Origin of the sequence: Pararobbsia silviterrae, assembly GCF_003628125.1 — a bacterium.
GTDB classification, from domain to species: domain Bacteria; phylum Pseudomonadota; class Gammaproteobacteria; order Burkholderiales; family Burkholderiaceae; genus Pararobbsia; species Pararobbsia silviterrae.
Genome location: NZ_RBZU01000002.1, coordinates 287,818 through 403,160, shown reverse-complemented (window position 1 = coordinate 403,160; position 115,343 = coordinate 287,818). Strand labels below are relative to the sequence as shown.

General features: G+C 64.8%; 100 protein-coding genes (2 of these 100 only partly in view). 48 read left to right on the top strand and 52 right to left on the bottom strand.

The features are described from left to right. Positions 1-5: the 3' end of an NUDIX hydrolase gene (locus D7S86_RS07145; RefSeq protein ID WP_121084945.1), read on the top strand. 460 nt of this gene lie to the left of the window's left edge; 5 of the gene's 465 nt are visible here — the last part of the coding sequence; its start codon lies beyond the left edge, outside the window; it ends in the stop codon at positions 3-5. A gap of 27 nt (positions 6-32) precedes the next feature. On the opposite strand, the gene D7S86_RS07140 is transcribed toward D7S86_RS07145, so the two are convergent. Further along, the gene (locus tag D7S86_RS07140; protein ID WP_121084943.1) at positions 33-914 is read right to left on the bottom strand and encodes a LysR family transcriptional regulator; all 882 of its coding nucleotides are present in this window, start codon (positions 912-914) and stop codon (positions 33-35) included. A gap of 158 nt (positions 915-1,072) precedes the next feature. On the opposite strand from D7S86_RS07140, the gene D7S86_RS07135 reads away from it, so the two are divergent. The 4 genes from D7S86_RS07135 to D7S86_RS07120 all read left to right on the top strand — a co-directional run bounded on the left by D7S86_RS07135 (position 1,073) and on the right by D7S86_RS07120 (position 6,349). After that, positions 1,073-2,302, top strand: a complete 1,230-nt coding sequence (locus D7S86_RS07135) for a YbfB/YjiJ family MFS transporter (protein WP_420813210.1) — start codon at positions 1,073-1,075, stop codon at positions 2,300-2,302. Between the two features lie 159 nt (positions 2,303-2,461). Next, positions 2,462-3,130, top strand: coding sequence for an O-methyltransferase (locus tag D7S86_RS07130; protein ID WP_121084941.1), 669 nt, complete (start codon positions 2,462-2,464; stop codon positions 3,128-3,130). Between the two features lie 314 nt (positions 3,131-3,444). Beyond that, positions 3,445-4,686 (top strand): MFS transporter, encoded by a 1,242-nt coding sequence (locus D7S86_RS07125; protein ID WP_121084939.1) that lies wholly within the window; start codon positions 3,445-3,447, stop codon positions 4,684-4,686. Continuing rightward, positions 4,679-6,349, top strand: coding sequence for a thiamine pyrophosphate-binding protein (locus D7S86_RS07120; RefSeq protein ID WP_121084936.1), 1,671 nt, complete (start codon positions 4,679-4,681; stop codon positions 6,347-6,349). The genes D7S86_RS07125 and D7S86_RS07120 overlap by 8 nt, the downstream gene beginning before the upstream one ends. A gap of 177 nt (positions 6,350-6,526) precedes the next feature. Here the strand turns inward: D7S86_RS07120 and D7S86_RS07115 are convergent, their stop codons facing one another. The 8 genes from D7S86_RS07115 to aspT all read right to left on the bottom strand — a co-directional run bounded on the left by D7S86_RS07115 (position 6,527) and on the right by aspT (position 16,795). After that, entirely contained in the window at positions 6,527-7,480 is a 954-nt protein-coding gene (locus D7S86_RS07115) for a LysR family transcriptional regulator (protein ID WP_121084934.1), read from the bottom strand. A 137-nt stretch (positions 7,481-7,617) separates the two neighbouring features. Continuing rightward, a complete protein-coding gene (locus tag D7S86_RS07110; RefSeq protein ID WP_158601886.1) occupies positions 7,618-8,007 on the bottom strand; it encodes a putative quinol monooxygenase in 390 nt (129 codons plus the stop codon). A 76-nt stretch (positions 8,008-8,083) separates the two neighbouring features. Next, positions 8,084-9,241: a YncE family protein gene (locus tag D7S86_RS07105; RefSeq protein ID WP_121084930.1), complete on the bottom strand. Its 1,158-nt coding sequence runs from the start codon at positions 9,239-9,241 to the stop codon at positions 8,084-8,086. Between the two features lie 3 nt (positions 9,242-9,244). Continuing rightward, the gene (locus D7S86_RS07100; protein WP_158601885.1) at positions 9,245-9,544 is read right to left on the bottom strand and encodes a putative quinol monooxygenase; all 300 of its coding nucleotides are present in this window, start codon (positions 9,542-9,544) and stop codon (positions 9,245-9,247) included. A 566-nt stretch (positions 9,545-10,110) separates the two neighbouring features. Further along, positions 10,111-11,178 carry an alpha/beta fold hydrolase gene (locus D7S86_RS07095; RefSeq protein WP_121084926.1) on the bottom strand — a complete coding sequence of 356 codons (1,068 nt, stop codon included), beginning with the start codon at positions 11,176-11,178 and terminating at the stop codon, positions 10,111-10,113. Between the two features lie 104 nt (positions 11,179-11,282). Further along, positions 11,283-13,082: a tannase/feruloyl esterase family alpha/beta hydrolase gene (locus D7S86_RS07090; protein WP_121084924.1), complete on the bottom strand. Its 1,800-nt coding sequence runs from the start codon at positions 13,080-13,082 to the stop codon at positions 11,283-11,285. Positions 13,083-13,575: 493 nt separating this feature from the next. Continuing rightward, entirely contained in the window at positions 13,576-14,955 is a 1,380-nt protein-coding gene (gene gad, locus D7S86_RS07085) for a glutamate decarboxylase (protein WP_121084922.1), read from the bottom strand. Positions 14,956-15,103: 148 nt separating this feature from the next. Next, positions 15,104-16,795, bottom strand: a complete 1,692-nt coding sequence (aspT, locus tag D7S86_RS07080; RefSeq protein WP_121084920.1) for an aspartate-alanine antiporter — start codon at positions 16,793-16,795, stop codon at positions 15,104-15,106. Positions 16,796-17,227: 432 nt separating this feature from the next. Between aspT and D7S86_RS07075 the strand changes: the two genes are divergently transcribed. Further along, positions 17,228-17,791: a YSC84-related protein gene (locus D7S86_RS07075; RefSeq protein WP_121084918.1), complete on the top strand. Its 564-nt coding sequence runs from the start codon at positions 17,228-17,230 to the stop codon at positions 17,789-17,791. 30 nt (positions 17,792-17,821) lie between these two features. Here D7S86_RS07075 and D7S86_RS07070 read toward each other — a convergent pair whose 3' ends face one another. After that, positions 17,822-18,511 carry a GntR family transcriptional regulator gene (locus D7S86_RS07070; RefSeq protein WP_121084915.1) on the bottom strand — a complete coding sequence of 230 codons (690 nt, stop codon included), beginning with the start codon at positions 18,509-18,511 and terminating at the stop codon, positions 17,822-17,824. Between the two features lie 213 nt (positions 18,512-18,724). Between D7S86_RS07070 and D7S86_RS07065 the strand changes: the two genes are divergently transcribed. The 6 genes from D7S86_RS07065 (at position 18,725) to hydA (ending at position 27,095) form a co-directional block, all read left to right on the top strand. Then, positions 18,725-20,149, top strand: a complete 1,425-nt coding sequence (locus D7S86_RS07065) for an MFS transporter (RefSeq protein ID WP_121084913.1) — start codon at positions 18,725-18,727, stop codon at positions 20,147-20,149. Further along, entirely contained in the window at positions 20,146-21,501 is a 1,356-nt protein-coding gene (locus D7S86_RS07060) for an MmgE/PrpD family protein (RefSeq protein WP_121084911.1), read from the top strand. Before D7S86_RS07065 ends, D7S86_RS07060 begins: the two co-directional genes overlap by 4 nt. After that, positions 21,494-22,252: an MmgE/PrpD family protein gene (locus D7S86_RS07055; protein ID WP_121084909.1), complete on the top strand. Its 759-nt coding sequence runs from the start codon at positions 21,494-21,496 to the stop codon at positions 22,250-22,252. Before D7S86_RS07060 ends, D7S86_RS07055 begins: the two co-directional genes overlap by 8 nt. Continuing rightward, on the top strand, positions 22,249-23,799 hold the full coding sequence (locus tag D7S86_RS07050) for a carboxylesterase/lipase family protein (protein ID WP_121084907.1): 1,551 nt from the start codon (positions 22,249-22,251) through the stop codon (positions 23,797-23,799). Before D7S86_RS07055 ends, D7S86_RS07050 begins: the two co-directional genes overlap by 4 nt. Positions 23,800-23,818: 19 nt before the next feature. Further along, entirely contained in the window at positions 23,819-25,438 is a 1,620-nt protein-coding gene (locus tag D7S86_RS07045) for a carboxylesterase/lipase family protein (protein ID WP_158601884.1), read from the top strand. Between the two features lie 205 nt (positions 25,439-25,643). Continuing rightward, positions 25,644-27,095 (top strand): dihydropyrimidinase, encoded by a 1,452-nt coding sequence (hydA, locus tag D7S86_RS07040; protein WP_121084903.1) that lies wholly within the window; start codon positions 25,644-25,646, stop codon positions 27,093-27,095. A 33-nt stretch (positions 27,096-27,128) separates the two neighbouring features. On the opposite strand, the gene D7S86_RS07035 is transcribed toward hydA, so the two are convergent. From D7S86_RS07035 to D7S86_RS07015, 5 genes are all read right to left on the bottom strand, one after another. Beyond that, positions 27,129-27,782: a 2OG-Fe(II) oxygenase gene (locus tag D7S86_RS07035; protein ID WP_240648025.1), complete on the bottom strand. Its 654-nt coding sequence runs from the start codon at positions 27,780-27,782 to the stop codon at positions 27,129-27,131. Further along, positions 27,779-28,861 carry a bifunctional DNA-binding transcriptional regulator/O6-methylguanine-DNA methyltransferase Ada gene (gene ada, locus D7S86_RS07030; RefSeq protein ID WP_121084901.1) on the bottom strand — a complete coding sequence of 361 codons (1,083 nt, stop codon included), beginning with the start codon at positions 28,859-28,861 and terminating at the stop codon, positions 27,779-27,781. The genes D7S86_RS07035 and ada overlap by 4 nt, the downstream gene beginning before the upstream one ends. Positions 28,862-28,987: 126 nt before the next feature. After that, positions 28,988-29,704: a 2OG-Fe(II) oxygenase gene (locus D7S86_RS07025; RefSeq protein WP_121085265.1), complete on the bottom strand. Its 717-nt coding sequence runs from the start codon at positions 29,702-29,704 to the stop codon at positions 28,988-28,990. Positions 29,705-29,818: 114 nt separating this feature from the next. Beyond that, the gene (locus D7S86_RS07020) at positions 29,819-30,130 is read right to left on the bottom strand and encodes a hypothetical protein (protein ID WP_121084899.1); all 312 of its coding nucleotides are present in this window, start codon (positions 30,128-30,130) and stop codon (positions 29,819-29,821) included. Between the two features lie 51 nt (positions 30,131-30,181). After that, positions 30,182-32,887, bottom strand: a complete 2,706-nt coding sequence (locus D7S86_RS07015) for an autotransporter family protein (RefSeq protein WP_121084897.1) — start codon at positions 32,885-32,887, stop codon at positions 30,182-30,184. Between the two features lie 171 nt (positions 32,888-33,058). Between D7S86_RS07015 and D7S86_RS29015 the strand changes: the two genes are divergently transcribed. Together D7S86_RS29015 and D7S86_RS06995 are read left to right on the top strand one after the other, a co-directional pair. Beyond that, the gene (locus D7S86_RS29015) at positions 33,059-34,957 is read left to right on the top strand and encodes a sensor histidine kinase (RefSeq protein ID WP_158601883.1); all 1,899 of its coding nucleotides are present in this window, start codon (positions 33,059-33,061) and stop codon (positions 34,955-34,957) included. Then, positions 34,942-35,640, top strand: a complete 699-nt coding sequence (locus tag D7S86_RS06995) for a response regulator transcription factor (protein ID WP_121084893.1) — start codon at positions 34,942-34,944, stop codon at positions 35,638-35,640. The genes D7S86_RS29015 and D7S86_RS06995 overlap by 16 nt, the downstream gene beginning before the upstream one ends. Before the next feature lie 103 nt (positions 35,641-35,743). Here the strand turns inward: D7S86_RS06995 and pobA are convergent, their stop codons facing one another. Next, entirely contained in the window at positions 35,744-36,928 is a 1,185-nt protein-coding gene (gene pobA, locus D7S86_RS06990) for a 4-hydroxybenzoate 3-monooxygenase (RefSeq protein ID WP_121084891.1), read from the bottom strand. 195 nt (positions 36,929-37,123) lie between these two features. Here pobA and D7S86_RS06985 point away from each other — a divergent pair, with 195 nt between their 5' ends. Continuing rightward, a complete protein-coding gene (locus tag D7S86_RS06985) occupies positions 37,124-37,996 on the top strand; it encodes a helix-turn-helix domain-containing protein (RefSeq protein ID WP_121084889.1) in 873 nt (290 codons plus the stop codon). A 43-nt stretch (positions 37,997-38,039) separates the two neighbouring features. Here D7S86_RS06985 and D7S86_RS06980 read toward each other — a convergent pair whose 3' ends face one another. From D7S86_RS06980 to hpaR, 8 genes are all read right to left on the bottom strand, one after another. Further along, a complete protein-coding gene (locus D7S86_RS06980; protein WP_121084887.1) occupies positions 38,040-38,846 on the bottom strand; it encodes an aldolase/citrate lyase family protein in 807 nt (268 codons plus the stop codon). Positions 38,847-38,858: 12 nt separating this feature from the next. Further along, the gene (hpaH, locus tag D7S86_RS06975) at positions 38,859-39,707 is read right to left on the bottom strand and encodes a 2-oxo-hept-4-ene-1,7-dioate hydratase (protein WP_121084885.1); all 849 of its coding nucleotides are present in this window, start codon (positions 39,705-39,707) and stop codon (positions 38,859-38,861) included. Continuing rightward, complete coding sequence (locus D7S86_RS06970; protein WP_121084883.1) at positions 39,704-40,105, bottom strand: 5-carboxymethyl-2-hydroxymuconate Delta-isomerase; 402 nt, start codon at positions 40,103-40,105, stop codon at positions 39,704-39,706. The genes hpaH and D7S86_RS06970 overlap by 4 nt, the downstream gene beginning before the upstream one ends. 10 nt (positions 40,106-40,115) lie before the next feature. Next, positions 40,116-40,934, bottom strand: a complete 819-nt coding sequence (locus D7S86_RS06965) for a DODA-type extradiol aromatic ring-opening family dioxygenase (protein WP_121084881.1) — start codon at positions 40,932-40,934, stop codon at positions 40,116-40,118. Continuing rightward, positions 40,931-41,257 carry an aromatic ring-opening dioxygenase subunit LigA gene (locus D7S86_RS06960; protein WP_121084879.1) on the bottom strand — a complete coding sequence of 109 codons (327 nt, stop codon included), beginning with the start codon at positions 41,255-41,257 and terminating at the stop codon, positions 40,931-40,933. The genes D7S86_RS06965 and D7S86_RS06960 overlap by 4 nt, the downstream gene beginning before the upstream one ends. Then, positions 41,223-42,062: a fumarylacetoacetate hydrolase family protein gene (locus D7S86_RS06955; RefSeq protein WP_121084877.1), complete on the bottom strand. Its 840-nt coding sequence runs from the start codon at positions 42,060-42,062 to the stop codon at positions 41,223-41,225. The genes D7S86_RS06960 and D7S86_RS06955 overlap by 35 nt, the downstream gene beginning before the upstream one ends. Next, entirely contained in the window at positions 42,059-42,736 is a 678-nt protein-coding gene (locus D7S86_RS06950) for a fumarylacetoacetate hydrolase family protein (protein ID WP_121084876.1), read from the bottom strand. The genes D7S86_RS06955 and D7S86_RS06950 overlap by 4 nt, the downstream gene beginning before the upstream one ends. 83 nt (positions 42,737-42,819) lie before the next feature. Continuing rightward, positions 42,820-43,344 (bottom strand): homoprotocatechuate degradation operon regulator HpaR, encoded by a 525-nt coding sequence (gene hpaR, locus D7S86_RS06945; RefSeq protein ID WP_121084874.1) that lies wholly within the window; start codon positions 43,342-43,344, stop codon positions 42,820-42,822. Between the two features lie 289 nt (positions 43,345-43,633). Between hpaR and D7S86_RS06940 the strand changes: the two genes are divergently transcribed. The 5 genes from D7S86_RS06940 to D7S86_RS06915 all read left to right on the top strand — a co-directional run bounded on the left by D7S86_RS06940 (position 43,634) and on the right by D7S86_RS06915 (position 49,838). Next, positions 43,634-44,254: a nuclear transport factor 2 family protein gene (locus tag D7S86_RS06940; RefSeq protein WP_121084872.1), complete on the top strand. Its 621-nt coding sequence runs from the start codon at positions 43,634-43,636 to the stop codon at positions 44,252-44,254. A 162-nt stretch (positions 44,255-44,416) separates the two neighbouring features. Beyond that, positions 44,417-45,760 (top strand): MFS transporter, encoded by a 1,344-nt coding sequence (locus D7S86_RS06935; protein WP_121084870.1) that lies wholly within the window; start codon positions 44,417-44,419, stop codon positions 45,758-45,760. A gap of 494 nt (positions 45,761-46,254) precedes the next feature. Next, the gene (locus D7S86_RS06925; protein WP_121085263.1) at positions 46,255-47,247 is read left to right on the top strand and encodes an ABC transporter permease; all 993 of its coding nucleotides are present in this window, start codon (positions 46,255-46,257) and stop codon (positions 47,245-47,247) included. A 19-nt stretch (positions 47,248-47,266) separates the two neighbouring features. Continuing rightward, positions 47,267-48,301: a sugar ABC transporter substrate-binding protein gene (locus tag D7S86_RS06920; RefSeq protein ID WP_158601882.1), complete on the top strand. Its 1,035-nt coding sequence runs from the start codon at positions 47,267-47,269 to the stop codon at positions 48,299-48,301. Next, positions 48,288-49,838: a sugar ABC transporter ATP-binding protein gene (locus tag D7S86_RS06915; RefSeq protein ID WP_158601881.1), complete on the top strand. Its 1,551-nt coding sequence runs from the start codon at positions 48,288-48,290 to the stop codon at positions 49,836-49,838. Before D7S86_RS06920 ends, D7S86_RS06915 begins: the two co-directional genes overlap by 14 nt. 6 nt (positions 49,839-49,844) lie before the next feature. Here D7S86_RS06915 and D7S86_RS06910 read toward each other — a convergent pair whose 3' ends face one another. From D7S86_RS06910 to D7S86_RS06890, 5 genes are read right to left on the bottom strand one after another with little or no spacing between them, the layout of a single operon-like run. Continuing rightward, positions 49,845-51,185 carry an LLM class flavin-dependent oxidoreductase gene (locus D7S86_RS06910; protein ID WP_121084862.1) on the bottom strand — a complete coding sequence of 447 codons (1,341 nt, stop codon included), beginning with the start codon at positions 51,183-51,185 and terminating at the stop codon, positions 49,845-49,847. Between the two features lie 23 nt (positions 51,186-51,208). Next, on the bottom strand, positions 51,209-53,023 hold the full coding sequence (locus D7S86_RS06905) for a dipeptide ABC transporter ATP-binding protein (protein ID WP_121084860.1): 1,815 nt from the start codon (positions 53,021-53,023) through the stop codon (positions 51,209-51,211). Next, positions 53,023-53,892, bottom strand: a complete 870-nt coding sequence (locus D7S86_RS06900) for an ABC transporter permease (protein ID WP_121084858.1) — start codon at positions 53,890-53,892, stop codon at positions 53,023-53,025. Before D7S86_RS06900 ends, D7S86_RS06905 begins: the two co-directional genes overlap by 1 nt. Positions 53,893-53,905: 13 nt before the next feature. Continuing rightward, the gene (locus D7S86_RS06895; protein ID WP_121084856.1) at positions 53,906-54,904 is read right to left on the bottom strand and encodes an ABC transporter permease; all 999 of its coding nucleotides are present in this window, start codon (positions 54,902-54,904) and stop codon (positions 53,906-53,908) included. After that, complete coding sequence (locus D7S86_RS06890) at positions 54,901-56,547, bottom strand: ABC transporter substrate-binding protein (protein ID WP_121085262.1); 1,647 nt, start codon at positions 56,545-56,547, stop codon at positions 54,901-54,903. The genes D7S86_RS06895 and D7S86_RS06890 overlap by 4 nt, the downstream gene beginning before the upstream one ends. A gap of 13 nt (positions 56,548-56,560) precedes the next feature. Between D7S86_RS06890 and D7S86_RS29010 the strand changes: the two genes are divergently transcribed. After that, positions 56,561-56,773 carry a hypothetical protein gene (locus D7S86_RS29010; RefSeq protein ID WP_147432247.1) on the top strand — a complete coding sequence of 71 codons (213 nt, stop codon included), beginning with the start codon at positions 56,561-56,563 and terminating at the stop codon, positions 56,771-56,773. Positions 56,774-56,861: 88 nt separating this feature from the next. On the opposite strand, the gene D7S86_RS06885 is transcribed toward D7S86_RS29010, so the two are convergent. Both D7S86_RS06885 and D7S86_RS06880 read right to left on the bottom strand, forming a co-directional pair. Beyond that, a complete protein-coding gene (locus D7S86_RS06885) occupies positions 56,862-58,058 on the bottom strand; it encodes a DUF2252 family protein (RefSeq protein ID WP_121084854.1) in 1,197 nt (398 codons plus the stop codon). Positions 58,059-58,276: 218 nt separating this feature from the next. Further along, on the bottom strand, positions 58,277-59,830 hold the full coding sequence (locus D7S86_RS06880; RefSeq protein ID WP_121084852.1) for a SulP family inorganic anion transporter: 1,554 nt from the start codon (positions 59,828-59,830) through the stop codon (positions 58,277-58,279). Between the two features lie 386 nt (positions 59,831-60,216). On the opposite strand from D7S86_RS06880, the gene D7S86_RS06875 reads away from it, so the two are divergent. From D7S86_RS06875 to D7S86_RS06865, 3 genes are all read left to right on the top strand, one after another. After that, complete coding sequence (locus D7S86_RS06875) at positions 60,217-60,927, top strand: hypothetical protein (protein WP_121084850.1); 711 nt, start codon at positions 60,217-60,219, stop codon at positions 60,925-60,927. Between the two features lie 10 nt (positions 60,928-60,937). Continuing rightward, the gene (locus D7S86_RS06870) at positions 60,938-61,804 is read left to right on the top strand and encodes an alpha/beta hydrolase (RefSeq protein WP_121084848.1); all 867 of its coding nucleotides are present in this window, start codon (positions 60,938-60,940) and stop codon (positions 61,802-61,804) included. A gap of 87 nt (positions 61,805-61,891) precedes the next feature. Continuing rightward, positions 61,892-63,586, top strand: coding sequence for a hypothetical protein (locus D7S86_RS06865; RefSeq protein WP_121084846.1), 1,695 nt, complete (start codon positions 61,892-61,894; stop codon positions 63,584-63,586). Positions 63,587-63,645: 59 nt separating this feature from the next. Here the strand turns inward: D7S86_RS06865 and D7S86_RS06860 are convergent, their stop codons facing one another. Beyond that, on the bottom strand, positions 63,646-64,527 hold the full coding sequence (locus tag D7S86_RS06860) for a LysR family transcriptional regulator (protein WP_121085261.1): 882 nt from the start codon (positions 64,525-64,527) through the stop codon (positions 63,646-63,648). Positions 64,528-64,644: 117 nt separating this feature from the next. Here D7S86_RS06860 and D7S86_RS06855 point away from each other — a divergent pair, with 117 nt between their 5' ends. Beyond that, positions 64,645-65,637, top strand: coding sequence for a zinc-dependent alcohol dehydrogenase family protein (locus tag D7S86_RS06855; RefSeq protein ID WP_240648024.1), 993 nt, complete (start codon positions 64,645-64,647; stop codon positions 65,635-65,637). Positions 65,638-65,810: 173 nt separating this feature from the next. Here D7S86_RS06855 and D7S86_RS06850 read toward each other — a convergent pair whose 3' ends face one another. Next, positions 65,811-66,725 carry an amidohydrolase family protein gene (locus D7S86_RS06850; RefSeq protein WP_240648023.1) on the bottom strand — a complete coding sequence of 305 codons (915 nt, stop codon included), beginning with the start codon at positions 66,723-66,725 and terminating at the stop codon, positions 65,811-65,813. Between the two features lie 405 nt (positions 66,726-67,130). Here D7S86_RS06850 and D7S86_RS06845 point away from each other — a divergent pair, with 405 nt between their 5' ends. Beyond that, positions 67,131-67,385: a type II toxin-antitoxin system RelE family toxin gene (locus tag D7S86_RS06845; protein ID WP_121084844.1), complete on the top strand. Its 255-nt coding sequence runs from the start codon at positions 67,131-67,133 to the stop codon at positions 67,383-67,385. Further along, on the top strand, positions 67,382-67,753 hold the full coding sequence (locus D7S86_RS06840; RefSeq protein WP_121084842.1) for a helix-turn-helix domain-containing protein: 372 nt from the start codon (positions 67,382-67,384) through the stop codon (positions 67,751-67,753). The genes D7S86_RS06845 and D7S86_RS06840 overlap by 4 nt, the downstream gene beginning before the upstream one ends. 43 nt (positions 67,754-67,796) lie before the next feature. On the opposite strand, the gene D7S86_RS06835 is transcribed toward D7S86_RS06840, so the two are convergent. Beyond that, positions 67,797-68,567 (bottom strand): AraC family transcriptional regulator, encoded by a 771-nt coding sequence (locus tag D7S86_RS06835; protein WP_121084840.1) that lies wholly within the window; start codon positions 68,565-68,567, stop codon positions 67,797-67,799. Positions 68,568-68,664: 97 nt separating this feature from the next. Between D7S86_RS06835 and D7S86_RS06830 the strand changes: the two genes are divergently transcribed. The 3 genes from D7S86_RS06830 (at position 68,665) to D7S86_RS06820 (ending at position 72,377) form a co-directional block, all read left to right on the top strand. Further along, a complete protein-coding gene (locus D7S86_RS06830; RefSeq protein WP_147432246.1) occupies positions 68,665-69,054 on the top strand; it encodes a hypothetical protein in 390 nt (129 codons plus the stop codon). Between the two features lie 548 nt (positions 69,055-69,602). Next, positions 69,603-70,919: an MFS transporter gene (locus D7S86_RS06825; protein ID WP_121084836.1), complete on the top strand. Its 1,317-nt coding sequence runs from the start codon at positions 69,603-69,605 to the stop codon at positions 70,917-70,919. A 36-nt stretch (positions 70,920-70,955) separates the two neighbouring features. Beyond that, positions 70,956-72,377, top strand: a complete 1,422-nt coding sequence (locus D7S86_RS06820; protein ID WP_121084834.1) for an MFS transporter — start codon at positions 70,956-70,958, stop codon at positions 72,375-72,377. A gap of 68 nt (positions 72,378-72,445) precedes the next feature. Here the strand turns inward: D7S86_RS06820 and D7S86_RS06815 are convergent, their stop codons facing one another. From D7S86_RS06815 to D7S86_RS06795, 5 genes are all read right to left on the bottom strand, one after another. Then, on the bottom strand, positions 72,446-73,378 hold the full coding sequence (locus tag D7S86_RS06815; RefSeq protein WP_121084832.1) for a LysR family transcriptional regulator: 933 nt from the start codon (positions 73,376-73,378) through the stop codon (positions 72,446-72,448). Positions 73,379-73,577: 199 nt separating this feature from the next. Then, on the bottom strand, positions 73,578-74,084 hold the full coding sequence (locus tag D7S86_RS06810; RefSeq protein WP_121084830.1) for a flavin reductase family protein: 507 nt from the start codon (positions 74,082-74,084) through the stop codon (positions 73,578-73,580). 93 nt (positions 74,085-74,177) lie between these two features. Next, a complete protein-coding gene (locus D7S86_RS06805; protein ID WP_121084828.1) occupies positions 74,178-74,549 on the bottom strand; it encodes a DUF4387 domain-containing protein in 372 nt (123 codons plus the stop codon). Between the two features lie 2 nt (positions 74,550-74,551). Continuing rightward, entirely contained in the window at positions 74,552-75,916 is a 1,365-nt protein-coding gene (locus D7S86_RS06800; protein ID WP_240648022.1) for an acyclic terpene utilization AtuA family protein, read from the bottom strand. After that, the gene (locus D7S86_RS06795; RefSeq protein WP_121084826.1) at positions 75,913-77,298 is read right to left on the bottom strand and encodes an LLM class flavin-dependent oxidoreductase; all 1,386 of its coding nucleotides are present in this window, start codon (positions 77,296-77,298) and stop codon (positions 75,913-75,915) included. Before D7S86_RS06795 ends, D7S86_RS06800 begins: the two co-directional genes overlap by 4 nt. A 192-nt stretch (positions 77,299-77,490) precedes the next feature. Between D7S86_RS06795 and D7S86_RS06790 the strand changes: the two genes are divergently transcribed. From D7S86_RS06790 to D7S86_RS06780, 3 genes are all read left to right on the top strand, one after another. After that, on the top strand, positions 77,491-78,531 hold the full coding sequence (locus tag D7S86_RS06790) for an amidohydrolase family protein (protein ID WP_121084824.1): 1,041 nt from the start codon (positions 77,491-77,493) through the stop codon (positions 78,529-78,531). A gap of 18 nt (positions 78,532-78,549) precedes the next feature. After that, complete coding sequence (locus tag D7S86_RS06785; RefSeq protein ID WP_121084822.1) at positions 78,550-79,962, top strand: MmgE/PrpD family protein; 1,413 nt, start codon at positions 78,550-78,552, stop codon at positions 79,960-79,962. A gap of 104 nt (positions 79,963-80,066) precedes the next feature. Beyond that, positions 80,067-80,984, top strand: a complete 918-nt coding sequence (locus tag D7S86_RS06780) for a LysR family transcriptional regulator (protein ID WP_121084820.1) — start codon at positions 80,067-80,069, stop codon at positions 80,982-80,984. 201 nt (positions 80,985-81,185) lie between these two features. Here D7S86_RS06780 and D7S86_RS06775 read toward each other — a convergent pair whose 3' ends face one another. Together D7S86_RS06775 and D7S86_RS06770 are read right to left on the bottom strand one after the other, a co-directional pair. After that, positions 81,186-82,127 (bottom strand): NAD(P)-dependent oxidoreductase, encoded by a 942-nt coding sequence (locus tag D7S86_RS06775; RefSeq protein ID WP_121084818.1) that lies wholly within the window; start codon positions 82,125-82,127, stop codon positions 81,186-81,188. A gap of 83 nt (positions 82,128-82,210) precedes the next feature. Then, positions 82,211-83,686 (bottom strand): aldehyde dehydrogenase, encoded by a 1,476-nt coding sequence (locus D7S86_RS06770; RefSeq protein WP_240648021.1) that lies wholly within the window; start codon positions 83,684-83,686, stop codon positions 82,211-82,213. 550 nt (positions 83,687-84,236) lie between these two features. Between D7S86_RS06770 and D7S86_RS06765 the strand changes: the two genes are divergently transcribed. The 3 genes from D7S86_RS06765 to D7S86_RS06755 all read left to right on the top strand — a co-directional run bounded on the left by D7S86_RS06765 (position 84,237) and on the right by D7S86_RS06755 (position 87,694). Continuing rightward, positions 84,237-85,685 (top strand): MFS transporter, encoded by a 1,449-nt coding sequence (locus tag D7S86_RS06765; protein WP_158601880.1) that lies wholly within the window; start codon positions 84,237-84,239, stop codon positions 85,683-85,685. A 32-nt stretch (positions 85,686-85,717) separates the two neighbouring features. Beyond that, on the top strand, positions 85,718-86,449 hold the full coding sequence (locus tag D7S86_RS06760) for a class I SAM-dependent methyltransferase (protein ID WP_121084814.1): 732 nt from the start codon (positions 85,718-85,720) through the stop codon (positions 86,447-86,449). A gap of 312 nt (positions 86,450-86,761) precedes the next feature. Next, on the top strand, positions 86,762-87,694 hold the full coding sequence (locus D7S86_RS06755; protein WP_121084812.1) for a hypothetical protein: 933 nt from the start codon (positions 86,762-86,764) through the stop codon (positions 87,692-87,694). A gap of 52 nt (positions 87,695-87,746) precedes the next feature. Here D7S86_RS06755 and D7S86_RS06750 read toward each other — a convergent pair whose 3' ends face one another. Both D7S86_RS06750 and D7S86_RS06745 read right to left on the bottom strand, forming a co-directional pair. Then, positions 87,747-88,568 (bottom strand): alpha/beta fold hydrolase, encoded by an 822-nt coding sequence (locus D7S86_RS06750; RefSeq protein ID WP_121084810.1) that lies wholly within the window; start codon positions 88,566-88,568, stop codon positions 87,747-87,749. A gap of 233 nt (positions 88,569-88,801) precedes the next feature. After that, a complete protein-coding gene (locus D7S86_RS06745) occupies positions 88,802-89,677 on the bottom strand; it encodes a VOC family protein (protein ID WP_240648046.1) in 876 nt (291 codons plus the stop codon). A gap of 852 nt (positions 89,678-90,529) precedes the next feature. Here D7S86_RS06745 and D7S86_RS06740 point away from each other — a divergent pair. The 3 genes from D7S86_RS06740 to D7S86_RS06730 all read left to right on the top strand — a co-directional run bounded on the left by D7S86_RS06740 (position 90,530) and on the right by D7S86_RS06730 (position 95,311). Beyond that, positions 90,530-91,768: a hypothetical protein gene (locus D7S86_RS06740; protein ID WP_147432245.1), complete on the top strand. Its 1,239-nt coding sequence runs from the start codon at positions 90,530-90,532 to the stop codon at positions 91,766-91,768. Positions 91,769-92,194: 426 nt separating this feature from the next. Then, the gene (locus D7S86_RS06735; protein ID WP_147432244.1) at positions 92,195-93,427 is read left to right on the top strand and encodes a hypothetical protein; all 1,233 of its coding nucleotides are present in this window, start codon (positions 92,195-92,197) and stop codon (positions 93,425-93,427) included. 654 nt (positions 93,428-94,081) lie between these two features. Beyond that, the gene (locus tag D7S86_RS06730) at positions 94,082-95,311 is read left to right on the top strand and encodes a hypothetical protein (RefSeq protein ID WP_121084802.1); all 1,230 of its coding nucleotides are present in this window, start codon (positions 94,082-94,084) and stop codon (positions 95,309-95,311) included. A gap of 208 nt (positions 95,312-95,519) precedes the next feature. Here the strand turns inward: D7S86_RS06730 and D7S86_RS06725 are convergent, their stop codons facing one another. The 4 genes from D7S86_RS06725 to D7S86_RS06710 all read right to left on the bottom strand — a co-directional run bounded on the left by D7S86_RS06725 (position 95,520) and on the right by D7S86_RS06710 (position 100,541). After that, complete coding sequence (locus D7S86_RS06725; protein ID WP_158601879.1) at positions 95,520-96,578, bottom strand: phytanoyl-CoA dioxygenase family protein; 1,059 nt, start codon at positions 96,576-96,578, stop codon at positions 95,520-95,522. Between the two features lie 262 nt (positions 96,579-96,840). After that, on the bottom strand, positions 96,841-97,455 hold the full coding sequence (locus tag D7S86_RS06720; protein ID WP_121084798.1) for a hypothetical protein: 615 nt from the start codon (positions 97,453-97,455) through the stop codon (positions 96,841-96,843). 112 nt (positions 97,456-97,567) lie between these two features. Continuing rightward, on the bottom strand, positions 97,568-99,268 hold the full coding sequence (locus D7S86_RS06715) for a flagellin N-terminal helical domain-containing protein (protein WP_158601878.1): 1,701 nt from the start codon (positions 99,266-99,268) through the stop codon (positions 97,568-97,570). Positions 99,269-99,629: 361 nt separating this feature from the next. Beyond that, positions 99,630-100,541 (bottom strand): LysR family transcriptional regulator, encoded by a 912-nt coding sequence (locus D7S86_RS06710; RefSeq protein WP_338069162.1) that lies wholly within the window; start codon positions 100,539-100,541, stop codon positions 99,630-99,632. A gap of 194 nt (positions 100,542-100,735) precedes the next feature. Here D7S86_RS06710 and D7S86_RS06705 point away from each other — a divergent pair, with 194 nt between their 5' ends. The 9 genes from D7S86_RS06705 (at position 100,736) to D7S86_RS06665 (ending at position 110,617) form a co-directional block, all read left to right on the top strand. Beyond that, positions 100,736-101,431: a TetR family transcriptional regulator C-terminal domain-containing protein gene (locus tag D7S86_RS06705; RefSeq protein ID WP_121084792.1), complete on the top strand. Its 696-nt coding sequence runs from the start codon at positions 100,736-100,738 to the stop codon at positions 101,429-101,431. A 654-nt stretch (positions 101,432-102,085) separates the two neighbouring features. After that, on the top strand, positions 102,086-103,354 hold the full coding sequence (locus D7S86_RS06700; RefSeq protein ID WP_121085256.1) for an amidohydrolase family protein: 1,269 nt from the start codon (positions 102,086-102,088) through the stop codon (positions 103,352-103,354). A 26-nt stretch (positions 103,355-103,380) separates the two neighbouring features. Beyond that, positions 103,381-103,839, top strand: a complete 459-nt coding sequence (locus D7S86_RS06695; RefSeq protein ID WP_121084790.1) for a RidA family protein — start codon at positions 103,381-103,383, stop codon at positions 103,837-103,839. An 81-nt stretch (positions 103,840-103,920) separates the two neighbouring features. Beyond that, positions 103,921-104,769 (top strand): creatininase family protein, encoded by an 849-nt coding sequence (locus D7S86_RS06690; protein ID WP_121084788.1) that lies wholly within the window; start codon positions 103,921-103,923, stop codon positions 104,767-104,769. 120 nt (positions 104,770-104,889) lie between these two features. Beyond that, positions 104,890-105,900, top strand: a complete 1,011-nt coding sequence (locus tag D7S86_RS06685; protein WP_121085255.1) for an ABC transporter substrate-binding protein — start codon at positions 104,890-104,892, stop codon at positions 105,898-105,900. Further along, positions 105,897-106,820 carry an ABC transporter ATP-binding protein gene (locus tag D7S86_RS06680; RefSeq protein ID WP_121084786.1) on the top strand — a complete coding sequence of 308 codons (924 nt, stop codon included), beginning with the start codon at positions 105,897-105,899 and terminating at the stop codon, positions 106,818-106,820. The genes D7S86_RS06685 and D7S86_RS06680 overlap by 4 nt, the downstream gene beginning before the upstream one ends. Next, positions 106,817-107,683, top strand: coding sequence for an ABC transporter permease (locus D7S86_RS06675; RefSeq protein ID WP_121084784.1), 867 nt, complete (start codon positions 106,817-106,819; stop codon positions 107,681-107,683). The genes D7S86_RS06680 and D7S86_RS06675 overlap by 4 nt, the downstream gene beginning before the upstream one ends. Before the next feature lie 24 nt (positions 107,684-107,707). Next, positions 107,708-109,060, top strand: coding sequence for an FAD-binding oxidoreductase (locus tag D7S86_RS06670; protein ID WP_121084782.1), 1,353 nt, complete (start codon positions 107,708-107,710; stop codon positions 109,058-109,060). Between the two features lie 90 nt (positions 109,061-109,150). After that, positions 109,151-110,617: an OprD family outer membrane porin gene (locus D7S86_RS06665; RefSeq protein ID WP_240648020.1), complete on the top strand. Its 1,467-nt coding sequence runs from the start codon at positions 109,151-109,153 to the stop codon at positions 110,615-110,617. Between the two features lie 231 nt (positions 110,618-110,848). Here the strand turns inward: D7S86_RS06665 and maiA are convergent, their stop codons facing one another. The 5 genes from maiA to D7S86_RS06640 all read right to left on the bottom strand — a co-directional run. Further along, the gene (gene maiA, locus D7S86_RS06660; protein ID WP_121085253.1) at positions 110,849-111,529 is read right to left on the bottom strand and encodes a maleylacetoacetate isomerase; all 681 of its coding nucleotides are present in this window, start codon (positions 111,527-111,529) and stop codon (positions 110,849-110,851) included. 105 nt (positions 111,530-111,634) lie between these two features. Further along, positions 111,635-112,324 (bottom strand): EthD domain-containing protein, encoded by a 690-nt coding sequence (locus tag D7S86_RS06655; RefSeq protein ID WP_121084780.1) that lies wholly within the window; start codon positions 112,322-112,324, stop codon positions 111,635-111,637. Between the two features lie 30 nt (positions 112,325-112,354). After that, positions 112,355-113,065, bottom strand: a complete 711-nt coding sequence (locus tag D7S86_RS06650; protein ID WP_121085252.1) for an ABC transporter ATP-binding protein — start codon at positions 113,063-113,065, stop codon at positions 112,355-112,357. A gap of 20 nt (positions 113,066-113,085) precedes the next feature. After that, on the bottom strand, positions 113,086-114,888 hold the full coding sequence (locus tag D7S86_RS06645; protein WP_121084778.1) for a branched-chain amino acid ABC transporter ATP-binding protein/permease: 1,803 nt from the start codon (positions 114,886-114,888) through the stop codon (positions 113,086-113,088). After that, positions 114,885-115,343, bottom strand: partial view of a branched-chain amino acid ABC transporter permease gene (locus D7S86_RS06640; RefSeq protein WP_121084776.1) — the 3' end only. Its footprint extends 465 nt past the window's final position; the window shows 459 of its 924 coding nt (coding positions 466-924); its start codon lies beyond the right edge, outside the window; the stop codon is at positions 114,885-114,887. Before D7S86_RS06640 ends, D7S86_RS06645 begins: the two co-directional genes overlap by 4 nt.

The window sequence follows — 115,343 nt, the reverse complement described above, 5'->3', positions numbered from 1 at the left end:
GCTAAGCGCTCCGTCGCGTCCGCCCACATCGCTCACCGATCCGTTCTCGACATATCGGCGCGCGCCGTCTCGACGAACGCGCGCATCGCGCTCGACACATAAGCGTCGTTGCGACGAATAAAGAGCGTATCGACCCATGCGCGATCGCTCGGCAGCGCGTGGATCGCGACGCGGCCTTCGCGCTCCGCGACAGCGACCACGCCACGCGGCAACAACGTCACGCCGATGCCTGCCGACACGCAACTCAGGATCGCATCGAGCGAACCGAATTCGAGCGGTTTGGCCGTCACGATGCCCGCGTCGGCCAACACGGATTCGAGCCGCTGCCGATAGGAACACCCCATCTGGAACACGACGGTTCTCAGATCGGGAATGCCCTTCAATTCATGGACCGCGCGAATCGCCGGGGTCGTGACCAACACGAGTTCCTCGCGGAACACGACCTCCTGGTGCACGTCCGGATGATCGACGGGCCCCGCGACGAACGCCCCTTCGACACGCCGGTCGAGCACATCGTCAAGCAGCCTGCGGGACGTGCCGGTCGTCACGACGAGGCGCACAGCGGGATACGTCCGCGCGAAATCGCCGAGGACCGGCGCGAGCCTGAGCGCCGTCGTCGTTTCAAGACTGCCGAGATGGAGCGTGCCCTTCGGCACGCCGTCCTCGACGACAGCCGTTCGCGCGTCCGCGAGCAATTGCGTCATGCGCCCGACGAACGGCAGCAGGCGCTCGCCCGCCGGCGTCATCGTCACGCCGCGCGCATGCCGTTGAAACAGCGTGACACCCAGACTCCCTTCAAGCGCGCGGACCCGTGCCGTGACGTTCGATTGCACGGTATGCAGCGCCTGCGCCGCGCGGTTCATGCTGCCCAGCCGCGCCACGGCCTCGAACACTTTGAGATCGGATACGTCCATCGAAGCACTCCCTGTCTGGCCACTCGGCCTATCCGTCGATGACGCTCGGCCTGCCACTCAGCTATCGCACAAAACGATAACGCCTATCTAGATAATTCGCTTTTCAGCTTACTCAGCGGAATCATAATCACAAACAATGATAGCCAGGAGGATCCGCGATGTCGACCACCATGCCCCATGAACCCCGCCGCCCGGCCGCGATGCCCGAGGTTCCCGCTTGGCGAGCGGTGCTTTCGGCGTTCTGCGCGAGCCTGATCGGCATCGGACTGGCCCGCTTTGCCTATACGCCGCTGTTGCCCGCCCTCGTGGCGCAGCACTGGTTCGCGGCGTCGTCCGCAGCCTATCTCGGCGCGGCGAACCTCGCGGGCTATCTCGCGGGGGCGCTTTCGGGGCGACCGCTGTCGAGACGTGTGTCGGTGGTCGTCGTGCTCAGGACCATGATGCTGATCGCCGCCGTCTCGTTCTTCGCGTGCGCGTTCCCGCTCGACTTCGCCTGGTTCTTCGTCTGGCGCTTCGCGTCGGGTCTCGCGGGCGGCGCGTTGATGGTCCTGGCCGCGCCCGCCGTGCTCGCCCACGTGAGCGCCGCGCGACGCGGCGTGGCCGGCGGCGTGATCTTCATGGGCATCGGCGCGGGTGTGGCCGCGTCGGGGACGCTCGTTCCGCTCCTGCTTGCACACGGTCTTCGCGAGACGTGGTTCGGTCTGGGGGCGGTGTCGTGCGTGCTGGTCGTCGTCGCGTGGCATGGCTGGCCGCGTGAAGCGGCATCGAACGCCGAGCCCGTTCATCATCGGGCCGCGCCGAAGGTCGGCACGCTGCGCGCGCTCTATGTCGAATACGGTTTGAACGCGGCCGGCTGGGTGCCGCACATGATCTTCCTCGTCGATTACATCGCGCGCGGCCGGGGCGAAGGCGTGCAAGTCGCCGCGGCGTATTGGGTGCTGTTCGGGCTCGGCGCGACGTTCGGGCCGCTTCTGGCCGGCCATCTGGCCGATCGGGCGGGCTTTCGCGCGGCGCTTCGGTTCGCGTTCGTGCTCGAAGCCGTGGCGGTCGCGTTCGCCGCCGCGGGGCTCGGTTCGATCTGGCTCATGGTGTCGAGCGTCGTCGTCGGCGCATTCGTGACCGGGACCGTCCCGCTGATGCTCGGCCGCATCGGCGAATTGCTTCCGCATCATCCGGCGCAGCAGAAGTCGGCATGGGGCACCGCGACGGTGGCGTTCGCGCTGTGCCAGGCGGCCGCGGCGTATGCGCTGTCGTTCGTCTTTCAGCACAGCGGCGGCAATTACCGGCTGCTCTTTGCGATCGGCGTGATCGCGATGGTGGTGGCGCTGGTGATCGATCTGCTCGCGGCTTTATCGACATTGCGGCATTCGATCCCTGAAGCGAACTGACCGTTCGGTGAGGGTCGTCCGCACGCCGCTTCCTCACGCCGTTGCCGAATCACACTCGGCCATATCACCCAGGCCGATATCGTTTCGACAAGTCGAGCTTTGTCGCATAGCGCCCAACCTTGAAAATCGTCAACTCCCCAACCCAAGCAAGGCACCCACGTGAGTCAAGATCAATGGACCGCCATCGACGACTACTTTTCGCGAACCCTGGTGCGTTCCGACGCCGCACTTGATTCGACCCTGCGGTCGAGCGCCGAAGCAGGCTTGCCACCGATCAACGTCGCGCCGAATCAGGGTAAGTTGCTCCATCTGCTAGCCCGACTGAAAAACGCGAAACGCATTCTCGAGATCGGTACCCTCGGCGGTTACAGCACGATCTGGCTTGCCCGCGCCCTGCCCTCCGACGGTCATCTGATCTCGCTGGAGGCCAACGCCGACTACGCCGATCTCGCGAGAAAAAACATCGCGGCGGCAGGTCTGGCGCATCAGGTCACGGTGATCGTCGGTGCAGCGGTGTCGAGCCTTCAGCGACTCGTCGACGAAAAAATCGAACCGTTCGACTTCGTCTTTATCGATGCCGATAAAGAAAACAATCCCGAATACCTGCGGCTGTCCTTGTTGCTCTCGCGCGCCGGCACCGTGATCATCGGCGACAACGTCGTTCGCCAAGGCCGCGTCGGCGATGCACACAACACCGATCCCGACGTCATCGGCGTGAGACGATATTTCGAACTGGCGAACGCCGATCCGCGCCTCGATACCACCGCCGTCCAGACAGTCGGCGCAAAAGGTTGGGACGGTTTTTCGATCAGCGTCGTGTCCGCTTAACCGTGTCAGATTAGCCGTGTCCGCTTAGCCCGTTCGATCGCCCCATGCTCGCCCGCCGGCCGTGTCCGATCACGTCCGGCCGCATCCTTTGCGCATCGCCGCCAGCCAGCCGTGCATAGCTGATATGCACGCCGCGCACCCGTGCAATCGGCACCGCCCCGCATAATCTGTCGCTGCCGTGATCGCTCGCGCCGAGCGGGTTCGCCCCGCACGGACCGTGACGATGCCGAACCCGCACAGCGGATCGGCGCGCGGACGACAACAAAAGCAAACAGGTCGCGTTCCACCTGACCGAGATGACGGAGATAGACGTGATGCAACCGTGGTACAGCACGATGACGCGCCCTCAGAAGCGCACGTTTTGGGCGTGTTTTCTCGGCTGGGTACTCGATGCGATGGACGTGCAGTTCTTCGCATTCGCGATTCCGACGCTTCTGACGGCCTGGGGCATGACCAAGGGACAAGCCGGCATCATCGGCACGTCCGCGCTCGTGTCATCGGCGATCGGCGGCGTCATCGCGGGCGTGCTCGCCGATCGCATCGGCCGCGTGCGCGTGCTCAAGCTCGCGATCCTCTGGTTCTCGGCGTTCACGGGCCTGTCCGCCTTCACGAACTCCTTCCACGAACTCCTCTTCACACGCAGTTTTCAAGGCCTGGGCTTCGGCGGCGAATGGGCGGCGGGCGCGATCCTGATCGGCGAGGTCGTCGACAAGCGCATTCGCGGACGCGCTGTCGGATCGGTCCAAAGCGGCTGGCCCGTCGGCTATGCGCTCGCCGCACTGGCGTACTGGATTCTGTTCGGCCTGCTTCCCGAACACCTGGCCTGGCGCGTGATGTTCCTGATCGGCTTGCTGCCCGGTCTGCTCGTGCTCTGGATGCGCCGCAATATCGACGAGTCCCACGCCTTCGAAGCCGCCTCGCAATTCCGCGAAAAAAACAGCACGCTCGCCACGTTCGCGCTGATCTTCGGACGCGGCACGCTATCGCGCACGATCCTCGCGTCGCTGATGGCGGCCGGCGCGCTCGGCGGCAACTATACGATCCTGACCTGGCTCGTCACCTATCTGCGCCAGACGCAAAGCCTGACCGTCAACCTGACCACGAGCTATCTGGCCGTCAACATCTTCGGCTCGTTCTGCGGCTATATCGGCATGGCCTATCTGAGCGACGGCATCGGACGACGCGCGACGTTCGCCCTGTCCGCCGCCGGCGCCACGCTGACCGTGCTCGCCTACACCCTGCTGCATCTGCCGCTGTCGACGCTGCTCGTGCTCGGCTTTCCGCTCGGACTCTTCCAGTCGGGCATCGTGTCGGGCATGGGCGCGTGTTTCACCGAACTGTTTCCCGCGCAGATCCGCGCGTCGGCGGGCGGCTTCTCATACAACTTCGGTCGAGGGATCGGCTCGCTCGTGCCCGCGGCCGTCGGCCTGTCGAGCGCGTCGTTCGGCCTCGCCGAATCGATCGGCGTCTGGGCCGCGGCCTCCTACGTGGTGGTCTTCGCCGTCGCGATCTTTCTGCCTGAAACCCGCAACAAGGAGCTTGAAATCCATGTCTGACAACGCAGCGCTGCGCAACGGCGGCCGCATCCTCGTCGATGCCCTGGCCCGCAACGGCGCCGACACGGTCTACTGCGTGCCCGGCGAAAGCTATCTCGCGGTGCTCGACGCGCTGCACGACACGCCCGCCATCCGAACGATCACGACACGCCACGAAGGCGCGGCCTCGAACATGGCCGATGCGTACGGCAAGCTCACGGGCCGGCCAGGCATCTGCTTCGTCACGCGCGGCCCCGGCGCCACGCATGCCAGCAACGGCGTGCACACGGCCAGCGAGGATTCGACACCGATGCTGCTGTTCATCGGACAGGTCGAACGCGCTTTCATCGGACGCGGCGCCTTCCAGGAAGTCGACTATCGCCAGATGTTCGGCGGCATCGCCAAATGGGTCACCGAGATCGACAGCATCGAACGGATTCCCGAAGTGATCGCGAAGGCCTACGCGATCGCGCTGTCGGGACGTCCGGGCCCGGTCGTCATCGCCTTGCCCGAAGACGTGCTGTTCCATTCGGCATCGGCGGTCGACGCCCCGCCGACCCGCATCGCGCATGCGGCCCCCGAACCCGCGGCGCTCGATGAACTGCGCGCCTTGCTCGCGCAGGCCGAACGGCCCCTCGTCGTGGTCGGCGGGACCGGCTGGCACGCCGACGCGCACGCCGCGCTCAAGCGATTCGTCCACGCCCATCGCTTGCCGGTCGCCGCATCGTTCCGGCGCCAGGATCTGTTCGACAACCGCGACCCGCACTACGTCGGCCAATTGGGCCTCGGCGTATCGCCCAAACTCGCGCAACGCGCGCGCGACGCCGATCTGCTGATCGTCGTCGGCTCGCGGCTCGCCGAAACGACGTCGTCGGGCTATACGGTGTTCGAAAGCCCCGTGACACGGCAGACGCTGATCCACGTCCATCCCGATGCCGAAGAACTGGGCCGCGTCTATCAGGCGCGTCTGCCGATCTGTGCGTCGCTCTCGGCGTTCGCCAAGGCGCTCGACGGCGTCACGCCGATCGAGGCCGACATCCAGCAACGCTGGCATGCATGGACCGACGCCGCGCGCGACGACTATCTCGCGCATTCGACACCGCCCGCGAGCCCGCCCGATCTGAACGGCGTCGATCTCGCTCAGGTCGTCGCGCATCTCAGCGAGGTCCTGCCCGACGATGCCGTGATCTCGAACGGCGCGGGCAACTACACGGTCTGGGTCCACCGCTTCTATCGCTATAAAAGCCCGGGCACGGAACTCGCGCCGACCAACGGCGCGATGGGGTACGGCTTCCCCGCGGCGATCGCCGCCAAGCTGCAAAGTCCCGAGCGCGACGTCGTGTGTTTTGCCGGCGACGGCTGCTTCATGATGTACCCGCAGGAACTCGCGACGGCCGTGCAATTCGGCGCGCCCCTGATCACGATCGTCGTCAACAACGGCATGCTCGGCACGATCCGCATGCATCAGGAACGCGAATATCCGGGACGCGTATCGGCGACGCGCCTCGCGAATCCGGATTTCATCTCGCTCGCACGCGCATTCGGCGCGCATGCCGAACGCGTCGAACGGACCGAGGATTTCCCCGCCGCGTTCGAACGGGCCCGACGCGCAGGCGTGCCCGCCGTCATCGAATTGCGCACGGATCCGTTACAGATCACGCCCACGAATCGGCTAAGCAGCTAAGTGGCTAAGCGGCTTAAGGGTTTAGCGGTTTAGCGGTTTAGCGGTTTAGCGGCTTGCGGCTAGGCAGTTAAGTGGTTAGCGGGCGAGTAGCCAGGTGTTGAGCATCCGAACGGTGAAGCTGCACGGGGTCGGCGGGCGGCGAGACAACCGCACGTACCTGCCCCGCGCGTTCGACGCTCACACGGCCCACGCAGGCATGACGGGTTGCTCGCGCAGCAGCGTGCCGGGCCACGCGCCTTGATTCACGAGTTCCGCCGCGAGATCGCGGATCATCCGGACCACCGAACCCACCCCTTCGGACATCGCGCGCTTCTGCGGCCACGCGATCGCGACATCGCGCCGCACGACGGGATTCGACAACGGCACGCATTGAAGCCGGCCCGCCGCGCACTCCTCGATCACCGAAGCCGCGGGCAATACCGTGCAGCCGCACCGCTCCATGACGAGGCGCTTGGTCAACGAGATCGACCCGTCGCACTCGAACGCGATATGCGGCGTGAAGTGATGCTGGGCCGCCAGCGTCTCGACGAGCAAGCGCAGACCGTGATGCGTGCTCGGCAGGATCAAGGGGACATCGCCGAGCGCGCTCACGTCGAACGATCCCGTGGGCAGCGCAAAATCAGGCGGCGCGACGACGCACACTTCTTCGGACAGCAACGCGTCGTATTGCATCGCACCCGGATGCTCGGGCACGTACATGACGGCGAGATCGATTTCCCCGTCGCTCAGACGGCTCAGAAGCTGGCTTGCGAGCCCTTCGACGTAACAGATCCGCGTGTCCGGATAACGCGCGGTCAGGCGATGTCCGAGGCGGCCGAACATGATTCTCGCGATCGTCGGCTGCGCCGCGATCGTCAGGCTTGCCGGCCCGCGCTCGCCGCCGCGCATCGCGGCCGCGGCATCCGTCAGCGTGCGTTCGAGCGAGACGGCGTAACCGAGCAACTGCTCGCCGCGTTCGGTCAAGCCGACGCCATGGCCGCCGCGTCGAAACAGCCGCACGCCGAGTTCGGCTTCGAGCATGCCGATGCGTCGGCTGATCGTGGATTGATTCGCGCCGAGCTCCATCGCCGTGCGCGAAAAACTACCTGTCCGCGCCACGTGGGCGAAGACTTCGAGGTCATCCGAATTCATGGCCGACGACGCCGGCCGCGGGTGTCGTCGCAGCGACGACGCGACCGCGGCGGATTCCGAAAGTGAAGGTCGCCGTATTATGACATCGCCGATGCATGCGACCGGCCGGCCCGATCAGTCGGACCCATCGACGCATATCATTCGAACGCCTTGAACACGCGCCGATAGACGGGGCCGCTGAGCAAAGGCTTCAGCCTATCGTCGAGCGCGTGCGCTTGCGCGCTGCCATTCGACGCATCGAGCGACGCCTGATCCTTCCAGTGCTCGATCAGCGTGAAGTTATACGGCGCCCCGACTTGCTGATTGACCTGCACGTCGACGATGCCCGGTTCCTTTTCGAGCGTCGCCTTGACGTCCTTGAACAAGGTGTCGACCCCATTGCCGTGACGAACCGCGTCGGGCAGCACGTTAATCAACGTGACCTGATAAATGCCCGCATGGTCGACATCGGCCTGAGCGGATGCGTTCACACCCAGCATGGCGATGCATGCGGCAAGCGCGAGAACGGACGACGATACGATTTTCATGATGTCTCCTGGCGAAGGGTTCATGGACACGCCCGCGGATGCCGCATCGCGCGGCATCGCATCGGCGCGCCTCGATTTACTGCGAATCCAAAACCGTCAGCGCGCTCGGCGCGCCCGGCATGGCGACTTGATATTTGAGCGGCGACAAACCCGCTTCGCTTGCGCCGAATACGAGCAGGCTATTGCTCGCGAAATCCTGGACGATCAGCGATGCGCCGTCGGGTGCGAACGCGACGCCTTGCGCATTGGCGCCGACCTCCGTCGCACCGAGCTGCCGGACCGGCCGCGCCGACACGTCGAAGAGCTGAATCAGGCTATGCGCCGAACTCGACGGATCGTCGTGCTTCATATTGCTGCCGTTGATCGAATCCACGGCGAGCCGCTTCGAATCCGGCGAAAACGCAATGGCTTCCGGCGTCGACGCGACCGAGAACACATCGACGGCACGGAACGGCACCGAACGCAGATCGATCAGCGTGACGCTATTGCGATCGCCCGTCACATGACCGATATCCGACACGGCCGCATAGCGTCCGTCCGGACTCACGATGACCATGTACGGATTCGAGCCCACCGTGATATCGCGCACGGGTTCGATCTTGTCGCCGTCGATCCGCAATGCCGTCACGCCCGCATCGCCGCGACGCGTGACCAAGGCCCATCGACCGTCCTTCGTAAAGGCCGTGGCCATCGTTTTCAGGCTCGGCGGACCCAGCGAGACGACCTCGGCCACGCGGACCTGCGTCCCCTGTATCGTCAGCCACGTGACCGTGCCGTCGCCGTCGGCCGCGAGCGCATGACGCCCCGACGGATCGATGGCGATGCCCCATGGCCGACGTTCGAGCGGCAGTGTCTCGATTAGCTTCGGAACCGCTTGCGACAGGTCGTAGACGAGCAGCGCCTTTTCGTCGAGACGCCGCGTCGGCGCGGCCGGATCGCGGATCGCCGCGTTCGAGACGAGCGCGAGCTTTCCGTCGGGCGTGACCGCGACGGCCGAGGGCGGCCCCGCGGCCGTCTGCTCGGACGGCACCGTCCAGAGCAGACGCGGCGGCATCGTCGAGATATCGAGCGCGCTCAACGAGCCTTCGGACGCGCCCGGCAGCACGTGATACGCGCCGTCGCTGAAGGTCTCGATACCGTCATTGGCGGACAGCATCGTCGTGCCGGCCACCGCCATCATCGACACCGGAAACGCGAGCAGCGCGACGGCGGATTTCCACGAGCGGACACCCATGACTCAGTGCGCCGGCGTCGTGACGATCGTCTCGTAGGGGCTGCCGATCAGCGGCTGCAAATCGCTTCTGAACTCGCGCGTATGCGCCGCCTGCGTATGCGCATCGAATGCGCGCTCGTCCTTCCAAACTTCGTACAACGTGAAGTGATTGCCGTGCAACGTCTCCTGCAGAATCGCGAACGACACGAGCCCCGGATCGCGCTGCGTATCGGCGTTCATTTGCTTGAGCAGCACCTGCGCCTTGTCTTCGTTACCCGGGACGAACTGGTTCGGAATCACGTCGATGAACGTCACGGCCGTCACGGCCTCGGAGGCGCGGGCCGACGCGATTCCCGGAACACACGCGGCACACAAGGCGGACGTCAGTGCCAATGCGGCGATCACTGCACGCTCACGTCGCTGCGAGGGATGGCTCAATTCAGGTCTCCAGAGTGAAATGCCCGGCATGTCCGATATCGTGCCGGGCCGCACGAACGATAGGTCGCATCGGGCGCGCTCGACGCCCGGCGGCGGTCTTTCACGCCGCGCGGCGCGCGACGCGAATTCGAACAAAAGCCGTCATGCCCCTGGCCGAACGTCGCCATGACGGCCCAGGCCGTCATGAAGGTCTCCGATCTTTTGTTTGAATGGCGTCGGGGCTTCAGGCACCCCGCCGCGTCTGTCTAGAGTATGAGGGGGGCCTATGCAACGCAATGCGCGTGCGACGCATATCAGCTTTGCGCGGCTTGCATGACCAAGGCGTCGATAAAGCCATGCGCTGCGGCGTCGACGGGTCGACGGGTCGACGGGTCGACGGGTCGATGGGTCGATGAGTCAAGGCGTCGACGCGCGGCAGCTTCGACACCTCGCCGCGTCGCTACGTCAACCCCTCATCGCGCGACCGCCGGGTCGGACAGGCCTTGCAGCAACGCCGCATGGAACGCGGCCGGGTCCTGCATCTGCGGCGCATGTCCGGCGTCGGGGAATTCGACGAGGCGCACATGCGGAATGACCGACGCCGCGTGATGCGCGAGCGCGGGATAGTTGCCGAGCGTCGGACGCACATCGGCGGGCGCGTATTCCTTGCCGATCGCGGTCGTATCCTTGTCGCCGACGATCAGCAAGGTCGGCGTGCGGATCTGTGACAGCTCGTAATACACAGGCTGCGTAAGGATCATGTCGTAGAGCAGCGCCGAATTCCATGCGACACGCGCACGTTGCGGTCCTCGATACATGCCCGCGAGCATCTGGACCGCGGGCTCATAGTCGTCGCGCCATTGACCCGCGAAATAGGTGTTCTTCTCGTAGGTCCGAATCCGGTCGGCGCTCGTATTCAGCTCGCGCGCATACCATTGATCGACGGAGATCGGGGGCACGCCCTTCGCACGCCAGTCTTCGAGACCGATCGGATCGACGAGGACCAGTTGCCGCGTTTGATCGGTAAACGTCAACGCATAGCGAATCGCAAGCATGCCGCCGGTCGAATGTCCGATCATCGTGACGGGACCGATGCCGAGCGATTCGAGCAGCGCGTGCGTATTGAGCGCGAGTTGCTGAAAGCTGAATTGATAGTGCTCGGGCTTGCTCGACTTGCAAAAGCCGATCTGGTCGATCGCGATCACGCGATAGCCCGCATCGCTGAGCACGTGTATCGTGGGCGCCCATGTCGCGGCGCAGTAATTCTTCCCATGGAGCAGCACGGCCGTGCGGCCGTTCGCCTTGCCCGCGGCAGGCGCGACGTCCATATAGGCCATGCGCAGATCCTGCTGCTGCGAATGGAAGCTGAAATAGGCAACGGGGTACGGGTACGCAAACCCTTCAAGTTCCGCGCCATAGACCGGCGCGGCGGGATCGCCGCCCGACGGCGTCGCATTGGACGACACGACAGGCGCGCTTTGACACGCGCCCAACAGCAACGACGCCACGAGGGTCCAGACCAATCGGCTTGAGATTTTCATTCGATGCAAACGTGGCGCACGCATGCGGCTCGCGAAATGGACAGGCCCTCATCATAGTGGGAAGCCGCGCCAAGCACTCGCTCAGCCCCCCACCCAGGATTCGATTACGGCGCGGCGACCCCTTCCATGATCGGCGCATAGGGTTGATAGAACGACGCGCCCGCCCATTGCTGCGTCGGTTCGGTATAGAGCGCCGCGCCCTGCTTCCAGTTCGCACCGTCGTGCCAGTCGCCCGTGCCCGTGTATTGCGGAACGGCCGGATACGGATAGACCGGGCGCGACGCCTTGAGCGCGCTATTCGTCGGATCCGTATAGGTCATGACCGCATTCGGCGCCGTACCTTGTTCGACCCAAGCCGTGATCTGCGAAATCAGGTCGATCTGATTGAACCCTTCGCTCGCGGGCGTGCCGCAGTGATCGACACCCGGCACGAGGTACAGACGCGCGAAGTCATTCACGGCCGACGCGCCCATCGTGCTTTGCAGCGCCTCGTAGTACTGGATCGTGAACTTCGGGGAAATATGCTGATCGGCCCAACCATGCCAGAGGATCAGCTTGCCGCCGGCCTTGTTGAACGCCGACAGATCCGGACTCGTCGCATCGAACAGCGGATGCGTCGCCGACAGCGACTTCGCATAGAAGCTCGCGTCCGTATAACCGAAACGTCCGAGATCGCGCACCGCCGCTTCGCTGTCCGGGAAAATCAGCTTGTAGGCGCCCGATACGATCAGGAAGCTGAACACGCCGGGGCTCGCGACGGGTACCGGCGCGGCCGTCGAATTCGAATTCGGCACTTCGACGCCGATCCAGTTGATCTCCGAACCGTATTGCGGCGAACCCGCAAGCATGGCTTCACCCGTGGCCGCATCCTTCGGGCCGCCATAGAGCTTGCGCGCGGTCGCGACTTCCGCGGGCGTCAAACACTGGCTCGTGTTCGCCGCACCCTTCGGGCATGCGATCGAAGCGGGATCGAAATGACAGGTACGCGGATCGACGACGAGCCCGTCGGCGACGCCCGATTGGCCGCCGCACGCGGCCACGACGGCCTTGTGCAGCACCTTGACCTTGTCCGCATAGAGCGTCGCCACACCGGACAGATCGCCGGTGGAGCTCTGCGACATCACGCTCCAGCCATGAAACAGCGAGTTCTGGATATTGAAGTGCGCGGCCGGCGCACCGACGACGATGCCGTTATAGTCGGTCGGATAGCGCTGGGCCGCCATGAGCCCTTCGCGTCCCCCGTCGGAACACCCGACGAAATACGCATACTTTTGCGCTTGTCCGTAATAGGCCTTGATCAGCTTCTTGGCCGCCAACGTCGTCACGTGCTGGCCGCGATACGCGAAATCGGCGCGGCGTTGCGCATCGGTGGTCCAGTCGCCGCCGTCTTTCGCGCGGTCGCCCGTATGACCCATATCGGTCGCGGCCGTCACGAAGCCGCCTTCCTGCACCAGCGGGCAGGTATAGCTGAAAGAGAACGAGTCCTGCGAGGTCGGGTCGTTGATGTTTCCGCAAAGGCCGCCGCAACCGAGTTCGGCGAACCGTTGCGTCCATGAGCTGACCGGCAGCGCGATCTCGAAGCGATTACCCGGCGCGAGCGTGCCCTTCACGACGCAATAGTTGACCGTCGCGCCGTTGTGCATCTTCGACGCGACGACATTCGCCGACGCAATCGAACTGCCTGCCCCGCCGATGTCCGTGAGGTCGACCGCGGCCAGCTTCGAACAATCGACGACCGGCGGCACGACGGCCAACGGCGTCTTGGCGGCATGGCTGGCGTTGTCGGTCGTGGCGCACGCCGCGATCAACGCGGTTGCCGCGCACGCCGACACGACAGCGAGCCACGAGGCCGCGCCGCGCGTACGCACGCGCGCGAACCATTGCTTGACATCTGAACGTCCCATTTCGTCATCCTGAGTTTTGATTTTTATCCGCGCGCGAGACCGACACCCGTCCCACCTTTTAGGCAGATTCTTGCAGGACGCAATATACGAATGGAAAGCCGACGTATCCAGGCCGGGTTAGTCCCTAGATTTTCGCTAAGCGCACACATTCGCGAAACGGATGGGCGCGCGTATTACGCGAACGCACCCGCATATCGTTATGGACTCAAGGACTTGCCGGCGCACGGACCGCTTTTGTTACGGCCGCCCGGCCGGCGATGAAGCGCTTTCGATATAACAAAACCAGATGGCGCGATAAGCATTTGGCAAGCGGACATCGCAGGCGCGAACATCGGTCCGCGACGCAACGACACGCGGCGCGCATGCGCGCGCCGGCGTCCCGCCTAAAGCCTTCGCGCACGCGCCAGCGTCGACACGCATGCCGCTTCGCTCCGACGCTAAGCGACATGCGCGATGGCGATCCGCGACACGCGATATCCGACCGGTCGCGCGCTCAGCACTTCGCCGGCGACGATTTTTCCGTCGCATGCGCGTGAAGCTTGGGCGGCGTCGCATTGCCGCCATGCGTTTCGAGGAATCGACACGCGCCGATGATGTCGTTGCCGAGGATCTGCGCGACATTGCGATTGATATGCGGCCGCACGACGACGCGCAGACTCTTGACGGCTTCGGCGTTGGGCGGCATCGAATACGCCGATAGCACCCAGCCTTTTTCGCGGACCTTGTTCGACACGTCGAATTCATTGAATTTCGTGATCTTGCTGTCGAGCGTCACGGCGACGACCGGGATCCGCTGGGTCTCGTTCATGATCGTGAAGTAGCCGCTGTCGACGAGGATCTTGCGCAGCGCGATCGCATTGTCGAGCGTGTGCTGCATGACACGCTTATAGCCGTCGAAGCCCAGACGCAGAAACTGGTAATACTGGACGGCGATCTGAAATCCGTTGCGGCTGAAGTTGAGCGTCGCGGTCGGCATCTCGCCGCCCAGATAATTGACGTAGAAAACGAGTTCCTCGTTAAAGACCTTGCGCTCGCGGAAAATCACCCATCCGAGTCCGGGCGGCGTCAACCCGTACTTGTGGCCCGACGCATTGATCGACTGCACGCGCGGCAAACGAAAATCCCATTTGTAGTCCGGATACAGAAAGGGGTTGACGAAACCGCCCGATGCCCCGTCGATATGCATGGGGATCGAGTGGCCCGTCTTTTTCTCGTAGGCGTCGAGCCAGTCGTGAATCCCCTGGATATCGTCGTCTTCGCCCGTGAAGGTCTGGCCGGCGATCGCGACGACCGCGATCGTATTCTCGTCGACGTACTGATCGAGATCTTCGGCCGTGAGACGGTAATTACCGGGTTTGAGCGGCACGATGCGCGGCTCGACGTCGAAATAGCGAAGGAATTTCTTCCACACGATCTGCACATTGCCGCCCGTCACCATATTGGGCCGTGTCGCATCCTTGCCCTCGCTCTGCCGGCGCGTGCGCCAGTTCCACTTGTGCGCGAGCCCGGCGAGCATGCAAGCCTCCGACGAGCCGACCGTCGCCGTGCCATACGGTTCGACGTCTTTCGGGCCGTTCCATAGCTGATGCAGCCACTTGACCATGCGCGTTTCCATGGCGAACAAGTGCGGATACATATCGTGATCGATATAGTTCTTGAAGATGTTCCGATGCGCGGTTTCCATCGCCTCCGGCTCGGCATACGTCGTCACGAACGACGACATATTGAGCATCGGATTCGTATCGGTCCATTCCTCGCTGATCACGAGCGCCGCGGCCGCGCGCGCGGACATGCCCTGCTCGGGGAAGTGATCCTCGGGGATCGGCAGATTGAATTGATCGTACGGCGTGACTTTCTCGACTGAAGCGTTCATCGGCAACTCCAAAGATACGAAAGGCTCCCTGAGGCGACTGCCCGCTCTTGTCGGCGTTCTTTAGCGGCGTTCTTTAGCGACGTTCTTTAGTGGCGTTCCTTAGTGCCGCTCTCATCGGCGCGCTCGTGTTGGCGCCGTCTCGCCGGCGCTATCCGAGCACCATCACGATGACCATGCCCCAGATCGTCAGCAGCGTATTGCCCACGGCGTAGGTCACGGTGTAGCCCAATCCGGGCACCTGACTTTTCGCGGCGTCGCAGATCATGCCAAGCGCCGCCGTCGTCGTTCGCGCGCCCGCGCAGACGCCAAGCAGAATGGCCGGATGAAAGCGAAACACGTACTTCGCGATATACATGCCGAGGATCAGCGGCACGGACGTGGCCACGATCCCCCATAGAAAGAGGCTCACGCCGAGTTGCTGAAGACCGGCCACGAAGCCCGGGCCGGCCGTGATGCCGACCACCGCGATAAAGACGTTGAGCCCGACCGAGTTCATGAACCAGACGGTCGGCCCCGGAATCCGTCCGAACGTCGGATGGATCGCGCGCAACCAGCCGAACAGGATGCCGGCGATCAAGGCGCCGCCCGCGGTCGACAGCGTGAGCGGCACGGTCCCGATCTTGAGCACGGCCGCGCCGATCAGCGCGCCGAGCGTGATGGCCAGGCTCATCGTTGCGACATCGGTGACGTCCGAAGCGCGATCGATCACGCCGAGCGCCTTGGCCGCGGCGTTCGTGTCCTGCGTGCGTCCGACGATCGTGATCGTGTCGCCGCGATGCAATTGCGTATTCGGCAACACGGGGATCAGCGTTTCCGTCGGACCGCGCTTGATCTTGCGGATATAGATCCCGCGCGCACCCGGCAGCTTCGCGAGCGCCTGCAGCGTTTGTCCGTCGACGTCCTTGCTCGACACGTAGACGTCCACGCCTTCGGTCGGAATCGCGATCAGTTCCTCGTCACCGACTTCCTCGGCCCGATGGCCGAGCACGCTGACCAGTTGATCCTCGCGCCCGACGACGGCCACGACATCATCGGCCTGCAGCACCGTTTCGAGCGTCGCGTCGATGATTTTTCCGGCGCGGCGAATCCGTTCGATAAACAAGCGCGATCCGTCGTGCTGGAGCGCTTCGGCCTGACTGACCGTGAGACCGACAAGCTGGCCGCCCGCGTGAACGCGATAGGCGCGCAAGCCGTACTGATGCCATGCGGCGCCGCCCGTGTCGGCGCTCGACGCGCCGCCCATCTTCGCTTCGTAGTCCTTGCACGCGGCGACGAGATCGATGCCGAGCAAACGAGGTCCGAGCGTCGCGAGCAGCAAGGCCGAGCCCACCGTGCCGAAGATATAGGTGACCGCATAGGCGGTCGGCATCGCATCGAGCATCGCCTTAGCCTGATCCGCCGGAAGCCCGAGCCGATTGATCGCATCCGTCGCGAGCCCCATCGAGGCGGAGATCGTCTGCGATCCCGCGAACAGACCCGCGGCGGAACCGATCGAATAACCGGCGATTTTCGCGGCCACGATCGGCGCGGCGAGGCTCAATACGCATTGCACGATCGAGAACAGCGCCTGCGGAATGCCGTCTTTCGCGATGCCGCGCACGAATTGCGGGCCCACGCCATAGCCGACCGCGAACAGAAACAGCAGGAAGAAGACCGACTTGACGTTCGAGGAGATCGTGATGCCCAACTGCCCGATCGCGATCGCGGCGAGCAAGGTCGCCGTCACCGCGCCGAGGCTGAAGCCTTTGAAGCTTTTTCCTCCGACCCAATATCCGATACCGAGTGAAAGAAAGACCGCGATTTCCGGGTAACTTCTGAGGGTTTGAACTAGCCAGGCCATGCTCGCTCCTTCGGTGCGTGACGTCCCGGAGAAACCGATGCGTGCGCGAACGACGCATCGATCTCCATGTAAAAGACCCAAGCTGCTAAAAGACCCACCTGCTTGAGCGCATGACGCCCGAGCGCCATGACCTCGCGACGCTCAACCGATCGATGGCGAATCAGAGTCTAGAAACACTGCGATCAATGACAAACCGGCATCGCATGCTTTTCGCGGCGATTCGCTAACGCGCTAGCGAATTGCGCGAGCAGCACGCGCGCAGCGTTCGATCGGTGTCGCACTAAGCGCTCGGCCGACGCGGACATTGCGTTTCGCAAGCGGCCCCGTCTAGTCTTGTAGCGATGCGCCCGCGCTTCATGGCACATGCCAGGACACGTGTCATGAAGCGCGGCTATCGCGTGCGGAATACGATCCATCCACGAGGAGCCCATCATGCTCAAACGCCTGTTATCGACGCTCGCCATCGTTCTGCTGTTGCCGGTTTCGTCTGCGTGGGCAGACAACTACGCGGACACGCTCACGGTGTTCAAAAACGCGGGGGAAAGCGGCAGCCTGCTGCAAAGCGCTTATGCCTATGCGCTGTTTCCCTCGATCGGCAAGGGCGGCGTGGGGATCGGCGGCGCCCATGGCAAAGGGCGCGTCTACGAAAAAGGGAAACACATCGGCGATACGTCGATGACGCAGATCACCGTCGGCTTGCAACTCGGCGGCCAGGTCTACAGCGAACTCATCCTGTTCGAGGATGAAGCGGCGCTCAAGAACTTCACGCAGGGCAATTTCGAATTCGGCGCCGACGCCAACGCGATCGCCATCACGGCGGCCGCGGGCGCGCAAGCCGGCACGACGGGCACGTCCACAAATGCGAGCGGCGGCAAGAACGACGCCAAGACGTCGGGCGGATTCCGCAAGGGCATGGCCGTCTTCACCGTGGCCAAGGGCGGCCTGATGTATGAAGCCAGCGTCGGCGGTCAAAAGTTCTCTTACACACCGCGTTGAACGACGCCGGGGCTGCGCGCCGCGACTGCGTCAAAGCCCCGTCGGCGACGCCTGCCATGCGCGCTCGATCGCGCGCAACGCGCCCATCACGATCGATCGGTTGAGCGCCGCCGCGAGCACGCCGTCGCGCTCCGCATAGGCTTCGCATAGCCGTTCGTGATCGGCGCACGATCGTTGCATACGGCCCGGCAACGACGTGCTCAGATGCCGGAGCCGGTTCGTGCGCATCCGCATCGAATCGAGCACGGCCTTGATCGTGTCGTTGCGGCCGATGCGAAGCTCTTCGTCGCGAAACGCGACATTCGCCCAGAAATAGCCGTCGACATCCCCTTTCGCCGCGACGTCGGCAAGCCGCCGGTACGCGTCCCAGAGCGCCGCGATATCGGCCTCGCTCGCCTGCTCGACGATCGCGAGCGACACCTGTCCATAGAGCAGCGCGCGCAGCTCGTAAATCTCGCGGACCTCCTTCAATTGCATGCCCGTGACACGCGGACGCCGGCGCGGCTGCCAGTCCACGAGCCCCTCGCGCACGAGCGCGAACAGCGCCTCGCGCACGGGCGTGCGGCTCACGCCGAAGCGCCGCGCGAGGTCGACGGAATTCAGATCGTCGCCGGCCCGCAGGCGGCCTTCGATAATGCCGCGCGCGACCCAGTCGACGATCTCGGCAACCGGAGTCTGTTCGGTGTCGTCGGGAAGCGGCAGGTCGTCGTCCAGGGTCATCGGGCAAGCCTCGTTACGCGTCAACGGAAGAACACAACACGCCTAGGCGATGGTCGCCAGTCTGCCATTACCCGCCGCGTAAGGCCAGTGCCTCTATCGCGTGAGTGTATACACTTACCCATATTTTTAGCCTGCAAACGATGATTACCCATATATACTGGCCAAAATGTCGACACTAAGAGCCGAGATGACAGGTCTGGGCCAGGAGACGCCATGTATATGGAACAGGAGATCGGCGATTCGCACGAGGTCGAGGCGAGCGTCTCGGCGCGCCTCGACCGATTGCCGCCCACGCGCTATTTCCGCGGGCTCGTCGTGCGCATCGCGATCGGCGGATGGTTCGAGTTCTATGACATGTTCATGGCGGCCTATATCTCGCTCGGGCTCATCGCGAGCGGCCTCTATCACGCGACGACGAAGGGCCTGTTCGACGTCGACGGCTTCGCGAGTTTCCTCGGCGCGTTCTTCGCCGGCATGTTCGTCGGCACGATCGCGTTGAGCGGCTTCTCGGACCGTCTCGGCCGGCGTTCGGTCTTCACCGTCGCGATGCTCGTCTATTCCACGGCGACGTTTGTCGCGGCGTTCCAGACCTCGCCGCTCGCGATGGACCTCTGGCGCTTCGTGGCGGGCGTCGGCATCGGCGTCCAGCTGATCACGGTCGACACCTACATCTCCGAACTCACGCCGCATCATGCGCGCGGCCGCTATGCGGCGTTCAGCATCCTCGTGATCCTGACCTCGGTGCCGACTGTCGCGATCGTATCGTGGGCGCTCGTGCCGCTGACGCTGTTCGGGCTCGAAGGCTGGCGCTGGGTGATGATCATCGGCTCGGTCGGCGCCGTGCTGATCTGGTTCGTGCGGCGCGGCCTGCCCGAGTCGCCGCGTTGGCTCGAAAGCCGCGGACGCGCCGACGAGGCGCGCCGGATCGTCGACGCGATCGAGGACCGCGTCGTGCGCGAGACCGGCCGCGCGCTCGCGTCGACGGCTCCCGACCTCGCGCCGGATCTCGCGCCCGACAACGCGCCGGGCCGGCGCACGTGGACGCAGATGTGGCGAGGCCCCTATCTGCGCCGCACGATCATGCTGTCGCTGTTCAACTTCTGCCAGACGTTCGGCGTCTACGGCTTCGGCGCCTGGGTGCCCGTGCTGCTCTATTCGAAAGGCATCACGATCACGCATTCGCTGTTCTACACGATGCTGATCGCCGTCACGACGCCGCTCGGCGCGATCGGCGCGATGGTCTGCGCCGAGCGCTTCCAGCGCAAATGGCAGCTCGTCGGCTGCGCGATCGTGGTCGCCTGCGCGGGCGTCGCGTTCGGTCTCGAACATAATCCGATCGCGATCCTCGTCTTCGGCAGCATGGTGACGATCGCCAACAACTGGATGATCGGCATCTTCCATACCTATCAAGCCGAGCTCTATCCGACGCGCATCCGCGCGCGGGCCGTCGGCTTCGTATTCAGCTGGAGCCGTTTTAGTTCGATCTTCGTCGGCTTCTGGGTGGCCGCCCTGCTCAAGGGCTACGGCGTGCCGGCCGTGTTCGTGCTGATTTCTTCCGCCATGTGGGTCATCGTCGTCGCGGTCGGGGTCTTCGGTCCCCGAACGAACGGCATCCGTCTCGAGGAGTTGTCTCAATGAGTTCCATTGCCGCCGCGTTCGCCCAGGGCATCGCCGCATCGGCGCGCCGGCCGTTGCCGGCCGCCGTCGCCGCCGAAGCCCGGCGTTCGTTCTTCAATGTCGTCGGCACGACGATCGGCGCTTCGCGCCATGCCGGCGTCGAAGCGATCCTCGCCGCCGCGCGCGAACTCGGGGCCGGCGCGACGGCGCCCGTGCTCGGACGCACCGAACGCGTCGACGTCCATTTCGCCGCGCTGGCCAACGGCTTCGCGGGTCACCTCGACGATTTCGACGACACGCATCTGGCCACCGTCATCCATCCCGCGGCGTCGGTACTCGCGGTCCTGACGGCGCTCGCGCCGCAGACCGCCCCGAGCGGCGCGCAGGCGATGACCGCGTTCGCGCTCGGCTGCGAGGCGCAATTGCGCGTGGGCGTGTCGATCTCGCCCGAGCATTACGATCGGGGCTGGCACATCACCGGCACGTGCGGCGTGATCGGCTGCGCCGTGACGGCCGCGCTGCTGCTCGGCCTCGGCGAAGACGCGCTCGCCCGCGCGGTCTCGATCGCGGCGTCGATGTTCGTCGGCCAGCGCGAAGCGTTCGGCTCGATGACCAAGCCCTATCACCCGGGCAAGGCCGCGGCCAACGGCATCGCCGCGGCGCGGCTCGCGCAGCGCGGGCAGCCCGCGGCCGCCGACATCTTCGAAGCGCCGGGCGGCTATGCGCACGCGCTCTCGACGCGCGTGGACTTCGGCGCGATGAACGACGGCTTCGGCGAGCGCTGGGAACTGCTGCTCAACACGTACAAGCCCTACCCGTGCGGCATCGTCGCGCACCCGGCGATCGACGCGGGACTCGTGCTCGCGCAGCAGATCGCCGACGTCGGCACGATCGAGTCGATCACGCTGCGCTGCCATCCGCTCGTGCCCGAACTCATGGGCAACCGCCAGCCGCGCGACGGTCTGCAGGCCCGCTTCAGCGCGATTCACGGCGTCGCGGCCGCCCTCTGCGACCGCGAGGTCGGCCTCGCCCAATACGACGACGCGCGCGTGATCCGCGACGACGTCAAGGCGCTGCGCGAACGCATCGCGCTCGCGCCGGATGCGAACGTCCAGCGCGATGAAGCGTTCATCGAGGCACGGCTACGCGACGGATCGACGCGCGCGCATCACGTCGAACACGCGCGCGGCAGTCTCGCGCGGCCGCTGACCGATGCCGAACTGCTCGACAAGGTGCGCCTGCTCGTCGACCCGATACTCGGCGCCGGCACCGCCGCGCGCATCGCCGCCGACGTCGGCGCGCTCGAACGCGCCGCCCGCCTCGACGCGTTCTTCGCGTTGTGCACGCCCAACAAGGACATGACCTATGCATAGCCCCGCCGCGCACTCCGAGGTATCGGACGCCCTGACGGCACTCGCGTCGTCGACGCCGGACGCCGCCGCACTCGATGCCGCGCGCGCGGCGATCGCACGCGCCCGGCGCGATCTGATCGCCGCGCCCGGCACCCGCGCCGACACGAACGTCATCGCCAACGCCGACGCGCCCCTGCGCGCGCTACGCGACAGCGATGCCGCCCCCGGCGACGCCGGCGACGCGCGCCTGAACGCGTGGGAACTCGGTACGACGCTCGCGCGGGCGGGCCAAGCGGGCGTCGAGACGGCCGTGATCGGCGCGGCGCTCGCGATCGGCGTGCGCCTCGCGGCATCGGACGATGCGATCGCCGCCGCGGTCGCGGTCGGCACGCTCGCCGCCACGCGCCTGCTGACCGCCGTCGACGACGCGGCGTTCCGCGCGCGCTGGAACGTGGCCGCGTCGCTGGGCATCGTCGGCGCGACGCTCGCGGTCTCGCGTCTGCTCGGGCTCGACGCGCCGCGCATGCGCCATGCGCTCGGCATCGCGGCGACCCAGGCCGCCGGGCTCGCACGCAACAACGACGAAGCGATGGGCGCACTCGAAACCGGCAAGGCGGCCGCCGACGCGATCGAAGCGAGCCTGCTCGCCAAGCACGGCTTCACGAGCGCCGTCGCGTCGATCGACGGCCGCCGCGGACTCGCGGCGCTCATGGCGTATCGCTTCGACGCGACCGCTATTACTGCACACCCGGACAAGGAGATCGCATCGTGATCAAACGGATGCCGATGATCGTTTTGACGTCGCTGCTCGCGGCGCTGTCGTTCAAAGCCGCGGCCGCGGCGCCCGAGGTCGAGCTCAGCGGCGGCTCGTTGCAAGGCAGTACGGTGGGCACGGTGCAAGTGTTCAAGGGCATTCCGTACGCGAAGCCGCCCGTCGGCGATCTGCGCTGGCGCGCGCCGCAACCCGCCGCACCGTGGGACGGCCTGCGCGACGCGACGCAGTTCGCCGCGAGCTGCGAGCAGCCGCGCCGCAAGTCGGGCGACGTGATTCCGTGGACCGCCGAGTATCTGCAAGATCCGCCGTTCAGCGAGGATTGCCTGTATCTGAACGTCTGGACGCCTTCGACGCGCAGCGCCGCGCACTTGCCCGTGGTGGTCTGGATTCACGGCGGCGGCTTCGTCGAGGGATCGGGCGCCGTGCCCGTCTACGACGGCGCGCATCTGGCCGGACGCGGCGTGGTCGTCGTCACGATCAACTATCGGCTCGGACTCTTCGGCTTCCTGGCCACGCCCGAACTCGACGCCGAGCACGACGGCTCGGGCGAGTTCGGCATGATGGATCAGGTCGCCGCGCTGCAGTGGGTCAAGGACAATATCGACCGCTTCGGCGGCGATCCGTCGAAGGTCACGATCGAAGGGCAATCGGCGGGGGCCATCTCCGTGCATCATCTGCTCGCCGCGCCGTCGGCCAAGGGCCTGTTCGCGCGCGCGATCGCCGAAAGCAACGCGTGGTCGCACACCGCGCTCGTGCCGCTCGCCGACGCCGATGCGGGCGGCAACGCGCTCGCGAATCTCGTCGGCGCATCGGATCTCGCGGCGTTGCGCGCCGTGCCGGCCGATCGCTTGATCGCCTTGCAGACGGATCCGCGCCTCGCGCAGACCGCGCACTTCTGGCCCGCCGACAACGGCAGCTTCATTCCGGCGGGCACGCCCGAACGCACCGATGTACCCGTGCTGCTGGGCTCGAACCACGATGAGGCGAGCGCCTTCAGTCCGGACTGGCAGATCCATACGAAGGCCGCCTTCGAGCAGATGCTCGAGCAGCGCTTTCATCCGTACGCGGACCGCTTCGCCGCGCTGTATCCGGCGTCGACGGACGCCGAGGTGTCCGCGGCCGTGCGGCATCTGCTCGCCGATTCGGCGAGCGCGGGCGTCATCGCCTGGTCGCAGGCGCGCGGCGCGCAGGCCGCGCCCGCATGGGGTTATCGCTTCACGCACCCCGAACCGGGCCCCCTCGCCACGCGCTTCGCGACGTTCCACAGCGCCGAGGTCCCGTACGTGTTCGGCACGCTGGACGTCGGCGACCGGCCCTTCACGGCGCGTGATCATGCGATCTCGCATGTCGTCCAGTCGTACTGGGTCAATTTCATTCGGACCGGCAATCCGAACGGCGCCGGTCTGATGAAGTGGCCGTCGCTCGACAGCCAGCATTTCATGCAGCTCGGCGATGGGCAGGCGGTCACGCCGCTGCTCACGGACGCACAACGCGAGGCCTTCCGTCAGTGGCTCGACGCGGGCGGCCAGATCAGTCTCTTTTAAAGGTGAAGCGATCCCGATCATGTCAAACCTGTTGAACGCGGCCGCGCGGCGCCGCTTGATGAACCGCTTCGTTCGCCCGCGCACGTCCTTCGTGGCGAGCCTTGCCGCGGGCTGCCTCGCGGCGGCGTGTGCCGCGGCGCCCCTGAGCGCCTCGGCGGTCGAGGTCACGATCGGCGACGGCGCGCTGAGCGGCGGCACCGACAACGGCATCGCGGTCTTCAAGGCCATTCCGTACGCGGCGCCGCCGGTCGGCGCGCTGCGCTTCGCGCCGCCCCGGCCGGTCGAGCCTTGGCAAGGCGTGCGCGACGCGACGCACGACGCGCCGGCCTGCGCGCAACCCGCGACGGGCGATCCCGCCGGCCGCGCGAGCGAGAACGAGGACTGCCTCTACCTGAACGTCTTCACGGCGGCGCTCCAGAAGCCGCCGCGCCCCGTGATGGTCTGGATTCACGGCGGCGGCTGGCAGGAAGGCTATGCGGGCGCGAGCCAGTACGATCCTTCGGCGCTGATCCATGAAGGCAATATCGTCGTGGTCAGCATCGATTACCGGCTCGGGCCGCTGGGACTCATGGCGCTGCCGTCGCTCGACAGCGCGGACGCCTTGTCCGGCAACCAGTTGATTCGCGATCAGGTCGCCGCGCTGCGATGGGTTCAGAAGAACATCGCGGCATTCGGCGGCGATCCGGCGCGCGTGACCGTGGCCGGCGAGTCCGCCGGCGCGAATTCGGTGCTCGCGCTGCTCGCCGTGCCGCAGGCGCAGGGCCTGTTCCAGCGCGCGATCGTGCAGAGCGGCGTCGACGACGCGCACGTCTATTCGCGCCCGACGGCGTACGCCGCCAGCGAAAAGCTCGCGCAGGATCTCGGCTGCCCCGCGGGCGATCAGCAAGCCGCGTGTCTGCGCGCGCTGCCGGTGGCCGCCATCATCAAGGGCTGGCGCAAGCTGCATCTCGTGCAGGATCCGCAGGTGCTGCCGATCGACCCGTACGCCGCCTTCGCGCAGGGCACGTTTATCCGCGTCCCGGTGCTGGCCGGCACCAATCTCCACGAGGACTATCTGTTCGCCTCGGGACAGGAAGCGCAGCTGAACCGCAAGCTCAACGCGAGCGACTACGTCGCGGGGCTCGACGCGCTTTACGATCCTGCGCTCTCCAAAGCCGCGCAGACGCTGTATCCGATCGACAAGCACGGGTCGCCGGCCGCCGCGCTCGGCGACGCCATCAGCGATATGCGCTTCTCGTGCTACGTGGACATGGCGCGCCGGGATCTGTCGCGCTTCACGCCCGTGTTCGGCTACGAACTCGACCAGCCCGATCCGCCGCAGCAGCAGCCGCGCAAGACGTGGTCGCTGCCGAACACGTCGTATCACACGAGCGATCTCGGCTATCTGTTCGACAACGCGAACGGCCCGCTGCAAGGCAAGGACGAGGCGCTCGCGCGGCAAATGCGCGCGTACTGGATTCATTTCGTCCTCGACGGGAATCCGAACGTGTCCGAGCTGCCGCATTGGCCCGCGTTCACGGACGCGCATCCACGCGTGTTGCGGCTCTCGACGCACGGCGGCATCTCGAACGATTTCGCCGAGCGCCACCAATGCGTCGCGGACATGGACGCCGGTCTGGTCACGCATAGCTGGCCTTGATCGAACGCGCGCGCCGCCTCGCGCGGCGCGCGATGCATCGATATGCGCGACGACGGCACGCGCCGGTTTGACGCACATGTCTGAGGCACGTGTCTGAGGCACTTATTTGACACGCTCATCGGACACGCTCATCGGACACAAATTATTGACGCGATTTATGGGTTGGTAAGGTAGGCGTCGTTGTGGACTCCACGCGTCAATCACGATGCCGACACCCCCGCCTTTCGATCTTGTCATTCGCCGCGCGCAGGTCGCGACGGCCAGCGATACCTTCCTCTCGGACATCGGCATCGTCGATGGCCGCATCACGCAGATGGGCCTCGCGCTCGGTCCGGGCGCGCGTGAAATCGACGCGCGGGGCCGCGTCACGACGCCCGGCGGCATCGACGCGCACTGCCATCTCGATCAGCCGATCGCGCCGCCCGCGCGCATGGCCGACGATTTCGAATCCGGCACGCGCTCGGCCGCGTGCGGCGGCACGACGACCGTCATTCCCTTCGCCGCCCAACTCAAGGGACAGTCGCTGCGCGCCGCCGTCGACGACTACCACCGGCGCGCGCACGGGCGCGCGAGCATCGACTACGGCTTCCATATCATCGTGACGGACCCGACGCCGGAGATCGTCGCGCGCGAACTCCCCGAGCTCATCGCGCAAGGCTACACGTCGTTCAAGATCTACATGACCTACGACGACATGAAGCTCGACGACGGCCAGATCCTGCGGCTGCTCGCCGTGGCGCGCGAACACGGCGCGATGGCGATGATTCATGCGGAAAACAGCGAGTGCATCGCGTGGCTCACCGAAAGCCTGCTCGATGCGGGGCTGACCGCGCCGCGCTACCATGCGACCTCGCGTCCGATGCTCGTCGAACGCGAAGCCACCCACCGCGCGATCAGTCTCGCCGAACTCGTCGACGTGCCCATGCTGCTCGTCCACGTATCGGCGCGCGAGGCCGTCGAGCAGATTCAATGGGCGCGCCAGCGCGGACTCAAGATCCTGTCCGAAACCTGCCCGCAGTATCTGTTTCTGACGGCCGACGATCTCGGCACGGACGACGCCTATGACGGCGCGCGTTGCGTGTGCAGCCCGCCGCCGCGCGACGCGGCGAGCCAGCAGGCGATCTGGACCGCGCTCGCCGACGGCACGTTCACGGTCTTCTCGTCCGACCACGCACCGTTCCTGTTCGACAGTCCCGAAGGCAAGAAGCCCAACGGCGAGGAAGCCGCGTTTCCGTACATCCCGAACGGCATCCCGGGCCTCGAAACGCGCCTGCCCTTGCTCTATTCGGAAGGCGTGATGACCGGGAGACTGTCGATTCATCGCTTTGTCGAGCTGACCTCGACGAATCCCGCGAAGACCTATGGCCTGCATCCGCGCAAAGGCACGATCGCGATCGGCTCCGACGCGGACCTCGTGATCTGGGACGAACATCCGGACGCGCCGATCCGCGTGACCAACGCGATGCTGCATCACGCGGTCGACTACACGCCATACGAGGGCCGCATGCTCGACTGCTGGCCCGCGTACACGATCGCGGGCGGCCGGGTCGTCTGGGACGGGCACGGCTTTCTCGGCACGCCCGGCCAGGGCCGCTTTCTCGCGCGCGGTCTGCCGACGCTGATTCCCCGCAAAGCCGGTCGCCGCGCCGCGCGCTGACGCGCATGACGCTCATGCATGGGCCCCGCAGCGCTAGGCGCGTGCGTACCCGTTGTGAAACGTCCATTCGATGCCGACACGCCGGCCCGCATGCACGCGGCTGATCGCGTGCTTGAGATTGACGCGGTAGTACCCGTTCGCGCCTTTGCACGGGCGCTGTGCGGTCGCGATGACAGCGGCGTCGCCGAGCCGCATCGGCACGACGATCGGACGCGACTGCATGCGCGGGCGCTGCTCCGTCATCACGAATTCGCCGCCCGTGAAATCGACACCCGGCTCGGACAACACGGCGACGATCTGCAAGGGGAACACGTGTTCGCCCTCGTTGCATTGATGAAGCGCCACATGTTCGCCGGCGCTCAGACGGTACGCGTGAGACAGCGGCCGCATCTGCCCCGCTCGTCTATTGCAGGCGAGAAAAGCGTCCCACTCCGGCGGATACCGGCCGTCGATCCCGAGCAGCGCCTGCCAGCGGTTCGCCACGGCAGCCAGATGCCGATAGAACGTCGTGCCCCAGTCATCGAGCGGCGCGGGACAAACAGCGTCGATCCGGCACGCAAGCTCGCGCGCGGCGATCGCATCGAGCAGACCGGGCAGCACGGCATAGCCTTCCGCGTCGAGTTGCGAAGCGATATCGGCCCAATCGAGACGGGCGATGCGTGCGATACGGGCATGCGATGCGCTCACGCCCCGTCTCCCGATGCGATCGCGGCTTCGCGACGCAGCAACGCACGCTTTCGATCGACGCCCCAACGGTAGCCGGACAGATCGCCGTCGCGCCGCACGACGCGATGACACGGTATCGCGACGGCGAGCAGGTTGGCGCCGCAGGCCTGGGCCACGGCGCGCACGGCTTTCGGCGCACCGATGCGCTCGGCGATGTCCGCATAGCTCACGGTCGCGCCCGGCGGAATCTCGCGCAGCGCGCGCCATACGCGCTCCTGAAAGGCCGTCCCGCGCACGTCCAGAGGCAGGTTCAGGCCGATCGACGGTGCTTCGACAAACCCGACGACCTGCGCAACGCGTTGCTCGAACGTGTCATCGCCGCCGATCAAATGGGCCTTCGGAAATTGATCCTGGAGATCGCGCACGAGCGCATCCGGATCGTCGCCGAGCAGAATCGCGCAGATGCCGCGCTGGCTTTCGGCCACGAGTATCGCGCCAAGCGCGCACTGCCCCACGGCAAAGCGGATGACCGCGCCCGCGCCGCCCGCCCGATAGTCGCGCGCACGCATGCCCAGCAAGTGCTCGGAGGCTTCGTAGAAGCGGCTGTTCGAGTTGAAGCCGGCCTCGTAGATCGCGTCGGTCACGGAGGCGTTCGGCACGCTCAATTCCTCGCGCAGCTTGCGCGCGCGCGAGGCCGAAGCGTAGGCCTTCGGCGTCAGCCCCGTTTCGGCCTTGAACAGGCGATGGAAATGAAACGGACTCATGCCGATGTCCGCGGCGAGATCGTCGAGCGGAGGCGGCGTCTGCGACGCCTCGATCAGACGACACGCGCGCGCGACGACGGCGGCGCGTTCCGCGGCCGCGTGCGTCCGATCGCCCTGCGTGCGGCGGCTCGGACGATAACCCGCGGCTTCGGCGGCTTGCGCCGTATCGAAGAACGCGACGTTCTCGCGCTTGGGCAGCCGCGCGGTCGAACTCGGCTGGCAATACACGCCCGTGGTGCGCACGGCGTAGACGAATCGGCCGTCGGCCGCGGCATCGCGCGCCCGCACCGCGTCCCAGCGCGCGTCGTCGGTTTCGTAGTCGGCAGTCGTATTCATGGCGAGCATCCTGAAAGCATTCATCACAGCGCCAGAATACGCAGGACTTCATCCGCAAGCACTCCGATTCTTGCGATCCAAATCGGCCGGCTCGGCGCCGGGATCAAACAGCGCTTCGCTCGCCGCTCACCGTGCATCGTGAAAAATCAGGCCGACCGTATGACGCCGGCCGCTATGCACGCGGCTGACGCCATGCCGCATCGCGGATCGCCGAATGCCGCGCTGGCCCATCGCGGGTCGCTGATCGACGGCGAAGACGACGGCATCGCCCTTGCGCAGCGCGATCACGTCGGCGCGTTGCGTCGTCGTCGAGCGGTCCGTCATGACGAACTCGCCGCCCGTGAAATCCTCGCCGGGCTCGGACAGCAGGATCGCGACCTGCAACGGAAACACGTGTTCGCCGTAGAGGTCCTGGTGCAGGCAGTTGTAATCGCCCGCGCCATATTCGAGGATCAGCGGCGTCGGCCGGTGCTGGCCGGCCGCATGGCATCGATCGAGAAACGCGTCGAGCGCTTCGGGGTACCGCACCGCCATGCCGAGTTGCGCGCACCAACGATTGGCGATCGGCACGAGCCGCGCATAGAGCGCATGCCGCAAGGCATCGAGCAGCGGCGGCAGCGGATACGCGAAGTACTGGTATTCGCCGCGCCCGAAGCCGTGACGCGCCATCACGACGCGTGAGCGAAAGCCTTCGCTTCGCGCATACAAGGCGGCAAGCGCCTCGCATTGCGCGGCGTTCAGCAGGCGGGCCAGCACGGCATGTCCGTCGGCGTCGAGCGCCAGCCCGATCCGTGTCCAGTCGTCATCTGCGGGCCCTATCAGGTCCTCGTGTGCCGCCTTCATATTCATTGCGTCCGCGCCTCGGTATTCGGACGATCGCATCAGGATGACGCGACGACCCGGTCTTCAGCATAGGCGGCGGCACGCTTGCCGACACTCCGATTCTTGCTGCGCGAATCAATCGGCTATCCGGACCGGGGTCGCGGCGCACGCGACGAGATAGTCGTGGACGATATGCGCCGCCGCGAAGGCCCGACGCGCTTCGAGCCGCGCCACGAGCATCTCGAGGAACACGCCGAGATCGTCGGCGCCATGCTTGCGCATGAAATCGGCGACGACTTCATGCATCGCCGCGACGCGGCTTTCGGGCTGGAGCGCCGACGCGATATACGCGCCGCCGCGCGCCAATTCGAGCGCGAACAGATCGAGATAGACGCCGTGCGACTTCGGCGCCGTTTTGCGGCGCGTCGTCCGCTTCGAGGGGTTCAAGGTTTCAGGGGCTTCAGATGCGTTGACGTCTTCCGATCGGGTTCGCGGAGATTAAAATTGCTCGCGCACGCGCACGCTCAAGGCCTGGGAAAAATAGGACGAAGCGGCTTGCACGTCATAACGCAGCGCAACGCTCAAGGTATCGCTGCGGAGCAGATCGGCGCCGAGATGGATGTCCGCGACATCGCGCGCCGGTGTCGCGCCCATCACCATGAAGCCCGTCTCCCCGCTCGTATCGGCCGCGTAGCTCGCGATCGTCGATGGGCGGCCGTTGTTGTATTGATGCGTCCACAGCAGCTCGGCGAACGGCACGAGATCGCCCGCGTGCGTGGCAATCTGCGTATCGAGCTTGGCGCCGAGACTGCTGCGCAGCGCATCCGCATGCGCGCCGTCGACCGCCAGGGCCGCGCCGTTGCCGCCGCTCTCCGTATAAGCGTCCTGGATCTGGGCGCTATAGCTCAATGCGGCGATCGGCGTCACCACATAGTCTTTCGGCAACGCGATCGGGTAGCCGTACTCGGCGCGCGCCACATATTGCGAGCCGTCGAACTGTCCTTCGGCATCGCCCGAGAACCCGGCGAACGACACCAGCCGCGACGTCCGATACTTCTGCAGCGTCGCGCTGGCCGACAGATTCACATACCAGGGGTCGCCGCTATAGCTCGCATAACCGATCCATCCGTACGAATCGACATGGGCGCTGTCGCCCGTCTCGTCGTCGGATCCGTACACGGCCGTGTTGCTGTACGCGAATGCGCCGCCGGCCCGCCACCGATCGCCGATGCGGCGGTCGGCCCCGAGCATCAAGCCGCCGTACGTCGACGTATAGCCGCTGACGGCATCGTACGTGCCGCCGTCCACCGTGCCTTGATCGGCATGACCGCCGTAGAACTGGCCCCACGCCGCCCAGTTCGCGGGACCGTCTCCCGTCGAAATGCCGCTACCTGACGACGCGTAGCGCAGCGCGTCGACATGCGTGTTCACGACGTTCAACGCATCGAGCGTGGCCATCGACGTCGCGTTGCCGGCGCTGAAGTTCTGCGTAGGCGCGAGTTCGGCGCCGACGTGGTTGGCCTGCGCGGTGCTCCCGATACCCAACGACGCATCGTAGAGTTCGAGCAGACCCGCCTGAATGCCGCTGTAACGCTGCAATCCGGTCAGCGTGGCTGTCGCGATCTGCGTGGTCGGCGCCGTCCCCGCCGGGCGACCCGACAGGCTCAGCACAAGTGCCTCGTTCGCGCCGTCCGCCTGCGGCGCGGCCGTCACGATGCCCGCGAAGCCCGACGCGGTGAACGTGCCGCCCGTCGTATCGAACGTCGAATTGCCGTTGCCTTCGATCACGACGAAGCGTTGGCCGGACGCGAACGCATACGCCGTGCTCGTCAATTTGACCGAGGCCCCGCTCTCGAACGTGACCTGGCCCGTCACGTCGATCCGGCCATATCCGGTATCGCTCTGGATATTGCCGTCGGCGGTGACGGTATGCGCGACGTTGCTCGTCAAGGTCCCCGACGACGTCTGCACATAATCGCCGTCGATCGTGATCAGATTGCTCACGGCAAGATTGCCCGAGTTCGTGACCGCGTAGCTGCCGACGTTGACGTTGTCGTTGAGCAGGATATTGCCGCTGCCGAAGTCGAGATTCGACATCGTGTTCGTGATCGTGCCGATCGCGCCCGTGCTCGTGTCGTAGCCGGTCAGCGTGCCGAAGACCCCGGCCGTCGTCGAGCCCGTGATGGTCAGCGGATTCGACGACACGTTGGCGATATTGCCCGCGATCAGACCGCTATTGGCGATCGCGCCGATCGTGCCGCCGTTGTTGTAGATCGCGTAGCCCGGGCCGCTGATCGTGCCCGCATGTGCGTTATCGATCAGCGTGATCGAGCCGTCGTTGTAGATGCCGTTCCCCGAACTCGACGTGATGAGCCCGCTGTTGGCGATCGTGCCGAATGTCGCCCCGTATATCCCGACCACGCTGTTGGCGATCCCATTCGCGCCGCCCGTGATCGTGCCCGTGTTCGTCAGCGTCCCGATCACGCCGCCCCAGTTGTAGACGCCGTTGCTGCCGCCCGAAATCGTGCCCTTGTTCGTCACGGTGGTGATCGTCCCGCCGTTGCGCAGCCCCGAGTCACCCTGCGTGGATTCGATCGTGCCGGTGTTGATCACCGTATCGATCGTGCTGCCGGGGTCGGAATTGATGATGCCGTAGATGCCGCCTGAAAGCGTTCCGCTGTTGGTCAGCGTGCCGATGTGACCGCTGAGCTCGTTCTGGATTCCGTATTCCGTCCCGGTGATGATGTTGCCGTTGGTCAGCGTCGTGATCGTGCCGTCGCTGTCGATCGCGTAGGACCCGCCGATCGTGCCGTTGTTGAGCAACGTGCCGACCGTGCCCCCGGAGACGCTGACGCCGATGTTGCTGCCGCCGGCCACCGAGCCGCCTTCATCGACTTCGATATTCGTCGTGGTCCCCGATTGCACGGAGAGGCTGCCGCTGACCGTGCCCGAACCGACCACCATGTCGGCGCGCGCCCACGGCGCGGCGAGCGAACCCAATACGACCATCGCGCTCTGGACCGCATAGACCAGCGGCTTGCGACTCGGTCGCCAGCGTGATCGCCGCGCCTCGCGCGCGGTCGTTCGCGTGATCGTTCGCGTGATCGTTATTTCATGCGCGCGCGCTGCCCCCGATATCGCCCCGTCACGGTCAAGGCCGCGCTCAAGACGACGCTTGCGCGCGGTGATGTCAAAGCGGTTCATGTGTACCCCGTTTGGCCTGTTTCGCACTTGTTTTTGGATTGCTCGCGGCAGGCTAGCAAACGGGTTGCGCCAATCCCTTCAGAACCCTTCAGAACGCGTCAGGCGCGCCGAAAATGCAACAATGACGCGCGCGCATGCCCGCCTGGAATCGGCCCTGACATACTTCCTCGGATGAAAAACACCGCTTTTTTCCGTGTCTTAGCGATCGTCGTGCTGATCGTCGGTATGCAGTGGGGCGGTCCGGCCCGCGCGCGGACCGGCGCATGCGCAGCTGTTTGCGATCTCGGCGTGCTCGCGGATCCGCGCGGCGTGCTGACCATCGACGACGTCAGCCGACCTGATCGCGCGCGTGAATTTATTCCGGCGCCGCATGGATTTTCGGCGGGTTATACGCGCACGGTCCATTGGCTGCGCTTCACGCTTGCCGCGCCCGCGGCGTCGCAGGACGGCAGCCGCCACCTGCTCGTCGAGTTCTATCCCCCCTATCTCGACGACTTGCAGGTCTTTATCCCGCGCGCGGACGGACGAGGCTTCGATCGCTTCGTACACGGCGATCGGCAACCGTTTACCTCGCGCGTCATCCCATACCGCTCGTTCGTGCAGCCCGTGGATTTCGCCGACGACACGCCGATCGAGGTCTATGTCCGGCTGCAAACCACGAGCAGCTCGATGATCGCGATCGACGCGCGCACGCCGGCCGAATTTCTCGCTAAATCCACCGCCGAATACGCGGGCCTCGGCTTGTTTTTCGGCGTGCTGGCCGTGGCGCTGCTGGTCAATCTCCGCTATGCGTTCAACGGGGATCCGCTGCAACGCGCGTTCGTGATCCACCTCGCCACAGCCCTCTACATGCTGCTAAGCATCCACGGGCTCTTTGCCGAATATGTGTTCCGGAACTCGGCGTTCTGGGCGGATCGTTCGCTCTCGGTCGGCGCGATGCTCGTCGTGAGTTCGAACACGTATTTCTACAGCAAAGCCCTGCAGATCGATCGCGCGGCGCGCTGGATGCGGATCCTCTATCGCGTCGTGTTCTGCTTAGGCATCGCGTCCGTGCCTTCGGTGTTTGTCGACCTGTTTCCCGAGATGCAGCGCATCCTGATCTGCGGCGCGACGCTCGTGCTGTTCGCAGGCATGTGGCGCAGCGTGCAGTTGTTCGAGCACAGGGCCTGGGGCAGCGCGCTGATCATGGTGGCGCTGCTGTGCAGTCTGCTCGGCGCGTCGGCCACGACCTTGACCTTGCTCGGTCTGCTTCCGGGTCAGTTCTGGCTCATCAACAGTTATACGATCAGCACGCTGGGCACGCTCTTCGCGCTGCAAGCGTACTTCATGCTGCAGACGCGGCTGAACAAGGCCCGTCTGATCGAAGCCCAGATGGAAGCGGTGCGCGCGAGCTCGGTACTCGAAGCCGAACGCGCGTCGAAGGACGCGCAAAGCCGTTTTCTCGCGATGCTCACACACGAACTCCGCGCGCCGTTGTCGGCGCTTCGGCTCTGTCTCGCGGGACTGCCCAAGGCAGGCAATTTACGGCGCTATGCGGAAGCCGCCGTCGTGCAGATCGATACGGTGATCGAGCGATGCGATCTCGCGTCGCGTTTCGACGACGGCAAGCTCGCCGTCGCGAAGACCTGGTGCGCGCTTCACGAACTCGTCAGCGATGTGCTCGTTCAGCGTCCGCATGGCGAGCGAATCGCGTTCGATCACGACTACGACCCGTCGATCGTCATGCAAAGCGATCCGGCGCTGCTGAAAACGATCCTCGACAACCTGACCGGCAATGCGCTCAAATATTCGCCGCCGGACACGCCGATTCTTCTCACGGCCCATCGCCAGATACGAGACGCGCAACAAGGCGTCTGCATTCGCGTCGAGAATCAGATTGCCGGTCCCGCGATGCGTCCGAATCCGGAACGCGTGTTCAGCAAATACTATCGAGCGCCGCTGGCGCAGCGCAGTACGGGATCGGGGCTCGGTCTGTACATCGCGCGCGGCATGAGCGCCTTGCTCGGCGGCGATATTCGCTATATTTCCGACCAACCGAACGTCATCTTCGAAGTATGGATTCCGGCCTGAACATCCTCGTCATTGAAGATCACGATCTGCTCCGCGCGGTCGTCGTCGAAACCTTGTCCGCCCAGGGACATCGCGTCGCCGCGCTCGAAAGCGTCGAGGCCGTCGAGTCGCATACGGCCACCGATCGTTACGACCTCGTCGTCCTCGACTTGCAACTGCCCGGCGAAGACGGTTTGTCGTATGCGCAGCGGCTGCGCCGTCATCAGCCGGGGATCGGCATCATCATGATGACGGCGCGCGGGCTCACGCAGGAAAAATGCGCGGGATACGAGAGCGGCGCCGACATCTACCTGACGAAGCCCGTCGAGCCCGACGAACTCTGTGCGGCCGCGCAGGCCGTCGGGCGGCGCGTCAGACAAGCGACGCAATTCGCCGCGCCGTGCCTCGACCGGCAACGGATGACGCTGACGGGCACCGACGGGATCGCGATCCCGCTATCGAGTCTCGAAGCGCGGATGTTGTCCGCGTTGATCCTCGCGCCCGGCCAGCGGCTCGAGAACTGGCAGCTCGTCGAATTGCTCGGCAAATCGGTCGATGCGTATAGCAAAGCGGCGTTGGAACTGCATATCGTCCGCCTGCGCAAGAAACTCGGCCAGCTCGGCGAAGCGTCCGCGCATGCGCACTCGATTCAAGCGATACGCGGCTGGGGGTATCAGTTGTGCGTGCCCTTGGTCCTCGCCTGACGGTCCTCGCCTGACCGCACAAGCGCGCGATTCTCGGCCTTATTTCTCGGCCATATCGGTCCGTTGCGCCCGCACACCCCCTCATTCACAGATCACCGCGGCATCACTCGATCGGCTCGTACGGCAAGCCGACGTAGTTTTCCGCGATCGTCTTGAGGCCCGCGTCCGACGTCGTGTAGTAGTCGTAGTCGGTGCGCTGCATGCGTCGGTCGAACGCGTCGCGTTCCGTGAACTCGTGCAGGAGATTCGTCATGAACCACGAGAACCGTTCGGCCTTCCACACGCGGCGCAGTGCGATCGGCGAATACTTGTCGAGAAGATCGACGCGGCCGTCGCGATAGACGCGCGTCAGGATCCGATACAGCGTGCTGACGTCGCTCGCCGCGAGATTGAGGCCTTTCGCGCCGGTCGGCGGCACGATATGCGCCGCATCGCCGACGAGAAACAGCTTGCCGTACTGCATCGGCTCGACGACGTAGCTGCGCAGCGGCGCGATGCTCTTTTCGAGCGACGGACCCGTGACCACCTTGTCGGCGACGTCCTTCGGCAGACGCGTCTTGAGCTCTTCCCAGAAGCGGTCGTCGGACCAGTCCTCGACTTTCTCGGTCAAGGGTACTTGCAGGTAATACCGGCTGCGCACCATCGAACGCTGGCTGCAGAGCACGAAGCCGCGCTCGTGATGCGCGTAGATCAGCTCGTGATTGACCGGCGGCGTGTCCGACAGCAGACCGAGCCAGCCGAACGGATAAACGCGCTCGTAGTGCGTGAGCACTTCCGCCGGGATCGTCTTGCGCGACACGCCATGAAATCCGTCGCAGCCCGCGATGTAATCGCAGTCGAGACGCACCGTCTCGCCGTTCTTTTCGAACGTGACATAGGGCGCGTCGCCCTTCACGTCGTGCAGCTGAACATTGGATGCTTCGTAGACCGTCGTCGCGCCGCGCGCCTCGCGCGCGGCCATCAGATCGCGCGTCACTTCGGTCTGGCCGTAGACGAGCACCGTCGAACCGCCCGTCAGCGCCTTGAGATCGATCCGGTCACGGCGCCCGCCGAAGACGAGTTCGATGCCGTCGTGAACCAGCCCTTCGGCATCCATGCGCTCGCTGACGCCCGCTTCGCGCATCAGGTCGACGGTGCCCTGTTCGAGCACGCCCGCGCGGATCCGGCTCAGCACGTATTCGCCGCTCTGGCGCTCGACGATGACGTTGTCGATGCCGGCCTTGTGCAGCAGTTGTCCCAGCAGCAAACCGGACGGCCCGGCGCCGATAATCGCTACGCGCGTTTTCATGATCGATGTCTCCTGTATCCCGCTACGGCGTGGCCTTTCTGTTTCGCTCGTCCGAGCCGCATCATTGTCGCCACGATTGAATTGTATTTTTCTGGAAATCGTCGGCGCTGATAAGGCAATTTCTTCGATTAAAATTGCACTTTTCAAAAGCCGCATCAAAAGCCGCATACGGGCCGAACGATCGGAGACGGACCCATGAACCCCTCGGCACAGCACGATATCCCCGTCTTCAAGCTCTACGGAGAAGGACCGGACTGGAGCACGCTCGATTTGCTGCACTGCGAGTCGATCCCCGAGCGAAGCAGCCTGCACGATTGGGAGATCCGACGGCACCGGCACGCGGACCTCACGCAGTTTCTGTACGTTCAGAAAGGCGTCGCCGAGGTCGAAATCGAGGGCGAGAAGACGCGCATCGACACGCCGTCCGTCCAGGTCGTGCCGCCGATGTGCGTGCACGGCTTCCATTTTTCCCCGGAAGTCGACGGGTACGTGATCACGATCGCCGCGCCGCTCTTGAACTGGCTCCAGCAGCAGATCGACGCGCCGCGCCGCGTGCTCGACGAGCCGGCCTGTTACGCGGTCGGCGACGATCTGCCCTTGCTCGATATGCTCTGCGGCAAGCTGAACCACGAGTACCGTCTGCCCGCTGCGTCGCGAGACCTGATGCTGCGCTCACTCGTGAGCGCGCTCGTCGTCTGGGTCAGCCGCCAGGATCGGCCCGGCGAGGAACGGGGCGACCCGCAGGATCGCGGTCGCGCCCATGTGAAGGCCTTCTACGCGCTGATCGAGCAGCATTATCGTGACCACCTGCCGATCAGCCGCTATGCCGAACGCCTCGGCGTGACGCCCGTGTACCTGAATATGGTGTGCCAGCGCATCGCAGGCAAAAGCGCGCTCGCGCTCGTGCATCAGCGCGTGCTGCTCGAAGCGAAGCGCAGCCTCACCTATACGTCGCTCAATATCAATCAGGTTTCCGATTTTCTCGGCTTTACCGAACCCGCGTATTTCACGCGCTTTTTCAAGCGGTTCACGGGTGTCACACCCAACGCGTTTCGCAAGCGCGGGTAAGGACGCGCGGCGCGAACGAGATGACCGCGCGCCACGGGTCCGCTCAATACGTCGCGCCGGGCGCGCGCGGCGGCAACTGCGGCAACGTCTCCTTGAATTGCCGCGCGAGCTGACGCGTGGTCTGCGCAAGCAGCATCGTGTCCACACCGACCGCGCAGAACGTGACGCCGCATTCGAGATACGTGCGCGCAAGCGCCGGATCCGCGCACAGAATGCCCGCCGCCTTGCCGCGCGCCACGATCTTCGCGATCGCCGCCCGGATCCGTTCGATCACGGCAGGGTGTCCGGGCTGGCCGAGATACCCGAGGGCCGCCGACAGATCGGACGGTCCGATGAAGAAGCCGTGCACGCCGTCGACGTCGAGCATGGCGTCGAGATGGTCGAGTCCCTTCGCGGTCTCGATCTGCAGCAGCAGACACACGCTCGCATCCGCACGCGTGAAATAGTCGGGTATCGCGCCCCAGCGCGAGGCGCGCGCCGATGCGACGCCGCGGATGCCGTTCGGCGGATAACGCGTCGCGGCGACGAGGTCGCGCGCCTGCTGCGCGGTCTCGACGGACGGGATCAGCAAGGACTGCGCGCCGAGGTCGAGATACTGCTTGATCAGCACCGCGCTGCCTTCGGGCGGACGCACGACCGCATGGGTCGGATAGGCCTGCACCGCCTGCAGTTGCGCAAGGATGCGCGGCACGTCATTGGGCGCGTGCTCGCCATCGATCAGCAACCAGTCGTAACCGGCGCTCGCGACGATCTCGATCGCATAGGGGTCGGCGAAGCTCGTCCACAGGCCGATCTGCGTTCGGCCCGCGGCGAGCGCCGCCTTGAAGGGATTATCGAGCGTGAAGTCCATCGGGCCGTCCGCTTATGACAGGTGTTCGCGTTGCTTGCTTGAGCCCGTGGCTTCCGTGAAACGACACGCGATCGAACCGAGCGGCCCGTAATCGACATGGAAGGTATCGCCGGGACGCGCGGGAATCGGCGCGGTAAACGAGCCGCCGAGGATGATCTGCCCGGGCTCGAGTCCGACGCCGTGCGCATACAGCGTGTTCGCGAGCCACGCCGGCCCGTTGCCCGGATGATTGAGCACGGCGGCGGCCACGCCCGACTCCTCGATGACGCCGTTCCGATAGAGCACGGCGGCCACCCAGCGCAGGTCGACGTCGTCGGGTCGGATCGGTCTGCCGCCGAGGACGATGGCCGCATTGGCCGCGTTGTCGGAGATCGTATCGAACACCTTGCGCGTCACGCGCGTCTCGGGATCGATCTGCTGAATGCGCGCGTCGATGATTTCGAGCGCGGGCACCACGTAGTCGGTCGCATTGAGCACATCGAACAGCGTCACCTCGGGTCCGTACAAACGCGCCTTGAGAATGAACGCGAGTTCGACCTCGACGCGCGGCACGATCAAGCGTTCGAACGAGATCGCCGCGCCGTCGCTGTAGAGCATGTCGTCGAGCAGCACGCCGTAGTCGGGTTCGTCGATATTCGACGACCGCTGCATCGCGCGCGATGTGAGGCCGATCTTGTGACCGATGATCCGCCGCCCCGCCGCTACCTTGCGCTCGACCCAGGCGCGCTGGATCGCATAGGCATCGTCGATCGTGATGTCCGGGTAGGCGAGCGAGAACTGGCCGATCTGCGTGCGGGTCCGCTCGGCCGCGTCGAGCTGGTCCGCGAGCGTGCGGATGCGGGCTGAATCGAGCGTCGTCATGCGTGTCCCTGTGCCGTCTTCAAACGCGCATGAATCGTGTTGAATTTATAAGAGCCCTGCGCGCCGCCCTCTTCGACATACAACGACAACGCGAGCGGCCGCTGCTCGGCGAGCACATGAAAGTGCGCCTTGACGAGCTCGAACAATGCGTCGAAAAAACGCTGCTTGAACGCCGGATCGCGCCCTGGACCGATTTTCGTCGTGATGTGCACGAACGCGTCGTCGCCCTGACCATCGGCGATCACATAGTCGTCGAGACGGATCGCGCGCACGCGGATGCCGCCCGTCGGGAACACGCCGTCGGAATCGCGGAATTTCGCGGCCAGCGTGTCGAGCAAATCACGGATACGGGCCTCGGGGCCCAAATTGTTCGTATATTCGACGATGCAATGCGGCATCTTCGGCTCCTCAGGCAATGTCCATGGTGGCGGTGAAACAGCCCGTCGCGAAGATCGGGATCGGCGTGTACGAGAGCACGGTGCCCTTGCCGCGCGCGGCCGCCGCGACGGCGATCAACGTCCGGATCTCGAATGCCCCCTGCCCGGCCTCGGCATAGACCGCCGTGTCGCGATAATCGAGCAGACGGTCCTTGTCGTTGTGCGACCACCGCGTCAGAAACTCGCGGTCCCAGGCTTCGTTGATCTTTCCCGAGTCCGGCGTCGCGGGCCAGTGCGAGATGCCGCCCGTGCCGACGAAGGCGATGCGCTCGGGCATCGCGTCGGCCGCGCGGCGAATCGCTTCGCCGAATGCCCAGGCGCGATGCAGGGGCGTCAACGGCGGTCCCTGGCAATTGATGTTGCCGGGAATGATCGCGAGATCGTCGCGCGGCGTCAGGAAATGCAGCGGCACGGCAATGCCGTGATCGAATTTCCATTCCTCGCAATAGGCCACATCGACGGTCTGCATGACCCCCTCGATCAGACGCGCCGACAGCGCGGCATGACCCGGCACGCGGCGGCGCGCGATCTTGAGGAATCGTTCGTCTTCGATCGGCCCTTCGTAGTGATCCGCCATGCCGAGCGCGAACGCCGGCATGTTGTTCATGAAGAAATTCGCGAAATGCTCGCCCGCCACGATCACCAGGGCGTCGGGCCGCGATGCTTCGAGGGCTTCGCGCATGCGGCCGTAGCTCGCGTAAAACGGATCGCGCAAGGCGGGATCGGCCAGTTCGGCGCGACTCGTGATGCCCGGCGAATGACTGCACACGCCCGCAAAAACCAGACTCATAGTCCCGCCACCTTTTCGTCGACGCGCGTCGTCATCGCATAGACCCCGGCGCGGACCGGGCCATAGCGGCGCACGCCCTCGCGCATCTGCTCGAGATAGTCGCTCCATCCGACCTCGCAGAGCGCCGCGAAGTGCATGAGCAACTGACAGTTGACGCCGAGCACGTACAACAAACCGATATCGCGACGCAGCAGCGCGGCGCGCTCTTCGTCGGTGAGATCGTAGCGTTCGAGCATGGCGCCCAGATCTTCGCGGGCCGTGCGCTGCAGCGCCGGCTCGCGATTGATGTCATAAAACACTTTCTGCAACTGATACAGACTCATTGCAGTCCCTCCGCGGCATGGCTGTGATCGTGTTGGCAAGACGGCCGATGCGTTCGATCTCCGTGACGACGCGATCCCCGGGCTTCAGATAGCGCACGCCCTTCGGCGTTCCCGTCAGGATCAGATCGCCGGGCGACAAGGTCATGAATTCCGACAGGTACGCGATCAGCGTCGGCACCGAGAAAATCATGTCGCGCGTATTGCCCGACTGCGCTTCCTCGCCGTTGACCGTGGTGCGCAACGCGAGCGACATCGGATCGGCGATATCGCTCGCGTCCACGAGCCACGGACCCAACGGCGTGCACGCGTCGCGGTTCTTCACGCGCAGATTCGGCCGGTAGTAATTCTCGAGATACTCGCGCAGCGCGTAGTCATTCGCGATCGTGTAGCCCGCGACATGGTCATAGGCGTGCGCCTCGCGGATATGCCTGCCGCCGCGACCGATGAGCACCGCGAGCTCACATTCGAAATGCATCTGCGCCACGTCGTCGGGACAGGCGCTGAAGCCTTCATGCCCGACAAAGGCGTCCGGTCCCTTGAGAAAAATCAGCGGACGCTCGGGCGGCTTGAATGCAAGCTCGGACGCATGATCCGCATAATTGAGGCCCAATGCGAACACGGTACGCGGCGTGACGGGCGGCAGCCACGCGACGTCCGCGAATCGCACGACCTGGCCGTCGGCGAGACGAAGCCGCGCGGCCGACGCCTCCGATCCGTCTGATGCGTCCGATACGTCCGCTCCATCCGATACGTCCACGATCGCCGAATGAATCCGGCCGCCATAGACCACGCGCGCGCGTTTCATTGGCGCCCTCCCTCGTGCTCGACGACGCATTCGAGGCGACCCACGCCGGGCGCCGTCGCCGCGACCCGGCTCCCCACGCGCACGCGCGACGCCGGCAGCGTCCCGATGCAGAGCAGCGCATCGCCGGCACGCAACGTCATGAACGACGAGATCGACGCGATCAGATGCGGCACGGACCACACGGCGTCATCAAGTCGAATCGACGACACGATCCGCGCGTCGACTTCGAGATCGATCGCGAGATCATCGGGCAACCCGCGATCCGTGAGCGGCGTCACGGCGGGGCCGATCGGCAGAAACCCGTCGCGACAGTGTTCGCGGATCGGCGGACGGAAATAATCGGCGCCGGATTCGGCGAGATGGATCGCAAGCGTCACGCCCGCGACATGGCGCATCGCGTGCTCCGCGCGCACCGCGTAGGCGTCTTCACCGATGACGATCGCCAGCGCCGCGCTGGCCTCGATCTCGCGCAGCGTCGCGGGCACGCGAACCTGCCCGCCGTGCGCGAGATACGTATTGCGCGGCTTGATGAACATGACCGGCGCGGACGGCGCCTTGCCATACGGAGGCCGCGCGAATGCATCGGCCTGCGCGGCGAGTTCGGCGCGCGCATTCAGCGCCACGCCGTAGACCGTTCCGTCGATCGGCACTCTGCCCGCTTGCGTCTCGTTCATCGCCGCTCCTTATTTATTTGATATGTTAAGTATTGGCGTGACGAGAACCATCGGGGTTGACCCTGAGGTCTTAAATTGCGTGTTCAGTCATCGGAAGCCGCCGTCGCGCCGGGGTCCAATGCGATGAGCCCATCGAGCATCCGATAGATCTCGCGCAGTTGCGGGCCGCCGATTTCCGTTTCGAGTTGCGCGTAGATTTCGGCCGACTCCTGGACCATCGCATCGAACAACGTGCGCCCCGCCTTCGACAGCGAGACGCGAGAACGCCGTTGATCGGCGGGGTCGGGGCTGCGTTCGACGAGTCCTCGGCCTTCGAGCAGCGGGATCGTGCGCGACAGACTCGCGGCCTGGATATACGAGCGCTCGGCGAGCGATTGCATATCGATGCCGTGTTGCTCGGCGAGCACGCGAAGGATCCGCCATTGCTGCTCGGTCACGTCATGCTCGCGCAAATGCGGACGAAAGCGCTGCATGACGGCATCGCGCGCGCGCATGAGCAGCATCGGCAACGAACGCTCGAACGAGCGTGAGGTCATCGGGGCAAACCCCGTGAGCGCGGTATCGGCCGCGTTGCGCTTGATGACGGATGTTTTCTTTGCGGATGGCATGAACAGCCTGGGCGATGCCCGATGTCGTTAAATTCGAGTGATCCAAGTGTAGCCGCAGTCGCCGCACGCTTGCGCGGCGCACGAAGCCGTGAACGTGGAGTAAACGAGCATTTCGCTCACTCCCGAATCACTTAACATATCAAATAATAACGCGATCCCATCGCAGACCGTCACATCGAAACGCGGATACGCATGCGGCACGCATCGGATACGGTGCGCCGATCGGCCATGTTCGCGCGATCGACACGCGACGGCACCGGTTCTTTAGATCATTCGCTAGGAGACATGCATGCAAGACGAACGGCTCGCCCGGCTGCTGGACCGCACCGACATCTTCGACCTCGTACGGCTCGAACGCCACGCGCGCGACGTCAAGGATTGGACCGGTCTGCAAAACAGCTTCCTGCCCGACGCCCCCGTGCGCACGACATGGTTCGACGGCACGGCCGCCGAGTTCGTCGAGGCATCGAAGAAGAAAATGGGCCGGACCGGCGCAATCATCAGTTCGCCCAAACATTGGATCATGCCGACGGTCTTGCAGATCGAAGGCGACCGTGCGCTCGTCGAGAGTCAGGCCTCGATCTTCGATCGCCTCACGCTCGACAGCGTCGAATTCGACATCTTCCAGTACTGCCGCTTCGTCTCGCGCGTCGTGCGAACCGGCGACGGCTGGAAGCTCGCCTCGTTCGAAGGGATCTATCAGCGCGATTACATGCGCAGCGTCAATCCGGCGGACCCGCTCCCGGTCGATTGGGATCTCGTGAAGACGCTGCGGCCGTCCTATCGATTTCTTGCGTACACGCAATTGCGCCGCGGCTATACGGTGAATCCGGAGCTGCTCGGCGACGATCGGCCCGACTTGCTCGAATCGTTCTATGCGGCGGAAAAGGCGTGGCTGCATCGGACCTAGCCGACGCCATACGCACCGCCCGACGCGGTGCGACACCCGGGGGTGCGAAACGCGTGCGCCGTCTTTGCCCTCACTTCACGGTCTGCGACGCGCGAGCGCCATCGACTCACGACATACACGACACGCACGCACCCTCTTATCCGTCACGCCAGGAGACACGCGATGACACGCACCATCGACATCAAGGCCTTGATCGACGAACGCAGGATTTCGGGTTTCCAGTGGCTGTTGGTCGTGCTCTGCTTTTTGATCGTCATGACCGACGGCATGGACGTCGCGATCATGGGCTTCGTGACGCCGTCGATTCTCAAGGCCTGGTCGATCTCGCGTCCCGCGTTCGGCGTCGTCATCAGCGCGGCGCCGCTCGGCCTCGTACTCGGCGCGTTGTTCGCCGGGCCTTCGTCGGATCGGTTCGGGCGCAAGATCGTGCTGATCGTGTCGGTGTTCGCGTTTGCCGTGCTCACGATCGCGGCGGCGTTCTCGACGACGCCGATCGAAATGGCCGTGCTGCGGCTGCTTGCGGGCACGGGCCTCGGCGCCGCGATGCCGAACACGACGACGCTGCTCTCCGAATACGCGCCTCAGCGACGTCGCGCGCTGATGATCACGATCATGTTCACGGGCTTCAATCTGGGCTCGGCGTTGATCGGTCTTGCCGCCGGGTACATGATCCCGCGCTTCGGCTGGCGGTCCGTGCTCATGCTCGGCGGCGCGATTCCGCTCGCACTGATCCCCGTGCTCGTGCTGTTGCTGCCTGAATCCGCGCGTTTTCTCGCCTTGCGCGGCGCATCGCCGGCCCGGATCGCCGCCACGCTCGGGCGCGTGCTCGGCGTGCACTACGAGGATACCGTGTCTTTCGTCTCGAGCGAGCCCGCGCTGGGCACGCAAAAACCGATCGGTGTGCTGTTCCTGCGCGGCTATGCGCGTATCACGCTCGCCTTATGGCTCACGAACGGCATGGGGCTGCTCGTGATCTACCTGCTGACCGGCTGGCTGCCGACGTTGATGGGCGATGCCGGCGTCAGCGTCGCGACGGCCGCCTACGTGACGTCGATGTTTCAGCTCGGCGGCACGATCGGCGCCGTCTGCGTCGGCTGGGTCATGGACCGCATCGCACGGCCCGGCATCGTGATCGGGCTCGTGTACCTCGCGGGCGCCGGCTGCATCCTGACGCTCGCGCACGCGGGCGCGCTGGCCTCGACGATCGCCTCGCTCGTGTTCGCCGCGGGCTTCTGCATGAGCGGCGCGCAAACGGGACTGCAGGCGTTTTCGCCGAGCTGCTACCCGACCGTCGCGCGTGCGACCGGCGTGAGCTGGATGCTCGCGATCGGACGCTTCGGCAGCATTTTCGGCTCGGCCATCGGCGGCGTGTTGCTCGGGATGGGCTGGGGTTTCTCGGCGATCCTGTCGTTGCTCGCGGCCCCGGCCGTATGCGCCGCGATCACGATCGCCGCCAACACGCGCGGCCGCGCACAGACGCCGGAGCCGCATACGATCGCGCATTGAGCGGCGCGCCGACGCGCAAAGCCGCTCGCGCCCCGACGATCATTCACACGGACGAGGCCCCGTATCGCGTCGACCTCGTCCGCATCTCGATCACGCCCGCCTCGGCATGCGAAGCGTCGCCGATTCGTATCCGATCGAGACACAATTCGATCGACGCACGGGTTTCGCCTCGCTTTCGCTCTGTCCCTTCATTCTCGTCCCCGCTCCCGCCCTCGCCGATCCATCTTCCGCGCCGCTCGCGCGCAACGCCCGCGACCCTCATTGCGATTGCGGGCTTTCAAACCGGTATCCCTTCATTTCACGATGCTTTTGATGTGATTCGGGTCAACCCTGAGATGCAATCCGTCATCGGTCAATGACGGAATCACATCAATTCCCGGGCGTTTTGACGCTCCCAAACCCGAACACTAGACTGCAGTCCGAACTACACAGCGCGCATGCCACACGCAGCGACAGCTCGCGTTTGCCATGCCGATCAAGGAGACACGATGGGCATGAAGCCTTTGGCCGCCGCCACCGAGACCCCGGCGCGCGGGCGCCGCAAACACTGGCTGGCGTCGCTTGCGGCGCGCCGCGAGGCGTCGGTCTTCTGCATGTTCATCCTCGTGTTCGTGGGTCTCGCGTTCGCGAGCGAATTCTTCTTTACGACTCGTAATCTGTTCAACGTCGGCCGGCAGATCTCGGTGACGGGCATCATCGCGCTCGGCGAATCGCTCGTGATCATCTCGGCGGGCATCGATTTGTCGGTCGGATCCGTCGTCGGCCTGGCCGCCGTGTTGTCGGCGATCGCGGCCAACGTGACCGGCAGTCCGCTGCTCGGCATCGTCGCCGCGCTCGGCACCGGGGCGATCGCCGGCGCGCTCAACGGCCTCTTCATCACGCTTGTGCGGATCAATCCGTTCATCACGACGCTCGGCATGTTGTCGATCTGCCGCGGCGCGGCGCTGCTGATCACGAGCGGCAGTCCGCAGCCGTTCGACAACTGGGCCGCATGGTTCGGCGCGGGTCATATCGGCAAGGTGCCGGTCCAGTTCGTGTTGCTTCTGCTGCTGTCGGTCGTGTTCTGGATCTTTGCGACACGCACGCGTTGGGGTCGCAACATCTATGCGGTCGGCGACAACGCGCGCGCCGCGCATCTCGCCGGTATCGACGTGCGCGCCACCCGGATGATCGTCTACACGATCGCCGGCACGCTCGCGGGACTCGGCGGCCTGCTGCTGACCGGCATGCTCGCGAACGCCAATCCGAACTTCGGCACGGGCTACGAGCTCGACGTCATCGCGGCCGCGATTCTCGGCGGCACGGCGCTCACGGGCGGCCGGGGTTCGGTGCCCGGCGTGCTCGTCGGCGCGGGGCTCATGGGCCTGCTGCGCAATGCATTCGTGCTGCTGGGCGTATCGGGGTACTGGCAGACGATCACGATCGGCCTTGTGGTGCTCGTCGCCGTCGGTGCCGACAGTTGGAAAAAGAGTCGCAATGAATTCTGACCAAACCACGGAGACAACGATGACCACGCTTTCCCGCCGTTCCTTGCGCATGTCGCGTTCGGGCACATCCCGCTTGAGCACGTCCCTTCGCGCGCTCGCGCTCGCCTTGTGCGCGACCGCCTTCGCCGCGCATGCCGACGTCCCGCTGCCGGCCGCCGCGAAAGCGCGCGGCGCAACGGTCGAAGCCAAGGGGCCGGCGCCCAAGCATTTGCGTATCGCCGTGCTGACCTATCAGGGCAGCTCGTTCTGGCAACAGATGGAAGACGGCACGCAGGCCGCGATCGCCTATCTGAAGCCCTTGAATACCGACGTCGTCGAAGTGCCGCTCGGCACGAATCTGAGCGCCGAAGTCTTCGACGCGGGGCTCGACGGCGTCATCGCCAAGCAGTTCAACGGCGCGATCGGCGTACCGATCTTCGACGGCACGGTGAGCAAGGTCAACGAGGCCGTCGATGGCGGCATTCCGTTCTACAGCGTGATCGCCGACTCGAACGCGCACTCGAAGCGCGGCGTCAGCATGGGCATGCAGGCCTACGACGCGGGCCATGCCGCGGGCGACTTTATCGCCAAGCAGATCGGCGGCGAAGGCAAGGTCGTCGTGATCACGGGCGTGCTGGGCGCCGCGCAGCACGATGCACGCATGAACGGCGCGATGGATCTTTGGAAGAAGTCGTATCCGAAGATCAAGATCATCGGCCCGTTCGAATCGAAGGACGATGCGGCGACCGTCTATTCGCAAGCCACGGATGCGATCAGCGGCAACCCCGACCTCAAGGTCATCTACGTGACCGCGAACGGCTCCGAGGCCGCCGCGAAGGCCGTCAAGGATGCGAAGGCCACCGGCCATATCGGCGTCGTCGGTTATGACGATCTGCCCGAGAAGGCGCAATACAAGCAGGACGGCGAAATCCTCGCGCTGCTCGATCAGGCGCCCTACCGGCAGGTCTTCGATGCGGTCGTCATGATGCACAACCAATTGGCGTTCGGCGCGAAGTATCCGTCCGACATCGTGATTCCGTCGCCGGTCGCCTATGGCAAATATGCGCACCATTGACGCCGCCGCGCCGTCGGCCGACGGCGCCATGCCCCCGCTGCTGTCGCTGCGCGGCATCCGCAAGGCGTACGGCGCCGCGACCGTGCTCGACGGCATCGATCTCGACTTCCGGCGCGGCGAAGTCGTCGGTCTGCTCGGCGAGAACGGCGCGGGCAAGAGCACGTTGATGAACATCGTGTCGGGCAGCGTCGCGGCCGACGACGGCAGCGTGATCTTCGACGGCCGGCAGCGCAACTGGTCGCATCCGCGCCAGGCGATGGAGGCCGGCATCGCGTTCGTGCATCAGGAACTGACGTCGATCGGCGCGATGACGGTTCGCGAGAATCTGTTTCTCGGCGACTACTGCGCGCGGCGTGCGTTCATCGATATCCGCGCGATGCGCGAAGGCGCGCGGCGTCTGCTCGATCAGGTCGGCGCCGCGCATATCGATCCCGATGCCGAGATGAGCACGCTGCGGATCGCGGATCAGCAGTCGGTCGAAATCGCCAAGGCGCTGCGCTCGGATCTCAAGGTGCTGCTGCTTGACGAACCGACCTCGTCGTTGACCGCGCACGAGGCGCAAGCGTTGTTCAAGCTCGTCGAGACGCTCAAGACGCGCGGCGTCTCGATCGTCTTCATCACGCACAAGCTCGAAGAAACGCTCGCGGTATGCGATCGCGTGATCGTGTTGCGCGACGGCCGGCTCATCAGCCATCGCGCGATCGCCGACACGAACCGATCGACGATGGTCGCCGAGATGGCGGGCCGTGAGATACGGCTCGACGTCGCGCGGCGCGCCGACGTACCCGCGGGGCGCGACGTACGGCTTCGCGTGCAGAACCTGAGCGCGGCGGGTTTGCTGCGCGGCGTCGATCTCGACGTTCGCGCGGGTGAAGTGCTGGGTCTGTTCGGACTCGTCGGCGCGGGCCGCACCGAATTGCTCGAAACTTTGTTCGGCGCGCGCGCGATCGATGCCGGCACGCTCGAACTCGATGGGCAGCCCTACACGCCGCGCTCGCCCGTGCGTGCGCTCGCGCACGGCGTCACCCTGCTGCCCGAGGGCCGCAAGGCGAACGGCATTCTGCCGAGTCAGTCGGTCGCGCAAAACATCACGGCGTCCGTGCTCAAGCCGTCGTCGCGCTTCGGCTTCCTCGACCGGCGCGCGTTGCGCCGCCATCTCGACGCCGGGCTCACGCAATGCCGCGTTCAGACGCACGACGTCGGGCAAGCGATCGAGGAGCTCAGTGGCGGCAATCAGCAAAAGGCGCTGCTGGCGCGCTGTCTCGCGGTCGGTCCGCGCGTGCTGCTGCTCGACGAACCGACGCACGGCATCGACGTCGGCGCGAAGGAACAGGTCTATCACCTGATCGAGCAGCTTGCGGCACAAGGCGTCGCCGTGCTGTTCGCCTCGTCGGATGTGCTCGAGATCATGCGGCTCGCGAACGGCGTGGTCGTGCTGTCGAACGGTCGCGTCGCCGAACGGTTCAGCGCGTCCGAGTTCGATCCCGTACGGATCGTCGGCGCGGCGTTTCGGTATCTCGAGCAGGCGCGGGGGTGATCGAACTCAACTCGCCACCGCGTACCGATTCTCCGGATACGGCAAACCGAGATGGTCGCGCAAGGTGCGGCCTTCATAGTCGCGGCGATAGAGGCCGCGCCGCTGCAGGATCGGCACGACGTGTTCGACGAATTCCGAAAACGCCGTCGGCGTGCCGCCACCCACGATAAAGCCGTCGGTCGCGCGCGACTCGAACCAACGCTGCAATTCGTCGGCCACGGTCTCGGGCGTACCGATGAAATGCGGTCTCGGCGCGGCCGCTTCGAGCGCGACCTGCCGCAGCGTCAGGCCGCGTTCGCGCGCCTTCGCCTTGATCTTGTCGGTGCCGCTCTTGAAACTGTTACTGCCGAGATCACCGATATCGGGGAACGGCGCATCGAGCGGATACTGACTGAAATCGTGATGCTCGAAGAAGCGGCCCAGATGGTCGATCGCGCTTTCGACGGTCAACAGCTTCAACGTGTCCTGATAGCGCTGCTCGGCTTCTTCGGCCGTGCGGCCGAGAATCACGCCGATGCCCTGAAACACGCGTAGATCGTCCTCGCTACGCCCGCCCTCGACGACCTGCCGCTTGAGATCCGCGTAGTACGCCTGCGCCTCGGCCAATGTATCGTGATGCGTGAACACCGCGTCGGCATGCCGCGCCGCGAGCTTCTTGCCGTCCTCCGACGCACCGGCTTGAAACAGGATCGGACGCCCCTGCGGCGTGCGTCCGACATTGAGCGGTCCCTCGACCGAGAAATACGTGCCCTTGTGATCGAGCGTATGGAGCTTGGCGGGATCGAAGAACACGCCGCTCTCGCGATCGCGCACGAAGGCATCCTCCTCCCACGAGTCCCAGAGCCCCTTCGTCACGTCGAGATATTCGCTCGCGATCCGATATCGCTCGGCATGCTCGGGATGATGGTCGCGCGAGAAGTTGCGCGCCGAGCCTTCGAGCGGCGACGTCACGACGTTCCACCCCGCGCGTCCGCGACTCAAGTGATCGAGACTCGCGAATTGACGCGCGACCGTGAACGGCTCGCTATACGACGTCGAGAGCGTGCCGACCAGGCCGAGCCGTTCGGTGACCGACGACAACGCCGACAGCAGCGTCAGCGGTTCGAAACGATTCAGGAAGTGCGGAACCGATTTCGCATTGATATGCAGACCGTCGGCAATAAACACGAAATCGAACTTGCCCGCCTCCGCGCGGCGCGCGACGTCCTTTGCGAAATCGGGATTGATGCTCGCGTCGATGACGGCATCCGGATGCCGCCAGCCCGCATGGTGACCGCCCGGACCGTGGATCGTCGCGCCGAAATGGATCTGCCGCGCGGCAGGCGTCGAAGACTTCGCTTGTGTCATGGTTTTAGCCTCGGTTCGATCAGTTATGCAAATGCGGCGCGCGGTGCGTGCGCCGACAGATTCGGCACGGTCTCGACCAATGAGGCCGTATACGGATGTTCAGGCGCGCGGAACACGCGATCGACGGGGCCGGTCTCGACGACGCGGCCATCACGCATCACGACAATCCGGTCCGCCACGTGATGGACGACGCCGAGATCGTGCGAGATGAACAGCATCGCCGTGCCGTGCTCGGCCTGCATCTGCGCGAGCAGATCGAGCACCTGCGCCTGAATCAAGACGTCGAGCGCGCTGACGGGCTCGTCGGCGACCAGCAACGCCGGGTTCGTGGCGAACGCGCGCGCGATCGCGACACGCTGACGCTGACCGCCCGACAGTTCACGCGGATACCGCGCATAGACCGACGCGTCGAGCCGGACTTCGTCGAGCAGATCGAGCACGCGTTTGCGGCGTGCGGCGTCATCCAGGCCGCCGAGTACGTCGAGTACGTCGACGCTCTCGCCGATGATCCGGCCGACCGTATAGCGCGGATCGAACGAGCTATAGGGATCCTGCGCGATCCATTGGATTCGCGCGCGATGAGGTCTGCGCGCGGCCTCCGTGAGCGCGCTCCATGGCCGCCCCTCGAAGCGCACCTCCCCTTGACTCGGTGCGACGAGTCCGAGCACGATGCGCGCGACCGTCGACTTGCCCGATCCCGACTCGCCGACAATGCCGAGCGTCTCGCCCTTCGCGAGCGTCAACGACACGGACTCGACCGCGGCCGGCGCATCGGGCCGCGCGTCATAGCGCTTCGAGATCGATTCGACCGACAAGACCTGCGCATCGGGCACGATGCGCTTGGGCGGCAGCGGAATGCGAGCACCGGCACCCGCGGTTGCGCCGGCGTTTGTGCTTACGCCAGCACCCGCACCCGCACCGGCCGTATTCGACGTCACGCTCGGCGTCGGCTCGGCGAGACGGAAACCGCGCGACGCAGGCACCGGAATCGCAGCGAGCAAACGCCGCGTATACGGATGCGCGGGCGCGCTCAGCACGGTGTCGACGGGTCCCTGTTCGACGACGCGGCCCGCGTGCATCACGAGCACGCGGTCGGCCAACTCGGTGACCACCGACAGATCGTGCGTGATCAGCAGCACGGCATCGCCCGCGTCGCAACGCGCACGCAATAGCGCGAGAATCTGCCGCTGAACGGAAACGTCGAGCGCCGTCGTCGGTTCATCGGCGATCAGCAGCGACGCGCCGCCCGCGATCGCAGTGCCGATCAGCACGCGCTGCCGCAGACCGCCCGAGAGTTGATGCGGATATTGCGGCAGGCGGCGCGCCGGATCGTCGATGCCGACCGCGCGCAGAATCTCGGGACTGCGCGTGCGGACCTCGCGGGACGACACGCCATGCAAGGCCTCGGCCAACAGATCGCGAACTCGCCAAAGCGGATCGAGCGAGACGAGCGCGTCCTGCAGCACGTAACCGACTTCGCGGCCGCGCATCGCACGCCAATCGCGCTCGCGAAAACGGCGCGCGTCCTTGCCGGCGATCTCGAAGCGGTCGGCCTGCCACACGGCATTCGGACCGTTCAGCCCGACGAGGCTGCGTGCGGTCACCGACTTGCCCGATCCCGACTCGCCGACGAGCGCGACGCATTCGCCCGCATACAGGCTCAGGTCGATCGCGCTGACGACGGGTGTCGTTTGACCGCGTCCGTGAGCGCGTCCGCGAAAACCGACCGTGAGGTTCTCGATATGGGCCACGCGCGTGCCGTGCGCACCGACGCGCGTGGAGCGCGGCCCGGTATCGTGCGCATCGAGCGTCGGCAAAAACCAGACATTCGTCGACATCAGCGCACCTCCCGGCCATCGAAATGCGCCTGCCAATAGGCGCCGAGCGCGTTCACGGCGATCACGGCCAGCGTGATCGCCAGACCCGGCCAGACCGAGATCCACCACGCGTCGTAGAGATAATTGCGGCCGTCGGCGAGCATGAGTCCCCATTCGGGATTCGGTGGCTGCGGCCCCATGCCGAGAAAGCTGAGTCCCGAGGTCCCGATGATGACCGTGCCCAAGCCCATCGTCGCAAGCACGGGCACCTGCGCGACCGCGTGCGGCAATACATGACGCCAGACGAGCCGCCAGGGCGCGAGACCAAGCGCCCGCGCCTGTTCGACGTATCCCGATTCCGACACGATGAACGTCTGCGCGCGCACGACGCGCGCGAAGTTCGGGATCGCCGCGATCCCGAGCGCGAGCATCAGGTTCGCGGCGCCCCGTCCCGTGAAGGCGATCAGTACCAGCGCCAGAAGCAGTTCGGGAAACGCCGAGACGACATCCAGCAAGCGCGTGATCAATTCATCGAGACCGCCGCGCGCGAGACCGGCGAGCAGGCCGAGCGCGGTCCCCGCCAGACTCGCGACCGCGATCGCCGCGACGCTGATCGACAGCGAATACCGCGCGCCATAGATCACGCGTGCCAACACGTCACGGCCGAGCTGATCGGTGCCGAGCCAATGCTCGGCGCTGCTGCCGAGCTCGGCTGACACCGGATCGGCCGCGAGCGGATCGTAATGCGTGAGCCACGCGGGAAACACGGCCGCGACGACGTTCAGAATCAAATAGGCCGCGGCGAGCGCGAGTCCCGGGTGACGCACGATCCACGCAGCGGCGCGCGCGCCTGCGCGCGGGTGAAGCGGCCATTCGATGGCACTCGACATGAGAACCTCCGGTTCAGTGTCGGACGTGCCGATCGCGCAAGCGCGGATCGAGCAATAGATAGAGCAGATCGACCGCGGTGCTCAGCGCGACGTAGATCGCGGCGGACAGCATGGCGATCGCGAGGATCACGGGCGTGTCCTTCGAGACGACCGCGTCGACGATGACCTGACCGATCCCGGGCCGGCCGAAGACTTGCTCGGTGATCACGGCGCCGCTCAACAGGCTGCCGAACAACCAGCCCGTCAGCGTCACTGCGGGCAAGGCCGCGTGCCGCAACGCATGCCGCACGCGCAACGCGAACTCGCCGACGCCCCACGATCGCACGGTCAACGCATACGGTTCGTCGAGCGCGCGCTCGATGCCCTTGCGCAGCACGCGGCCGACGATCGCGCCCTGCGCGAGTCCGAGCGAGAGCGCCGGCAGCACGATCGACGCAAATCCTCGATCGCCCGCGACCGGAAACCATTTGAGCGTGAAGCTGAACACGAACAGCAACAGAATGCCGAGCCAGAACGACGGCGTCGACGTCACGACGAGTTCGATGCCGGACGCGATCCGGCTGCTCCAGCGACGACCGGCGGTCAAGGTCGCGAGCCCGACCGCGAACACGAACGCCACGACGAAGGCCGCGGCCGTCAACGCGAGCGTCGGTCCCAACTGACCGAGGACGAGCGGCGCGACATCGGTATTGAGCACGTACGAGCGGCCGAAGTCGCCATGCAGCACGCGCCACACGTAACGCAGGTATTGCAGATAGAGCGGCGCATCGAGCCCCCACTCCTGCTTGACCGCCGCGACGATCGCGGGGGTGCTCAACTGCTGCCCGATCAGCATGCTGACGATGTCGCCGGGCGCGAGCTGCACGGCGATGAACGACAGCGTGACGACCGACCAGAGCACGAGCACGGCGCTGACGAGCCGCGTGACGACGGGCGAACGCAACCCCGTGCGGCGGATCGTCGCGCGCGGCAACGCCGCGCCTGCATCGCGTTCGGAGATCGATTGCGTCACGGCTGTTTCTTGAGCCAGATGTCGTACGCGTTTTCGGGCATCTGCGCGAACGAACGGAAGCCGACGCCTTGCACGGCCTTGGCCGCCGCAATTTCGTCCTCGGGTTCGTAGAGCGGCAGCGCATAGGCCTGCTGCTTGATCGCAAAGTCTTGCAGCGTGCCGTAAAGCTTCTTGCGTTCGGCCGTGTCCTGACTGCGCGCGGCGGCCTGCAGCCAGCTCGCGAGTTCGGGTGCCGACGCGCGGCTCAGATTGATCACACCGCCGTGCTCGAACGGCAGCCAGTGGTATTCGATGTCGATCGCATCGGGCGGCGTATTCGAATTCGCGAACACCCCATACTTGCCGCTCTTGTAATCGTCGTACCACGTGCCGATATCGACGACCTGGATCTGCAGATCCACACCAAGCCGCTGCCGTGCCTGGGCTTGCAGTGCCTGCAGCAGCACGCCGCGCTGATCGCGCAGCGTCGATTGGTCCTCGATGACGCTGATCGAAAGCCGCGCGCCCTGCTTCGTGCGATAGCCGGCCGCGTCGCGCGCACTCCAGCCGGCCTGATCGAGCAAGGTGTTCGCAAGCGTCGGATTATTGCCGTACGTCCCTTCGATACGCTTGTCGTAGAGCGGATCGATCGGCGACGTGATGCCCCATGCGCGCGTGCGCTCGCCGCGATAGATCGACTGCACGAGCGCCGTTGCGTCGAGCCCTTCGAGCAAGGCGCGGCGCACGTTCAAATCCTGTGTCGGACCATATGTCGTGTTGAAGAACAGCGAAAACGGCGTGCCCGTGTTCAGCGCGTGCCGGTATGTGTAGTCGGGATTGTTACGCACGCGCTTGGCGTCGTTGCCCGACAGTCCCTCGATCACGTCGACCTGCCCCGACAGCAGCGCGCCGAGACGCACCGACGATTCCGGCAGGAAGCGATACACGACGCGATCGAGATACGCGGGCCCCTGATGGCCCGCCGTCGCCGGCGCCCAACGATAGTCGGGGTTCCGCGCGAACTCGACCTCCTGTCCCTTGACGTAGCGGGTCAGGATAAAGGGTCCGGTGCCCGCGATATCGGTGCCGCCGGCCTTGACGTCGGGCAGACCGAATGCGCGCGGCGACAGCAGCGGCAGACGGCCGATGGTCGTCAGAAACGGCGTATAGGGCTCATGCAGCGTGATAACGACGGTTCGCGCATCGGGCGTTTTGACGTCGGCCACATGCGCGATGATCAGCGGCAGGACGCTGAGACTCGAATACGACAGATCGCGCGCGATGAGGATATTGCGCGCCACCGCCTGTGCATCGAACGGTGCGCCGTCGGTGAACTTGACGTCGTCGCGCAGCGTGAACGTATAGGTCTTGCCGTCGGCCGACACGTCGTAGCGCGTCGCGAGCCACGGCACGAAGCTGCCGTCGGGCTTCTGCGCGAGCAGGCTTTCGTACGTATTGCGCAAGAGCAGCGCCACCTTGTCCTGACCGTTCAATTGCGGATTCAGTGTGGTCGGCAGGGTTTCGACGCCCCACGTCAGCGTGCCGCCGGATACCGGCCGATCTTCGGCGAAACCGGGATGCGATATGGCGATCAGGACGGCTGCCGCAACCGCGCAACGCGATGCGCGCTGGACGACGCGCGTCGCCGGAAATGAAAACGTCATGGAGACAATGCCCTTGCAGAAAATCGCGATCGCGCCCGGAGCGGCGCCGATGCCGTCGAATCCTTTCCGCATCGAATCTCACGTTGACGCCGCGGACCTCGATCCGCTCGGCTCGCGCTTTGACATCGCGATCCACATCGGATTCAAACCGCGGAAAGCGTGGCCATACTGCATGGGCATTGCCGCGCCACAAACGAAGTTTTTGGACGATCGTTATGGCGCGTGAAATGAATACCTAATTGAAGGCCTAAACGAAGACCGGAATGACGGCCTGAATAAATCTCCAAGCGCACGGATCGTGATGACCCGCACGATCACCCGCCGTTCGCAAAGCGGCGGCAATGTTCGAGATACCCGGCCTCATGCGCGCCGACCAGTTCGACGATCGAATCCCAGAGCCATCGCGGCGCATCGATGGTCTTCGATCGATTCCTGCGAAGCTCGGCGAACCATCGCCCGCGCGCCGCGCGATCCATCTGGCGCGCATGCGCCTTGCCGACGACCGCGCCGAGATAGGCCGACAACTTCCTTGCGTCCCGTCGGCTCAGTTGCTCGACGTCGAGCTTGAGGTCCTGCGGCAATAACTCCCGAATGACGACCGCGCGATCGAGCACGCGCGCGGCGCGCATGCGATCGCCGAGAAACGGCGACAGGTGGCGCGCGCCTTCGACGATGCGTTCGGCGTTGCCGCGCGGCATCGATGCGTCCCGATAACGCGGCGCCGCCGCCTTGATCCCCTCCTTGACGTCCATGAGACAGAGGTCGTCTCCGTCCACGACGTCGCCGTCGATATCGAGCAGCACCGCGTAACGCAGCCTGCCGAGCGAGCTGCACCCTTTGACCCAGTACGCGGCGTCGAGCACCGTGACGTCGCCCGAGTCGGGACGGCCCTTCAACAGGGTCGCGAGTTCGACCATCTCCGGGCTTTCGAATACGCTCGCAAGCTCCGCGGATTCGGCGCGTGCAAGCGGCCAGAAGCGCTTGCCCAACGGAATGGTCGGCTTGAGGTCTTCAATGCGTTCGAGCGCCAGGTGATGCCACGACCGTCGTTCGGCCTCGCGCATGATCACGTGAACCGGTTCGGGCCGTTTGCCGAGATGCGCCTGTTTGCCCGCGCGAAACGACGATTCATACCCCGCCGCGAGCGCTTCGACGATATGCACGGTGGTGAGGCCCGGCAAGTCGGAGCCGCGCGATGCCGTCGCAAGCGACAAGCCGAGGCGGATCAGGTCATGACAGGGATTGCCGATCACGGTCTGATCGAGGTCGCGAATCTGGATCTCGACCTTGCCGCGGCCATTGGCGACGGGACCCAGATTCCCCGTGTGGCAATCGCCGCAAATCCAGATCGCCGGGCCTTGCGGCAGCGTCCGGATATCGGCTTGTTCGAGCCATTCGTAAAACTGTGAGGTGTTTCCGCGCATATATGCGTGCGCGGAGCGTGCCATCTTGAGGTTACGCAAGCGCCGCAGCGCATCGGGCCGGGCCTTGGGAGAAGGTAAGGATTTCATCCGCTCGTATCGTCGTGGTTGCGATGGAGGACGCACGACCCGCGGATTCGACCATCGCGAACCCGCGACGGATCGTTCGCCCGTCACGACTGAGCAAATTGCGTGCGCGGTCGCCAGACGTCCAAGAGAAACCGCCACGGACGAAAGGCGACGCGTGCCTTGATTCGAGCGCATCGTCCGCCCGCGTCGATGGATCGACGTCGCGTGCGGCTAGCGAGTCAAGCGTGGGACAGCGATACGCCCGCGCGCGCGAGAAGCTGTCGATTGCGTGCCGACAGATTGGCGAACGTCAGCAGCTTGCCGGCCTTCCGATAGCGTTCCTTGAGCGTTTCGAACGCGGCGATCGCCGAATGATCCGCGACGTGCAGATGCCGGCAATCGACGACGACCGCCTCACGATCGCGATGCGGCTCGAAAAGATCCTGGAAATGCGCGGTCGACGCAAAGAACAGCGTGCCATGCAGCACGTAGGTCGATGCCTCGCCTGCACCGTCCACACCGTCCGTGCCCTTCACCGCGCCATCCACCAGGTCGTCCACCAGGCCGTCCACCACCCCGTCAATTTTCTCGGCGCGAATTTCGCGCGCATGCTGCCATGCGAAATTCAAGGCGGCGATGACGATGCCGCACAACACGGCGATCGCGAGGTCGGTGAAAACCGTGATCACGGTGACGAGCACGATGACGAGCGCATCGTTGCGCGGCACTTTGCCGAGCACGCGCAACGATCCCCACGCAAAGGTCTGCTGCGCAACGACGAACATGACGCCGACGAGCGCGGCCAGCGGAATGCGCTCGATCAGCGGCGACAGAAAAAGAATGAAGAGCAGGATCATCACGCCGCTCGTCGTACCCGATACGCGGCTGCGGCCGCCCGAACTCAGATTGATCATCGTCTGGCCGATCATCGCGCAGCCGCCCATGCCACCGAACAGGCCCGACACGACGTTCGCCACACCCAGCGCGAGACATTCGCGATTCGGCTGACCGAGCGTCTGCGTGATCTCATCGGTCAGATTGAAAGTCAACAACGTTTCGAGCAGCCCGACGATCGCCATGAGCAGCGCATACGGGAACACAATCTTCAGCGTCGCGACGTCGAACGGAATCTCGGGTATCCGGAACGACGGGAACACGCCGGCGATATGCGCCATGTCGCCGAGGGTCCGCGTCGGCAGATGCAGCAGTTGACTCACGATGCCCACGCCGACGATGGCGACGAGCGCGGGCGGCACGGCTTTCGTGATCCGGGGCAGTACGTAGACGATCAGCATCGTCGCCGCGACGAGCGCGCTCATGACGAGCAAGGGCGTGCCGTGGAGCCAGACGGCGCCCTGCGGCGTGCGTTGCTTGAAATGCTCGAGTTGCGCCATCGCGATGATGATCGCGAGGCCGTTCACGAAGCCGATCATGACGGGGTGCGGCACCATCCGGATCAGCTTGCCGAGTCGCAACAGTCCGAACAGCATCATGAAAATGCCGCTCAGCACGACGGTCACCAGCAGGTACTGGACGCCATGCTGCTCGACGAGCGCGACGATGACCACGGCCATCGAACCCGCCGCGCCCGAGATCATGCCGGGACGGCCCCCGAGTATCGCCGTCAGCGCGCAAAGGATGAAGGCGCCGTAGAGCCCCATCAACGGGTTCAGATGCGCGACGAGCGCGAACGCAATGCACTCGGGGACAAGCGCAAACGACGTCGTCAGGCCGGCCAGGACATTACTCGGAATACTCGACAGCCACTGCTCGCGGAAGGTTTGGATCTGCATGGAACTCTGTTTTGCTATCGGAAAAGCGCGCGGTGCTTGCACACGCCCGCGCCGAGCCCGCCGAAAGGGATCGTAGTTTACCCTAGGACAATAAAGCCATGGCGCGCAGGCCGGGGGCGAAGCGACGCATGACGGCATGCCGATCGACTGTGGAAAACCCTAGCGGGTAAAACTACCTTGGCTCGCCTATTTTTTGTCTAAGGATTACCGACCGGCGGTGACTGGCGCCTTAAGACGCGATCGCCGCCTTGCGGGTCCACGGTGATTTTCCGAAGCGTTCGCGATGTCTGACGCCATCACACGGGTGATCGAGGCGCGGGTGTCGCTCGCCCTGCGAAATCGCATCGCACCCCAAAAACGCATCGACGAAACCGAAAGGAGACGTGATGGATGCCTTGCTCAATTTGCCCCAATACATCGCGGCGATCGGCGCGCTCGGGACATCGGCATTTGGACTCGTCGACGCGAGCAAACTGATTCGCGGCGGGCCGTCGAACTTTGGCTTCGGTTTTATCGCGGGCCTCGTCGGACGTCTTTTCCAGGCATCCGATTCGCAGGGCTTCAAACGAAGCGATTTGCTGGAGACGCTTCGCTCCAACTGGATCAACGGCGTCAGCCTCGACGATCAGATCAGCAAAGCCAAAGCGCTGATCAAGCTGATGCTCGACAACGACACCGTAACCGCGCTGGCCGGCGCGACAGGGTGCAACGCAAATCAACTCAAATCCGTCATGGATGCAATGGCGCAAGCGCAATCGCTCCAAGGCGCGGACATGGACACCTGGGGGCGATTCGACCTTGCTTTGACGGCCTTGCTCGACGAGGCCTATCAACGCGCCGACCAAAAATATCGGAACTACGCGAAAGGCTTGGCTTGCGTGGTCGCGACGGGTCTTGCCCTGGGAGGCGCATGGATTCTTCATGCCGGTGCGACAGAGGCCAAAACCATGGACGCGAGCTTCTGGAAACTCAACGATCCCGACCTCTGGACCGGATTGATCACCGGGTTGCTCGCCACACCGCTCGCGCCCGTCGCGAAGGATTTGAGCAGCGCGTTGACCGCGGCAATGCAAGTCATGCAATTCAAGGCGCGATAGGTGTCCGGGCATGACACACTTCATCAATCTTCGCGCTCAATCGGTCGGAGGCGGCGTCGCCGGCGCGCCGACGCTGTGGAACGATGGCAGCCCGGTCGATCTCGGCACGCTCGCCGGACTCGTCACGGGGCGCAACGTCCTGATCGCGACGCATGGATTCAATGTCAGCGGGCCCGACGGCCGGTCAGCGCTATCCATGTGGGAGACGCTGCTCACGCTACCCGGCTGGGCTTACATCGCGGTGCTCTGGCCTGGAGACTCGAGTTGGCTGCACGGTCTCGACTATCCCGTCGAAGGCAACGAGGCGATCGCGAGCGCGAAGCTGCTCGCCCCGTGCCTCGATCGCTACTGCACGGGAGCGGCGAGCCTCTCGTTTGTTTCGCATAGTCTCGGCGCACGCCTGGTGCTCGAGACCGTTCGTCAAACGCGATGCACGATCAGGCAGGCGATTTTGATGGCGGGCGCCATTGACGATACCTGCCTCGGCGGCGAATACCAGGACGCGGCGGCCAAGCTCGAATCGATCTCCGTGCTCGCCTCGATGCGCGACGAAGTGCTGGCGTGGGCGTTTCCTCCCGGCAACCTTGCCGGGGGCATCGTGACGAAGGGATCGCCGTATTGGCATGGCGCGTTGGGACGTTTCGGCCCCGCCGTTCCATTGCCGACGGGCATCGACGTCCCACCGCTTTGGCAGATCCCCGACAGTTGGGCGTACGGTCACCACAATTACTTGCCGCAATCCGGCTTCAGCGGCGTTCGCCTCGCGCCGCCCGAGACGGTCCCCCCGCCCGACACGTCGATACCCGGCACATTTCCGGGGTCGACGCCATGCTGGTCCGCGGCCGTGGTCTCCACGCTGCTGACTCAGCGCACTTAGCGCGTGAGCGACCCACGGCGATCCTTGCTCATTGAATGCGACGCGCCACGTACGAAACCCGCAGAGATATGACTCTAGGAGACGGCAATGCGACAGTCCACATGGAAGTGGCGGGCGTTGATCGGAGCCTGCGTGCTCTTGACGTCGGCGTGCACCGAGCTCGTCACGTATCAGCTCGCTGACGACCGCGCCGAGATCCCGCCGGCGGCGTTCCCCTACGCACTGAGTCAAACACGCCTGACGACCACGTTCACGGTCACGCTCGTCGATTGCACCCCGGCCAAGGATTCGACCTTTCCTTCGCTCAGTTTGAAAGTCGCGGCCGCCACGTCGCAGACGTTTGAAGCCGATCCGAAGGAACGCTACTACGTGGACTACACGCAGCTCGCGACGTTCTGGAAGTCCACGACGCTGAAAGTCACCACGGCGGGCGATCAAACCCTGCAATCCGTCAACACGGAGTCGAACGATCAGACGCTGCAAATTTCGGGGGCATTTTTGCAGACGGCCGCTTCGATCGCCGGGGCCGCGCTGACGGGAAGAGTCCACGTTCCGGAGGCAGAACAAGCCGCGCAACAAAAGCAGCTTGAATTCGATCTTCAATTCAAACAGAACGCGCCGCTCGGCCCGAACTCAGGCGCAGGCGGCACGCCGACCCATCCTCCGTATGCCATCGTCTCGGCGTGCAGTCATGACGCCATGACGTCCATCGACACGCTCAACAAAAAGAAGCAGGCGCTCAAAACATTGCAAGCGACGCTTAAACCCGCCGGAGGTGCGTCAGCGCCGTCGACCGCTTCCGACGCGGCGATTTCGCAGGCGGCGAACGACGTAGCGGATGCCACGAAGGCCGTGACATTGCTGATACCGATGACCCTGGAGCCGAAGATCGACGAATTCACGGCGAGTGACGGATCGCCGATCGAACGACATCTCTACCCAGCGAGTCTGCTCACGTACATCCGTCAAAAATGGGTCGATCGGGCGTTTCAAAACACGTGGATCGATGTGTCGTTCAATGGTGCGGCCCCTGTCACCGAAGCGGTTCCGAGGGACGCGTACGCGATCGCGGCCGCGGCCAGTGTCCAAGGTGGCGGCAACGATCTCGTGCCGGAGTCGACCGACGTGTCGTTCGAATTGTTCGTCCGGAAGTTCTCGCTCGGCGTCGCGCCGGCCAAAGGCACGCAAGCGGCATCGGGTTCCGTTGCGACGTCGGGCGGCCCGATCCAGCACGACGGGCTCGTCGTACGCCAACCGGCGACCGGATTCTTCCGCGCGTGCCTGGGGACGTGTCAAGCGCCCGATGCCTTCGGTGTGGTCCCGCCCGACGCCGCGGGCGTCAATGTCGATCTCGAACCGCAACTGCAAGTGTCCGTGCCACAGTTAGGCAAGAAACTCCATATGCCTTTGCACAACGGATTCGGCCAAGACATGACGCTCGCCGTGACCTTAGGTCCGGATGGGTCGACGAACGTGCTGTCCTTCCAGGACAACTCGACGATCGGCGCGGGCCTCACGGCGGTCGCGAACGCCGGCACAACGTACACGAGCGCTGTCACCGCGCAAAACGGCGCCATCACCGCACGCAACGGCGCGCTGACCGCACAAGAAGGACTGGCGGTCAGCAACGAACAAATCGCCGCGGGCTACGCAGGTCTTGCGACCACCAACGCGAGCTTCGCCGACAACGCGCTCAAGGCACAAGCCGATTGCATTCAGCAAGCGCAGACGATCATCAAAAACGGCCGCTCTCCGACCGTGCAATGTCCTGGCGGACAGTAACCGCCGCGACGCTCGAAGCGCGAGCCTGAAGTGCCTCCTCCCCGCGATCAAATCTTGACTCAACGATCCGCGTCCTCGCCCGCCAACGCATCGATCGTCACATCGAGCAACGCGCGCAGTCGCGCGACGCGCCTTAGATCGCGGTGATAGCCGACCCAGACGTCGCGCCCCGGCGGCGCGGCGCCGAGATCGATGCGACGGATCCCGGGCGTGGCATCGCCGAGCAAACAGGGCAACACGGCAAAGCCCGCGCCGAGCGCGCACATGCGCGCCTGCGCCTCGCGATTGTTGCTGCCGAACATGACCTTGGCCCTCGGCAACATCCGCTTGATCCACTCGACGTCGGGCAGCGTGGCGAACGCGCCGTCCATGCTGATCAGCGCACAACCGTCGCCGTCCCCGCGCGACGGCGGCGCGCGATCGACCGGTCCGTACAACGCATAGTCCATATGCATGAGCTTGCGTTGAACCACATCGGGCTCGTCGAACGGCGTGATGCGGAACAGCAGATCCGCTTCGCGCCGCGCGAGATTGTAGAGACGCGCATCGGTCACGAGCTCGATCGAGATCGCCGGATGCTCGCTCATCAGCCGCGCGAATACCGGCGTCAGCATATGAACGCCGAACCAATCGGACGACGACACGCGCAGCAGGCCCGTGAGCTGCGACTCGCTGCCCGTCAGGGCACGCTCGAACCCCAACGCCTCTTCTTCCATGCGCTCCGCATAGGCCAGCACGGCCGAACCGTCATCGGTCAACACGAAGCCGTCGCGCGTGCGCTGGAACAGCGTATGGCCAAGCGCGTGTTCGAGTGCGCGAAGGCGGCGCCCCATCGTCGGCTGACTCTGGCCCACGCGTTTCGCGGCCGCGCCGAGCGACCCGCAGCGCGCAATCGCGAGAAAGATCCGCACGTCGCTCCAATCAAGATCGCGAGCATTCATATTCGCATTCATTTTTGAATGATAGCCGTTCAGTATCGTCGATTTACATGCGTTTTAGCATGGATCAATATAATCCGCATGCCGACACCGTGTCTCGGCCCCGATCTGGAGATGACCATGACCCCGACGATGCAGGCCCTTGTGCTCGATCGCTATAACGGCCCCCTTGAATGGAAGACGCTCACGAAACCGGAACCGGCGCCGGGTCAAGTCCGCGTGCGCATCGCCGCGAGCGGGCTGAATCCGCTCGATACGAAAATCCGCGCTGGTCAAGCCGCACACGCGAAGCATCCCTTGCCGCTCGTGCTCGGCATCGATATGGCAGGGGTCGTCGATGCGGTCGGACCGGGCGTCTCGGCGTTCGAGATCGGCGACGCCGTCTACGGGATGACAGGCGGCGTCGGCGGGATTCAGGGATCCCTCGCCGAGTACGCGGTCGTCGATGCCGATTTGCTCGCGATCAAGCCCGCGAATCTTTCGATGCGCGAGGCGGCGGCGCTGCCGCTCGCGTTCATCACGGCCTATCTCGGCATCGTCGATCGCGCACGGGTGCAGGCGGATCAGACGGTTCTCGTGCAAGGCGGCGCCGGCGGCGTCGGACATGTCGCCGCGCAGCTCGCGCGCGCGCTCGGCGCCACGGTGTTCGCGACGGCGAGCGCGCGCGATCACGCCTACCTCGCGAGCCTTGGCGCCATACCGATCGACTATCGATCGCAATCCGTCGAACAGTACGTCGCGGCATGCACGCAGGGCGCAGGCTTCGATGTCGTCGTCGATACCGTCGGGGGGGCGTCGCTCGATGCCTCGTTCGGTGCGGTCAAGCACTTCGGGCACGTAGTCAGCGCCTTAGGCTGGGGCACGCACGCGCTGGCCCCGCTGTCGTTTCGCGAGGCGACGTATTCGGGGATCTTTTCGCTGCACCCGCTGCTGACGGGTCTGCATCGCGCGCACTACGGCGACGTGCTTCGCGAGGCCACGCGGCTCGTCGAGGCCGGCAAGATCGTGCCGAACCTCGATCCGCGTCGATTCGATCCGCAATCCGTCGACCTCGCGTATGAGGCGATCACGACGGCTACGGCACGCGGAAAGATCGTCGTCGATATCGCGTGAGGCCGGGGTCCCAGATCAGTTAGGTCAGGTCATCCCGGGTCTGATCCGATCGTCGCGATCATCGGAATCGTCGAACGGACTCACGGTCTGCCGACGAATCGGTGAGTCTGTGAGTCGGTAAGTCTGTAAGTCGGCGGCGCGAGGTGCCAGGTGCACCGCCGCCGCCGTTCCGCTCAACGTGTCGATGCGCGCGCCAGCACGCGTTCGGCGTTGCGGAACAGCACGCGTTCGAGCACGTCGTCGCGCAGGCCGAGTGTGAGCACGTCCTCGATGCTTTGCGTGATCGGACGGAACGGATACGACGAGCCGAACAACAGTTGATCGCCAAGAAATCCGTTCGCGGCTTCGACATAGGCCGTGCTGCCCGCGACGAACAGATACATGTCGGGCACGAGATACACGTTCGAATAGCGGAACGCCAGACCCAACGCCTGCTGCACATTCGGCCAGAAGCCGTGATAGCAGACGATGCGCAGATTCGGAAACGCGCGCGCCACGGCCGCGACCGGCGCCGGGTCGTTATAGCGCGGATCGGGCGTCGTCGGTCCCGTCATCAGGAAGACGGGCACGCCGAGTTCGCTGCATCGTTCGTACACGGGGAAATACGCGGGGTCGTCGGCGAACCGGGCCGGCTCGCCGAAGCCGGGCTCGATGTCGATTCCCGCGAGGCCAAGCGTCGAGACGGCACGTTCGATTTCGTCGAGTGCGCCTTGCGTGCCCTGCAGGATCGGATCGACGGCGCCGATGCCGACGAGCGTGTCATGACCGTGGACGATTTGATGAATGCGGTCGTTCGGCAAGTGCTGCGACGGCGTATGACGGCCGACCACGACGGCCTTTTTCAAACGGGCCGCGCTCACCTCGCGCAAGAACCCGTCGGGGGTCCGCGACGCCGCATAGTGTTCGACGTCGCCGCGCGTGCCGACGCGTTGATTGAGCCAGCGCGCCGTCTCGTTCTCGGCCGTGCCCGGTGTCGCGCCGAAGAAATCGTGGAGATAGGCCGGGCGGCAGCGCATATCGATCACGCGGTCGTGCCACTCGCTGGCGCTGCGCTGCGCGCTCGATGGCGAATGTGGGTCGTTGCTCAAAACGGGTCTCCTCGAACGTCGCGGGAAAAAGCACCGAGTGTACAAATGGGGCCGCGCGACCGCCTAACACGTATTCAAGCAATCGTTATGAGGATTTCTGCTTTAGGCGTAGTGAGCCATCGAAGAAACAAACGACGCGAACTTTGCCGCCGGTGCCTCGTCGCTCAATTCGCTTTTCGCGCACATCGCGTCGTGAATTGCATCGGTTTCAACAATTCGCGGATCGCCCATCGTCGGAGAATCCTGACCGGCAACACACGACGCGCATCGACAAGCTCTACAACGAGCACACATCCGCATGTTCGAAGCCAGCCGCCTCAATGACCCTCAATGCCCCGTGCGAAACCCGCTCCCGACCATACCAATGAAGTTTGCAGATAAGTTAGCATTTTGCTAACATCGATCATGTACGCAATCGAGTACACCAAACACGCGGTGAAATCGCTAAAGACGATGCCGAGCAACGTGGCGAAAACGATTCGAGACAAGATCAACGTCTTGGCGATCGATCCTTATGCGGCTCGGAACGTCAAAAAGCTCGAAGCACGAGACGGCTACCGGCTTCGTGTGGGTGACTGGCGCGTGCTGTACGAAATCAACGAAGGCAAGCTGATCGTCGTCGTACTTGCCGTGTGTCCTCGTGGAGGGGCCTACAGATGACCGAGATTCAATTCATTGAACGCGACGGCACGGTCGAGTTCGCGGTGGTGCCCATCGAGCTCTGGAACCGAGTCGCATCGCTCGTCGAACATCTCGACGATACGGCGTTGTTCGACCGCGCAAAGGCCGAAGACGACGGGACGCGGATTCCCGCCGCTGTGTTGAACGCTGAACTCGACGGCGCCCATCCCATCCGCGCATGGCGCGAATATCGCAAGCTCACACAGGACGCACTCAGCGATGCTTCCGGCATCAGCAAGGCGTATCTCAGTCAGATTGAAGGCGGAAAGCGAACGGGTACAGCCAAAATCTACACGGCGATCGCAAAAGCACTCGACGTATCCGTCGATGTGCTCCTCCCGTCCTGACGCGCTTCGATTCAACGCACTCGACGAGCCGGCGCCGTCACCCTCAAGCCTTGCCCCGGAAATACGCGCTCGGTACGACACCGAGGCGCTTCTTGAACACCGCCGCAAACGCGCTCGGACTGTCGTAACCGAGACTCAGCGCGACATCGACGATGCGCTCGCCGGCCGCGAGGCGCTCGAGCGCGATCAACAGCCGTGCCTGCTGCCGCCATTGACCGAACGTCAGGCCCGTCTGCTGCGCGAACACGCGCTGGATCGTCTTGACGTCGACGCCGATTGCTTCAGCCCAGGACGATAGAGTCCGCTTGCTCTCCGGTTCGGCGCGGATCGCCTCGCAAATCGTCCGCGCGCGCGGATCGGCGGGCAACGGCAAATGCACAGGCAAGACCGGCGAAAAACGCAGCTCGTCTAGGATCAAGCCCATCAGCCGGCCATCGCGCGAGTCGGGTCCGTAGTCGCCCGTCACCGCCATCGCGCTCAGAATCAAATGCCGGAGCAAGGCCGGAATCGCGACCGTATGACAGCGCTCGGGCAAGCCGGCCACCGCATCGGCCTGGATATAGAGCGTGCGCATCGAGACGGGCGTCACCATCCGGATCGTATGGTCCGTCAACGCGGGCATCCAGAAGCCCTGGGTCGGCGCGACAACCCTCTGCCCCGCATGCGTGCTGACGACCATGACGCCGTCGACCGCGTAAATCAGCTGGGCCGTCGTATGGTGATGCAAGGGCCGGATATTGCCCGCGGGGAAATCGACCGCGCGCGCACTCACAGGCATCGCAGGGCGATGGTGATCGCGCAGAGGGGACGCCATACGAGTCGGGGCCATGTCCTTTTTTCGACGATTGAGCAGATTTTCACGTGAGACAGGCGCTCAGTGTATCCCTAGACTCAAGCACGCGATCTCCGCAATGCGTGGCCGCGCGCTGCGCCGCCACGTCATCGCGACCGGGCCGAGCCGAGTGACTCGACCACGAGTCGATCACGGCCCGATCAGGATCCGATGCGCACCTCTCTGCCCGATGCGACACCTCGAACTCATGGTCCTGCACCTCGCCTTGCTCGCCGCCGTCATCGCCTTCTTCGCTTCGATCGTCTATATCAACCTCCGCGTGCATATCGCCACGATGCGCACACGCGTGAATCAAGACCCGTTTCCGCTTCAAGGCGCCACCCGACAGCAAGCGTTAGCGAAAATCGAACAGTGGGAAGCGCAAAGGAAAAAGCTGGGGCCGATCGCCGTATCGCTGATCGGCGCGGCAATCGGATTAGCCATGCTGTTTCCGTCCGCGTTTCGCTAGACATTTTGCTAAGCGTTGCGCTAGACGTTGCGTTGGATGTTTTATCGCGTCGGCCCGCTTAAGCATTCGCCCACGCATTCACTCGCGGATTCGCCAAAACTATCGCTCGCGTATTCGCTTGGACGCAGACACCAAGCTACGCGAAAGCATGGTTCATCCGCGTGCTTTATCCGACTCCGCGCCGCCCGATACTCGCGCGTCGGCGCCACGCAGCACATCGAGCGCGACATCGACGACAGGCGTCGTGACACGCGGCACGGATCCGGGGAATCAGAGAAAACACCGACACCGACGCTTTTCAATGCATTCAATGCGGGCGCACACGCGTGGCGCGAGGAAGACGCGAGGCCGCGCGTCGAGCCCGTGTCGGACGCGCGTCGATGAAGCCGCGCAAACACGCGGTGCATGCTGCATTGCGATAGCGGGCCGCGCCGCGATTCATGCCCTTCGCGAATAGATGGATTCGCTTTGGTGAAGAATGGGGAGCCCCCCTCGCCACTTAGAATCCAGGCACGTATGCGAGCAAGACATAACAAGGAGACATGCCGATGGCAACGCAGATCGACCCCGTTTCATTGCCGCAGCTCGGCGAACGGGCCCATTTCGAAGAAGCCACGTATCGCAAGGTCGCCTGGCGCCTCATTCCGCTCTTGCTGCTCTGCTATGTGGTCGCGTATCTCGATCGCGTGAACGTCGGCTTCGCGAAGCTCCAGATGTCGAACGATCTTCACTTGTCGGAGGCCGTCTACGGACTCGGCGCCGGCATTTTCTTCGTCGGCTATTTTCTGTTCGAAGTCCCCAGCAACCTGATCCTGCATCGCGTCGGCGCACGCCTCTGGATCGCGCGCATCATGGTCACGTGGGGCATCGTCTCGGGCCTCACGATGTTCGTCACGACGCCGGGCTGGTTTTACGTCATGCGCTTTTTGCTCGGCGTCGCCGAAGCGGGCTTCTTCCCGGGCGTCATTCTCTATCTGACCTACTGGTTCCCCGCGCATCGCCGCGCGCGCATCACGGCGCGCTTTATCTCGGCCGTCGCCTTGTCGGGCATCGTCGGCGGCCCGCTATCGGGCTTCATCCTCAAGACGCTCGACGGCGTCAACGGCTGGCACGGCTGGCAGTGGCTGTTCCTGCTCGAAGCCGTGCCGTCGATCCTCGTCGGCGTGCTCGTGCTGCTCTGGCTCGACGACGGCATCCGCGACGCGAAATGGCTCACGGCGAACGAACAGACCTTGCTCGCGCGCAATCTCGAACGCGATGAAATCGCCAAGGACGTTCAGGCGCCACGCGAACTGTTCGCGAATCCGCTGATGTGGATCATCTGCATCATGCATTTCGCGTTCGTCATGGGGCTCTATGGCGTGGGCTTCTGGTTGCCGACGCTGATCAAGGGCATCGGCGTGGCCGATCCGTTCAAGATCGGCGTGCTCTCGATGATCCCGTACGTCGTCGCCGTCATCGCGATGATCGGTGTCGCCAAAAGCGCGGATCTGCGGCGCGAGCGCCGCTGGCACCTGGCCGTGCCCGGTCTCGTCGGCGCCGCCGGACTCGTCGCGTCCGTCCTGCTCGCGGGCAATGCACCGCTCGCGATGGTGGCCTTGACGATCGCCACGGCCGGCCTGCTCACGACGTTTCCGCTGTTCTGGTGCCTGCCGACGGCCATGCTGACCGGCGCCGCCGCCGCGGCGGGCATCGCATTCGTCAATTCGATCGGCAACGTCGCGGGCTTTCTTGGCCCGTACGCGGTCGGCTGGCTCAAGGACGCGACGGGCAGCACGGCGGCCGGCGTCTATATGCTCGCCGCGTTCATGACGTTCGGCGCCTTGCTCGCGCTGAGCCTGCCCGCGAGCCGCGTCAACCGATAAGCCCCCGCGCACCCCATCATTTCATCAGGAGACGCCATGTCAGAACACGCTGTGTCGACGCACGAGAGGCGCACGCGGCAGGCCCGCCGGGCCGTCATATCGAGCTGTGTCGGAACGTCGGTCGAGTGGTACGAATACTTCATCTACGGCACCGCGGCCGCCCTCTATTTCGGACCTTTGTATTTCCCGAGCCACGACCCCGTCGTCGCGCGGCTCATCGCGTTCGCGTCGTTCGGCGTCGCGTTTCTCGCGCGTCCGCTCGGCGCCCTGCTCTTCGGGCATCTCGGCGATCGCGTCGGGCGCAAGTCGACGATGATCTTCACGCTGCTGCTCATGGGACTCGCGACCGGCGCGATCGGACTCGTGCCCACCTATGCCGAGATCGGCATGCTCGCGCCGATCACGCTCGTGAGCCTGCGCCTGCTCCAGGGGCTCGCGGTCGGCGGCGAATGGGGCGGCGCGATGCTCGTCGCGATCGAGAATGCGCCGCGTCACAAGGTGCGCCTGTTCGGCGCGGCGCCGCAGATGGGCAGCGGCATCGGCCTGCTGATGGCGACCGGCGCGATGGCGCTCGTCGGTCTGCTGCCGCACGACGCGCGCGTGGCGTGGGGATGGCGCGTGCCGTTTATCGTCGGTTTCGTGCTCGTGATCATCGGCCTCGTCATCCGGCTCGGCGTCGAGGAATCGGAAGACTTCGCGCGCGTCAAGGCGCAGGGCCGGCGCGTCAAGGTTCCGATCGCCGACGTGCTGCGCAACGCAAAACTGCCGACGCTCGTCAGCATCCTCATGCAGGCGTCGTTTTGCGTGCTGTTCTATATGGTGGCGACGTATTTCGTCTCGTATGCGACGTATCAGCTCAAGCTGCCGCAATCGACGACGTTCACGCTCGTCATGATCGCGTCGGTCGTCGATCTCGTCGCGTTCCCGATCGTCTGCTCGCTCGGCGACTCGCTCGGCGCGCCGAAGGTCTTTCTGTTCGGGTCGATCTTCGCGATCCTCGCCGGCGTGCCGTTCTACCTGATCGTCAACACGGCCGTGCCCGTTTATCTCGCGATCGCGCTCTCGGTCACGATGGTCTGCGGGCAGGTCACGACCTACGGCATGCTCGGCACGATGAGCGCCGAACTGTATCCGGCCGAGTATCGCTATACGGGTGTCGCCGTCTCGGGCGCGATCGCATCGATCCTGTTCAGCGCGCCGACGCCGTTCGTCGCCGAATGGCTCATGCATTCGACGGGCTCATGGCATTACCTCGCGGGCATGATCTCGACCGCGGGCGTCATCGCGACGATCGGCTGCCTCGGCTATCTGAAGTTGCGTCATCGCGTGACGCCCGTCGGCTACGTCGGCACGCGCGACGCCGGTCGCGACGCGCACGATCATGACCACGAGCGCGGCGCGCACGACCACGACTACGCGGCCGATGCCGCGGCGAACGCGAGCCGGCCTGCGCTCTGATTCGGGCCCTGATTCCGAGCTCTGATTCGGGCCCTCTGCTTCGGGCTCGAATCCGCGCGCCGATCCGATCAGGACGACCCGCCGCCCGCCCCCATGACGAGCGCCTCGAATTCGCGGTGCAGATGTTCCTGGAAGCTCTTGACGGCGGCGCTCGGCGTCGCCTTGCGCGTCACGACGCTGCCGTAGCAGCGCGAGGCGTGGAAATCGTCGAGTTCGATGATCGTCCGGTTGCCGCGCGCATTCGTGCGCGCGAGCGATTGCGGCATGAACGTGAGAAAGCCGCCCGTATCGAGCATGCCGAGCAGCGTCGGCAGCGTGGCCGCGGTCGCGGCGTCGAACACGGCATGACGGGCTTCGAACGCCTGCACGAGATATTGCCGAAGACTGCTGTAGCGCCCGAGCAGAATCATCCGGTACGGCAACAGCGTCTCGATCGTCGGCTTCTTGACGAGCGTCACGGGATGCGACGACGGCGCGACGAGCACGATCGGTTCTTCCGCGAGCCGGTGAAACAGCAGATTGTCGTAATTGCCGTCGACCGCCGCGACGCCGACATCGGCCGAGCCGTCCTCGATCATCTTGAGCACGTTCTCGTAGACCATGTCGTTGAGCTCGACGCGCACGTCCGGATAGCGCTCGGTGTACGAATGAATGATCTGCGGCAGAAATGTCGCGGCAATCATCGGCGTCGCGGCGACGACAACGCGGTTGCGCGCGGCTTCGGAACGATCGCGGAACTGGCGCAACACGTCGTAGAGCCCGCTCAGCACCTCGGTCGCCGCGGCCTGGAGCAGTTTGCCGTCTTCAGTGGGTTCGACGCTGCGCGTCGTGCGGATCAACAATTGCACGCGCAGCACGCTTTCGAGCTTCTTCACGCGGCTCGATGCGGTCGGTTGCGAAATGCAGAGCCGCTCGGCGGCCTTGCTGAACTGTCCTTCCTCCAGCACCACGAGAAACGTCTCGAGCTCGGGCAGATGGAAGCGAAACGAGGGATTGTCCATGAAGAAGCGCAGGTCGTTGCCACGCCCGCGCGTGCAGGCATGTGCGCCGATGGTAGCACGGCCGCCGACGGCGTCGCGGGCGGCCGTTCGGGCGCGTACGGAGTCGTACGCGCCTGAGTCGGATACGTGCCTTAGTGGGGCACGTGACTTCGTTGGAGACGTGCCTTAGCTGGACACGTGACTTAGCTGGACACGCGCCTCAGGCCGCGGCCTGCGACAACGCCGGCGCGCCCGCCGTGGGCAGATACTGTCCGTTCTTGTAGACGAGCGGTTCGCGATCGTGGCGCACGAGGTGCTCGACGTGCCCGAGGAAGATCACATGATCGCCGCCCGGATACGCGGCGATCTTGCGGCATTCGAGATACGCGGCGCAGCCGCGGATGATCGGCAGACCTTCGATACCGTCCTCGATGTCGAGCCCGACGAACTTGTCGCCGCCCGAGCGCGCGAAGCGATCGGAGATCGGACTCTGGTCGTCGGCGAGGATATGAATCACGAAGCGGTCCGAGTCGCGGAACGCCGCATGACTGCGCGACGTGCTCGATTGACTCCAGAGGACGAGGGGCGGATCGAGCGACACCGACGTGAACGAATTCGCCGTCACGCCGAAGCGCTCGGCCTGGGCGTCGAGCGTCGTGATGACGGTCACGCCGGTCGACAACGCGCCGAATGTTTTTCGAAAAAGCTGGGTATCGATGGAATGCATGCTGAGCTCCTGAGGAAAGCCGGCGGCGCGCCCTTGCGGCCGTGTGTGTCCACGCGTATGGGCGGCGCCGTGTCGAGGCGAGCGATCGGCGCCTTATCCGTGTGTGGAAGTCGACGCGTGTAACGGCGTGTGCAACGACGCGTGTAACGACGCATCGATCGGCACCTCGATGTCGAGCAACGGCGCATGCTGCTGCGCGCCGTAGATATCGGTATCGCCGATCGCGCCCGACGGAATGCGGCGCGGCAGCGTCGCCTTCCATGCGAGCGCGGGCCGATATTCGGTGAACAGCACCGCCGCGCGATCGACCTTGTACAGCGAGGCGATCAACTCGGCAGTAATCACCCCGCTCGCGCGCACGGCCTCGAAGAGCCGCGCGTCGTCGAACATGATGTCGAGCGTGATCTGGAACGGGCCTGCGTTCTTGCTCTTGCAGGCCTTCGCGATGTCCTTGAGCTTGGCCATGATCAGACCTCCTCGTATTCGATCGGAAACATTTCGAGCGGGTCGTCGGGCAGGACGATGTGATTGAGCATGAACTCGAACACTTCGCCGCGCTCGATATCCGACGGCGAGAACGGAAACGCCATATTCCCCTCGCGGCACATGCGGCCCGCGAAATCCGAATGCAGCAACGTCACGCGCGCAAGCGAAAGCGCAGCGTTGGCGATGTCCTGCGTCTTGCCGACGACCTCCGCGACGATAGCGAGCTCGTTCGGGCTCACGTGCGCGACCGGCTCCCAGTCGCCCATCACGCCGTTGCGGCCATAGACGCGCAGCACGAGCGTGTAGTCGCGCGCATCGATGCCGAGCGCGCTGACCTTCGTGCGCGTCGATTCGCGCACGAAGTCGAGAAAGGTCTCGAACTGCCCGATCAGACCGGGGTCGCGCGTCGCGGCGATCGTCATCGCGCTGAAGCCGACGCTGCGCGCGCCTTCGAGCTTGATCGAATACGGCCGTGCCTCCCAGCGCATGCCCGACACGCGCACGACGCGCTCGGTCAACGCCTCGATCGTGCAGTCCGCGGTATCGACGATGCAGCCGGGCTCGCGGCGTACGATCGGGCTCGCCGTTTCATGCAGCGCCTGGACCGCGACCGACAGCGGCGTGCAGCGCAACTCGGGATTCAGCGGCTCGGCTTCGACATAGTCGTCGCCGACCGTCACGAGCAGGCAATCGTGCTTCTTCGGAATCGCCGCATTGCACGCGCATTCGAGCATTTTCCCGGCGTACCACGACGGCGCTTCGGGCATGCCGTGATGCATCGCGAGCGCGACCCACGGCGACGGATCGGTGCCGCGTCCGCCGAGAATGACCTGCGCCCCGGCTTCGAGCGCCGCACGGTAGGGCTCGGGACCCATCATGCCGACGATCCGGCGCGCGCCGTCGAGCGCGTCGGCCGTGATCTCGGGCGCGCCGTCGAGCGGCGTCAGCCGTCCTTGCGCAAGCCGATGTTTCAGATACGCGGGGTCCTGTTCCGCGTGGATCAAGGCCATGCGGAAATGCAGATCGTGTTCGCGCGCGATCTCGCGCACGATGTCCGCGCAGGCCTGCAGATGCGGCTCGCCGCCCGCCCCGCCCGCCGTGCCGACCATCATCGGCACGCCCGCCTCGATCGCCGCGCGCAGCAGCAGCGACAGATCGCGCTTCATCGCGAGCTTCGAATTCAGCGTCTTGCCCGAGCCCAGATAATGCGGTCCCGGATCCGAACTCCCGCCGTCGACGCCGAACATATGCGGACGCCGCGCCATCGCGGCGCGAATCGACGCCTCCGGAAACCCGTAGCCGAGGATGCCGCTGGCCGACATCATGCGTATCGTCTTGCGCGTCATCGGGCGGCCTCGAGCACGGCCGACGACGTGCGCCAATCGCCGGCGAGCGGCCGGCGCAGATTCAGGTGATTGCGCAGCGTGCCGCCGTCGTAGTCCTTGCGATAGACGCCGCGCTTCTGAAGCTCGGGAATCACGAGCCGCACGATGTCCTCATAAGTGCCCGGCACCGACGTCGCCGACAGCACGAAGCCGTCGCATGCCTTGTCGAACCATTCGATCATCTGCTCGGCGATCTGCGCGCCCGTGCCGACGAAGCACGGTCCGTCGCGCAAGGTGCCGCGGCCCGACGCCTCGACGAAATCCTTGACCGACGGATTCTTCTTGCCGCTGACTTGCATGACCTTGTCGCGCAGGCTCTGCCACGACACCGCGGCGAGTTCCTCGTCGGTGAACGGCAGATCGTAGGGACGGCCCGAGAAATCGATGTTCAGCGTTTCGCCGATCATCGTGAGGCCGTCGATCGGACGCGAGAGCGAATCGATGAGCGCGTACTTCTCGCGCGCTTCGGCCTCCGTGCTGCCCGCAATGATCTTGACCTCGGCGCAGATCTTGATCGAGTCCGCGTCGCGGCCCGCCTCGACGACGCGCGCCTTGAGTCCGTTGTATTGCTTGATTCCGTTCTCGATCGTCGGATACTTCGCGAAGACGACCTCGGCCCAGCGCGCGGCGAACGCGAGACCGCGTCCGCTCTGACCCGCCTGCAGAATGACCGGATGCCCCTGCTGCGAGCGCGGCACCGACAGCGGCCCGCGCGATTTGAAGAACGTGCCTTCGTGATCGAGGCGCACGACCTTGTCGGGATCGGCGAAATAGCTCTGCGCCTTGTCGCCGACGATCGCGCCTTCGCGCCACGTGTCCCAATGGCCCATGACGACTTCCATGAACTCGTCGGCGCGGTCGTAGCGCAGATCGTGATCGAGGTGACGGTCCGCGCCGAAATTCGCGGCTTCCGAATCGTTCATCGACGTCACGACATTCCAGGCGACACGGCCTTTCGTCATCAGATCGAGCGTCGCGAACAGACGCGCGACGTGGAACGGCTCGTAATACGTCGTCGAATACGTCGCGCCGAGACCGAGCCGCGACGTCGCCATCGCCATCGCCATGAGCACCGACGTCGGTTCGAGTTTCGTCGCGCGCACACCGTAGCGGATCGTTTCGCGATGATCGTTGCCGTAGATGTCGGGAATCGCGAGCCGGTCGTCGAAGAACGCCATATCGAACTTGCCGTCTTCGAGCGTGCGCGCGATGCGCTGGTAATACTCGGGCGTCAGATGGTCGGTCATGCTTTCCGGATGCCGCCAGGACCCCGCATAGTTGCTGCAGTTTTGTGCCTGAAGAAATGCGACGAGGGCCATCTGTCGCGGTTGGGGCTGAGTCATGGTGTCGTAACCCTCTCGGTGAGAATGCACTGGATGGAGTGCAATCACGATATGTCAGCGACGCATGCACACACAATTTGGCGAGTTCGATAGATTCATAGCGATATCGAATGAATTCGCCGTCTACAGACAGGGCTGATGAATGTACTCTTGCTGCACATCTCCATAGAGAGAAGACAGAGGAGCCTTCCCATGAACGACGTCACGCAGGTCGAGCCGCCGCGGCTCGAAACCCTGCATCCGAGTCCCGCCTGGCTCGCGAGTCATCGCGAACCGGTACTCGATCCCGACCGCGCGATCATCGATCCGCATCATCATTTCTCGCATCACTGGGGCGGCTACGGGCTGCGCGATCTGCTCGACGACACGGGCGCCGGTCATCGGATCGAGGCGACCGTCTACGTTCAGTGCGGCTGGACCTATCGCGAAACCGGTCCCGAATTGCTGCGGCCGCTCGGCGAAACCGAGGCCGTCGTCGCGCTGGCGGAACAGGCGCGCGCGCAATACGCGCCGACGCGCGTCGCGGCCGGCATCGTCGGCTATGCGGACCTGCGGATCGGACGCGCGATCGAACCGGTGCTGCACGCGCAGATCGAAGCCGGCCAGGGCCGTTTTCGCGGCGTGCGCGTCGCGGCCTCGCGTCATCCGTCGTTTCAGCACGGCGTGCTGGGACGGCCGCCCGAAGGCCTCTACGCCGAGCCCGCGTTTCGCGAAGGCGTGCGCTGTCTCGGCGCGCTCGGGCTGACCTTCGACGCCTGGATCTATCACCCGCAAATTCCCGACGTCGTCGAACTCGCGCATGCGGCGCCCGACACGACGATCGTGCTCGATCATGTCGGCGGCATTCTCGGCGTGGGCGACTATGCGGGCCGGCGCGACGCCGCGTTCGCCGAATGGCGCGCCTCGATCGGCGCGCTCGCGGCCTGCCCGAACGTCGTCGTCAAGATCGGCGGATACGGCACGCGCGTGTTCGGCTATGACCATCTCGCGCAGGCCGAGGCGCCGTCGTCGGAACGGCTCGCGCAGGACTGGCGGCCGTCGGTCGAAACCGTCGTCGAATTGTTCGGCGCATCGCGCTGCATGTTCGAGAGCAATTTCCCCGTCGATCGCGCTTCGGCAAGTTATGCGACGGTCTGGAACGCGTTCAAGCGTCTCGCCGCGCACGCGAGCGATGCGGAGAAAGACGCCCTGTTTCGCGGCACCGCGCAGCGCATTTATCGACTCGACGTCTAGATTCATCCTTTCCCACGTATGCACAGCACTTCGACCCTTCGCCCGCCGGCCCGCAATATCGCGGCCGATCTCGCGCGCTTCGCGCACGCGCTGACGCTCGACGACATCCCCGACCGCGTCTGGACACAATCGATCCATCACATCGTCGATGCGATCGGCCTCGCCTTCGCATCGGGGCACTTTCCGTTCGCGCCGCCGGCGATCGAGGGCATCCGCGCCGCCGCAGGCGCGGGCGACGCGACTGTGATCGGCCAGCAACTGACGCTTGCGCCGCGCGACGCCGCGCTCGCGAACGGCTATCTGATCCATGGCCTCGACTTCGACGACACCCACCCCGAAAGCATCGTGCATCCGAGCGTCGCGTGCCTGCCCGCGGCCCTCGCGCTCGCCGAGGCCACGCATGCGAGCTGGGGGCAGATGATCGTCGCCTATGCGGCCGGCATGGAAACCGCGATCCGCCTCGGCCGCGCCGTCAAGGGCGGTTTTCATCGCGTGGGTTTTCACGCGACGGGCGTCGTCTCGCATTTCAGCTCGGCCGTCGTCGCGGGCAAGCTGCTCGGACTGTCCGCCGAACAGATCGTCGCCGCGCAGGGCATCGCCGCGAGCACCGCGGCCGGCGTGCAGGTCTTTCTCGAAGACGGTGCCTGGACCAAGCGCATGCATCCGGGCTGGGGCGCGCTCTCGGGCATCACGGCCGCCTATCTCGCGCGCGCGGGTTTCGCGGGACCGCAACGTCCGTACGAAGGTCGCTTCGGTTTGCTCGACACGCACTTGCAGGCCCATGCGGCCGACGTCGATGCCGACTCGGTCGGCGACGCGCTCGGCACGCACTGGACGCTGCTCGATACGTCGATCAAGCCCTATCCGGTTTGCCACTTCATTCATGGCTGCGCCGAAGCGGCCTTGCGTTTGCGCGACCGCATCGGCGCGGCCGGCGGACTCGACGCGATCGAACGCATCGTCTGCGAATTACCCGCGGCGACGCTGCCGATCGTCGCTGAACCGCCGGAGAAAAAGCTGAACCCGCAATCCGACTACGACGCGAAATTCAGCGTGCAATTCGTCGTCGCGGCATGCCTCGCACGCGGGCGCTTCACGCTCGCCGAACTCGAACCCGCGACGCTCGCCGACGCGCGGATCCTCTCGATCGCGCGCAAGATCGAATGCCGGGCCGATCCCGAGAGCACGTTTCCAACATACTTCTCGGGCAATGTGTCGATCGCGCTCGCGAACGGCGAGACGATCCGCGCTGAGGTGCCCAAGAATCTCGGCAGCGGCGAGCGCGCCCTCGCGCGCGAGGACATCATCGGCAAATTCCGCGGCAATGTCGGCGCGGTCCGCGCGCCCGAGCACGTCGAGGCCGTGCTGCATACGCTGCTCGATGCCGGACCCGATACGCCGGTCCGCGATGTCACGCACGCGCTCAAGTAAGATGTCCGGCGATCGCCGGCATCCGATGCCTGCCGGGCCGCGTCGGCCCGGGCATCGGACGCCGGCATGCGCGCGATCGCGCGCCTCGCCGAGGACAGGTCACCATGGACATGAAGCACCTGCGTTCGTTTGTCGCCGTCGCCGAGGAATTGAGCTTCGTGCGCGCGGCCGAGCGCCTGCATATTTCACAGCCGCCGCTGTCGCAGCAGATCAAATCGCTTGAAGCCGATATCGGCGTGCAATTGTTCGCGCGCACCAAGCGCTCGGTCGCGCTGACCGAAGCCGGCGCGATCCTGCTGCGCGAAAGCCGCATCCTGCTGGATCAGATGGAGATCGCGATCAATGCGACCGTGCGCGCCGCGAAGGACGACGTCGGCGTGTTGCGGCTCGGCGTCGCGACGGCCGCCTTGTTCAGCACCGCGCCGCGGCTGCTCGACTATATGCGCGAAGCGTTTCCGCATGTCGAGGTCTCGATCCGCGACATGCAGTCGTCGGATCAGGTCGTCGCCGTCACGCAGGGTCTGCTCGATATCGGCATCGTCCACGCACGGCCCGATCGCATGAAGCTCAATCAGTCGCCGATCTTCAGCGAGCCGCTCGTCGCCGTCGTGCCCGAGCATCACTGGCTCGCGACGACGCCGCAGTTCGAGATGCGGCAGTTGTTCGACGAACCGCTGATCGGCCTGTCGCGCGAACACGGGCCCGCGGTCTTCGACGCCATTGTCGCCGCGTGCATGGAAGCCGGCTTCAGCCCCGAATTCAAGCACACGGCGCGCAATCCGCTCGTGATCTTCCAGATGGTGCGGCTCGGATTCGGCGTCTCGATCGTGCCGCGCGCCTATGCGAGCAGCGCGTTTCCGGGTGTGCGCTTTCGCGAGTTGCCGGGCACGGCGGGCAGCGTGCGCATGGAGGCGGTCTGGTCCGAGCGACACGCCTCGGGCCTCACGCGCAAGATCATCGCGACGCTGCTGCCGCGGCTCGCCGACGCGCCGCCGCTGGACGCGGCCGGACGATCGGCTTGAGCGCGGGACGCAAACAGGCGACCTGCGTATCCAATGCGAGCCTGGGGCTTCGGTGGGCCGCTTAAGGAAACCGCTTAAGGAATCTGCTAAAGAAAATCGCTAAAGAAAGTCGCTTGGGATAATGGCTTAAGGAATTCGCTTAAACGCATCGCTTGAGGACGCGCCCCCGATCACCGCGGAGCGCATCCCCGAACGACCCGCTCAAGCGTGCGGATGCGATGCGCGCGTGTCGACGTGCTTATCGGCCTGCTTGTCGGCCTGCTTATCGGCCGCGATGCGACCGTCGACGACGCGAACCATCGCGGGATGATAGTTCTGCGCGAATCCCGCGTCGCGCGCCTCGCACATGATGTCGTACGTATGCTGGGCGATATGCGGTTCGAAGCCCGCTTCCTTCGCGAGCGTCAATGCGAGCGCGGCGTCCTTGATCGCGTACGCCATCGGGAAGATCTTCTCGGGATACGTATCGGGCACGAGCGACTTCATGCCGTGATTACGCAGCGCGAAGCTGTCGGCCGATCCCTTCGACAGCATGTCGAACAAGGTCTTGCCGTCGAGTCCCGCGCGCCGCCCGATCGTCAGGATCTCGGCAAGCGCGTTGACCGTCATGAACACCATCATATTGTTGAGGATCTTGACGGTCTGGCCCGCGCCGACACCGCCGCAATGCAGCAGGTCGGATCCCATGCAGGCGAGCAAGGGTTCGAGCGATGCATACGCTTGCGCGCTCGCCCCCGTCATGATCAACAAAGTCCCCTTGATCGCGGCTTCGGCCGTGCGCGCGACCGGCGCATCGACATAGTCGATGCCGTCCGCGGCGAGCGATGCCGCGAGCGCGCGCGTGCGTGCGACATCGCTCGTGCTCATGTCGACGATCGTGCGGACCTTGCCGCGCGCGTCGCGCAACGATGCGCAGACCGCCTCGACCTGCACGATCGACGGCAGCGAGAGAAACACGATATCGGCGCGCTGCGCGAGCGCATCGATCGATGCCTCGGCGATCGCGCCCGCCTCGACGGCTTTCGCGACCGCATCGGCCGACATATCGAATACGTGGACGGGCTTTGACGACTTGCGCGTCAGATTCGCGCACATGGAACCGCCCATGACGCCGAGGCCGATAAATCCGAGGGTATGGCTCATGATGTCTCCTGATAAGAGTGAGGCGCGAGCGCACGGATCGCGCATGACGCAACGCCCGCGACGCTCGACGGTGCGCTACGTTTTCACGTCCGAATCGCAAACGGATCGCGCACGCCGTCCGAGTAATCGATCATGACGTTCTTCGTCGTCAGGTATTCGCGCAGACCCGCCTCGCCGCGTTCGCGTCCGATGCCCGACTCCTTGAAGCCGCCGAACGGCGCTTGCGCGGCGAGCGCGCGATACGTATTGACCCAGACGCTGCCGCACTGGAGCGCCTTCGACACGCGCATGACGCGCGAGATATCGCGCGACCAGATGCCCGCGGCCAGACCGTAGCGACTGTCGTTCGCGATCGCGACGGCTTCCTGCTCCGTGTCGAACGGAATGATCGCGAGCACGGGGCCGAAGATCTCTTCTTGCGCGAGTTCGCTGCGGTTGTCGATATCCGCGAAAATCGTCGGCTCGATAAAGAAGCCTTGCGTCAGACCCGGTCCCTGTGCGCGGCCGCCGCCCGTCACGAGCCGTCCGCCCGCGCGTTTGGCCGCTTCGATCGCGGCGAGAATGCGCGTATATTGCGGCTCGTTCGCGACCGCGCCCATCTCGGTGGCCGGATCAAGCGGGTCGCCCATGCGAATGCTTTGCGCGCGCGCCGCGAGCCGTTCGATCACCTGCTCGTAGATGCCGCGCTGTACGAGCAGGCGCGATCCCGCGACACAGGTCTGCCCCGTCGCGCCGAAAATGCCCGCGAGCGCGCCGACGATCGCCTTGTCGAGATCCGCGTCGTCGAAAATGATGTTCGGCGACTTGCCGCCGAGTTCGAGCTTGACGGGCACGAGCCGGCGTCCGGCCGCAGCGGCGATATGGCGGCCGACGTTCGGACTGCCCGTGAAGCTGATCATCGCGACGCCGGGATCGTCGACGAGCGCGCGTCCCGTTTCCGCGCCGCCCGTCACGACGTTGAAGACGCCCGGCGGAAAACCCGCTTCCTCGACGAGGCTCGCGAATTCGAGTGTCGAGACCGAGGCATGTTCCGAGGGTTTGACGACCACGCAATTGCCGGCCGCGAGCGCGGGCGCGAGTTTGTTCGCGAGCAGCGAGAGTGGCGAATTCCATGCGGTGATCAGGCCGATCACGCCATACGGTTCGAGCGTCAGATAGTCGAGCGTGTTCGGCTGATCGAGCGGCGCGTGCTGACCGAACAACTTGTCCGCATAGCCCGCGAAATACCGGAGCTGACGCGCGACCCAGAGCATTTGCGGACGCGTCTCGCGCACGATCTTGCCGTTATCCGTGCTCTCGATCTTCGACATGCGATCCGCATTCGACTCGATCAAGGCCGCAAGTTTGTGCATGAGTCCCGCACGCACGACACCCGCGCTATCGCGCCAGCCCTGGTGAAACGCGCGGTTCGCAGCCGCGACCGCGCGCGCGACGTCCCCGGCGTCGGCATCGGGCACCTGCGCCCAGGCCTGTCCGGTATAGGGATTGATGCTCGGCATCGTGCGATGGCCGGACGCAGGCTCGCGCCTGCCGTCGATGTACAGCGAATAGGTGTTCACGGCATGTCTCCGTCTTGATCGAATACGTCGGCGAGTTCATCCGTCATGCAACGGCTCGCCTGGGATGCGAAAAATTATCGGGAGATCGGCGCGCGCGATCCAATATCGTTTTCGACCTTCTGTAATTCGAAGATCGACGGCAAACGCGTCGGCGGCGCTCGGCCTCGCATGCGAAAACGACGCAAACCCCATTCGCGGCACTTATCGATTACGTGATGTTTCATCGCGTTCGCGCACGCTTTACGCAATATTCGATTGCACTGCAGCACGTCACGCATGGACATGCGCACCGGCCTGCCCGCATCGGCTTGCGCGCCTCATCGACATGCGGCGCCCCGCCGCACCGCGCCCTCGTTCCCGCACCGCAACTTTATTCAGGACGGCAATATTTCCCGGATTTCATGGGTTCGGACCGCGTACACGCATGGCGTCCTCACCTTGTCCGCATGCACGCGCGCGGCTAGGATTTTCGAGCACTTCGAGATCGAACACGCACGCGCCGAGACCGATCGAGCGCCCATCGCGTACCCGAACCACATCGGGAGGAGACATGTCGAACCACACCGCATTGTCGGCGGACGATGAACGCCGCGCGCTCCCCGGCGCCGAACCGGTGCGCGTCGATGAAGTCATCGACCGCGAACCGATGCGCGCGCTGCAGCTGATCGTCGTCGCGCTCTGCGCGTGCATTACGACGATCGACGGCTTCGACGCGCAGGCGATCGGCTTTCTCGCGTTGCCGATCGCCGAGGCATTCCACATCGACGTCCGCTCGTTCGGCCCCGTGTTTTCCGCGGGATTGTTCGGCCTCATGGCCGGCACGCTGATCATGGGACCGATCGGGGATCGCTGGGGACGCCGCCGCGCCTTGATTGTATCTGTGCTCACGGTCGGTACACTGACGGGTCTCACGGGATTCGCGCAGGACCGCACGAGCCTCATGGTGCTGCGCTTTTTGACGGGATTCGGACTCGGCGGCGCGATGCCGAGCACGATGTCGCTCGTCGCCGAGTACACGCCGGCCCGCCTGCGCGCGCTGACGATCTGCATCTCGGCGTCGTGCATCGCGGTCGGCAGCATGTGCGCGGGTTTGTGCGCGTCGTTCGTGCTGCCGCTCTGGGGCTGGCGCGCGATGTTCTATATCGGCGGCGTCATTCCGCTCGTGCTGGCCGCGATCGTCATCGGCGTCATGCCCGAGTCGGTCCGCTTCCTGAATCTCGATCCTCGCAATACGGCGCGCGTGCGCCGCATCATGGCGCGCATCTGGCCCGCGGGCATCGATGACCGCACCGTGTTCGCGCCGCCGTCGGGCCGCGCGGCCGACGCGAAATCGCCCGTCGTCGAGCTCTTCCGATACGGCCGCGCGACCGTCACGCTGCTGCTGTGGCTCACGTATTTCATGAATCTGCTCGTGCTCTATCTCGTCGTGAGCTGGATGCCCGCCTTGCTCAAGGCCGCGGGCCTGCCCGCCGCGGTCGGCGTGCAGGCGATCACGGCATTCGGTTTCGGCGGCATCGTCGGTTCGCTCGCGCAGGCGCCGCTGATGCGCGCGTTCCGCTCGCCGCGCGTGCTCGTCGTCGAATTCGCGATCTTCACGCTGACCGCGATCACGCTCTCGCGCGCGCCGCTCACGCCGATGCTGTCCATCTGCGCAGCGGGAGTCATCGGCTGGGCGATCCAGGGCGCGCAGGCCGGCCTCAATGTCTTCGCCGCCACGTTCTATCCAACGTCGGCGCGTTCGACGGGCATCGGCTGGGGACTCGGCGTCGGACGCTTCGGCTCGATTCTCGGCCCCTTGCTCGGCGGCGCGGCCTTGCTCGCGGGCTGGGACTCGCGCGAGATCTTCGCGGCCGCCGTGGTGCCGGCCGTGCTCGCCGCGCTCGCCGTCATCGCCAGCGCGACCGCGGGTCTGGCACGGCTGCGCGCGCATCCGGCGGCCGAAACTGAAACCGATCCAGATACACACGCCGCGGCCGAAACCGCACGGCCCGCGCACTGACCGATTCCCCACACACCGGAGACACGCCCATCATGTCCACGCCCCCCGTATCCGACAACCCCTGGGACTGGCTCGGCGCACACGATATCCGCCGTTTCGGCGAAGTCATCCTGAACCCCGAGGAACGCTATCGCTGGTGCAAGGCGACGCTGATTTGCGGGCTGCCGTATATGTGGATCCATATGGCCGGCCCGTTTCGCGAGCTCATGTACAGCAAGCTCGAACTCCGACGCGGCGACAAAGTCCTGCTGATCGGCGAAAGCGTCGAAACATGCGGCTTCGAAAACGACATCCGCGCGCGCATCGGCGAGGAAGGCGAGATCACGACGTTCGACGTCATCGAACAGGCGCGCACGACGACGGCGGCCGGCGTCAAGGGCCGCAGCGGGCGCGTCGGAAGCTGGAAATACGATTATTCGCAGGCGTTTCCCGATGAGCACTTCGACTGCGTCGCGGTCATCCAGGCGATCCAGCATGCCGACGACTGGCGCGAGTGCGGACAGGATCTGCTGCGCGTCATGAAGCCGGGCCGCGTGATCCTGTTGTCCGAGATCGGCATCGGCGCGCACACGCGCCGGATCGCCGAGCAGGATCTGCACATCGAATACTGGATGGACAAGCTCTATCGCGGCTCGGGACGCAGCGGCCCCGAAGACGTCTCGTACTACAGCCCCGCCGAATTGCTCGAAGCGTTCGACGGACTCGTGCGCAACCCCGCGACATTCTCGTGGCGCGGCGCCGATTTGTTCTGGGGCGTCAAGTAGGCATCGAACCCGACATCTAACGCCACCCGCCGTCCGGCGAGCTGAGCGAAAACGCGCGCGCGATAAGGACAATAAGCACGATCAGCACGACACGTACGATACGCACGCGATGCGAGCGCGCGTTCCCTGCGTATCGCGCTGATCGTTATCGCCATTCGAAACCGCGCCGTCCCTGCACTGTCATGCAGGTTTTATTGCTTTGCGCTACGCTTCGACGCGATGACTCGGAAAGACTCGACCCTGCTCGATATCGAACGATATCCGACGGCAGCGCGTCGTATTCGACCCTTTTCAACGATCGGAGCTCGATACATGACCTCTCCCGCCGAAGGTACGTTGTACGTATTGCAAGCGCGCCCCCCCTCGATCGTCGCCGTCGGTTCCGACGGCAACCATCTGACGATCAAGGCCGAACTCGCAGGCACGCCCGACGGCATCAAGATCGACGCGGCCAACCGGATCGCCTACTGGACCAATATGGGCTCCGGCATTCATCTGCTCGACAGCGATCCGCTGCCGCAGCCCATCCCGCCGAACGACGGCACGATCGAATGCGCGAACCTCGACGGCACCGGGCACCGCGTGCTCGTCGCCTCGGGCCTGGCCGGCACGCCGAAGGAAATCGTGCTCGACGTCGAAGGCGGGCATCTCTACTGGTGCGATCGCGAAGGCATGCGCGTCATGCGCGCGCGGCTCGACGGCTCGGAGGTCACCGAGCTCGTGCGCACGGGCAATTTTCCCGAGGATACCGAAGACGCGACGCGCCATTGCGTCGGCATTGCACTCGATATCCCGAACAAGCATCTGTACTGGACGCAGAAAGGCCCGCCCGACGGCGGCCTCGGCCGCATCTTCCGTGCCGGCATCGCGCTGCCCGCGGGCGCGACGGCCACGCAGCGCCCCGACATCGAATGTCTGCTCGCCGATCTGCCCGAGCCGATCGATCTCGACATCGATCATCAGACGCATATGCTCTACTGGACCGATCGCGGCGACGACACGCACGACGGCAACAGCCTGAACCGCGGCAAGATCACGGCCCAGGGCGTGTCCGAGCGCGAGGTGCTGATCCGGGGGCTCAAGGAAGGCATCGGCGTGTCGCTCGATATCGAGGGCCGCCGCGCGTTCGTCACGGATCTCGCGGGGAATATCCGCGAGATCGATATCGACACGCGGCAAGAGACGCACTTCGCGACGACGACACATCTGGGCGCGCTGACGGGCATCGACTACGTGGCGGCCTGATCGGCGACCGCATGCGAGCGCGCGTGCGCGCGCATGCGGTCACGACTCAAGCTCAAGCCTCGCGGAATGCCAGCAGATCCGCGTTGACCTGCGCGGCATGCGTCGTGCACATGCCGTGCGATGCACCCGCATAGACCTTGAGCGTCGCGCCCTTGACGATCTTCGCGGTCTTGCGGCCCGCGTTGTCGATCGGCACGATCTGATCGTCGTCGCCGTGCAGCACGAGCGTCGGCTTGTCGATCTTCTCGAGGTCCGCCGTATAGTCGACTTCCGAGAACTCCTTGATGCACGCATAGTGGCCGAGGATGCCGCCCTGCATGCCCTCGCGCCAGAATTCGTCGATCACGGCCTGTTCGACCTTCGCGCCGTCGCGATTGAACCCGTAGAACGGCACCGCGAGTTCCTTGAAGAACTGCGAACGCCGGCCCGCCGTATTCTCGCGAATGCCGTCGAACACCGACAGCGGCACGCCGTCGGGATTCGTGGCCGACTGGACCATGACCGGCGGCACCGCACCGATCAGCACGAGCTTAGCGACACGCTTCGTGCCGTGACGGCCCACGTAATGCGCGATCTCGCCGCCGCCCGTCGAGTGGCCCACGAGCATCGCATCCTGCACGTCGAGCGCATCGAGCACGGCCGCGAGATCGTCGGCATAGGTGTCCATATCGTTGCCATGCGCGGTCTGGTCCGAGCGGCCATGGCCGCGACGGTCGTGCGCGATCACGCGATAGCCCTTCTGGACAAAGAACAGCAACTGCGGATCCCACGCATCCGAACTCAGCGGCCATCCGTGCGAGAAGACCACGGGCTTGCCGCTGCCCCAGTCCTTGTAGAAGATCCGCGTGCCATCTTTCGTCGTTACCGTGCTCATCGTTCGAATTCCTCGAAAGAACCGCTCAACATGACGTGCGCATCGCGCACGAAGGGAAGGTGCAACAGGGGGAACGCTAGCGCGCGAGCCCGTACGGGGCTCGCAGAATCATGACTGCCTGAATCTGTCGAATCGTGGCCTATCGTATGCGTGGACGTACGTATGCGTATGCGCGTATGTGTACGTGGACGTGTACGTGTGCGCGGACGAACGCATCGCGGACGGGCGCTCGCTCATTCTGGCCGTGCTTCGTGAATCTCCGCGACATAGCCGCCCGGAAACTGAATCATCGCCGTGCGTCCATCCGGGGTCTTCACCGGGTCCGACACGATGCTCGCACCCGAGGCCTTGGCCTTGTCGAGCGTCGCATCGAGATCCTTGACCGCGTAACCCGTGAGCTCGCGCCCGTACGGATACGGCAGCCTGCCGTCGGTCACGAATGCCGTGAGCTTGCCGAACGCCGAGACCACGTCGATGCGCCGGAACGTTTGACCGGGGAGGCCGATCTGCGCCGCGTCGGCATGGCGGTCGTCGCGTACGACGTGACCCTTCGAAAATCGCACGAAGCTGCGCACGAACGCGTCCGCCTTGTAGGGGCTCAGATAGACGCGATTGACGGGAACCGTCTCAAGCGGTCCGTAGTGCGGCGCCTTCGTATGCCAATAGAGCTGCATATCGACGCCGCCCGGAAATTGCACGATCGCGTCCCTGCCGATCGGATCGTCGAACGGCGCGACGATGACGTCCGCGCCGGCCGCCCTTGCCTGCTTGACCGCCTCGTCGATATCGGTCACGAGATAGCCGGTTCGTTCGGCGCCGAACGGATAAGGAACCGGTGTCTTGAAGCCGAACACCGACAGCATGCCGACGGGCGTCTGAATGTACTGGCTCGCGGTCTGGCTCGGCGTCGGCGTGACTTGAAAGACGCCGCGCGGCGAGGCACGGCCGTCGAAGGTCGCGGTGAAGCTGTTGACGAAGGCGTCGAGATCGGCCTCGGCGACATACACATGCGTGGTGTCGTACTGCGGCCCGACCGCGACGCCGATCGACGGCGCGAGATCGCGTTCGCTCGACGACGTCGCGCCGGCCGTGCCCGCGAAGCTGCCCATGCCGACGATCGCGGCGATCGCGGCGCTCACCAGGCGACCCAATACGGGTCTCGCAAAGCGCCCGACCAAGTGGGGCGCTTTGCGATGTGTCGAGCGCTTTAGTAAGCGGCCTAATAAACCGTCCACCGGGCGCTCCGCTAAACGTCCGACCAAACGTCCAACTAAGCGCACAACGACATGCGCCATCGCGTCATATCGGTGTTCACGCAAGCGTGCCTTCATGGAAATCCCGGGTCGAAGCAGTGTGTGGATGGTGTTGCGGCGGAGCATCGCGCCTCGGATTCACGCAATCGCTCGGCGGCGTGACGCGCGCATATCGAGCCTGGCGCGCGATCGAAGCGCTTGCCCGAAACTCGCGTCCCGAGTCAGTCTCACGAGACATCGCACGCACACCATGTCGCGTCCGCGACTCGCAGACTGACACATCAAATTCAATCATGCGCTCGATTTGTGAACTTCACATATCGACCTCTCAAGCGCCGTGGGCTTTAGCACGCCGCCCCTTTTATTCGCTTGGCGCGCTTGACGTGCGCGAAGCCCCACGACACCGCATCGGGCATTCGATTTAAAACGCACGTTTTATTTTGCCTATTTCCGCATGGACTTGCGCTAAGACCCGCATACCGACCCACGCACCGTTTTAGCCGCGCGTTTAAAACACTCAAGTTCTTCGTCGGAATGACGCTAATGTGTAAGGTCAAAGCGGGATCGCAGGACCCTCTCCCGCTGCGCGCGGCACATCGCGCCATCGACCCGCTGAATACGTATTCACCACAATTACGATTCGATCGGGCACGTCATGCGTCGATTGCGATGCGCGGCGTCGGAGATCAGAACAGCCTGGACCACATCATGCAGATAAAGAAGATCGCCTTCTGTCTCGGGGTATGCGCGCTATTGGCCGCGTGCGGCGGCGACGGATCGACGGCGGCAACGCCCGGTCAAAGCGTCGCGCAGACTCAGCCGCTGCCGTCGGGGTCGACGTATATCGCCACGGCCAGCTTCGGCGACACGATCAAGGTGCAGCTCGACGCGCCCTCGGCGGGCGACGTCACCATCACGTTCGTCAACTCGCAGTTCGGCTTGAGCGGCAGCATCACGAGTCCGTACTCGACCTCGAGCAGCGGCCGGTACTCCGCCTACGACTTTACGGCGAGCGGCGCACCGGACGTGCTGACGAACGGCGCTTCAGGCATCGTATTCGTGTTTAACATCGCCGCCGACGGCACCGGCAATGGGACGCTAAACGGCACGTTCGGCGACGTGCCGAACGTCAAGGCGGGGTCGGGCACGTTGACGGGACAAGTCACGGGCTCGAACAACGGCGTGACGACCGTGGCCGGGCTCGCGGGCACGTACAGCTTCATCAAACTCTCGGGCGACTACACGAGCGCCGGCACGGCAACCGGCGATCAGGACGCCGACACGGGTCAGATCAAGATCAACGCCGACGGCACGTTCCGCGCGTGCCCGAGCGCCGCGTACTCGGACACGTGCATGGACGACGAAGATCCGAGCCTCGCCGACACGGGCACGATCGCCGTCGATGCCGATCAGACGGACTATCCGGGCGCATTCGATCTGACGCTCAACGGCTTGATGTACGGCCGCCTGTTCGCGAGCACGGCGAACGGCGCGATCACGCTCATGCTCGACCAGGCCGGCACGAACAGCGACGGCACGTATCGCACGGGATCGTGGGTGCTCCAGTCGGCATCGACGCTCGTGAGCGGCACCGATGACGGCGAGTTCTACTGCGAGGAGCCCACCCTGGGCAACGACGACGTGGCCACGGGCGACATATCGAGCGTATACACCACGATCAGCGGCACGACTCTGGGTTTTATTAGCGACTCGACGCTGGCGTTCAATACATCGTTCAGCGCCGTCAATTCGTCATCGACGCCGACCCCGGTCGCGATCAACGGTTTGATGTCCACCACGTATACGAACACGAACCAGACCCAAAGCGCGATGATGCTCCTGCCCATCTCGTCGAATGCGATCGCTTATCTCGACGAACCGGCCGGCGACGGCTTCTTTGTTCAAGGTCTGTGCTTGCGGACTGTCGCGCCCCCGCCGCCGCCCTGATCCGCCTGCTATTCAAGCATGCCATCCCCTGTCGCTCGACAGGGGATGCGATTGACATCTGTCACATCGACACTTACACATTTTATTAATTGACGCATTTCCCTTAAGCATCGTCTTTGACGCACGCCTTGGACCATCTCGCCGCCCGCATGAGCTTGCCTATTCGCACGCAGAATGCACGCAAGGCGTATACATCCCTCAAGGACATGCGCCGCCCGGCTAAACCCCGCCCTAAAGTTATTGAAAGAAATGACGCTAAAACGTCAAGGCGAGGGTGACCCACAAGGCCTCCTCCCGCACATGCGGCCCATCGTCGTCATCGCCTCGCTCGGATACGTATCCACGATCATTACGATTCGATCCGGCCCGACGTTTGTCCGATCTGCGCGATCGGTAATTAAGACCTGGACAACCTGGAAACACATGATGAATTTGAAGAAGGCATTGTTTTGCATCGGGGTCAGCGCGCTGCTGGCCGCGTGCGGCGGCGGTGACGGTTCGAGCACGACCCCCAGCCAAAGCGTCACGCAAGCGCAACCGCTGCCGTCGGGTTCGACGTATATCGCCACGGTGAGCTTCGGCGACACGGTCGAGGTCAAGCTCGATTCGCCGTCGACCGGCTATGTGACGATCTCGTTCATCAGTTCGCAGTTCGGCCTGAAGGACAGCCTGACCGGCACCTACACGCAAGACAGCAACACGCACGTGTACTCCGTGTCGAACTTCTCGGCGAACGGCAGTGACGTGCCCGCCCAGTTGGGAAGCGGTGCATCGTCCGTCGGCATGACGTTCTACATCACCGTAGACGGCAGCAACAACGGGGTCCTGAGCGGACAGATCTACAATGTGCCGAACGTCAAGGCCGGCTCGGGCACGCTCGCGGGCCAGCTCGCAGGGTCGAACAACGGCGTGACGACTGTCGCCGGACTCGCGGGCACGTATAGCTTCATCAAGCTCTCGGGCGACTACACGAGCGCCGGTGTGCCGACGGGCGATCAGGACGCCGACACGGGCCAGATCAAGATCAACGCCGACGGCACGTTCCGTGCGTGCCCGAGCGCCCCGTACTCGGACACGTGCACGGACGACGAAGATTCGAGCATCACCGACACCGGCACGATCACGGTCGACGCGGATCAAACTGACTATCCGGGCGCATTCGATCTGACGCTCAACGGCGTGATGTACGGTCGCATGTTCGCAAGCACGGCGAACGGCGCGGTCACGCTGATGCTCGACCAGGCCGGCACGAACAGCGACGGTACGTACCGCACGGGCTCGTGGGTGCTTCAGACCGCATCGACCCTCGTGAGCGGCACCTATAACGGCTTCTACGCCTGCACGGAGCCGACGCTCAGCGGCGACACCCCCACCGGCGGTGTGACGCAACGCGCCCTCTATATCAATGGAGCGCAGACGGAGGACTCGCTGGCACTGACCCTCGCGTTCAATACGTCGTTCAACGCCGCCGCTTCGTCGGTCGTGCCGACGCCGGTCGCGATCAGCGGATTGATGTCGTCCACGTACCCCGGTTCGGGCTCGACGCAGAGCGCAATCATGTTCCTGCCGGTGTCGGCATCGAACCTCTACTACCTCGACGAACCGAACGCCGACGGCTACTTCGTCATGGGTCTGTGCTTGCCTGGCGTGCCCGCGTAAGCGCATAACGCTTGAGCGGTCTCCGCGCGCTTGCGTCGCCGCGCGAATCCCGACACGATCGCAAGTAAGCGCGGGACACGCAACACGACATGTTTAGACCGATCCCCCGCCGCCCGGCGGGGGATGCGTTTGACTCGCATCACCCCCTTCGCGTACGCGTGCCGAACATTCGCGTGCGTTGAGCGCACATCCATTCGCCTGCCCGCCTCCCGCTTTCGTTTTATCCCTTTCGCGTCGTCGCCGGACCCGCATCGCTTTGGCTTTGGCTTGCGCAAGCGCACTGAAGCGTACGCCTATCTGTCACTCAATCGCGCACAGATGCAGGTCATTGAAAAATTTCCCGTACATCTATCCGCTTGGCATTTTTTTCAAATCGACATCACGCATCGGATCGAAGATTGCCTAATTCTCCTTTCATTCCGTTTAATCAATGCCGACTCTGGATTCGATTTAGTTAGCGCTTTGCATGAATCACTAAAGTTATCTGTAAGAAAGACGATAACGCATAAGGTCGGAAGCTTGATGCATCGCCCAAGCCCCCGCGCGAGCGATCGAGGCCTCCGACCCGGCCGGATACGTCTCGACTGCCATGACGTTTCGATCCGGCCCGACACTTCGATCGATTGACACGACTGGCTTGAGAGACCACACACCATGAATGTGAAGCAGGCATTGTTTTGTATCGGCGTCAGCGCGCTGCTGGCCGCGTGCGGCGGCGGCGGATCGGATTCGGCAAGCACGGGGCAAAGCCTCACGCAAGCGCAGCCGCTGCCGTCGGGCTCAACCTATATCGGCACGATGAGCTTCGGCGACACGATCCGCGTGCAGCTCGATACACCCTCGACGGGTCAGGTGACCGTCTCGTTCATCAGCTCGCAGTTCGGCCTGAGCGGCAGCGTCGTCAGCAGCTACACGACGAGCAACGGCACGTACACCGCGGATAATTTCCAGGCGAGCGGCACGGTGCCCGCAGTACTGTCGACCGGCGCGCCGGACATGCGCCTGACCTTCACGCTGAATACCGACAGCAACAACAACGCGACGATGATCGGCACGTTCTTCAAGGTGCCGAACGTCAAGGCCGGCTCGGGTACGCTGACGGGACAGGTCACGGGTTCGAACAACGGCGTGACGACTGTCGCCGGACTCGCGGGCACGTACAGCTTCATCAAGCTCTCGGGCGATTACACGAGCGCCGGCGTGCCGACGGGCGACCAGGACGCCGACACGGGCCAGATCAAGATCAACGCCGACGGCACGTTCCGCGCGTGCCCGAGCGCCCCGTACTCGGACACGTGTACGGACGACGAAGATTCGAGCGTCACCGACACGGGCACGATCGCGATCGACGCGAACCAGACGAGCTATCCGGGCGCATTCGACCTGACGCTCAACGGCTTGATGTACGGCCGCCTGTTCGCAAGCAAGAGCAATGGCGCGACGACGCTGATGCTCGACCAGGCCGGCACGAACAGCGACGGCACGTTCCGTACGGGTTCGTGGGTCCTGCAGACGGCGCAGACGATCGCGAGCGGCACCTATGACAACACGTGGGTGTGCACCGAACCCGAGACGACCGACGAAAACGTGCTCACGGGCGGCATCTTGTCGCAGCAGGTCGTGATTTCGGGCTCGACGCTGACGGTCAACGGCAATTCGGCGACGTTCGCCTTGAACTCGTCATTCAGCGCCGCCGATTCGTCGTCGCAGCCGACGCCGGTCGCCATCGGCGGCTTGATGTCGATGCTCTATACGAACTCCGACTCCAGCCAAAGCGCGATGATGTTCCTGCCGGTGTCGCCGAATGCGATCTACTACCTCGACGAACCGAACGGCAACGGCTTCTTCGTTCAGGGTCTGTGCACGCCGGGCGAACTCGGTTAATCGCCTTGCCGCTTGAATGTCGCCCCTGCCTTCGGGCAGGGGCGGCTTCGATCTCACGGGGGCGCGGCCCCACGCGCAAAGCCACTTCATCCCGCCCACACCGCTCGCTCCCGGCTAAGCGTCTTGATGCCGCTTAAGCCTTTCTATCCGGGCTAAGCCTTTCTATCCCGGCTAAACCGCTCCATCCGCTCAACGCGCTCAAGACGCCTCAAGACTCCGACGACGTCTCAAGCACAGGCGGCGTCGCCGGCGTGCGCACGCCGACCCAGCGCCATCCGCCGCGCGCCTTGCGCATCCGCTTGACCTGATCCTGCGCGAACCAGAACAGATGCAATCCCGCGCTATGCGCGGCAGGCAGCAGGCGTGTCAGATCGCCGCCGGCCCACGGTAGAAACGGGTTGCTGCGGCTATACGCCCAGATCGAAATCCGCCGCGCCTGATCGGCGCTCGTCGCACGTTTGTGAAATCCGCTGGTGTCCGCGATGACAAGCGAATTCGCGCCGACCGCGAGACTCACGGGCGGCGCATACCCGAGACGCGCGAGTTCCGCTTCGGTCACGCGCAACGAGCCTTCGGCGGTCAGCGGATCGGCACTCGTCGCCGCATCGAAGGAGACTCGTCGCTCCCAAGCGAGCCGCCGTCGATTCGCGAGATGCGAACCGGGCACATACGTGAACGGACACGAGGCCGGGTCCACGTCGTCGAGATACAGCCAGGCCTTGACGGTCGGATGAAACGTATCGCTATGAAAGAACGACTGGACGTCGGGCGGCGCATCCTTGAGCACCTGCGTGAATACGGTCTGGACAAACAGGCGCGGCCGGCGCTTGAACGAGCCCGCATACGCGAACAGATCGTTGAAATCCGGCCCTTCGAGAACCGTACGCGTCGTCGGTACTTTTCTGAGGTTCCAGACGTCGAGCGGAATCAGCCGCGTCAGCGTATCGCCGATGACGGCCTCGCGCGCATGCGTCTGCAAGCCGAGAATTTCATCGCGCAACGCGGCAAACGTCTGGGGATCGAGAAAATCGCGCTTGACGATATAGCCGTCGCGATCGATCGCCGCGCGGTCTTCCGCGGTGATGCGCGACGCGAGTTGCGCGCGACGCCGCGCGCCCATCCGCGCCGCAAGCCGGCGCCGGAACAGATGCAAACCCATCGTATTCAGGCGCGTGCTGCCGATGACCGGATTGTCGCGGAACGATTTCGACTGAGAGAAAATCGCCGCCGCATACAGAACAAGCATTGGCCATTGATACGGCTTCATGGATCTCGGCTCCGGGAGCACGGCCGTCTGTCGATCCGATCGACATGATCGGTCGTCGTCCATCAGGCGGCCTGGGAATGCATTGCGCCCGATTGTAGGGCAAAAGCCGACGCGCGCCGCGATGCCCGCGCGTGTTCTCCCCAAGCCCCGTCAGATCATCGCTCCCTGCGCCAATGCGATGCGGTCCGTCCATCCCGCGCTAAAACGCTCAAGCGTCAAAGCCCCAAGACATTCAAGCGCTAAGGCCATCAGATCCAAGGCGCTAAGTCCGACTCAAGCGAACGGTGCGCGAAGCATCGGCCTTGGCGTCGACGTCATACACGGATGTCCCCCAATGCACGTCGTCCGCATGCGCTTCAGACCCAAGGGCCGACGCATCGCCATGCTGAAGTCCATCGACGAGATGCACGACGCTCAGCGGTTCGAGTCCATCGGACAGCGTAACGGCTTGCGCGGGGATCGTCGAAAGCGTCAACGTCGCTCCGTCCTCGCCCTTGCCCCCGCCTTTGCCCTCGACCTTGCCTGACGCAGGCTCTGCCGCCGATGCGCCCGGGGCCGTCCGCACACGCGCGTCGTCCGCTTCGATACCCGGCGTCAACGCGAAATGATTCGCCAAAGAACGCGTGGAAGGACGCGCAGAAGGACTCGCGAAAGTCGTCGCGCCGGTATCCGCGCGGCGATCCGCAAAGGCATCGGCCGGCAACTGACCGAGACGGCCTCGGCACACGCGCTCGATCCGATCCAGTCCGATCCCGGCCGAGATCAACAACAACGTCGCGGCCATCGGACTCCCGCCGGTTTCCCAATCGATCGCGCCCCAGAGCGCGACGCTCGCGCAGAGCGACACCAGCAAACCGCGATGGACAACGACGGCCATCGCGAGCCGGGTACGCAGAAGTGTTCGATCTTGAGCCGTCATGCCTTACCGTGCCGTCGCGCAGTTGTTAGTGATATGTAATCTATCGACAAGGTTGCGTATAACTTGAGGACTACTGCTGAAGCAGCTTCAACACGAGCTGCGGAAGCTGATTGGCTTGCGCGACCATCGCGAGGCCCGCTTGCTGAAGCACTTGCGCACGCGCCAGATTCGACGCCTCGGCGGCGTAATCGGCATCCTGGATCGAGGATTGCGCGCTCTGCGTGTCGACGCCGGCCGACTGAAGCGCCCGAATCGTCGACGAAAAGCGATTCTCGACCGCGCCCAAGGCCCCTTCTAACGCATCGATCTGTTCGAGCGCCGAATCGACGGATTCGAGCGTCGTCTGCGCGGCGCTCACGGTCAGCACATTCGCCTGCGCGAGCGTCGCTCCGCTCGTCGCCGCGCTGTAGATCGCGGTGCCCGTGCCTTGCAGGCCCGCGTCCGTGATCCCCGTAACCGTCAATCCCACGTTGTTGAACGATTCGAGATGCAGATGGCCGCTCGAATCGGCCGTCGCGCTCACGTTCGAGATATGCGCGCTGTTGATCGCCTGCGCAAGATCCGACGCGGTCCAGTTCGTGCCCGTCGTCACGGTCGTGCCGTTGATCGTGACGCTGATCGCGCTCGTGCCGCTCAGCGCGTTCGCGGAGGCCACCGCGACACCCGTCGACGACAGACTGCTCGAACTCGACGCGAAATTCTGCGCCGCCGATCCCGACAGATGGATCGCCTTGCTCGACGACAGCGTGATCGTGCCGTAGAGCGTCGTCGCCGACGCGCCGACCACGGCGCCCGATCCATCGGTCAGCGCGCCCGATCCCGCGGAGTCGCTCAACACGATGTTGCGCCCGTCGCCCGCGATCAATTCGAGCGAACCGTCCGAATTGACGCTCGCCGTCACGCCCGTATCCGAAGTATGCGCATTGATCGCGCCGATCAGATTGCCGATCGAGACGGTCCCAGCGCTCGCCGTATAGACGTCGACGCCGTTCACGCTGAATGTCGTGGCGGTCGCGATCGTCGACGCGACCGACAGATTCTGGCTATTCGTCGCGGTGACGCTGAGGCCGCTGATATCGGCATCGCTGATCGCCTGCGCGGCCGCGTACGCGCTGTCCGCGCTCTGCCCGGCTTCGCTGCCCTGCTGCGCCGTGCCGATCGCGACCGTCTGTCCCGTGTCGAGCTGGATCGAAAGCGCGCCCGTCGAGAGGTTATAGCCGCTCGCCGACGACAATTGCAGCGGGATCGACGTCGTCTGGCCGATTTGCGAAGTCTTCACGCTCGTCGACAGATTGACGGCGATCGTCTGGCCCGCGTTCGAGCCGACCTGGAACGACGCGGTGCCGAGCGAACCGTCGAGCAGATTGAGACCGTTGTATTGGGTTTGCGCGGCGATCCGATTGATTTCCGCGAGGCGTTGCTGAACCTCGGCATTCATCGATTGCCGGTCGCTCGCCGAATAGGTCGCATTCGACGCCTGCACCGCGAGCTGCCTGATCCGCTGCAGGTTCGTCGAGATCTGCGCAAGCGCGGAATCCGCGGTCTCGACGAGCGCGATGCCGCTCGTCGCGTTCTGACGCGCGGCGGCCAATCCATTGATCTGCGACGTCATGCGATCGGCGATCGCGAGCCCCGCCGCATTGTCCGCGGCGCTGTTGATCTTGAGGCCCGACGACAGCCGCGTGACCGACGAGGTCAGCGCGGCCTGCGTCTGCGCGAGATTGTTTTGCGCGATCGACGCGAGAATATTGGTGTTGATGGTCAGTGACATCGCCAGAACCATTAGGGTATCGGCGCTCGCCCCGGAAACCCGGATCTTCGCAACTACCGTGCGCGCGGCCTTGTAAGGTAGTTTACGGTCACTGAAAGGCAAACTTAAGGATTTCGCGACAAAAAATAGTGCGCCCGCGGCACGCTCACGGGCGCAAGGACGACAGCACGCACCCCATAAATCCTCGTACCGGCCTCGATCGAGCCGGCGCACACGGCGCATGCGCGCCCGATCGACGTCCCAAGCGCGCATGCGCGGCACGTCGCGTTCGGCCTCGGTGCGGTGCAAACGGCCCGGCCGCGCCCAAGCTTGCGCCAAGCGCACGACAGACCGCGTGGCGCCTCGGCGATGCGACGCGATATCAAGGCCAGCGCTGCGTCCATCGGCGCTCGTACTGCATCGCCTCGAAATGCGCGGTCATGAAGTCGATAAAGACACGGACCTTCGACGGCACGTATTTGCGGTTCGGATACGCGAGGTTGATCGTCAGCGGCGCGAGATCCCAATCGTCGACGATCGGCACGAGCCGCCCCGCGACGATATCGTCATGAATGATGTAGATCGGCTGAACGATGATGCCAAGCCCGCTCAGACCCGCATTGCAGATGACCTGTCCTTCATTGGATTCGAGCACGCCGCGCATCTTGACGGTCCGCGTCTGTCCGTCCTTCGAGAACGTGAGTTCGTGCGGATGGTTCGCGAGCGTATAGATCAGGAACGCATGGTCGGCGAGATCGTCGAGCGTCCTCGGCACGCCATGACGTTCGAGATAGTCGGGCGACGCGGCAAGCACACGGCGCGTCGCGCCCAGACGCCGGATCACGAGTCCCGATTCCGACTCGTGCTCGCGTGTGCGCACGGCGATATCGACGCCGCTGTCGATCAGATCGACATAGCGATTCGCGGCGGTCAGCGACAGATGCAGCCCCGGAAAACGCGCCGTGAATTCGGGCAATACCGGTGCGATGATCCGCGCGCAAAACGACACCGACGCCGTGACCTTGAGCGTGCCGACCGGGCTCCGGTTCGTCGAGCTCGCGAGCGCTTCCGCTTCGGCCATTTCCGCGCGGATGCCGCGACATCGCTGCAGGAACTCCTCGCCGACCTCGGTCAAAAACATGCGGCGCGTATTGCGTTCGATCAAGCGCGCGCCGAGACGGTGTTCGAGGCTCGCCAAATGCCGGCCGGCGGCCGACGTCGACAGGCCGAGCGCATCGGCCGCCCTTGAAATGCTGCCTCGCTCGGCGGTTTCCACGAAGAGTTGCACTTCCATCCACTTGTCCACTCGCGTCTCCGATTGCCCCGCTTGGCGGGTTGCTGTTTTGCGCACCGGCCATTTTGACCGGGTCTGCACGTACGCGACGCGATACCGCGCGCTTCACGCAGAACCGAATTGCCGTTTTAGCCAACATCGGCGAGGATTTCGTCTGACCCGCCGGCGCCGCCGGTGCCGGATGAATCCGCCCCATGACGACGAATCAAACGAAAGTGCAGACGACCAGCGACGCACCGAACGGCAAAGCCCGCGAGACGCGCATCCGCACGCTCGCGGCGATCCGCGCCGCCGCGATCAGCGAATTCAGCCAGCACGGCTTCAACGGCGCGTCGACGCAAGCGATCGCCCAGCGCGCGGGGCTGACCAAGTCGCAGCTTCACTACTATATCGACGACAAGGAAGCCCTCTACGCCGAGGTGCTCGGCGAACTCATGGACAGTTGGGCCGAACTCTTCGAATTCGGCTCCGACGACGCCCCGCCGAGCGACGTGATCGCCGAATACCTGAGCCAGAAGCTTCAATTCGCGTTCAAGCAGCCCGAACTCTCGCGGATCTTCACGACCGAGCTGCTCAGCGGCGGCCGCCGGCTCGAAGCGTTCTGGCCCGAGGCCGTCGCGCAGACCTATCGCAAGGTCCGCATGATCGAAGGCTGGATCGAGGCCGGACAGTTGCGCCAGCAGGATGCGCGGCTCCTGATCATGCATATGTGGGCCGTCACGCAGTACTACGCCGACTATGCGATTCAGGCCGAGAAAATGCTCGACGCGCCGCTGCGCGGCCGCAAACTCCAGCAACATATCCTCAATGAACTCGTGATCTTCGTGCTCACGGGTTGCGGTCTGCCCGCCCCGACACGCGCGCCCGCGCTGCGGACGATACGCGGCTAGGGGCTTGGGGCTAGAGGCTTGGGCTTGGGCTTGGGCTTGGGCTTGGGCTTGGGCTTGGGCTTGGGCTTTAGCGCATTGTCGTCCGAGCCTTTATCGAGTGCCTTTCTTTAAGCATGTCGCTTAGTGCGTTTCTTTGAGCGCTTGCCGCTTTAGCGCGGCCCTTTAAGCGGCCCTTTAGCAGCCCTTTAGCGGCCCTTAACCAGCGCCCCCTTAGCGTCCTCCTAGCCTCCTCTTAGCCGCCCCTTGGCCGGCGCCCTTTGGCCGCCCCTTTTGACCTGCCCGCAAGCGATGCGCGCCGGTCGGACCGACGCGCATCGCAACCTGTCCACCCGGTCATATTTTTGTTCATATATTCTGTATTCACTTAACTCGCGAGAACCGGCATAGGCATTGCTTTTTGACCAATAGTTCAAACCATTCGGTCAAATTTCAGCGTCATGAATGCCTGCAAACGCGACGGTGCATCGGCCTCCGAGCCCCGTATTACTAAGGATTTCGCCCGATCGGGGCCCGCTCGCGCGATTGCGGTGCACACGCTTCGCATGCGTGCATCGCGGCGCATCGCACACGATCGAGGCATGCGCGTGGTGCGTGCACATCGGTCGTGCATCGCGCTCCGCATGCGATGCGAGCTCCTTGGGCCGGGTCGCTGATATGAACCCGCCCCTCTCGCTCGCAACGTATACGGCGATCGATCGCGCTCGGCTGCCGCGCTGGTTGCTGCCCGATGCGTGGCCCACGACGCTCGGCGAACCCGCGCTCGCGACGATCGAGATCGCCGACGCACGCGTGCATGCCGTGACACCCTACAGCGACACATCGCCGGCGGGCTCGGCACGTCGCCTCGATCTCGGCGGCGCACTCGTGCTGCCGGGTCTGTTCGAGCCGCACGCACATATCGACAAGGCCTATACGCGTTCGCGCATGGGCCGCATCGTGCCGGGCCTGCTCGGTGCGATCGATGCAGCGGCACACGATCGCGAGCGCCAGAACGCCGACGATATCCGCGCGCGCGCCTATCGCGCGCTGCTCGACGCCGAACGCGCGGGCGTCACGCGGCTGCGCACGCATATCGACTGGCCCGATGCAAGCGCGCCCCTCGCGTGGCATGTCATCGGCGAACTCGCCGAACTCTGGCGCGACCGCGTTCATGTCGAACGCATCGCACTCGTGCCGTTGCCGCGCTTCGCATGGCGCGACCGCGCGAACGCGATCGCACGGACCGTGGCCGCGTCGCGCGACGCCTGGCTCGGCGGCTTTATCCATACCTCGAATTTCGATGCGCGCGCGCTCGAACAACTGATCGACGCCGCCTCGCATGCGGATGTCGGTCTCGATCTGCACGTCGACGAAGAGTTGTCGACCCAGGCGCGCGGCCTCAGCGACATCGCGGCGCTCGCGCGCGAGATGCGGCCCGCACGGCCCATCGTCTGCTCGCATGTCTGCGCACTCGCGGCACGGCCTGAGCGCGACGCGCTCGTCGTGCTCGATCGCGTCGCCGACGCACCGATCACGCTCGTATCGCTGCCGCGCACGAACTTGTTGTTGCAAGACGCCGAAACGGGCCGCACGCCGCGCCTGCGCGGCATCACGCTGATCGCCGAAGCGCAGGCGCGCGCCATCCCCGTATTGATCGGCACCGACAACGTGCAGGACGCGTTCTGTGCGTACGGCACGCACGACCCCATCGATGCGTTGCGGCTTGCCGCGATCGCCGCGCAACTCGACGACGTGTTCGACCGCTGGTCGGCCTCGATCTGCCGGACCGACTGGATCGATCGCGCCGATCGCGGCCCCGCGTCGCTGATCGATCGTCGCGCGGACTTCACGGTCTTCGAGGACACCGATGCGCATATCTGGCCCGAGGCGGCACGCCGCTCGATGCTGCGCGCGCACGGCATCGCGCGCGCCACCGTTCATTGATCGCCCTTCACTTATAGGACTTTGTCATGAATACGCTCACCGACATCGCTGCGCCGCTCGCGCGATATGCCGCCTACCGGCGCGCGGGTGACTTCATCTTCCTGTCCGGCGTCATCGCGGTCGATCCGAAGGCCGGCATCATCGTGCGCGGCTACGACGACATTCCGCGCGACGTCGCGGACGCCATCGGACGCACGGGCGAGTTCTCGGTCGACATCAAGGAAGGCCCGATCCTCGCGCAAAGCTGGGCCGTGCTCGACAGCATCCGCCGCATCGTCGAAAGCGCGGGCGGTCAGATGAGCGATGTGTTCAAGCTCGTTCAGTACTTCAAGAACCTCGATCACTTTCCGCACTACAGCCGCATGCGCAAGCGCTTTTTCCCCGATGCGGCGCCCGCTTCGACCGTCGTCGAGGTCTCGGGCATGTTGCCCTCGCCCGACATCCTCATCGAAGTCGAGGCCACGGCCTATCTCCCGCTCAAGTAGCTGAAAAGTAACCGATCCGATAACGGATCCCCACGCGTCGCGACACGCGACGACATACACCTTTTGCAACAGGATCGACCCATGCTACACGGCTATACCCCGCCCACCCGCTTTCTGCCCTATCTGAGCTGGACCGAGATCGACGCGCTGCCCGATCGCGAGAACACGGTCATCGTGCTGCCCGCGGGCGCGATCGAACAACATGGCCCGCACCTGCCGTGCGCGGTCGACAGCATCGTCGCGGCGGGCGTCGTCGGTCACGCGATGGCGAAGCTGCCGGCCGACGTGCCCGCCTATGCGCTGCCGCCGATCACCTATGGCAAGTCCGACGAACATCTGCATTTCCCGGGCACGGTCACGCTGACCGGCGAAGTGCTGCTGCATACGGCGATCGAGATCGGCGAGTCCGTCTATCGCGCGGGCTTTCGCAAGCTCGTCATCGTCAACGCGCACGGCGGCCAGCCGCAACCGCTCGAAATGGCCGCGCGCGAACTGCGCCTGCGGCACGGCGATTTCGTGATCATCGCGCGCTCGGCTTGGAGCGTGCCGCACGACGGCTCGTTCTTCTCGGAAGACGAACGCAAGCTCTCGATGCACGCGGGCCACGGCGAAACGGCGATCCTGATGGCGCTCGCGCCCGACACGGTTCATATGGAGCGCGCCGAAGCCAATATGCCCGCGCCGTTTCCCTGCCCGACGCTGTCGAGCACGCGACCCGCCGCCGCATGGTGCGCACGCGACTTCGGCCCGAACGGCGTCATCGGCGACCCGCGCGGCGCGACGCCGGCTCAGGGCGAGCAACTGCTCGACCAGCTCTCGACGCAATGGGCCAACGCGATCGGCGAAGTGCACCGGATGAACTGGCCGGTGCGCGAGGTCGCGACATGGGGCCGCGGCCACTACACGGGACATATCGAATCGCGGCGCTGAACGATGCGCACGACGCGGACCGCGCGCGCAAAGCGACGGTTCGCGCCGCACGCGCGTCGACCCGCACGCCATCCCTATCCAAGACGCTTTCCTCGATCTCTTTTTGCTGGAGTGTTCATCATGACTTTGCAACCGGTACGCACGCTGCGCGCCGCCGTCTCCGCCACGGCGTCGCTCGCCGTTCCCGTCACGCTGTTCGCCGCGACGCTTACCGCGCATGCGGGCACGCCGTTCACGCTGATCACGAACTGGTACGCGCAAGCCGAGCATGGCGGCTTCTATGAGGCGCAAGCCGAAGGCCTCTATTCGAAGGCCGGTCTCGACGTCACGCTGCGCATGGGCGGCCCGCAGGTCAATTCGACGCAACTGCTCGCGGCCGGACAAGCGCAGTGCGTGATCACCGACGATATCGGCACGATGAGCGCGCGCGCGCACGGCGTGCCGATGGAACTCGTCGCGACCTCGTTCCAGCACGACCCGACCGTCCTTATCGCGCATGACGACGTGCCCGACATCAAGGCGCTGCGCACGCGCACGATCCTCGCGTCGAGCGCGGCCTATTCGAGCTGGTGGCCGTGGGCGAAGGTCACGCTCGGCTTCAAGGACGATCAGGTGCGGCCCTATACGTTCAATATCCAGCCGTTTATCGCGGGGCCCAACGTCGCGCAGCAAGGCTATCTGACGTCCGAACCGTATTCGCTTTCGAAGGTCGGCGCGAAATTCAAGGTGTTCCCGCTCGGCGACGCCGGCTATCCGCCGTACGGCAATGCGATCGCGTGCCGGACCGACGTCATCGAACAGCATCCCGATCAGGTCGCCGCCTTCGTCAAGGCCTCGGCGCAAGGATGGAAGGACTATCTCGCGCATCCCGAAGCGGGCGACGCCGCGATCCGCAAGGACAACCCCGACATGACGCAGGACCAGCTCGATTACGCCGTCAAGGCGCTCAATGCGAGCGGCCTCGTCGAGGGCGGCGACGCGAAGACGCACGGCATCGGCGTCATCACGGCCGAGCGTCTGAAGGCGAGCTGGACGATGGCCGTCAACGGCGGCCTCGTCGATCCGAAGCAAGTCGCGCTCGATCAGTTCTATACGACGCGCTTCGTCGACCGCGATCCGGTGCTGCCATGAACACGACCGCCCTGCGCGTGACCGCGTCCACGCCCGCCGACGTCCCCGCGCGCGAGCGCGTCGATCTCCGCGTCTCGACGAAGCTCGACGGACGCGCGGTCGCGTTCGACGCGCATGCGTCGGACGCCGAGACCGACGTCCAGCCCGCGATCGACGTGTTGTCGGTCGAGAAGGTCTATGCGAACGGCACGCATGCGCTGCGTCCCGTCGATCTGCGCATCCGCGAAGGCGAGTTCGTGACGCTGCTCGGACCGTCGGGCTGCGGCAAGAGCACGCTGCTCAAGATGATCGCGGGGCTCGAACAGCCGAGCGACGGCCGCCTCATGCTCTGGCGCAAACCCGTCGCGCGCCTGCCCGAGACCGGACACACGCTCTCGTATGTGTTCCAGGAAGCGACACTGATGCCCTGGCATACGGTCCATCGCAATGTACGCCTGCCGCTCGAACTCGCGGGCGTGCCCGCGCGCGAAGCCGACGAACGCGTGCGCGACGCGCTCGCGCTCGTCGGTCTCGACCGTTTCGCGCATGCGTTGCCGCGCGAACTGTCGGGCGGCATGCAGATGCGCACGTCGATCGCGCGCGGACTCGTCGTGCGTCCGGATCTGCTGCTGATGGACGAACCGTTCGGCGCGCTCGACGAGATCACGCGCAATCGTCTCGACAGCGATCTGCTCGACCTCTGGAAACAGCAGGGCCTCACGGTCGTGTTCGTCACGCACTCGATCCATGAAGCGGTGTTTCTCGCGCAACGCGTCGTCGTGATGGCCGCGCGTCCGGGACGCATCGTCGACGAGGTCCGGATCGACGAGCCGTTTCCGCGCGACCCGACGTTCCGTCTATCGACGCGCTTCAGCGAATACGCGATGCAGCTGCACGAAAGTCTCGTCAAAGCCAGCGCCGACTCGGGAGAACTCGAATGAACGCCTCCACCCGCACCCCGCTCGCCGCATCGGCCGAGACACGCGTCAAGCCGCGCACGCCCAAGCGTCCGCTGCTCGCCCGGCCCGGCATGCAGCGCATCGTCGTGCCGGCCCTCGTCGCGCTCGTGCTGCTGTTCGCCTGGCAAGGCATCGTGGTCGGCTGCCATGTGCCGTCGTATCTCGTGCCGTCGCCCGTGCTCACGCTGCGCACGCTGTTCACGGACTGGAGCCTGCTCGGCCATGCGCTGCTCTTCACGCTCGAAATCACGGTGCTGTCGTTCGCGCTCGCGATCGTGATCGGCGTCGCGCTCGCTTTCGTGTTCGTGCAGAGCCGCATCATCGAGACTGCGTTCTTTCCGTACGCCGTGCTGCTCCAGGTCACGCCGATCGTCGCGATCGCACCGCTGATCATCATCTGGGTGCACAACACGGTGTTCGCGCTCGTGGTCTGCTCGACGCTCGTCGCCGTGTTTCCGATCATCTCGAACACGACGCTCGGCCTGCGCAGCGCATCGCCTGGACTGCTCGCGTACTTCAAGCTGCAACGCACGTCGCGCTGGCAGGTGCTCGTGCGGCTGCGCGTGCCGACCGCGCTGCCGTACTTCTTCGGCGCGTTGCGCATCGCCTGCGGCCTTGCGCTGATCGGCGCGGTCGTCGCCGAATTCGTCGCGGGCACGGGCGGCAGCAATACCGGCCTCGCCTATCAAATCCTTCAATCCGGCTACCAGCTCGACATTCCGCGCATGTTCGCCGCGCTCGTACTGATCTCGGTCACGGGCATCGCGCTGTTCGCCGCGATGTCGGCGATCTCGAAGTGCGCGATCGGCCGCTGGCACGAGAGCGAATCCGACACGGGGCACTAAACCATGCTGATGACTGAACCCACCATGACGACTCACCACGCCGATACGCTGGGCGCGCTGCGCGCCGAGCTGCCCGACCTCGACTGGACCGTCGAGCCGATCCACCTCAAACGCCTGTCGCGCGATTTTCACTGGTTCAGCCCGGTGCTCAAGCGCGAACTCGACGGCAAGCTCGCCGACGCGGTCGTCTGTCCGCGCAGCGAAGACGAGCTTCGCGCGATCGTCGCGGGCTGCGCGCGCGCCGGCATTCCGATCACGGTGCGCGGCGGCGGCACGGGCAACTACGGTCAGGCCGTGCCGCTCAACGGCGGCCTCGTGATCGACATGACCGCGTTGACCGGTCTCGTCTTCGCACGCGACGGCGTCGCGCGCGCGCAGGCCGGCATCAAGCTCGCCGCGCTCGATACGCTGCTCAGGCCGCAAGGGTGGGCGCTGCGCTGCGTGCCCTCGACGTATCGCATCGCCACGCTCGGCGGCTTGTTCTGCGGCGGCTTCGGCGGCGTCGGATCGATCAACTACGGCCCGCTCGGCGCGCCGGGCACGATCCTCGGCATCAAGCTCATGACCGTCGAAGCCGAACCGCGCATCGTCGAACTCCGCGCGCCCGAAGCGATGCGGCTCGCGCATACGTACGGCACGAACGGCATCGTGCTCGAAATCGAACTCGCGCTCGCGCCCGCGCAAGACTGGGACGAATATCTGATCGCCTTCGACGACGAGCGCAGCGCGTTTGCCTTCGCGCACACGCTCGCATGCGAACCGGCCATCGCCAAGAACGAGGTCGCGCTGTTCTCGCACGAAGCGGCGGCCTATTTCTCGAAGCTCACGCCGCATCGGCAGGCGCACGAGGCGATCGTCATCGCGGCCGTCGCGCGGCAAAGCGGCGAGACGCTCGCGAAACTCGTCGCGAACCATGGCGCGCGCATCGCGTGGACGCAGGACGCCGAAACCGCGCGGAACTCGCAGCACACGCTCATCGAGTACTGCTGGAACCACACGACGCTCCATGCGCTGCGCGGCGACAAGACGATCACCTATCTGCAGACGGCCTACGAATACGGCCGCGAACGCGAGCAGCTCGACGCGATCGCGAGCGCCGCGGGCGCCGAGGTGCTCACGCATCTCGAGTTCATCCGCGACATGCAGGGCCGCATGACGTGCGTGGGCCTGCCGTTGATCCGCTATACGAACGACGCGCGCCTCACGGAGCTCACGCGCCTGCATCGCTCGCTCGGCATCAAGGTCAACGATCCGCACGTGTTCACGCTCGAAGACGGCAAGCACGCGGGGGCGCTCGACCCCGCGATTCTCGACGCGAAGCGCGAATACGACCCGAACCAGCTCTTGAATCCCGGAAAGATCCGCACCGTGTATTAGCACCACCGCCTCACCTCCTTAGCACAACTTTACCCACTCGCCGAGATGAAGAAGATGAAACGCCACACGTTAGTTGGACTGAATGTGAGCATGGCTGTCGCTGCGCTGTTTGCGATGTCCGCGCAAAGTTACGCTCAGTCCACGGGGACCACCGATGCGGCGCCCACGAGCGCCGCGCCTGCCACCACACCTGAAACGGCCGCCGAACAGAAGGCCGAGAAAAAAGCCGCTCAAAAGGCGGCGAATACGGAAGCGGCCGGCAAGGTCGAAGAGAAAGCCGCCGAAAGCGGCGACACGCACGGCGGCACGGTCACGCCGACGGTGACCGACGCGGCGGCCGAGACCGTGCCGGCGCCGGCCGGACCGAAGGCCGTCACGAACGTCGTCGACTGGTTCGCGAAGGGCCAGTTCGCGGGCGATTTCCGCACGATCTACTTCTCGACGCACAACAACTTCTTCTCGCGCACGAGCCAGGACACGATCAGCTACGGCGGCGGCCTCGAATACACGACTGCGAGCCTCTACGGCTTCTCGCTCGGCTTCAGCGGCTATATCCAGCGCGGCATCGATCACAACGACAATCCGGCGAAGGTCGACAGCTACCTCGGACCGAACCTGACGGCGATGGGCGAAGCCTATGTGCGCTGGGAAGGCGACGGCATGACGTTCACGGCCGGTAACCAGGCGATCGACGTGCCGTTCGCGTCGACCTACGACTGGCGGATGGCGCCGCAGTTGTTCCAGGGCTTCACGTTCAAGTACGGCGATGCCGACAACTATGTCGAAGCGCTCAAGATCTTCCGCTTCAAGTCGTATATCGACGACTCGTTCTCCGAGCACACGATGTACAACGTCAAGGAAGATCCGTATTCGACGATCGGCGATGATACGACCGACGGCTTCTGGGGCTTCGGCGGTCAACACAAGTGGAAGATCTCGCCGCTGCTGGTCACGGGTCAAGCCTGGTACTTCACGTATCAGGACTACGCGGACCTCGCCTACTTCGAAGGTCAGGTGCTCGACGACGCGGCGTCATGGAAGCCGTTCATCGGCGCGCAGTACGCGCATGAAACCGGCGACGGGCGCGAACTGCTCGGCAACGTGAACAGCCAGGTCTACGGCCTGCAACTCGGTGTCAAGCACAACTCGCTGACCGCGACGCTGGGCTGGGACTATATCGCGCCGCACAGCAATTCCTACCTGAACGGCTCGCTCGTCACGCCGTATGCGCACAACGTCGCGTCGGGTCCGCTGTTCGCGCAGCCGTTCCTGTCGAGCACGCAGGATCTGGGTTCGGGCAATGCGTACGCGATCGACGTCAACGGCGCACCGATGGCGCACTGGTTCGTCGGCGCGCGGTACTCGTATATGGATCTCAAGAGCGCACCCGACACCGCGAGCATCGATCAGTCGGAATACCTCGTCTATGCGATCTATAACTTCGACGGCAAGCTCAAGGGCCTGAGCATCGCGGACTTCTTCGCCATCCAGACCCAGCCGGGCAAGCCGACGTTCCTGCAGAACCGTCTGCAACTCGAATACGCATTCGGGCACTAAGCGCGTCGACGCGCGACGAAGCGTGTCGCGTTCGACGCACCGGACCCGGTGCGATTCATCGGCATCGGGTCCGGCAGGCAGTCTCTCTCAGGAATAGAGCATGCCGCGCGTATGCGGCATTTTCGAGGCATCGCGCAAATCTCGGCGATGTTTCGATCGGCATGCTTTCGGGCCGCACGCTTTCAATTGGCAGGCATTAAGCCGCGTCCGGATCGAAGTCCGCATCCGCCATCACGCCGGCACGGGCGGATCGGCGTCGGGTTGCCGCGCGGGTTCGGCGGCCGCGAACGCCGGCAGGCTCGCCGCATGATCGGCGATCCGTACGAGCGTCGGATACGCATCGAGTGCGATCTTGAATCGGCGCGCGTTCCAGACTTGCGGGACCAGGCACAGATCGGCGAGCGTCGGCGTATCGCCGAACACGCACGATCCGACGCGCGGATCCGTCGCGAGCCGCGCTTCGAGCGATGCAAATCCGCTTTGAATCCAGTGCGCGTACCACGCGTCCTTTTGCGCATCCGTCACATCGAATTGCTGCTTCAGATACTTGAGCACGCGCAGATTGTTCACGGGGTGAATATCGCATGCGATCTGCAACGCGATCGAACGCACGTAGGCGCGGTCGATCGCTTTCGCCGGCAGCAAGGGCGGCGTCGGAAACGTTTCGTCGAGATACTCGATCAAGGCGAGCGATTGCGTGATGAGTCCGGCATCGCCCGCTTCGTGGTCGACGAGCGCCGGCACGACGCCGTCCGGATTCACGGCGCGGTACGCCGGCAATAATTGCTGGCCGCCGTCCTTGACGAGATGGATGCCGACCTGCTCGTAGGTGATGCCCTTGAGATTGAGCGCGATGCGCGCGCGATAGGACGCCGAGCTTCGGAAATACGTATAGAGCTTGAATCGTGTCATGAGAATCCCGCCTTCTTGCTGAGCCGCGGCCGGCTTGGACCGCTGCGCATCATACTGCGTGCGGGCCGCCGTAGGCAACGCGCGCGGATCGCGCAGCGGGACCGTCTAGATGATCCGATGCTCGTCGACGAGATAGGCCGTGATCTCCGACAGAAACGTCGTCGCATGCTGCATCGTCTGCTTGCCCGCCGGCGAGCCGAACGCGTCCTGCAAGGTTTCCGTGCTTTCGAACCAGAATTCGACGAGTCCGTCGATCGGCAGCGCGTCATAGGAACTCGGTACGCCCTTGTTCACCTCGCGCGCCACGATCGCATTCTGACGATAGCCGCGCACGCCCGGCATCTGCCGGACCCAGCCGGCATGCACGGCCCACTCCTTGCGAAAATCGGCTTCAGACGAATCGGGCCGGCGCCGGATCAGCGAGATGCGCTTCTTGAGCCGCGCGCGCTCTTCGGGAGCCGGGACCGCGACGACTTCCGTCTGTTCGGCCTCGATGATATGGAGCCCGCCCACGAAGTGCTGTTCGTCGGCGCGCACGCGCGCCGGCAAGTCGCCCTCGCCGAACGGATGCTTCGGATCCGAGACGCGCAACTGCGAGAAGCCGTCGAATTCCCACGGGCCGCGCGCGAAATCGATCCCGCGCTGAACGCGATCGATCACGTGGTTCTGCCAGTACTCGCCCAGACCCGGCGCATGCTTGACGAGTGCGCCGTGTTGATGGAGCCAGTGCTCGCGAAACGCGGCCTCCGTCCAATCGGCCTTTTTGTAGAGCAATCCCATTCGCACGTGTGTCATGGCTGTCCTTTGCCTGTCTTCAATATGTACTCAATGCGCGCCCAGATAGGCCGCCCTGACCTTCGCATCGTTGAGCAGATCGCGGCCCGCGCCTTCGAGCGTGATACGCCCGAGTTCGAGCACATAGGCACGGTCCGCGACGGCGAGCGCCTGCTTCGCCATCTGTTCGACGAGCAGGATCGTGAGGCCCGATTTCCGCAGATCGCGGATCGCGTCGAAGATGTCCTTGATGACGAGCGGCGCGAGACCCAGCGACGGTTCGTCGAGCAGCAGCAAACGCGGCTCGCTCATCAGCGCGCGCGAGATCGCGAGCATCTGCTGCTCGCCGCCCGACAAGGTGCCCGCGAGCTGGTTCTGCCGTTCGCGCAGGCGCGGAAACCGTTCGAATTCGCGCTCGATCGCCGCGTGCGTCACGGCGCTCGCCTGCTTGCGGCTATAGGCGCCGAGCAACAGGTTTTCGCGCACGGTCTGGTCGGGAAACACACCGCGCCCTTCGGGCGACAGCGCGACGCCGAGACCGACGCGCTGGTGCGCGGGCAAGCGCGTGCAATCGCGTCCGTCGATCTCGATACGGCCCGCCGCGACGCCTTGCAGCCCCGCGATGCTCTTGAGCAGGCTGCTCTTGCCCGCACCATTCGCGCCGATGATCGTCACGACCTCGCCCTCGCGAATCTCGATGCTCGCGTCGCTGACCGCCTGGATCGCGCCGTAGGACACCTTGACCGATTCGACTCTCAACATCGTGCTTCTCCGTTCACGCATCAGGCGGCGACCGCATCGTCGACGCCGAGATAGGCTTCGACGACACGCGGATTGGACTGAACATCGGCGGGCTTGCCTTCGGCGATCTTGGTCCCGTAGTCGAGCACGATCACGTGATCGGAGATCGACATGACGAGATCCATATGGTGTTCGACCATCAGGATGCTCACGCCGTATTTGCATACACGCACGAGCAGTTGGCCGAGTTCATGCGTTTCTTGGGGATTGAGGCCCGCGGCCGGTTCGTCGAGCAGCAGCAATTGCGGTTCGGTCGCGAGCGCGCGTGCGAGTTCGACGCGCCGCTGCAATCCGTACGACAAGCTGCCCGCGGGCCGGTCCGCGAGCGCGCCGAGTCCGACGAGTTCGAGCAGTTCGGCCGCGCGCTCGCGCGTGACCGCTTCCTCGCGGCGCGCGCCCGGCGTCGCCAGCAGCGACGCGAACACGCCGTTCAGCATGCGGCTATGACGGCCGAGCATCACGTTGTCGAGCACCGACAGATCGGCGAACAAACGCAAATTCTGGAACGTCCGCCCGATGCCCGCGCTGCAGATCGCGTGCACGGGACGGTTCGCGATGTCTTCCGCATTGAAGCGGATCGCGCCCGAGTCGGGGCCGACGACGCCCGTGATCATATTGATCATCGTGCTCTTGCCCGCGCCGTTCGGCCCGATCAGCGCATGGATATGGCCGCGCTTGAGCGAGAACGACACGTTCTGCGCGGGCTTGACGCCGCCGTACGCCTTGCAGACGTTCTCGACCGACAACAACGTCGCGTCGCCCGCGCGCGGATGACGCGGCAACACCGTGACCGTCTTCGCCGTGTTCGCGCCGCTCGGCCTTCCTCCCGGCACGAGCGGTGTGTGCGCCGCGCGCGATCGTGTCGTGCGTCGCGACAGCGCGCCGACGACACCGTCGGGCATCGCGTAGAGCGCGAACAACAGCAGCAAGCCGTAGACCACGTGTTGGACCGACGGCCAGCGCGCGAGCAAGGCGTCGAGCAGCGTCAGCACGATCGCGCCGACGAGCGGACCGAGCTTCGTGCCCGCGCCGCCGAACAGCACGAGCAGCAGAATGAAGATCGAGAGCTGGAACGAAATGAAATCGGAATTGATGTACTGATTCTGCTGCGCGACCATCGCGCCCGCGAGTCCGCACGTCAGCGCGGCGATCACGAACGCAATGACCTTAGCGCGATAGACGCGCACGCCGACCGACGACGACGCGATTTCGTCGGCCTGCAGCGAACGCAGCGCGCGCCCGAAGCGGCCGTCGACGAGATTGCGGATCAGCAGATGCGTCATCGCGCACAGCACGATCGCGACGCAGACCCATTGCGCGAGACTCAAGGGCTGACCGTTGAATTCGGGGCTGCGCACGCCATAGATCCCCTGCGCGCCACCGAACACGTCGGACCAGTCGCTCACGAGCCGCTCGGCGACCATGCCGAACGCGAGCGTGACCATCGCCAGATACGGTCCCTTGACGCGCAGCGACGGCAGCGCGATGAGCACGCCGCACGCGCCCGCGACCAGCGTCGCGATCGCCATCGCGAGCCACGCGTTGAGTCCCGTCTGCGACGTGATCAAGGCGGCGGCATAGGCGCCGGCCGCGAACAAGCCGGCCTGACCGAGCGACTTCTGACCCGCGTAGCCGACGAGCACGTTCATGCCGATCGCGCAGAGGTAGTACGTCGCCATCGTGAACGCGATATGCAGATAGTAGTCGTTGCCGATCGAGGCGACGGCCGCCATCAAGACCGCGGCGGCCACGCAAACGGAGAGCAGATGACGAGACGGCTTCATACCTTCTCCACGAGTTTGCTGCCGACGAGGCCCGTGGGCCGGAATGCGAGCACGAGAATCACGAGCGCGAACACGGCAACTTCACGCCACTGCGCCTGCCAGAGATTCACGAGCGATTCGAATACGCCGAGCGCGAAGCCGCCGATCGCGCAGCCGCGCGGATTGCCGAGGCCGCCGATCATCGCGCCCGAAAACCCCTTGAGTCCGATCGTCAGCCCCATGAACAGCGATGCCTGCGCGATCGGCGCGATCAGAAAGCCCGACAAGCCCGCGAGCGCGCTGCTGACGACGAACGCGCCGATCATGACCGCATTCGTGTTGATGCCCATGAGGCTCGCGACGCCGCTGTTCGCCGCGACCGCGCGCATCATCTTGCCGACCATCGTCTTGCGCATGACAAGGTCGAATCCGATCATGACGACCACGACGACCGCCAGCGTCAACAGCTCCTGCGG

Coding starts and splice junctions, on each gene's coding strand:
- D7S86_RS06900 (WP_121084858.1), bottom strand. CDS start 53,892: ATGTCGAGTGCCATCGAATGGCCGCTTCACCCGCGCGCAGGCGCGCGC.
- D7S86_RS06915 (WP_158601881.1), top strand. CDS start 48,288: ATGCGCACCATTGACGCCGCCGCGCCGTCGGCCGACGGCGCCATGCCC.
- D7S86_RS06870 (WP_121084848.1), top strand. CDS start 60,938: ATGACACACTTCATCAATCTTCGCGCTCAATCGGTCGGAGGCGGCGTC.
- D7S86_RS06685 (WP_121085255.1), top strand. CDS start 104,890: ATGACTTTGCAACCGGTACGCACGCTGCGCGCCGCCGTCTCCGCCACG.
- D7S86_RS06665 (WP_240648020.1), top strand. CDS start 109,151: ATGGCTGTCGCTGCGCTGTTTGCGATGTCCGCGCAAAGTTACGCTCAG.
- D7S86_RS06920 (WP_158601882.1), top strand. CDS start 47,267: ATGACCACGCTTTCCCGCCGTTCCTTGCGCATGTCGCGTTCGGGCACA.
- D7S86_RS06965 (WP_121084881.1), bottom strand. CDS start 40,934: ATGAGTCTGGTTTTTGCGGGCGTGTGCAGTCATTCGCCGGGCATCACG.
- D7S86_RS06670 (WP_121084782.1), top strand. CDS start 107,708: ATGACGACTCACCACGCCGATACGCTGGGCGCGCTGCGCGCCGAGCTG.
- D7S86_RS06960 (WP_121084879.1), bottom strand. CDS start 41,257: ATGAGTCTGTATCAGTTGCAGAAAGTGTTTTATGACATCAATCGCGAG.
- D7S86_RS06760 (WP_121084814.1), top strand. CDS start 85,718: ATGTCCACGCCCCCCGTATCCGACAACCCCTGGGACTGGCTCGGCGCA.
- D7S86_RS07070 (WP_121084915.1), bottom strand. CDS start 18,511: ATGACCCTGGACGACGACCTGCCGCTTCCCGACGACACCGAACAGACT.
- D7S86_RS06650 (WP_121085252.1), bottom strand. CDS start 113,065: ATGTTGAGAGTCGAATCGGTCAAGGTGTCCTACGGCGCGATCCAGGCG.
- D7S86_RS06855 (WP_240648024.1), top strand. CDS start 64,645: ATGACCCCGACGATGCAGGCCCTTGTGCTCGATCGCTATAACGGCCCC.
- D7S86_RS06715 (WP_158601878.1), bottom strand. CDS start 99,268: ATGTCACTGACCATCAACACCAATATTCTCGCGTCGATCGCGCAAAAC.
- D7S86_RS07025 (WP_121085265.1), bottom strand. CDS start 29,704: ATGAAGGCGGCACACGAGGACCTGATAGGGCCCGCAGATGACGACTGG.
- D7S86_RS06735 (WP_147432244.1), top strand. CDS start 92,195: ATGAATTTGAAGAAGGCATTGTTTTGCATCGGGGTCAGCGCGCTGCTG.
- D7S86_RS06880 (WP_121084852.1), bottom strand. CDS start 59,830: ATGCAGATCCAAACCTTCCGCGAGCAGTGGCTGTCGAGTATTCCGAGT.
- D7S86_RS06890 (WP_121085262.1), bottom strand. CDS start 56,547: ATGACGTTTTCATTTCCGGCGACGCGCGTCGTCCAGCGCGCATCGCGT.
- D7S86_RS06865 (WP_121084846.1), top strand. CDS start 61,892: ATGCGACAGTCCACATGGAAGTGGCGGGCGTTGATCGGAGCCTGCGTG.
- D7S86_RS29015 (WP_158601883.1), top strand. CDS start 33,059: ATGAAAAACACCGCTTTTTTCCGTGTCTTAGCGATCGTCGTGCTGATC.
- ada (WP_121084901.1), bottom strand. CDS start 28,861: ATGAATACGACTGCCGACTACGAAACCGACGACGCGCGCTGGGACGCG.
- D7S86_RS06810 (WP_121084830.1), bottom strand. CDS start 74,084: ATGCATTCCATCGATACCCAGCTTTTTCGAAAAACATTCGGCGCGTTG.
- D7S86_RS06780 (WP_121084820.1), top strand. CDS start 80,067: ATGGACATGAAGCACCTGCGTTCGTTTGTCGCCGTCGCCGAGGAATTG.
- D7S86_RS06940 (WP_121084872.1), top strand. CDS start 43,634: ATGCAAGACGAACGGCTCGCCCGGCTGCTGGACCGCACCGACATCTTC.
- D7S86_RS07110 (WP_158601886.1), bottom strand. CDS start 8,007: ATGAAAATCGTATCGTCGTCCGTTCTCGCGCTTGCCGCATGCATCGCC.
- D7S86_RS06730 (WP_121084802.1), top strand. CDS start 94,082: ATGAATGTGAAGCAGGCATTGTTTTGTATCGGCGTCAGCGCGCTGCTG.
- D7S86_RS07095 (WP_121084926.1), bottom strand. CDS start 11,178: ATGAAAATCTCAAGCCGATTGGTCTGGACCCTCGTGGCGTCGTTGCTG.
- D7S86_RS06755 (WP_121084812.1), top strand. CDS start 86,762: ATGACCTCTCCCGCCGAAGGTACGTTGTACGTATTGCAAGCGCGCCCC.
- gad (WP_121084922.1), bottom strand. CDS start 14,955: ATGAACGCTTCAGTCGAGAAAGTCACGCCGTACGATCAATTCAATCTG.
- D7S86_RS07015 (WP_121084897.1), bottom strand. CDS start 32,887: ATGAACCGCTTTGACATCACCGCGCGCAAGCGTCGTCTTGAGCGCGGC.
- D7S86_RS06740 (WP_147432245.1), top strand. CDS start 90,530: ATGCAGATAAAGAAGATCGCCTTCTGTCTCGGGGTATGCGCGCTATTG.
- D7S86_RS06720 (WP_121084798.1), bottom strand. CDS start 97,455: ATGGCCGTCGTTGTCCATCGCGGTTTGCTGGTGTCGCTCTGCGCGAGC.
- D7S86_RS06700 (WP_121085256.1), top strand. CDS start 102,086: ATGAACCCGCCCCTCTCGCTCGCAACGTATACGGCGATCGATCGCGCT.
- D7S86_RS07115 (WP_121084934.1), bottom strand. CDS start 7,480: ATGAATTCGGATGACCTCGAAGTCTTCGCCCACGTGGCGCGGACAGGT.
- D7S86_RS06775 (WP_121084818.1), bottom strand. CDS start 82,127: ATGAGCCATACCCTCGGATTTATCGGCCTCGGCGTCATGGGCGGTTCC.
- hpaR (WP_121084874.1), bottom strand. CDS start 43,344: ATGCCATCCGCAAAGAAAACATCCGTCATCAAGCGCAACGCGGCCGAT.
- D7S86_RS06980 (WP_121084887.1), bottom strand. CDS start 38,846: ATGGACTTCACGCTCGATAATCCCTTCAAGGCGGCGCTCGCCGCGGGC.
- D7S86_RS06835 (WP_121084840.1), bottom strand. CDS start 68,567: ATGGCGTCCCCTCTGCGCGATCACCATCGCCCTGCGATGCCTGTGAGT.
- D7S86_RS06995 (WP_121084893.1), top strand. CDS start 34,942: ATGGATTCCGGCCTGAACATCCTCGTCATTGAAGATCACGATCTGCTC.
- D7S86_RS06805 (WP_121084828.1), bottom strand. CDS start 74,549: ATGGCCAAGCTCAAGGACATCGCGAAGGCCTGCAAGAGCAAGAACGCA.
- D7S86_RS06790 (WP_121084824.1), top strand. CDS start 77,491: ATGAACGACGTCACGCAGGTCGAGCCGCCGCGGCTCGAAACCCTGCAT.
- D7S86_RS06885 (WP_121084854.1), bottom strand. CDS start 58,058: ATGAAATCCTTACCTTCTCCCAAGGCCCGGCCCGATGCGCTGCGGCGC.
- D7S86_RS06970 (WP_121084883.1), bottom strand. CDS start 40,105: ATGCCGCATTGCATCGTCGAATATACGAACAATTTGGGCCCCGAGGCC.
- D7S86_RS06935 (WP_121084870.1), top strand. CDS start 44,417: ATGACACGCACCATCGACATCAAGGCCTTGATCGACGAACGCAGGATT.
- D7S86_RS06985 (WP_121084889.1), top strand. CDS start 37,124: ATGAACCCCTCGGCACAGCACGATATCCCCGTCTTCAAGCTCTACGGA.
- hpaH (WP_121084885.1), bottom strand. CDS start 39,707: ATGACGACGCTCGATTCAGCCCGCATCCGCACGCTCGCGGACCAGCTC.
- pobA (WP_121084891.1), bottom strand. CDS start 36,928: ATGAAAACGCGCGTAGCGATTATCGGCGCCGGGCCGTCCGGTTTGCTG.
- D7S86_RS06820 (WP_121084834.1), top strand. CDS start 70,956: ATGTCAGAACACGCTGTGTCGACGCACGAGAGGCGCACGCGGCAGGCC.
- D7S86_RS06905 (WP_121084860.1), bottom strand. CDS start 53,023: ATGTCGACGAATGTCTGGTTTTTGCCGACGCTCGATGCGCACGATACC.
- D7S86_RS06825 (WP_121084836.1), top strand. CDS start 69,603: ATGGCAACGCAGATCGACCCCGTTTCATTGCCGCAGCTCGGCGAACGG.
- D7S86_RS07120 (WP_121084936.1), top strand. CDS start 4,679: ATGTCTGACAACGCAGCGCTGCGCAACGGCGGCCGCATCCTCGTCGAT.
- maiA (WP_121085253.1), bottom strand. CDS start 111,529: ATGACACGATTCAAGCTCTATACGTATTTCCGAAGCTCGGCGTCCTAT.
- D7S86_RS07125 (WP_121084939.1), top strand. CDS start 3,445: ATGCAACCGTGGTACAGCACGATGACGCGCCCTCAGAAGCGCACGTTT.
- D7S86_RS07055 (WP_121084909.1), top strand. CDS start 21,494: ATGCATAGCCCCGCCGCGCACTCCGAGGTATCGGACGCCCTGACGGCA.
- D7S86_RS06860 (WP_121085261.1), bottom strand. CDS start 64,527: ATGAATGCTCGCGATCTTGATTGGAGCGACGTGCGGATCTTTCTCGCG.
- D7S86_RS06680 (WP_121084786.1), top strand. CDS start 105,897: ATGAACACGACCGCCCTGCGCGTGACCGCGTCCACGCCCGCCGACGTC.
- hydA (WP_121084903.1), top strand. CDS start 25,644: ATGCCGACACCCCCGCCTTTCGATCTTGTCATTCGCCGCGCGCAGGTC.
- D7S86_RS06840 (WP_121084842.1), top strand. CDS start 67,382: ATGACCGAGATTCAATTCATTGAACGCGACGGCACGGTCGAGTTCGCG.
- D7S86_RS07060 (WP_121084911.1), top strand. CDS start 20,146: ATGAGTTCCATTGCCGCCGCGTTCGCCCAGGGCATCGCCGCATCGGCG.
- D7S86_RS07140 (WP_121084943.1), bottom strand. CDS start 914: ATGGACGTATCCGATCTCAAAGTGTTCGAGGCCGTGGCGCGGCTGGGC.
- D7S86_RS07090 (WP_121084924.1), bottom strand. CDS start 13,082: ATGGGACGTTCAGATGTCAAGCAATGGTTCGCGCGCGTGCGTACGCGC.
- D7S86_RS06800 (WP_240648022.1), bottom strand. CDS start 75,916: ATGACGCGCAAGACGATACGCATGATGTCGGCCAGCGGCATCCTCGGC.
- D7S86_RS06675 (WP_121084784.1), top strand. CDS start 106,817: ATGAACGCCTCCACCCGCACCCCGCTCGCCGCATCGGCCGAGACACGC.
- D7S86_RS06785 (WP_121084822.1), top strand. CDS start 78,550: ATGCACAGCACTTCGACCCTTCGCCCGCCGGCCCGCAATATCGCGGCC.
- D7S86_RS06955 (WP_121084877.1), bottom strand. CDS start 42,062: ATGAAACGCGCGCGCGTGGTCTATGGCGGCCGGATTCATTCGGCGATC.
- D7S86_RS07135 (WP_420813210.1), top strand. CDS start 1,073: ATGTCGACCACCATGCCCCATGAACCCCGCCGCCCGGCCGCGATGCCC.
- D7S86_RS06745 (WP_240648046.1), bottom strand. CDS start 89,677: ATGGGCAGCTTCGCGGGCACGGCCGGCGCGACGTCGTCGAGCGAACGC.
- D7S86_RS06815 (WP_121084832.1), bottom strand. CDS start 73,378: ATGGACAATCCCTCGTTTCGCTTCCATCTGCCCGAGCTCGAGACGTTT.
- D7S86_RS06710 (WP_338069162.1), bottom strand. CDS start 100,541: ATGGAAGTGCAACTCTTCGTGGAAACCGCCGAGCGAGGCAGCATTTCA.
- aspT (WP_121084920.1), bottom strand. CDS start 16,795: ATGGCCTGGCTAGTTCAAACCCTCAGAAGTTACCCGGAAATCGCGGTC.
- D7S86_RS06950 (WP_121084876.1), bottom strand. CDS start 42,736: ATGAACGAGACGCAAGCGGGCAGAGTGCCGATCGACGGAACGGTCTAC.
- D7S86_RS06645 (WP_121084778.1), bottom strand. CDS start 114,888: ATGAAGCCGTCTCGTCATCTGCTCTCCGTTTGCGTGGCCGCCGCGGTC.
- D7S86_RS07045 (WP_158601884.1), top strand. CDS start 23,819: ATGTCAAACCTGTTGAACGCGGCCGCGCGGCGCCGCTTGATGAACCGC.
- D7S86_RS06695 (WP_121084790.1), top strand. CDS start 103,381: ATGAATACGCTCACCGACATCGCTGCGCCGCTCGCGCGATATGCCGCC.
- D7S86_RS06655 (WP_121084780.1), bottom strand. CDS start 112,324: ATGACACACGTGCGAATGGGATTGCTCTACAAAAAGGCCGATTGGACG.
- D7S86_RS06795 (WP_121084826.1), bottom strand. CDS start 77,298: ATGACTCAGCCCCAACCGCGACAGATGGCCCTCGTCGCATTTCTTCAG.
- D7S86_RS06875 (WP_121084850.1), top strand. CDS start 60,217: ATGGATGCCTTGCTCAATTTGCCCCAATACATCGCGGCGATCGGCGCG.
- D7S86_RS07105 (WP_121084930.1), bottom strand. CDS start 9,241: ATGGGTGTCCGCTCGTGGAAATCCGCCGTCGCGCTGCTCGCGTTTCCG.
- D7S86_RS06910 (WP_121084862.1), bottom strand. CDS start 51,185: ATGACACAAGCGAAGTCTTCGACGCCTGCCGCGCGGCAGATCCATTTC.
- D7S86_RS06925 (WP_121085263.1), top strand. CDS start 46,255: ATGAAGCCTTTGGCCGCCGCCACCGAGACCCCGGCGCGCGGGCGCCGC.
- D7S86_RS06690 (WP_121084788.1), top strand. CDS start 103,921: ATGCTACACGGCTATACCCCGCCCACCCGCTTTCTGCCCTATCTGAGC.
- D7S86_RS07065 (WP_121084913.1), top strand. CDS start 18,725: ATGTATATGGAACAGGAGATCGGCGATTCGCACGAGGTCGAGGCGAGC.
- D7S86_RS06845 (WP_121084844.1), top strand. CDS start 67,131: ATGTACGCAATCGAGTACACCAAACACGCGGTGAAATCGCTAAAGACG.
- D7S86_RS06765 (WP_158601880.1), top strand. CDS start 84,237: ATGTCGAACCACACCGCATTGTCGGCGGACGATGAACGCCGCGCGCTC.
- D7S86_RS06830 (WP_147432246.1), top strand. CDS start 68,665: ATGCGTGGCCGCGCGCTGCGCCGCCACGTCATCGCGACCGGGCCGAGC.
- D7S86_RS06705 (WP_121084792.1), top strand. CDS start 100,736: ATGACGACGAATCAAACGAAAGTGCAGACGACCAGCGACGCACCGAAC.
- D7S86_RS07075 (WP_121084918.1), top strand. CDS start 17,228: ATGCTCAAACGCCTGTTATCGACGCTCGCCATCGTTCTGCTGTTGCCG.
- D7S86_RS06750 (WP_121084810.1), bottom strand. CDS start 88,568: ATGAGCACGGTAACGACGAAAGATGGCACGCGGATCTTCTACAAGGAC.
- D7S86_RS06725 (WP_158601879.1), bottom strand. CDS start 96,578: ATGAAGCCGTATCAATGGCCAATGCTTGTTCTGTATGCGGCGGCGATT.